Source organism: Acidobacteriota bacterium (assembly GCA_016196035.1).
In the GTDB taxonomy this organism is placed as follows: Bacteria; Acidobacteriota; Blastocatellia; order RBC074; family RBC074; genus JACPYM01.
Window position 1 is genome coordinate 1 of record JACPYM010000117.1, and the last position, 115,343, is coordinate 115,343.

Consider the following 115,343-nt stretch of genomic DNA (forward strand, 5'->3'; position numbering starts at 1 on the left):
CTGTGGCAAAGAATCCGGTCAGACTGCTCACGTTGAGCGCTGGAATAACACCTTACGCCAGCGGCTGGCGCGCTTTGTCCGTAAGACCTTGTCCTTTTCCAAGTCCGACGAGATGCACGAGATTTATTTGCGACTGTTTCTTCATCGTTACAATCTTTCGCTTGGCTCACCCGGCTGAGCCACTACCAAATAACCATCACGCGTTTGCAGAATGTCGCGGATGAAGTTGTGCGGCAGCCCGTCATCGGTCGCCCAATGGTCAAAGCAGTACGGCAGAGATTGCGCGCGCAGCAAAATTGGCAGCCCCAGCAACAGAAAGTCCTCAAAACGCCTGCCAAAGACACTACACTGATTCCTGATTCCTGCTAGCTTGAAAACCAGTCGGCATTTTCAAGCTAGCAGGAATCAGGAATCAGTTAAGCCGCTCAGGTGCTCTTGTTGGCAACTTTGCAAAAGCCCTGGCAACAGCGCGAGCGAGCCCAAGAGGTTCTTGACACCCCTCAAAGCAACCACCTACACTCACGTCCGTTCAGATATTTGAAGAAACCGCTTTGGGGGTGCATTGGATTCGATGGAAGACCTGAAGCGACGGATGCATACCGGGAAGCTTGTAACCCGTAAACTGCAGGCAAATGTTAATTGCGAACACTGAACTCGCAATGGCAGCCTAGTTAACTCTAGTTCACTGCCCGTCCGCTCCCGCCTCGCCTGTGGGTGGGACTCCGGGCGTCATTTTTGCAGGCTAGCAAATCGGTGCAGGTCAGAGCCGCCCAGCGAAACTTCTCTGGCATAGTTTGGGCGCGGTTCTTCGCCGCTTCTGCTACCGGGCCCGGGCGAAAACTCAAGCGAAGCGGCTAAGTATGTAGATTCCTTCGTAGACGGCTGCCAGACGAGAGTTCGATTCTCTCCACCTCCACTTTGAAGGCAAAAGGCAAAAGGCAAAAATCAAAGGGCAAAAATAGGAAGCAGCACTTCCGGCCTTTTGCTTTTTGATTTTTGCCTTTTGCCTTTTGCCTTTTGATTTTATGAACCCACTTCCCATTGGCATCTTCGATTCCGGCGTCGGCGGCTTGACCGTGTTGCAGGCCGTGCGGCGGCGCTTACCCAACGAAAACCTGATTTACCTGGGCGATACGGCGCGCGTGCCTTATGGGACGAAATCGCGCGCGACGGTCGAACGCTATGCCGTCGAGGACGCGGCGTTCCTGGTGGAAAAGGGTGTGAAGTTGATCGTGGTCGCTTGCAACACGGCTTCGGCGATGAGCCGCGAACGCTTGCGGCGCGAATTCGACACGCTGTTTTTGACAGTGCTGGGGCCGGGCGCGCGGGCGGCGGCGCGGGTGACGCGCAACGGGCGCGTGGGCGTGATCGCCACCGAAGCGACGATTGAAAGCGGCGCGTATGCGCAGGGCATCCAGGAAGCCAGCGGCGCGCGGCCCGTCGAAGTCTTTTCGCAAGCCTGTCCATTATTCGTTTCGTTGGTCGAAGAGGGCGAGGTGGATTCGGCAATCACGCGGCTGGTGGCCACAAAGTATCTCGCGCCCTTGCGCGCGCAGCAGATTGATACGCTTGTGTTAGGATGCACGCACTATCCGTTGTTAAAACCCGTGCTGGCCGAAGTGATGGGTGAAGGCGTGACCTTGGTGGATTCGGCGGAAGCTGTCGCGGTTGAAGTCGAGACTTTGTTAAGCGAAAAAGGCCTGCTCAATCCGCAAACGGAGGCGGGCCGCAACGAGTTTTATGTGACGGATGCGGCCCAGCGGTTTCACCGCATCGCGGCTGGAATTTTGGGCGCGCCGCTCGCCCATTTGGAAGCGGTGGAGGTTTGGGGACATGACCGATTACCAACAAACATTCCGGCGAGCTGATGGACGCGCGCCGCTGGATTTGCGCACGGTACGCGCGACGACGAATTTCACCAAATGGGCCGAAGGCTCGGTTTTAATCGAAATGGGCCAGACGCGCGTTGTTTGCACGGCTTCGGTGGAAGACCGTGTGCCGCCGTTTTTGAAAGGCAAGGGCGTCGGCTGGGTCACGGGCGAATACGCCATGCTGCCGCGCGCGACCGAAACGCGCGTGCAACGCGAAAACCGCAACGGCCCATCGGGGCGCACGCACGAGATTCAACGGCTGATCGGGCGCAGCCTGCGTTCGGTGGTGGACATGGCGGCGCTGGGCGAACGTTCGGTGACGATTGATTGCGACGTGTTGCAGGCCGATGGCGGGACGCGCACGGCTTCGATCACGGGCGGCTTCATCGCGCTGGCCATCGCGCTCAACCGGGCGATGGAGAGTGCCAAAATCTTGCGGCCCCCGCTGCGTGATTACATCGCAGCGATCAGCGTGGGCGTGATCGGCGAGCGCGTGCTGCTCGATCTGGATTACAGCGAAGATTCCAAGGCGGAAGTGGACATGAACGTCGTCTGCACCGGCGATGGCCGCTTCGTCGAGGTGCAAGGCACAGCGGAAACCGAACCCTATGACCGCGCCCGGCTGGATGAGATGCTGGACGCTGCCGAAGACGGCATCGCGCAATTAATAGACATTCAAAAACAGGTTTTAGCGAAAGCTTTGGGCACGGAAACGTTCAGAGCTTTGTTGCCTCCAGATCAGCGAGGCAAGATCAACTGGAAGGAGAAGGCACAATAATGCTTCGCACATTTCGCATCGCTTCTTTGATTTTCTGTTTCTTTTCGTTAGTCGCGCTGGCCGGGCTGGCGGGCAAGGTGCAGGACACCTTTGATGACCCGGAGGGGAAATACAACGTCACGTTGCCCAAGGGCTGGCTGGCGATTTCCAGCAAAGACCGGCTGAGCGGCAAGACCGATTTCCTGATTGTCTATGGCATTCGCGAAAACGGCGCGTTGAAAATCACGACAATGGACGTGGACGCCAAGCTGCCGATGTCTGATGTCGCCTTGAAACATGAGACCGAAACCTTGCGCTTTCAGCCGGGTTACACTAAAGGCAAGGTTGAGAACTTTGTTGTGGGCCCTCAGGCTAATGGCTCGCTCATCACCTACGATTTCAAAAACACGGCAGGTCAGCCGATGATCGGGCGCAATTACTTTTTGCGCGCGAATGACACGACCGTGTACGTGCTGCGGTTTACGGGCCGGGCTAATACGCTGGGCTCGTTGCGCAATCAAACCGATACGATTGCCCGCTCATTCAAGCTGAAATGAGCTGAGTAGGCTGTACAGCAGGCTGCCAGCCTGCTGCGGGTTTTGATAAGAGACGCAGTCACTTTCATTGCATCACTGACCCACACCAGCAGGCTGGCAGCCTGCTGTACAATGAATTCGAGAAACAGAGAGAGGGGAGCACTTGCACAGGCAGGCGCTTCCCTCTTCTTGTTTTTTGGATTGGCTGGCAGTTACAGCCCGCGCCGCGCCGCGCTGGGCGCCTCAGCCAACGTAACGCTGAGTTGTTGCTTGCGCCCGCTGCGCCAAAGCTCGACTTTGACAACGTCGCCCAGGTTCTTGTCGCCGATGGCACGATCCAGGTCATCGGAGTTTTTGATCGGTTGCCCATCAATGCCGGTGATCACATCGCCGCCAATCAAGATGATCTGACGTCCGAGTTGCGCGCGCTCTGACCCGCCTTGAATGCCGGCGCGGGCCGCCGAACTGCCCGGTTCGACCTGCATCACCAGCAACCCTTCTTGCACGGGCAATTCCAACGCTTCTGCCAAACGCCCGCTGACAGGGTAAGCGGCGATGCCAAACTTGGGTTTGCGCACGCGGCCATAGGCCAGAATATCCGGAATGATCTTTTTGGCCGCTTCAATCGGGACGGCAAAGCCAATGCCGACCGAGCCACCCGACGGGCTGTAAATCATCGTGTTGATGCCGATCTGCCGTCCGTGTGAATCAAGCAGCGGCCCGCCTGAATTGCCGGGATTGATCGCGGCGTCGGTTTGAATAACGCCTTCGATCAGGCGATTGGTCATCTCCGAACGAATCGGGCGCGACAATCCCGACACGATGCCAGTCGTCAGCGTGCGATCCAGGCCAAAGGGGTTGCCGATGGCAAGCACCTTTTGACCGACAAATAATTCTTTGGAGGTGCCCAGCGGAATCGGCGCCAATTCGGCGGCAGGCGCTTCAATCTTGAGCACGGCCAAATCCTTGTCTGGGTCGAAGCCCTGCACGCGCGCCTTGTAACTTTTGCCATTGGGCAGTGAAACGTCAATCTTTTGGGCTTCCTGGACAACGTGATAATTGGTCAGGATGTGGCCTTCTTTATCGAGAATCGAGCCGGAGCCGGAACCTTGTTGCGGATAGGCGTAAAAGAAATCCTGCACGATGGTGGTCGAAGTGATGTTGACCACGCTGGGACTCATCGCGCGGTAAACTTCCTGATTGTTTTTCTCATCGCTCGCCACGCTGGGATCGGTCAGCCCGGCCAACTGTTGTTGGGCATCCGTCCCGGCGGCAGCGTTTTTCTCGGCATTCGCGCCACGCTGGAGCAACCAGTTTTCGGTGCGGTCATAAAAGAGTACGGCGCTAGCGGCAAAGACCGCCGTGGCCAGCGCGAGCAAGACCAATTGTTTGGCACTAACGTGATAGGTATTCATCTCAACTTCTCCTTGCGTTTGGAATCCTGTCGGCACTTCAGCATACCGCGACTTGCTGGAAAAAGTTCGGCGAAAGCGGGCGAAACAATTCCAGCAACGGAAAAAATCTGCTGAAACCGGCACAGATTGTAAAGGATGTTAAGCGGAGTGAAAACAGGCTAACTGAAACGCGCGGCAGCGCGTTAATACAGTACGGGGAGCGTGAGCGACCTGAGCTTCGGCGTAGGGCGTATTGGATGCCAAGAGCACAATTGCTGCGGCTCAGGTCGCTCACGCTCCCTGTATTGATCCTACGGCCAGCGCCTCGCGATGTGGCCTAATGATCGCGGCAATCGCCCGCACCTCTTCCACCAATTCGCGGAACATATCGAAGAGCAACGCCTGCGGGCCGTCGCACAGCGCGCGTTCAGGGTACGGGTGAATATCAATCAACAACCCATCGGCCCCCACCGCGATGCCCGCGCGTGAGAGCGGCGCAACCATGGCGCGGTTGCCGGTCGAGTGGCTGGGGTCGTAAATAATCGGCAAATGCGAAATGGCCTGCACCGCCGGAATGATCGAAAGGTCAGGCGTGAAGCGCACGTGATTGGCAAAGGTGCGCACGCCTCGTTCGCACAGGATCACTTCGTAATTGCCCTCGGACATGATGTATTCCGCACCCAGCAAAAACTCTTCGAGCGTCGAAGACATGCCGCGTTTGAGCAGCACAGGTTTGCGCGCCTGGCCCGCGCGTTTGAGCAATTGGAAGTTCTGGGCATTGCGCGTGCCGATCTGGATTACGTCGGCATAACGTTCGACCAAATCCAGCGAAGGCTCGTCCACCGCCTCAGTCACGATGCGCAAACCGAACCGGTCGCGCACTTCGGCGAGAATCTTTAGGCCCTCTTCGGCCAAGCCTTGGAAAGCATAAGGCGAGGTGCGCGGTTTGAACGCGCCGCCACGAAACCACTGGCAACCGGCAGCGGCAACGGCTTCGGCGGTGAGCATCGTCTGTTCGCGCGATTCAACGGCGCAAACGCCCGCAATCATGGCGGGTTCGAGGCCACCGATTTCCGCCGTGCCAACTTTGAAAACCGACTTGTTGTGCTTGAGATCGCGTCCGACCAGTTTGTAGGGCTTGGTCACGCGCACACATTCGGCCACGCCGGGCAATTCGGCAAAGGGATCGGTCGCAATCGCCCCTGTATTGCCCGTGATGCCGATGGCTGTGCGATTGGCGCCCGGCATAGGATGCGCTTTCAGACCGAAGGATTCGATGGTGGTGACGACGCGCTGAATGTCAGTTCCAGTCGCGTCGGGAGTCATAACGATGAGCATTCAAACAATCTCGTTTCCGTGGGCTTCTTGAGAACTGCTGCTTCACTGCCCTGCTTTTCAGGTTGATGACGACGAAGTTGGGCAGTGGCTAAATCGAGTGGGACGGCGTGTCAGTAGCCCGCGCGTGAGCAAGGGCTGGTTGCTGCCAGTCGAGCCCTTGCTCACGCGCGGGCTACTGACACATCCCGCCTAACTTAGCCACCACCGGCGCAGTGGAACTCTTATACCAATCAATCGTCTCCCGCAATCCTTCTTCAAACCCAACCCGCGCCCGAAACCCGAACTCGGCTGCCGCGCGCGTCGTGTCCAGACAGCGGCGCGGCTGGCCGTCCGGCTTGCTCGCATCCCATGCGATGCGCCCTTTGAAACCGGTCAGCGTAGCGATCTGTGCGGCCAAATCCTTGATCGAAATTTCAAAGCCCGCGCCCAGATTGACCGGGGCGGATTTGTCGTAGCGTTCCGCCGCCAGCAGCAAGCCTTCGGCACAATCGTCGGCGTGCAGGAATTCGCGGGTTGCCGCGCCCGTGCCCCAGCAGGTGATGTGGTCGGCGCCGGCGCGCGTGGCTTCGACGCATTTGCGAATCAACGCCGGGATGACGTGGGAATTGTGCGGGTCGAAATTATCGTGCGGGCCGTACAGATTCACCGGCAGCAGAAAGATCGCGTTATAGCCGTATTGCTCGCGATAGGCTTGCGCTTGCACGAGCATCATCTTTTTCGCCAGGCCGTAAGGCGCGTTGGTCTCTTCGGGGTAGCCGTTCCAAAGGTCGGCTTCTTTGAACGGGACAGGCGTGTCTTTTGGGTAAGCGCAGATAGTGCCCGTGGCGACGAACTTTTTGACGCCGTGCTGGCGGGCCGCTTCGATCAGTTGCACGCCCATCATCAGATTTTCGTAAAAGTATTTGCCCGGATTGTCGCGGTTGGCGCCAATGCCGCCCACTATGGCGGCGAGGTGAATGACCAAATCGGGTTGGGTGTCGGCATACAGGCGGCGCACGTGTTCGCCTTGCACCAGATCATACTCGCGGCTGCGCGGAATGAAGATGTGTTCAACGCCGCGCGCTTTGAGTTTGGCGACGACATAGGAACCGAGGAAGCCTGCGCCGCCGGTCACGACGACGCGTTGATAGGGAAATGAGTTCATCGTTCTTGCCTAGATCGGTTTTCACCTCGGTGTCCGGGAAAACCGCGTAGCGGGACGGTACCGCGCGCGTGAGCAAGCGGCGTATTGGCCGTTCAAACAAGGGGGTGAGTTTGACGCACCGCTTGCTCCCGCGCGCGGTACCGTCCCGGCGTCAACTGACTCCCGTAAACGCAATTGCAAACTGCTCTAAAGTTCAGCTTAAAGAGTTAGCGACCAAAACCAGAAAGACTTGCGCCATTCAACCATCACAGCGCACCTCATCACAAGGTGGGGCGGTTGGACAACAGCACAGGCTTTCGTTCAAACTACCTGCCGTTTCCCCCTGGATGTTGGTTGTCATTGCCTATGAGTATGAAGTCATCTCCGCTCGCCGCCGCCCCGGCCATCGCCCCGCTTGCTACGCCGGAAAATCCTTATGCAACCGCTGTAAGCGACTTTCTCGACATTGCCGTCGCCGAGTTGGCCAAACTACGGCAACGCCTGACCCCAAGCTATTTTCAGCGCGTCGCCGCCTTGATCCTCGGCGCCGAAGCACGTGGCGCACGGTTACACATCACCGGCATCGGCAAGCCCGAATATGTCTCGGGCTATATCGCGGCCCTGTTTTCCAGCACCGGCACGCCGACCTATTTTTTGCATGGCACCGAATGTGTGCACGGCAGCGCGGGACAGGTCGTGCCGGGCGATGTGGTGTTGGTCATCTCAAACAGCGGCGAGACCGCCGAGATGAAAGCCACCGTGCGGGCGCTGAAAGCCAATGGCGCGCGATTGATCGGCGTGTCGGGCAACCCGGCTGCGTGGCTGGCCCGCCAGTGCGAAGAGTTTTTATTTGCCGGCGTCGAGCGCGAAGGCAGCCCGCTCAATTTCGAGCCGCGGGCCAGCGTGCTGGCGCAAATTTATGTTTTGGCCGCACTCAGCATCGAATTGCAGGCCCGCAAAAACATCACGCGTGAACATTACAACGCCTGGCATCCGGGCGGGGTGATCGGCGAGGCGCTGAGCGACTGATGCCCGTGGGCCGTTACGGCGCGTCATCTTTCAAATGCAACTGACAAACGCAACTGATGCAAAAAGCGCTGGACATAGGCGCCAGGCTGCCAGTTCAGCTTGTCGTGGGCTGTAACAGCGCCTGAAAACGCGGCTCTGCGCGCAGGCTTTCAAAATCCGCTTCGATGCGCGCCCGCGCTGTGTTGAAGGTGCGGCGGCCTTCGATGGCCTTTTGCAGATGCTCCAACGCCAGTTCCGTTTCGCCGAGCATGGCGCAGCCGCAGGCGATGTAATAGCGCGTGAACGGATCATCCAAGCCTTGCTGCAAGCGTGCCTGAAAAGCCGTGAGCATGCTCTCAAAAGCTTCACGCGCTTTCGTCAACTCGCCCAGCCGCACATACACCGCCGCCAATTTCTGCTGCACTTCGATTTGCGTGCGCTCTTTCAAGGCGTGATTCGTGTGTTCCAAAAAGGCCAGTTCGCGTTGGTATTCGGCCAGGGCTTCGTCATAGCGGCCTTGCAAATAATACGTAAACCCCAGCCGCGCGTAGGCGCCGATGATTTGGACGCCTTCGTGATTGTATTGATAACTTTCCTGCGCTTCGACGGCTTGGCGGCTCAGTTCCTCGGCGCGCGCGTATTCGCCCAGATAAGTGTAAACGTGTGCCAGCGACGGCACGACCCAGGAATTTTCAGACGAGTCTTGCAGTGCGCGCTCATATTCGGCGGCGGCTTCGCGGAACCAGCCTTTGCCGATGAAGTAGGCACGCCCCAGCGAAGCGCGCACAAAACTATCATTGGGTGCAAAGGCCAGTGCGCGTTTCAACGCGCCAATCGCATCGGCGATACGATCCAGAGCGATGAAGGCAAAGCCGATGGCGCTGTAACTTTCCGCCAGGTTTGGGCGCAACTCGATGGCCTTTTGCGCATACTCAATTGCCTGTTCGATCAAATCCAGTTGCCCCAAATACTGGCCCTTGATGGTCAGGACATACGCCAACCCGGCGTAAGCCTGGGCATAATGCGGATCAAGTTCAATCGCCTTGTGCGTCAACTCAATTGCGGTTTCGATGGCTTCGGGCGCGCCGGAATACGCCAGCGCGCGGGCGCGGATATAGGCTTCATAGGCTTCGAGCACATCCGTTTCGCGCGCCTCGATGCCCGCCCGTTCGCCAATGCGCAGGCTCAAATCCAAATCGCGTGAAAGCTCATAAACGATCTTGTCCTGCAATTCGAAGATTTCGTGCAAGCGCCCGTCAATCTTGACGGTTTTGATGAGTTCGCCGGTCTCGACTTCGACAAAGCGCGCCGTGATGCGCAACATCTCGCCGAAGCGTTGATAGCCGCCGCCGATGATCCAGCGCGCGCCGACTTCGCGCCCGACGCGCGTGGCGAACTTCTCGTCAAAGTCGGGCTGCTTGTCGGCATTCCAGCGGCGCAAAACTTCGTAAATTAATTCGCGCCCGATCACCGCCACACCTTCGATATTTTTCATGTCCGCCGTGACGGTTTCGGCAATACCGACGCCAATCCATTCATCCTCCGGGCTGCCGGTGATGTTGTTGAAACGCAACACAGCGATGCTCTTCCCCGACCGCGCCTTGAGCGCCGCCGAATCCAGTAGATTACCTCCGATATACGTGGCATAGCTGTCTTCGCCCGGCAGCGGCACCGGCGCGCTGCGATAGGTTTCGGCCCCGAGCACGGCGGTAACCCCATGTTTCAGGCTATCCAGATCAAAGGTGACTTCGCGCAAGCTTTGATAACGCAAGGCGCGGTCTTTGGCGATCATGCGGTGAATGACGTCTTCGAGGGCGGGCGAAACGTCGCTATTGAACGTGCTGAGCGGCGCGGGCGAAGCGTGCAAAATCGCATCCACCACCGCCAGCGCCGAACTACCCGTGAACGGCAGCACCCCGGCCAGCAATTCATAATAGACAATGCCCAGGCTGAAAATATCGCTGCGCCGATCTACCTCTTCGCCCAACGCCTGTTCCGGCGACATGTAAGCAAACGTCCCCAGCACCGTGCCGGGCTGTGTTTTGAGCAAACTGGTGTGGTAAAGGCTGGCCGTCGGATCTTCACTGGCATCGCCCTGCGCCAGCGGGTTGAATTTGGCGACGCCGAAATCGAGCACCTTGGCACGATTGTTTTCGGTCAGCAGAATATTTGACGGTTTGAGGTCACGGTGAACGATGCCGCGCTCGTGCGCTTCGGCCAGGCCATCGGCGATTTGAATGAAGACATCTAGCCATTCATTGAGTTCCAATTGGCCGCGCAGCGCTTTGAGCGTCTGGCCCGGCACATACTCCATCGCAATGAAGCTGTAACGCGCGCCCGCGTGCTCGACTTCGTCAATCTCGTAAATCGTGGCGATGTTGGGATGATTGATAGCGCTGGCCGCCTGGGCCTCGCGCAGAAAGCGCAAGCGCGCCGTTTCGGACTGTTCATCCGTCCCCAGCAAGAACGTTTTCAGCATCTTTATTGCGACGTAGCGGTTCAGCCGTGTGTCTTCGGCTTTATAAACATCGCCCATGCCGCCGGTGCCTAGTCTTTCGAGGATGTGGTAGTGGGAAATCGTTTCGCCAATCATAGGTTTATTTGTTGGTCTGTTCCTTCTCCTGAAGTGCCGCTAACGAAAGGCGGCACGCGTGGGTTTCATTTTGCGTCACGGGGCGCAATTTTTCTAGTTGAGCCGCTTGGCGCAAATTGTTTGGCGACGTGACCGCCAAACGCCGGGACTTGATTTAGACTGCGCTCTGCTTTGACGCGCTCCGGCGAGGCACAAAATGTCTGACCAAGCTGACTTCAAAGAATTAGGGGAAAGGTTGCACCAGCGCCTGCGGGACGGGCGCGACAGCCGGGTCAGCGCCGAAATCGCCGAACGGTTTCTGCCGCCGCTCGCGCAACTGTTGCGCCGCCACTTCGCGCGCCTGCCCGATCCGCAACTGATCGAAAGCGCGGCCATTGACGCCCTGCTCCATTACTTCGCCCACCCGGAAAAGTTCGATCCCGCCAAAGGCAGTCTGCTCGGCTATCTACGCCTCGACGCCACGCGCGACCTGCTCAATCTGTTGGCGCGCCAGAAAAAAGTTGTCGAACTTCAGCAGCCGCTGCCGGAATACGATGTGTTGGACAAAGCAGCGAGCGATCCTGAAACGCAGTTGCTCGCGCAAGCCACGCCGCTGGTGCGGCTGGTGCGGGCCTGCGTGACCGACCCGGTTGACCGCGAGTTGCTCGAATTGATGACGGACGGCGTGCGCGAAACCGCCGCCTACGCCGCCGTGCTCGGCATCGCAAATCGCCCGGCGCGCGCGCAGGAAAAGCTCGTCAAGCGGCACAAGGACCGGTTGAAGAAAATGTTGCGCCGCGCCTGGCAGCGGCACAACAAACAGCGCCGATGAATACTGACGAACAATCCATTCAACTGCTCACCGCGCTCGCCGCGCGCTTGCGCGACGATCCCGTATTTATGGCGCACACGCTCGCCCGCTACCAACAGCAGCGCGGGTTGGATGACAGGAAACTGGCAGCAGAGTTAGGCGCGTTGCCGGAGATGGTGCTGCGACTCGCGCTGTGCCGCCGTCCGGTGACAGGCGCTCCCGATTTCGCCGAGCAGGTGCGCGCGTTGGCCGATTTCGCGTTGCTGGACGAAACGCGCTTGGCGCGCGTGATGCGGCGCGTTGATGAATTGAATGAAGCCAAGGCGCTGCCGCGCAACTTCCGGGCGCATTGGCTGGCAGGCGCCCGCGCGGCCTGGGCCGCACTCGCCCCCGCGCGTGTTCCGTTGTTGGCAGGCGCTGTCGGCCTGATCTTTTTCGTCGTGACTGGCGCGCTGCTCTGGCGCGCTTACCACTGGCCGCCAACTCAGAACAGCGCGCAACAGCGTCCGCAACCGGCGGCTACGTCAAGCATGGCGACGACCTCAGTTACTCCCGCGCCCCACGACAGCACGCCGCCGAGCGGCACTCACGCAAGCACCGCCGCACCTCTGCCGGAGATCATGACTGTCAAAATTGACCTTGAAGACTATCCCAGCTTGCGCGCAGCGGAAGCCGTCAGCAACGAAGCTACAAAAGTCATTCATCTTCCGGCAGCGCGCGCTCGATTGGTGCTCCGCCTGCCGGAGAACAGCGCGCGTGGTTGGTACCGGGTCAGGCTGTTGGGCGACTCCGGCAAAACGGTAGGCACAGCGAAAGCCATGAGCATTGATGGCAAAAGTCTGTCTGTGCCGCTCGATCTGCGCGGGTTGCGCGCCGCCAAATATCTTTTGCGGCTCACACACGCCGATGAACCACCGGCAGATTATCCGGCCAGCATTAATCGTTTGAGTGGCCGTCGGAAAAACCAAGGAGATGCTCAATGATACTGTGCACTCAATGCGGAAATGCGAATGACGATGCCAGCCAGTTTTGCCTCCACTGCGGTGATGCGATAAGCGCAGCCAGCGAGTCAGTAGAACAACAACGACGCATGGTTGAACAAGCGAATTTGGCGCGCCTGGCCGCCAGTACGTGTCCGAATTGTAGCGCCGCAATGGCTGTTGTCATCAAACGCTCTGGCCTGGGACTGGCGCTAGTGATTCTCGGCGTCGCACTGACGCCGTTCCTGATCGGCATTCCGCTCTTCATCGCCGGGTATATGTTGAGGTTTGGCGGCAAGGGGCGGGCTTGTTATCGCTGCCCACGCTGCAACTACTCAAGCGCATAGTCAGTGCTCTAAGTGGATACTCTTCAGCGGAGGTGTAGCCGTGACCAAAGCAACCAACAATTGTTACCTGTGCCGACGAATCGCCCCGCGTGGCGTGGGCTGCCTGGTTAGCCTGCTGCTCATAGCGTGTTCAAGCAGCGCGGCGCAAAGCAACCAGGAAGTTCGCGTGCTGGAGCCTGACCAGCCAATCGAACGCGCGCTTGCAGGCGTCGAGAGTCATTTTTACCGGCTGACGCTTGCCGCCGGTCAGAGCATGCAAGTGACGGTCGAACAACCCAGCATCAATGCGCGGCTGCGGCTGTTTGGGCCGGATGACAAGCTGCTCGTTGAGTCCAGTTCGTGGTGGGAAGGATTGCGGCGGTTGTGGTGGGTCGCGGAGACGAACGGCGCATACCGGTTGGAGATTCTCTCGGCCAACCCGCACAACGCGACCAGACTTTATCGCGTCAGCCTCGAAGAGTTGCGGCCCGCCGGCCCGCCGGAGCGGCTCCGCGTCGCCGCGCAGCAGGCTTTTTATGAAGCGCGCGAGTTGCAATCCATAGATGAGGTCCAGTCGCGATTCAACGCCATTCCGAAATTTCAGCAAGCGCTGCAACTGTGGCGCGCGTTCGGCGATCAACGCCAGGAAGCACGGGTGCTGCTGGAAATCACCATCAACTACGCCGAACTCAGTGAATACCAGCAGGCGCTTGATTATGGTCAACAGGCCTTGCGCTTGCGGCAAACGGCGGCGGATCGCAGATGGGAAGCGACGCTGCTCAACACTGTGGGCGAGGCCTATCAATATCTTGGTGAGTATGAGCAGGCGCGCGCCAGCTTTGAGCAGGCGCTGCCGCTCTGGCGCGCGCTCGGGCATCGTCCGGGGGAAGCCTGGACGCTCAACGATCTAGGTTCGGCTTACCACGCCGTGGGCGCGCGCCAGCAGGCGTTCGATTACTATCAGCAAGCGCTCAGCGTCTATCAGGCAGCGGGCGAGGCCGACGGACAAGCCCTCGAACTCACGCGGCTGGGCGCGTTTTACGCTGCGCTCGGCGAGCCGGAGAAAGCGCGCGAAGCTCTTCTGCAAGCCTTGCAGTTCTGGCAAGTGCAGTTCTCGCGCGGCTACCCCGACTCCAGACAGGCGCGCACGCTGCATTATCTCGGCGACGTGTCCGCCGCCAGCGCTGAGCACGCGGCGGCGCTGGAGTATTACAACCAGGCGTTGCAACGCTGGCGCACGATTGGCGACCGGTATTGGGAGAGCATCACGCTCCACAGCATGGGCCAGACCGCCGCGGCAGCGAGCGACGCCGAGCGCGCATTCGATTGCTTCAACCAGGCGCTGGCGCTACGCCGCGACATCGGCGACCGGCGCGGGCAAGCCGCCACGCTCACCCAACTGGGCGCGCTCCATTACGCGGCGGGCGCTGGCGCTGCGGCGCTCGATCATTTCCACGAGGCGCTGACCTTGCGCCGCGCCATCGGTGATCGTGAAGGCACGGCGGATACGCTTTATCACCTCGCCCGCGTGGCGCGTGAACGTGACGCTTTAGACGAGGCGCGCGCGCAGATCGAAGCGGCGCTCAGCGCGGTTGAGCAGGTGCGCGCCAACTTCATCAGCCAGGAACTGCGCGCTGCTTATTTCGCCACCGTGCGCGCCTACTACGAGTTTTACCTTGACCTGCTGATGCAATTGCACGAGCGCCGCCCGGCGGAAGGCTTCGCCGCGCAGGCCCTGCAAGCCAGCGAGCAGGCGCGCGCGCGCAGCCTGTTGGAACTGCTGGCCGAAGCCGGGGCCGAGATTCGTCAAGACGCCGACCCACAGCTTGTCGCCCGCGCCCGCGCCGTCGAACAACGCCTCAACGCCGCCGCGCAGCGCCTGAACCTGCCCGGCAACAAACTCACGCCCGCGCAAATCGCCGCGCTGGAGCGCGAGCTCACGGCGCTCTCCGACGAGCATCAGCAAATCGAAGCGCAACTCCGCGCGGCCAGCTCCCGTTACGCCGCGCTCACCCAGCCGCAACCGCTCAAGCCGGCGGAGATTCAGCAACTGCTCGACCCCGACACGCTGCTGCTCGAATACGCGCTCGGGGCGGAGCGCAGTTTCTTGTGGGCGGTGACGGCGACGACGCTCGACAGCTTTGAACTGCCCAAGCGCACCGCGATCGAAGCCGCCGCCCAGCGCGTCTATCAATTGCTGACCGCGCGCAATCAACGTCCGCCCGGTGAAACCGCCACCCAATGGCGCGCGCGCGTGCGGCAGGCCGACGCCGCGTATCGCGTGGCGGCGGCGGCGTTGAGTCAAATGCTGCTCGGCCCGGTCGCCGCGCAATGGGGCAACAACCGGCTGCTCATCGTCGCGCAAGGCAGCTTGCAGTTCATTCCCTTCGCGGCGCTGCCCGCGCCTGAAATGGAGAGACAGCGAGACGGGGAGACGGGGAGACAAAAAGCTGCTCGCCGCGCCGCCACGCCGCTGATCGTCAATCACGAAGTCGTCAACCTGCCCTCGGCTTCCGTGCTCGCCGTCTTGCGCCGCGAGACGGCCACGCGCCCACCCGCATCCAGGACGCTCGCCGTGCTGGCCGATCCGGTCTTCAGCGCCGACGATGAGCGCGTGCACGCAGACGTCCGTGCGCCGACTGAAAAGCCAGCGTCGCCGGGCCGCGACCGGCTGCGCGATGTCGAGCGAGCCTGGGAGGATGTCAGCGGCGGCGGCGGCGGCCCCACGCGCCTGGCGCGGCTCTCCGGCACGGGCTGGGAAGCCGAGCAGATTCTGGCGCGCGTGCCCGCCGGGCAGCGGCTCAAGGCGCTCGGTTTCGACGCCAGCCGCGCCGCCGCCACCGCTCCGGCGCTCAGCCAATACCGCTTCGTCCACTTCGCCACGCACGCTTTGATTGACAACGTGCATCCCGAACTTTCGGGCATCGTCCTCTCGCTGGTGGATGAACAGGGCCGCGCGCAGGACGGCTTCCTGCGCGCGCACGAAATCTTCAACCTCAAATTCAACGCCGAACTGGTCGTGCTCAGCGCCTGCCGCACGGGCCTCGGCAAAGAGATCAAAGGCGAAGGCAGCATCGGCCTGACACGCAGTTTTATGTACGCGGGCGCGCCGCGCGTAGTCGTCAGCCTGTGGTCGGTGCGGGATAAAGAAGCGGCGGAGTTGATGGTGCGGTTTTACAAACGATTGCTGGGGCCGGAACGAATGTCGCCCGCGGCGGCCTTGCGCGCGGCGCAGGTCGAGCTGTGGCGGGGGCAGCAGTGGCAGTCGCCTTATTACTGGGCGGCGTTCGTGCTGCAAGGCGAGTGGAAGTAGCTGTCAGTCTTTACTTGGTCAACAGAAAGGAGCGATGAAATGAGCAAGGTCACGATGCTTGTCATGTGGTTGTGCTGGCTGTTTACGCCAGTGCAAGGACAAAACTTTTCGAGCGGATCAACCGGGGCGGATGGCGCGCTGGACCTCACATCCGGCAGCCGCGAGGTTGAATTGCCGGAGTCAGGCATTTTGAACTACACGACCATCAACGTCCCGTCGGGAAGGTCGCTGACGTTCAAAGGCAACTTGAAGAACACGCCAGTCATTTTGCTGGCGCAGGGAAACGTCACTATCACCGGCTCGATCAGCGTCTCTGCGCGAAATCCAAACACTGGTCCAACTATTCCGGGTCCCGGAGGTTTTTTCGGCGGAGCAGCCGGACAAAACGGATTCGGGCCAGGTGGCGGGCAGGTCAATGGCACTGACAGGCACGGAAGATGGGTAGGTCCGCTTTCGCTCGTGCCAATCATTGGTGGGTCGAGTGGCGCGGGATCTACCGGCAGCAGTGGCGCAAGTGGCGGTGGGGCTATCGTCATTGCTTCTTCAACCAGCATCACCATCAGCGGGGGCATTTCTGCGAATGGATTTTCTTTTCTGGCAGGCACAACCCCAGGCCCAGGCGCAGGCTCAGGAGGTGCAATCCGTCTCGTGGCGAACACAGTCAGTGTGAGCGGCGATCTCAATGCGCGCGGCGGCAGTAGCACTTGCAATTGCCACGGCGTCATCCGCATCGAGACGCGGCAAGGCGGCGCTTCTTTCACCGGCAATGCCACGCCGCCTGCTGTGATCGCTTCGATCAACCCGGTCATCGTTCCGAATGCGGCCACGCCCGCTCTGACCATCGTCTCCATCGGCGGCTATCCGGTGACGCCTTACTCCGGCAGTCGCCCGGACGCGGTTGATCTGCTCTTGCCAAATCAACTGACCGATCCGCTCAGCATGGTTGTGCAGGCGAGCAACATCGCGGTGGGCACGCAGGTCAGGATGAACATCAGCGGCGTTGGCAGCTACACGCCCGGCACGCTCAGCGGCACGCTGCCCTCGTCTACGGCCACGCTGACCATCGCCGGATTGAATCGCAACGCGGCCACCTATCTGTTCGTCTACGCGACCTTCGGCGTCCCAGCGAGCACGGCGAGTTACAACCCGCCCGGCCCGGATCAAGTCGCACAGGTGCGCTTGGAAGCTGCGCCGGGCGCGCCATCGAAGTTCGTCTTTCTCCGCCACGATGGGAGCGAGATTGATCCGCGGCGCGTGCCATCGTCGTTGCTGCAACAGTTTGAACCATAGCCCCAGGAGTCATTATGCATGGCCTAACCGCTCCTCGTTTGAGCGCCAGTATGCTGCTGGCTTTGATTCTCGTGTGTCTGTCGGCGCCTGCTGCCTTAGCGCAACAGAGTCAAGGCACGGCCCCGAATCAACCCGCAGCACCAGACCAGACCTCCGGCTTTGCCGGCGTCGGCGTCGGTCTTGCGTTTCAGGAAACCGGCCAGACGGCAGCCGCGCGCGGCGTGGGCCTGGCGTTTCAAACTGCGCTGCCGGGCGCTAGTCAGAGCGTCGCGCTGCGCTTTGGCAATACTGGTGGCGAGGCGCTTTCCATCACGAACGTCCGCGCGCGGCAACTCGCTGATGGCAGCAAATTGGTCGAGGTGCTTTATGACTTGAATGGCGCGCCTGCCGCGGGTGTGGACGTCTTCGTCGTCTTCTCCGACAACGGCGGCAGCACTTATACAATTGCGCCAATCGTGGGCAGTCTGAGCGGCGCGGTCGGCGCAGGCATCAAGAATGGCGGCGACCGGCGCATTCTTTGGACAGCGTCGCAGAATCTGCCCGCCGAGACTTTCAAGACCAACTTTCAGGCGCGCGTGATCGTCAACAGCTTTTTCTCCGGCGTCTCCAATCTCTTCCCGGTGGATTTGCGTTCCAACTCGGCTGTGCCTATCGCGGCCTTCAGCTTCACGCCGAGCGCTCCGGCCATAGGCCAGACGGTCAAGTTCAATGACTTTTCGAGCGGACGCCCGACCGCGTGGGCGTGGGATTTCGACGCTGACGGCAGGCCTGACTCCAACTCGCAGCACCCGAGTTATGTCTTCACGCGGCCCGGCTCCTATCACGTGACGCTCACAGTCAGCAATGCTTATGGCTCGGCCAGCCTGACGCAGATCGTGCGTGTCAGCGCGAACGACAGCCTGCCGTTTGTGAGCGGCGTGGTGCGCTCTTATCCGGGCTTCTTCCTCGAAGGCAGCAACGTGGAGCTGCGTTTGGATGTCAGCGTGGATTGGCAGGGTGCGCCGGGCAAAGCCAGTTTCTCGGTCAATGGCGGCGCGGCGCTGGAGGAACGCGGGACGCTGGCCGGCGCGGCGCACACCTTCAAAATCGGGCGGGACATTCCAGCGCGTCTGAGCGGGACTGAGATCAAAATCACCGCGACCAATGGAGCCGGGCGTGTCGGCCCTGAGTGGCTGGAGAAGGTCTATGTCTTTCCTTTTCCCATCTGGCTGGCAGTCGGGTATCAACAAGACCCCTCCAGCGTCAAGTTCACCGCTGGCAATGGCGAGGTGAGTGCCAGCCTCCACAAAGATTTTCCGACGCCGCACCTGGCGCAAGACGGCCCGCTTGAGATTCCCGATTGGGTGCCTTACATCGGCGGGAGATTCGGTCTGCTCGAAACCTTCGCGCAAATCAAGGGCAACGTGTCGAGCACCGGCGCCGGCAGTCTGCAACTTTCCGGTCAGACGGGATTCACGGCGGGCGGCAAATCAATCAGCGGCACTGCCCCTGGCAGCGGCTACTTTTCGTCTCGGCCCGCCGAATGGGTTGGAGCTAACGGGGGCATCATTCAAGCTGGGCTTGACCGCCGAGATCAGCAAAGAGATTGGCCTCATTGACGCGGTTCCACCGCTGCAAGCGCTGGCGGGAATCAAACCGTTCAAGTGGTTGAACCAGCGCGCAAAGCTGACAGGCACGATCACCCCGCAACTTTCTTTCGACGCGAGTTTCGCGCAGCAAGGCGGTGAGTTGCGCTTCCGCGATGGCGCCGGCAAATTGGAAGTGGGGCTGAATGCCAAGTTGGCCTTCAAACCGCTTCCCCGGATTACCGCTGAAGCCAAGTTGGGTGGAACCGGTTCATTCACGCTCGGCGTTCCGGAGCCGCTGGTGCGTGAGCTACAAGTTGGCCTTGAAGCTTCGGCGCGCATCACCTTCGATTACATATTCGGCCTTGGCGGGAGCATCACAAAAAGATACGCAGCGCGCTGCGTTTGGCCGGTGACTGATGGGCAGCTTTGCCGGCGCAGCGATGATTCATCGAATTTCGCCGAGGACTCGTTTGACCTGACGCCGGATCGGCTGCCTGTCTCGCTCATTCAACCCGACTACGAACGCTTCGGCGCATACTCATTCTTCCAGCCCACGCCGCTGCTGAAAATCGCCAGCGCCGCGACACCGGTTTCAGCCCAGGAAACGACGCTCGTGCAAAACATCTTCCCCGGCGCGGTGCCCGCTATCACGCCGGCGGGCAATGGTCAGATTGTGCTCTGGGAGCAACAAGACACTTCGCTGCCGGTGCTGCAATCCACCGACATCGCCTGGTCATACAACGACGGCAACGGCTGGAGCGCGCCCGCGCTGATTGCGCACGACACACAAACCGAACTCGCGCCCGTTGGCGGCACGGATCAAAACGGCAAAGTGGTCGCCGCGTGGCTGCGGATCAAAGACCCGGTCTTCGCCACGCCGCTCAACACGGTCGCTGACCTGCCGCTTTTCTACAACAAGCTCGAAGTGGTCAGCGCCAGCTTCGATCCGCTGAGCCGAAGCTGGGGACCGGTGCGGCAACTGACCGATGACGCGGCGCTCGACACCAATCTGCGGATGTCGTCGGATGGCGCGGGACGTTTGCTGCTGACGTGGTTGTCGAATCCGCAGGGCGAATTCATTTCGACCGCGTCCAGTCCGGCGACGATCAAATTCAGTTTCTGGGACGGCGCGAATTGGAGCGCGCCTGCGGCAGTGGTGAATGGGTTGGTGGGCGTGAGCAGCCACGCCGCCGCAGTCAAGGGCACGAACGCTTTCATCATCGTGCCGCGCGAACCGAATCCCGATCTGCCCAGTGATGGCGTGCTTGAGCTTTACCGCTGGAATGGCGCGCAGTGGAGCGCGGCGACGAGCTTCGCTGCTGGCGGCGTGGAGAATCGGTCGCCTGCAGTCAGCTACGACGCGGCTGGGGAAGGGCATATCGTCTGGGTGCGCGGCGCTGATTTGGTTCACGCGACGCTCAGCCAGCCCGTGCCGGAGGTCGTCCGCGCGGGCAGCAACGGTCTGGGCTTTTACGATGCAAAGTTGCTCATCAATCCGCAGGGCAACCTGACGCTGGTCTGGCAGCAGGTGGCGGACAACGGCCCAGCCAACCTCTTCGCCGTCGTCTACGACGCCGCAGCCGGAACCTGGAGTGCCGACCGCCGGCTGACCGAGAGCGCGGCGTTGGCTTACGATTTCGCGGGCTATTACAACGCGGATGGTTTGTTGCGCGGCGTCTACTTGAGCACTGAGATTCGGCGCACGATGGCGACCGTGCTGTTTGGCGGCCAGCCGCAAACGATCTCGAATATCCCGGAGAACGGGCCAACTGAGTTGCGTGTGTTCGAGCACTCGCTGATCGTTGACCTGGCCGTGAGCGACAAGGATTTGACGCTCGACGCTCATGCCCCGCAGCCTGGCGAGGCGGTGACGGCGCTGCTCAATGTGCATAACGCCGGTGATTTTGCGGTCGGCAGCTTCAGCGTCAACCTTTACGCTGGCGGCGCTTGGCTGAGCACAGACCAGGTCGCAGGGCCGCTGGCGGCAGGCGGTTCTCGCATCGTGACATTTCACTTCACTTATCCGGCCGGTGGTGGTGATCTCGTCGCGGTCGTTGACGCGGACGAGGTAATTACAGAGTTCTCCGAAGCCAACAATCGCGCGGCGCTTTATTTGACCAACACGGCTCCGCAAGCACGCCTTGCGACGAATGTGACTGGCGGACTCGCGCCGCTCACCGTCGCGTTTGATGCGTCGGGAAGTTTCGATGCGGAAGGCGAGGCCTTATCGTTCAGTTGGGCTTTTGCCGATGGTAGTCCGAGCGCCAGTGGAATGCGCCTGTCACACATCTTCACACAGCCGGGCAGCTATCCCGTGACTGTCACAGTGACTGATGCGCGAGGGGCGGTCGGAATCGTGATCGTCACGATCAACGTCGTTGTGTCGCGACCTGTAACGACCGTCTCCGCCGCCAGCTACAACGCGGTCTTAGCGCCGGAAATAATCGTTGCCGCTTTTGGCTCCGCACTGGCGAATACGACTAAGGCGGTGGAAGAAACGCCGCTACCAATCGTGCTCGATGGCGTTTCGGTCAGGGTGCGCGACAGCGCTGGCACAGAAAGACTCGCCCAACTCTTCTTTATCTCACCGACGCAAATTAACCATCAAATTCCCGCGGGCACGGCCACCGGCGCAGCTACAATCACCATTAGCAACGGCGACGTAGCGATAGCCACCGGTACGGCACAAATCGCTGCCGTTGCGCCGGGGTTGTTCACCGCCGATGCCAGCGGACGCGGCATACCGGCGGCGGTTGTTTTGCGCATCAAGGCCAATGGGGCGCAAAGCTTCGAACCAGTCGCGCGCTTCGATCCCGCGCAAAACCGTTTGGTCGCCGTGCCGATTGATCTCGGCCCCGCCACGGAGCAGGTCTTTCTGCTCTTATTTGGCACGGGCATCCGCTTCAACAGCGGCTTGGCCGCCGTGACAAGCCGAATCGGCGGCGTCAATGCGGAGGTGACTTTTGCCGGAGCACAGGGGAGTTTGGTTGGGCTGGATCAAATCAACCAGCGGCTGCCGCGCAATCTGGCGGGGCGCGGCGAGGTGGAAATCGTGTTGACGGTGGACGGGCACCCGGCCAACACTGTGCGCGTCGGTATCAAATAAATTCCGAAAGGACGCGCTTATGAAACCCTTCCACCTGGCCCTGGCCGTGCTTGCGGCAGCCGTGTCGGCAATCCAAACGTCCGCCCAAATTCCCAACATCGGCCCGGTCGGCGAAATCAAACGCGAACAGACCGGCTTTCAATTCACCGAAGGCCCCGCCAGCGATTTGCAGGGCAACGTCTATTTCAGCGACGTGCAGCGCAACCGCATCCACAAAATTGACACGCAGGGCGTGCTGACGACCTTTCTGGAAAACCAGCCCAGCGTCAACGGTCTGATGTTCGATCCGCGCGGACGGCTGATCGCCTGCCAGAGCGGGCGCATCGTGGCGATTGACCCGGCCACGCAGGAAGTCAGCGTGCTCGCCAGCCAGTTCGAGAACACCAATTTTCAAGGCCCCAACGACCTGGCCGTAGACCGGCAGGGCAACGTCTATTTCAGCGACCGCACGGCTGGCCCGGTTTATTTCATCGCCGCCGACCGCACGGTCAAACGGCTCTTCAACAATCTGGCGCAACCCAACGGCGTGCTGCTCTCGACCGATGAAAAGACGCTGTATGTGCTCTACAACCAGCCGACGCTAGCCGCGTTTCCCATTACCGCGCCCGGCCAGTTGGGCGAACCGAAAATGATTTCCTTGCAGGGCACAGGCGGCGGCGATGGGATGACGCTGGACACACAAGGCAACTTGTATGTCACGCGGCCCAACAGCAACGGCGTGCAAGTGCTCAAACCGACCGGCGAATCGCTGGGCCTGTTGACCTTTTCAGAAGCGCCGTCGAATTGCACCTTTGGCGGGCCGGATATGAAAACGCTCTTTGTCACGGCGCGCACGTCGGTTTATACGGCGCGCATGCAAACCATCGGGCATCGTTTGATCGGCAACACGGCCTCCCTTTCCGCCGCCAGCTTTGCCGCCGGAGCGCCGCTCGCGCGCGATTCGATTGTCTCGCTCTTTGGCAACGGTCTAGCGGCCACGACGCAAGCGGCCTCGTCACTACCCTTGCCGACGACGCTGGCAGGCACAGCAATAAAAGTTGTTGACAGCACCAACACCGAACGCACAGCGGCGCTCTTTTTCGTATCGCCCACGCAAATCAACTATCACTTGCCGCTCGCGCTGGCGGACGGGGCGGCGACGGTCGTGGTGACGGCTGGCAATGGTTCGATCTTCACGGAGAGTGTCCGCCTGGCCGCGACCGCGCCGGGTTTGTTCAGCGTCAATGCCAATGGGCAAGGGCCAGCGGCGGCGCTGGCCTTGCGCGTGCTGGCGGATAACACACAACGCTATGAGCCGGTCGCGCGTTTTGACCAGACGCTGAACCGCTGGATTACGATCCCGCTCGAATTCGGCGCGGGCGAGCAGCTTTTTCTCATTCTGTATGGCACCGGCGTGCGCAATCTGGGCGCGTCATCCAATGCGACCGTGACCGTTGGCGGAACGGTGGCGAACGTTAGTTTCGCCGGTGCCCAGGGTGATTTGATTGGCGTGGATCAACTCAACGTCGTCTTGCCGCGCGCCTTAACGGGGCGCGGTGAAGTGGATGTCGTGCTGACCGTTGGCGCACAGACGTCCAACGCGGTCAAAATCAATTTCAAATAACGGCGTGTTGCCAAAACTCTTGAAGCTATTCCAAGAACCTCCATCATCATTCTGGCGTTGAACCATTAGCTGCGGATGAACGACCTCTGGCAAAGCTTGATGAACAAAACAACTGACTGACAATCTATTCAAGCTGCGCCCGTATTGCTCAACAATCAACCTGAACCGTCTAAACTCAACAGGAGAACTTTATGCCTTACCCAAATTCCGCACCTTCGCGCCCGCTGCTGTGGCTGGCTGCCCTGCTCGGCTGCCTGCTCATCGGCAGCGCGGCGTCTGCGCAACAACCGCTCGGCACTATCGCGGGCACTGTCACCGACCCGTCGGGCGCGGTCGTCAAAGGCGCCACCGTCACCGCGACTTCCCTGGCGACGGGCGCGTCGCGCGTCACCACCACCAACGAGCAGGGCTATTTCATACTGCCCACCTTGCAAGCCGGTGAATACAAACTGAACATCACACAGACCGGCTTCGCCAGTTTTCTGGTTGACCGGATGGCCGTCGCTGTCGGCCAAACCGCCAACGTCGAGGCGCAACTAAAAGTCGCCAATGCCAATGAAACCGTGCAGGTCAGCGGCGCTGATGCCGCCGCTGCCGTCGAATTGCAGCAGGCCACCATTGGCGGCGTCGTCAATACGCGCCAGATCGAACAACTGCCGCTCAATGGGCGCAATTACTTGGAACTGGCGCGGCTGCAACCTGGCGTCGAGATTCAGGAGGGTCGCGCCTTCGATCCGACCAAGAGCCGTTACACCGGCGTTTCCATCGGCAGCCGCAGCGGTCGCGAAGCCCGCATCACGATTGACGGCGTGGACGCGGTGGACGAACACGTCGGCACCACGACGTTGAACATCTCGCAGGAGACGATTCAGGAATTCCAGATTTCGACTTCTTCGTCGGACACGTCTGCCGGGATCAGCGCGACCGGCGCGATCAACGTCATCACCAAACGCGGCAGCAACCAATTTCACGGCGGCGGCTTTTTCTTTGGCCGCAACAACGATTTCGCCGCGCGCCCGAATTTCTCGGCGACCAAGCCGGAATTCAGCCGCAAGCAATACGGTTTCAGCATCGGCGGCCCGGCTATCAAAGACCGGCTCTTCTGGTTCGGCAACTACGAAAAGACCAAAGAGGATTCGGCGATCAGCATCAACACGCCGTACTTCCCCAGCCTGACGACCTTCGCCGCGCCGTTCGATGAGAATTCCAGCAACGTGCGGCTGGACGGGCGCATTTCGCAAAACCACGATGGCTTCGTGCGCTGGACACGCAACGAAAATTCCAGCTTCGGCGGCTTCGGCGGCAACCGCTTGCCGTCGAGCGGCAATTTCAATACGAACATCACGCATCAATTCGTCATCGGGCTGGATTCGGTGTTGACGCAACATTTGACCAACGCCTTCCGCGTGGCGGGCACCGATTTCAAAAATCGCGTGCTGCGGCCCACGGCGGAAGCCCAAGCTGTGGGCATCGCCGGACTGGAAAACATTCGCATTGTCACCGATGACGGTTTGCTCATCACCGGCCCCGACAGCATCACGCCGCAATCCACCTTCGAGCGCTTCTATCAATTCCGCGACGATCTGACGTTTGTGGGCGGACGGCACACCTTGCGCGGCGGCGTGGATGCCGTGAAGTACCGCGTCACGGTACTCAACTTCGTCAACGGCTTCCCGCAGTTCAACGTGATCTCGCCCGCTTCGCGCAATCCGGCGGACATCGTCAACCAGACGTTCATCAACACCACGCTGGGCAACAAGAAAGGCATCCGCATTCCCGGCACGCCCGACAATGCCCATCGCAACACGCGCACTTCGTTTTACGGCGAAGATAGCTGGCGCGTCGCCACTAACCTGACGCTCAATTTCGGCGCGCGTTACCAAATAGATACGCATCCGCTCAACAACGATCTGCAAAAGCCCACGCTGGTCGGCCCCGTCCTGCCCGCCGGACGCGCGGACACGCCGATTGACAAGAATAATTTCGCGCCGACCTTCGGCCTGGCCTGGGATCCGTTTAAGAACGGCAAGACTTCGATCCGGCTGGGCGGCGGCATCTACTACACGCTGCGCATCAGCAACCTCGTGACCAACGAACGCGCCTCTATCGCGCCCTTCAATTCGGGCAACGATACGATCACGTTGACGGCGGGCACGACCAGCGGCGCGGTGGATTTCAACCGCGACGGTGTGGCCGATTTCAACTTCAACCCGATTCTGGTAAACGGCACCAAGCTCAAAGACGCGATTCCGGTCATTCTGGCCGGGCAGCAGGTTTACGTCTCCGCCCCGGCCAGTTCGACGCCGACGCTGGACATCACACGCACGGGCACGCTGATCACCAACGATCTGAAGACGCCCTATTCGCAGCAGTTCAATTTCGGCGTGCAACGCGAGTTGCCCATGAATGCGGTGCTCGACGCCAATTTCATTTACAGCCGCACGGTGCATGAATTCATGCGCGATGTGGACATTGCCAATTTCTTCCCCGGCAACGGCGCGCCGATCATCCTCGGCGATGGCCGCGCGCCGACGGCGGGCATCACGTTGATCACGTCGGATGGTTTCTCGCGCTATCGCGCCTTCACGCTCAAGGTGGACAAGCGGTTTGCGCACCGTTACCAATTGACCGGCAGCTATGCGCTGTCGAAATTGGAAACTTCGACAGCGGATGGTTTGGGCTTGGGCGGCGGCGCGCTGGTCAATCGTAATCCGAAAGCCAACTTCGGCATCGGCCCACTGGATCGCACGCACCGGCTGACCATGAACGGCATCGTCGAATTGCCCAAGGGCTTCCGTCTCTCGATGATTTCGACCTGGAACAGCGCGGTGCCTATGACGGCGCTGGTCGGTTCGGCGGACGTCAACGGCGACGGCATCAACGGCGATTTGGTGACCGGCACGCGGCGCGGCGATGTCGGGCGCAGGATTGATTCGGTCGCCAAGCTGAACGATGCGATTCACGCCTACAACCAGCAATTCGCGGGCAAGCGCAACCCGCGCAACCAGGTGCTGCCATTCGTGCCGGACGTAGCCGACAACATCAAGTTCGGCGATTCCTTCATCTCGCAGGACGTGCAGTTGTCTTATGTCTTGAAGCTGAAAGACCGCGTCAAGATCGAAGCGACGGCGCAACTCTTCAACGCCTTCAACGTGTCGAATCTGGTCGGCGCGGCGGGTCTGCCTGCCAGTAACTACAACGGCACGCTGACGACCATTGCGGCCTTGCCGACGGGTTTCAGCGTCAATGCGGCGGGCGCATTGGTGGACGCCAGCGGCGGGCGTGTGATCGCGGGCGTCTCGCGGTTGCCCACCGGTGCACTCATCACCAGCGGCTTTGGCAGCGCCAGCGCCGTGCGGCCCTCGATCCCGTCGGGCACGGGGTTGCCGCGCGCGGCGCAATTTGGCGTGCGGCTGAGTTTCTAAAGACAGAATGCTGCCACAGAGACACAGAGCCACGGAGAAAAGAGCAGGAGAGGCGTTAATCCTTCTCGCTCATTTTCCTCTGTGCCTCTGTGTCTCTGTGGCAAACCAAACGAAAAGCAAACGGCCCCGGCTCTCACACGAGAACCGGGGCCGTTTGCTTTTTGCGGTGTTCAGCCATTTCAGTTACAGCCAAACACATCGTTGCCATTGAACCGATCCAAGAGCGCTGCTAATGGGGCGAAATCCGCCGCGCGATTTTGGGTCGCCACGAATTGCGCTTGCATAAACAGGTCTTTGACCATCAAGGCAGGCGTCAGTGTGAATCCATTCGAAAGCTGCACCGGCGCAAAGTTAATGCCGTAACAACTCAGATTCGTCCACAGCACATTGGCGTTGACCACCGAGCCCTGGCCGCCCGCCAGAATCAGGTTGAGTTGCGCCGCCACATACTCCTGGTTGAAGCGTTGCGAGGCGGTCAAACTGAAGCCGGTGGGATTGCCTTGCAAGGCGCGCAGAATCGTCTGGAGGTTGTCGGTGCTGACCGACAGGTTGCCGTTGACGCCGCTGATCAACACGTTGCCTTGCGGAATGCGGCGCGGATTGAGCAGCCACCATTGCGGTGAACGCCAGCAGAAGGTGTCGCATTTGACCGGCGCTGGCGCTCCCACCGTCACCGTGAAGCTGCACGTGGCCGCCCCACAACTGCCATTCGCCGTGCAGGTCACGGTCGTCGTGCCCACCGGGAACGTCGTGCCCGACGCCGGCGCGCATGTCACCGCCGTGCCTGTGGGCGTGACGGTCGGCGCGCTGTATGTAACCGTGACCCCGCTGGCACTGGTTGCCGTGGTTGTGATGTTCGTCGGGCAGGTCAGCGTCACATTCGGCGTGGCCGTCACCGTGAAGCTGCACGAGGTTGCGCCCGGGGCAGTGCAATTTACTGTGGTCACACCTGTCGGGAAACTTGAACCCGACGCGGGTGTACAAGTCGCTCCCGTAGGCGTCGCATAGGTCACCGTCGCCGAGGTGCTGCCCGCAGGCGGGCAAACCGTCTGATTCGCCGGACAGACAAGTTGCTGTTGCACAGGACAGACAGGACAAGCCTCCTGACAAACCAGCCCCGTCGGGAAACCGCCCGTCAACCCGCCCAGCAAACCCGTGCCTGTCAGTGCGCGGTCACCCGCCTGTTCCATGCGCTTGAGCACGAAATCGGTAAAGACCAGCGCGCTCGCGCCGAGGTCGCCGCCGCGCGCGAGCGTCGCGCCGAATTGGAAGCAATCGTTCAGCGACGACCCCGCCGCCGGATCGAAGGCCAGCACCAGCAAGTCGGAACGGTTTCCCGCCGCGCCTGACGCCACGTTGAGTGAAATCAATTCGCCTGCCTGAATGCGGCCTTGCTGCGCCAGACGATCATTGCGAAAGAGCGCGCCGTTCGGAGGCAATGTCGTCAGGCGCACACCGCCGCTCTCGTGCGTGAAGACGGCCAGATTAATCACGCCCGTGCCATCCGGCTTTTGCACAAAGAAGGTCACGGTATCGCCCACGGTGGAACCAGCGCTGGCGAGTTCAAAGCCGATGTCCCAAATACTGTCCAGACAAGAAACGAACGTCACACTGCCATTGGGGGCGGCAAAACTCAGCCCGGACAAGCTTGTCCCGGCAAACCCGCCGATGCCTGCCGCGTCGCCGCCAAAATTCGCCGCATTGACGACGAAACTGCTCAGGCCCAGCACCGGCGTCACCGACGGCAGCGTCAGCGTGAAGGGTTGCGCCAATAGAAAGTGATCGCCGCCGGGTAAGCCCGCCGTAGTGGTAAACCCATGCGTCGTCGCGGGAACATTGAGTTGCGGGCATGAGCTTTGCGCGCTTACATGCCCTTGCAAAACCGCAGCGGAATCGGAAATGAGCAACAGCAGGCAAAGCAGTAAACAGCCGGCCAAACTGGCCTGGCTAACCTTCGTCGTCAATATTTGTTTCTTGGGCATACGACCCTCCTTCGGGTAGGGCAACCCCAGCGCGCACCGGGTGGGTTGACGCTGTGTTGCGGGCGTTCATTAAATTGCGGTAGCGGGTCAATGGGGAGCGAGCCACGCCGCAGATCAACGCCGACCGACGCAGATCAATTGAATTGGCTAACAGGACTGATCCGCGTTTTCCAGCGTTCATCCGCGGCAAGACCTCTCCTCTTTGAGCCACTACCAAATTGCGTCTGATCGGCAGACACGCTGTTGTGATCGAGAACAGGTGGCAAAAGCTATCGTCCAGGGAACGCGTCACATTTGCGACTCGCGCTGCCCACAGCAAGCGATATTCCTTAGTACTGTCCGCCATAAATCCTTTGAGGGTTGTCCGTCATGTTTTCGCCGCGATAGCGGCGGCTGACTTTAGCCGTGGGTGCAACCCACGGAGCGCGCAGTTGAGATTCCCGCGTCGCGTCGGCGACGCTTGAATTCAGGCATCGCTGACGCGACGCGAAAACCATTGTTGTCCTTCCCGGCGTTGAAAACGCCGGGCTAAAGTCAGCCGCCGCTATCGCGGCGAAGAGTTAGCGATTGCCCCCTCAACGAATTTACGACGGGGGTAGTGGTAAAAATGTAATGCTCGTCCGTTTTTGTCGCGTAGCGACAAGGTGAATTTAGCCGTGGTTTTCAAACCACGGTAGTCGGACGAAGCAGTATCGCGTCGCGTAGCGACGGTTGAAACGTTCCGGCAATGACCTCAGTTTCAACCGTCGCTACGCGACGCGGGCACTATGGACGATGCTACCCGGCGTTGAAACGCCGGGCTAAATTCAGGTCGCCGCTACGCGGCTGCAAAAATGCAGCATTACATTTTTACCACTACCACGGCGGGTAGTACTTAGGAGTGGCACGGAATGAATGCAATAGCAGTGCGCTGAACACTGTTTCTAGCGGGCTGCGGGGAAAGCGCCGGAAACTTCCCAGGAGTGAAGAGAGCCAAAAAAAGGCCTCGGCTTCCACGTGGGAGCCGAGGCCAGCCATTAACGTTGGAGGTCAACGTTTCAATTACAACCGAACAGGTCGTTGCCGTTGAACAGATCCAACAGCGTCGCCAGCGCCGCAAAATCCGCCGCGCGATTTTGCATGACGGCGAATTGGGCTTGCATAAACAAGTCCTTGACCATCGAATCGCGCGACAGCACGAAGCCGTTTGAGAGTTGCACCGGCGCAAAGCTGATGTTGTAACAGCTCAGATTGGCCCACTGCACATTGGCGTTGACCACCGAACCACCACCGCCAGCCGCCAACAGGTTCAGTTGCGCCGCCACATATTCCTGATTGAACTGTTGCAATGGCGTCAACCCAAACCCAGTCGGATTCCCTTGCAAGGCTTGTTGAATCGCGTTGACATTGTCGGTGCTGACGGACTGATTGCCGTTGACACCGCTGATCAACACATTGCCTTGTGGAATGCGGCGCGGGTTGAGCTGCCACCATTGCGGCGCATGCCAGCAGAAGGTGTCGCATTTGATCGGCTGTACCGTGACCGTGAAGCTGCACGTTGCCGTGCCGCATTCATTCGTCGCCGTGCATGTCACCGTCGTGACGCCAATCGGGAACGACGTACCCGAAGCCGGAGTGCAAACCACCGGCGTGCCCGCCGGTGTCACGCTCGGTGCGGGATAGCTGACCGGCGTGCCAACACCGCCCGGCCCGGCGGCAAAGGCCGTGATGTTCGTCGGACAAGTGATCGCCGGACGCGCGACAACTCTGACCGTAAAGCTGCACGTATCGGTCATCGTGCCGCTCACCGCCGTACAGGTCACCGTCGTCGTGCCCAAGGGGAAGCTCGCGCCTGATGCTGGCGTGCAAGACACGCTCGCCACATCCGGCGCCACCGCAGGCGCCGGATAGGTCACCACTGCCGCAGTCGCGCCTGCCGCCGCACAAACCGACTGATTCGGCGGACAGGTGATCTTTGGCGGCGCCATCACCGTGACCGTAAAACTACACGACACCGGCCCGCAATCGTTGCGCGCCGTGCAAGTCACCGTCGTCGTGCCCACCGGGAAGGTTGACCCCGAAGCTGGCGAACAGGCGACCGGTGTGCCTGCGGGCGTCACGGACGGAGCGGGATACGTGACCGCCGCGCCACTCGCGCTGGTCGCGGTCGTCTTGATGTCGCTACCACACGTGAGCGCCAGGGTCGGCGTCACCGTCACGGTAAAGCGGCACGAATCGGAGCGCCCGCCAATGGAGGCCGTGCACGTCACCGTCGTCACGCCCAGCGGGAAGCTGGAACCCGACGCCGGGCTGCAAGACACGTTCGCATTTGCGGGAAGCGCCACCGGCGCGGGGTAATTAACCGTCGCCGCACTCGCGCCGACCGGCGCGCAAGCCGTTTGCGGCGGCGGACATTCAATGCGCGGCAGCGGCGGACACGCCGGGCAAATTTCAGGACAAACCAGTCCGGTCGGCCAGCCGCCCGTCAACCCGCCAATCAAGCCCATGCCACGCAAATCACGGTCGCCCGCGCGCTCCATGCGTTTGAGCACGAAGTCGGTAAAGACCAGCGACGCGACGCCCGTCTTGTCGCCACGCGCGATGGTTGCGCCGAATTGGAAGCAATCGTTGAGCGGCGAATCGGCCCGCATCTCAAACGCAATCGTCAACAGCGGTGAGCGTTTGCCCGCCGCGCCTGCCTCCGTGCCGAACGGAATCAAGTCGCCGACACGTAAGCGGCCCGCGCCGACCGCCAGGCGATTGCCGCGATAGAGTTGCAGGTTCGGGTTGAGCGCGACCACGCGGGCGTCCAGCCCTTCAAAGTCGAAGGCCGCCAAGACGATCACGCCTGAGCCATCGGGTTTCTGCACAAAGAGGGTGACCTTATCGCCCATCGTCACGCCCGCCGACGCCAGCAGGAAGCTGAAATCCCACAAGCTGTCATTGCACGACAACGCTGTGACGCTGCCGCCCGGCGTGCGATAGCCGAAGCCCATCAGTTCGGTGCCACGGAATCCGCCAACGCCCAGCGCATCACCGCCAAAGGTCGTGCGGTTGACGTTGAACACATTGAAACCATCCATCGGCGAACGGAACGGCACCGTCAGCGTGAAGGGTTGGCGCAAGAGGAAGTGATCGCCTTGCGGCAAACGGTCGCTGGTGACAAAGCCATGCGTAACCGCCGGGTTATCAATTTCCGGGCAAGGCACGGGTGGCAACGGACAGGCCGGGCAAACCACCGGGCAAACCAGCCCCGTCGGCCAACCGCCGGTCAAACCGCCGAGCAAACCCATCCCAAGCCGCGCGCGGTCGCCGGGCCGCTCTTCGCGCTTGAGCACGAAGTCGGTGAAGACCAGCGAACTTGTGCCACGTCCGCCATCGCGCGCGATGGTCGCGCCGAATTGGAAACAATCGTTGAGCGGCGAATTGGCCCGCTGGTCAAACGCAATCGTCAGCAGCACCGAACGATTGCCGGCCTCGCCCGCTGCTGTATTGAGCGGAATCAAATCGCCCGCAAACAAACGGCCCGCGCCCACCGCCAGCCGGTTGCCGCGAAACAGTTGCAGGTTCGGATTCAGTTCGGTGACGCGCGCGCCGTCGCTTTCGTGCGTGAACACGGCCAGCGTAATCACGCCGGAACCATCGGGCTTTTGCAAAAACAGCGTGACCTTATCGCCCGCCGTCGCGCCCGCCGAGGCCAGCAGGAAGCTAAAATCCCACACGCTATCCAAACACGACAACGCCGTCACACTGCCGCCCGACGTGTTGTAGCTGAAGCCCATCAAATTGGTGTTGGCAAAACCGCCAACGGATTCGGCATTCCCGCCAAAGCTCGCGCGATTGACCAGGAAGGTGTCGAAGCCATCCATCGGCGAACGCACCGGCACCGACAACGCGAACGGTTCGCGCAACAGGAAGTGATCGCCCTGCGGCAACCGGTCGGTGGTGGTAAAGCCGTGCGTCACCGCCGGGTTGAAAATCACCGGGCAAGGCACCGGTGGCGGCACGCAGTTCGGGCAAATGATCGGACACACCAGCGCGGTCGGATAGCCGCCCGTCAAGCCGCCAATCAAACCACGGCCCGGCAAATTGCGGTCGCCGCGTTGCTCCATGCGTTTGACCACGACATCGGTGATGACCAGCGAACTCGTCCCCGCGCCCTCGCCACGCCGAATGTTCACGCCGAATTGGAAGCAGCCATTGAAAGGCGAACCAGGGCTGGGATCGAACGACACGGTCAACAAGGCTGAACGGCGGCCCGCCGCGCCCGCCGCCTGCGCCAGCGGAATCAAGTCGCCCGTCTGCAACCGGCCCGCGCCATTGGCCAGACGGTTCTCGCGGAACAACTGCACGTTCGGATGCAACGCGGTCACGCGCGCGCCGCCGCTTTCGTGCGTGAAAACAGCGATGCGAATGGTTCCGTCACCATCCGCGCGTTGCAGATAAAAGCCGACGGTATCACCGACCGTTGACCCCGCGCTGGCCAGCAGGAAGCTGAAATCCCAGACGCTGTCATTGCACGACAACAGCGTCACGTTGCCGCCCGGCATTGCATAACTGGCGCCGGTCAAGCGCGTGCCGGCGAATCCGCCAATGCCAGGGACATCGCCGCCGAAGTTGGCGTCGTTGACCTGAAACATGCGGAAACCCGGCATGTTTGTTGATGAAGGTACGGTAAAGGTAAAGGGTTGTGGCAACAGGAAATGATCGCCTTGGGGCAGGCGGTCGCTGGTGGTAAAGCCGTGCGTAAGCGCCGGCACACTGACTTGCGGGCATAAGGCCTGTGCGCTGGCGACGCTTTGTAACGTAGGCGTGGAATCGGAAGCCAGCAGCAAGAGACATAGAAAGAGACAACTCGCAAAGGCGGCATAACCGAGCTTCGCGGCGAACTTCGGGGTTCGGGGCATAGACACTCCTTCAAGTGGGAACAGCACCCGCGCGACGCTTTGCCAGCGCCACGCGGGTGCCATGGGTGATTAAATCAAAGATCACAGCCGACGACCGAATGAGGCGCGGCTCAACCTGACGCAGCGCTGCCATTGCCGCTTGGGAAAGCGCACAACCGCCGCGCCACGACTGACGGTGAATGGGATTGCAGTGAAATAACGACGACCGCTTAGCAGCGGTTACGGTTTGAATGCGCAGTGCGAGGCGCAACTAAATGAGTAATTGAACGACTATTATTACCAAGTGTTACGGCCAGCATTCACGGAGAGGGGAAACAGCTTAAAGGTCGCGTGTACCTACGCATCGAATCATTGGGAGGGGATGAAGTCGGCGCAGAGCTTAGGCCGAAATCGCGTTGCGGTCAATAAAAAGTTGAAAGGTGGCGAGTCAAACTTGGGGTCGTTCACGCCCACGACCCAAGTTTGCAGCAAGTCTGGTGACAGCACTGGCTCGTTACTGTCGCTTACCTGCGCACAAAAAAGAAATCCCCGTCAATCGAGGAGTTTTCCCAAGGTACCTGCGAGCCATTGCTGCGTTCCTTGACGCCGATGCGGGTCAGTTTGAAAACGTCTTCGATCTTCAGGCCCGGCTTCCGCAGATTGCGCAACAACTCTTCGGTATAAAGCCCGTTCTGGCCGGTGCCGTCGCGCGCCACGTTGCCGGGCGAAGTGGCGTAAGCGACCAAAGTGCCATTGGCCTCTTTGGGCAATTTGACCACGGCCAGCCCGCGCGTCAGCGAACGCGTCGCCGCGGCAAAGGGGTTGTCGCGGCAGGCATCGAGAATCAGGATGCTCAGCGCATTGCGGGCATTGGCGAATTCAGAGAGCACGCGCCCGGCGTCCACCGTCTCATATTCGACATCGGCTTCCTTTTCGATGCGCACGCCGAGCGGCACCAGATAATTCGTGCCGTTCACCTGGATGCCGTGCCCGGCGAAATAAAACAGCCCGACGCTCTTGGCGTCGAGCTTTGCGCCAAACGCGCGGATGGCTTCTTCCATGCGCCGCTTGTCGGCGTTTTCGAGCATCGTCACCTGAAAACCGCATTCCGCCAGCACCTCCGCCATCGCCCGCGCATCGTTGACCGGATTTTTCAGCGGCACCGTTTCATAGGCGCTGTTGCCGATGAGCAGGGCAAAGCGTTTGTCCGCGCCGATCTCGCGAATCGCTGACGCCACCGCAGGCATGGCCGCCGCGACCGCTTTGCCTGATTCGCGCGGTGCCGGCGTTGGATTGGCCGTGCGCTGCGGCTCCGGTTCACTCTGCTTTTGCTGTTTGAGCAACACCGACCAGTTTTCAATCGGCGCTTCAGCCGGTTTCTTTTGTGCGGTCGTGGGCACGGTAGGACTGAAATGCGCGCCTGCGACTTGGCCGCTGAGCTTCAAACTATACGTGCCGCTCTTGTTGGCGGACGGCCCGCTCAAACGCAACAGGACGATCTGCTTGCCGCCCAGCCGCAATTTGGCCGCGCGTTTGTCGCTGCCATTCGGCGTCGAAGCGGACGCCTCGAATTTGAGCAGCGGCACAAAACTCGTATCCAGCACCTCAACTTCCAGCATCGCCCAGTCCTGATAGCCCGTCACACTCAACGTGAATTCGACACTGCCCGAGGCTTCCAAGGCATAAAAGGTTTCGGTGCGCACGCCGGGCCGGAGCGTGCCTTTGATTTCAGTGCCCGGCAGCGGCAGCGGATTGGCGCGGTCTTGCGCGCTGGCTTGGCTCAAACCAAACAGCAGTACGGTTCCGAGTAACAAACAAATTCTGTTTTGCAGAAACATCACAACCTCGTTTCTTGTTGCGGGTACGCCAGCATTCTGCCTTCTCAATTCAACATTCCGCCTTCCTCGCACGGGCAGGCCTGGCACTTTTCCCCACTGCTCAGGAATGTTGAATGTTGAATTGAGAAGGCAGAATCTGCGCAAACACGTGCTACTTCTTTACCTTGTCTTTTACCTTCGCCGGCTGGCTGCCCGTGTATTTGCCAACCGCGCTGACATCGTCCACTTCGGTAATCACGACTTCGCCGATCTTGTCGGAAAGTACGCGCAAGACCTTGCCCGTGTCAGGGTCTTTGACCTCTTTGATGGGGCGTTCGACATTCAACTTGTCGCCGACTTTCAACCCGGCGTTTTTGCCGACGTTCAGCACCACCATCGAACCGGCGACATCGGCGATGGTGCCTTCGACTTTCATTTCAAGCACGGGCAGCGTCGCAGCCTTGCTCTCCAACTGCGACGAGAGTTTGCCGACCGCGTCATAAACGGCTTCGCCAATGATTGTCGAGGCGAAATTGCTGGAGGTCATGTCCTGGTTCCCCGCGCCGACGACGTCGCCAATGATGCCGCCGCCGCCCGAAACCGAAGTGCTCTCGCGTTTGGATTCGCCGCGCGCATCGCCCGCATAAAAAATTTCCGCCGTCGTCGTGTTGACCATGCGGAAGTTGACGCCGACGACCGCTTTCGCCTTTTCACGATTGACCTTCATGCCGCCAAAGCCGGGCAGGTTGCCAGGGATGCGCACAGCGCCGCCGCCCGCTTTTGATTTCGACGAATCATCGCGGCCAAAGGTGTTGATGCTGCCCATAATCAGCGTATCCACGCCCAGAATCTTGCCGATCTTGGCGGCGGTCGTGGCGTCCACGCGCCCGCTCGCGCCGAAGTTCTGTTCAGCCAGAATCTTTTCGATCTGCTTGCGCTCGACCACGGTGTAAACGCCGCTCTGCACCAGCTTGGTCACCAGCAGGTCGGCGATGCCCTTGCCCACATCCTGGTTGCTGCCAAAGTAAGCATACACGTTGCTCGTCACCGTCGCGTAATCAAAATCCAGCACGGCGATGCGGCGTTTCTCTTGTGCCGATGAATTGTTAGCGGGATTGACGGCCAGCAGGGTCAGCAGGGCCAGGGCAGTGATAAAGCGCGTAATGATTGTGTTACTCATTTCGATGATCCTCCAAACCTACGACTAAAAAAGCCACTCTGAATGCCATCGCTTCAGCGCATTCAAAGTGGCGTATTCAACGAACGCTTACCAAATCCGAAACGCCCTAGACGGCGCGGCTGGGGGAGTGGTTCGGCTCCGCTAGCTTACTACCAGGACTTACGCAAAAGCCGGAAACTTTGCCACAGAGGCACGGAGTCACAGAGCCAGAGAGAAAGTTTTCCAGTCATGCAAGTCTTTCCTCTGTGTCCCCGTGCCTCTGTGGCAATGCTTCTGCGTAAGTCCTAACTACTTTAGCCTGGGAGCGCTGCTACAAACTCTTGGCTTGCACCTGCGCCAGCACTTTCCGCGCCGCCGCCAGATGCACTTGATCTATCATCTGGCCGTCCAGCGCAATCGCCCCCCGGCCAGGCGCCGCCGTCAACGCGTTGACGATGCGTTCGGCAGTGGCAATCTCGGCCTCCGTCGGGGCAAAGGCGGCGTTCACAATTTCCAAATGCGCTGGATGAATCGCGGTCTTGCCGTCATACCCCAGCCGCCGCGCCGCCTGACAACGCTGCCGCAAGCCAGCCAAATCGGCGATGCCAAAATGCGGCGCGTCATACGCCGCCACGCCCGCCGCCCGCGCCGCCAGCAAGACATGCGAGCGCGCGTAAAACACTTCCTGCTCATCATCGCTCAGCGTGCAACCGACCTCGCGCGACAAATCCGCCGAGCCGAACAGCAGCCCCACCACCAATTCGCTGGCTTCGGCCAATTCGCGCGCCGCAAACACACCGCGCGGTGTTTCGATCAGCAACAATAAGCGCTTGGCGTCGTGCACCGTTTGCGCGCCCGCCCAGTTGCGGCTTTGCAGAATGGGCGCGAGCGTAGTCACATCATCCACGCGCTCGGCCTTTGGCAACAGAATGCCGGGCGCGCCCGCCGCCGCCACGGCACGCGCGTCTTCCAAGCCGAAATCCGTCGTCAGCGCATTGATGCGCACAAACACGTCCTTGCCGTCGAAGGTCATTTCGCGCAGGGCACGCACGATGGTTGCGCGCGCTGCGAGCTTCTGCTCGACCGCGATGGCGTCTTCCAAATCCAAAATCAGCGCGTCGGCGGCTGAATCGCGCGCTTTCAAAATCATTTTTTCGGAATTGCCCGGCACGTACAGCAGACTGCGCAAGGCGGTCAAATTATTTTTCATGCTTGATCCAGTGGCGTTTTCGGAACCAGCACGCGGCGGCGCAAGACGAGCACGATTTCGCCGCGTTGATTGCGCGCGCGCGTCTCGACGTAAACGACGCCGCGATCCGGTTTGCTTCGTGATTCGATTTTGTCGAGCACTTCGGTCTCGGCGTAGATCGTATCGCCGTGGAACGTCGGCCCGACGTGTTTAATGTGTTCGTATTCCAAATTGGCGATGCATTTGCCGCTCACATCGGCGACCGACATGCCCACGGCGAGACTGAAGACGAGCGTGCCGTTGACCAGCCGCTGCCCGTGCTGCGTGCCCGCCGCGTAATGCGCGTCAATGTGCAACGGATGCTGATTCATCGTCATCAGGCTGAACCACGTGTCATCGTGTTCAGTGATCGTGCGGCCTGGCCAATGTTTGTAGAGCGCGCCGACGGTGAATTCTTCAAAGTATCTGCCGTAGTTCATCGCGCGGCTCCGGTCACAGGCTTGCGGCGGCGCGTCTTTTTCGGCGCGCCGTTCGTGGGAGCGGGCAGGACTTCTTCCAACGTCGCCGCCGTCAGCAACCGCAGACTGGCGGCTTCGAGTTCACTGGTTTGCGCCGTTTGCAAATAAGCCAGCGCCCATTGCGGCAGTCTACCGAACTTCGTTTGCAATTGCAGACGGAGAATATTCGCCCCTTCCTCTTGCCGTCCTTCCTGCCGTCCTTCCTGCCGTCCTTCCTGCCGCCCTTCCGCATGACCTCGCTTGTAAAAGCCGCTCAAGACCAGATTGTTTTTGATCTCTGCTTCCAGTCCCATTTCAGTTGCCTCCTTGATGAATACTTCTCCTTTGACGCGCAACCCCGCAACCAGCGCCCATTGGGTTAACGCATCACGGCGGCGTGCGCCTGCCAACCGGCAGATGTTACGCAGGATGCGCCGCAGATTCGCGCGCGTCGCACCGTTGCCGCACAGGAAGCCAATAATGTTCGCTTCGATTTCGTCCGAAGCGATCAGCGGCGCGGCGTCAAGCGAACGAATGTCGAGCAGAATACACTCGAATTTCAGCTTCGGCTGTGCGATGCGCGCCGACATGCGCAGTTTACCGCGCCCGATATACACCACGATTTGCCGGGGAATGCGTCCAGTTTGTTGAAAGATCAGCGCGTAATATTCCAATTCGCGCCACGGCATTTTGGCGTCGTTACTGCCTTGGAATTCAAGATGCGTCAGCGCGCCGTCCACCTCTTCGATCAGTAAATCAGCGCGGCGCGTTTTGGTCGAAGCGAATTCGATGTTGAGAAAGCTCTTGACGCCGCGTTTGACGAACACGCGCCAGAGTGGTGAACCGGCAGCCTGGAACAACTCCTTGAGCACTGCGTCGGAATTGATGCGTGGGGCTTTGGCACGTGGCTGTTGTCGCGGTTTGGTCATAGCCTGACTCTTTATTTCGCCGGATACTTCGCCAGCAAGCCCTTCGCCACAATTAACCGCTGTAGCTCATTCGTCCCGCCACCAACAATCAGTAGCGGCGCATCGCGGTAATAGCGTTCAACATTCAAATCTTTCGCATACCCCGCGCCGCCGTGAATCCGCAACGCTTCGAGCGCCACTTCCTGCGCCGTCTCGGTGGCGAAGAGCTTCGCCATCCCAGCTTCCAAATCGCAGCGTTCGCCGCGATCTTTCTTATCGGCGGCGGAATAGGTCAACAGGCGCGCGGCTTCGATCTTCGTGCCCATCTCGGCCAGCTTGATCTGAATGGTTTGATGCTCGCAGATTGGTTTGCCGAAGGTCTGCCGCCGCTGCGCGTATTGAATCGCGTCTTCAAACGCCGCGCGCGCCAAGCCCACGCCGCGCGCCGCCACGTTGATGCGTTCGCTTTCGAGGCCGGTCATCACCTGTTTGAAACCTTCGTTCTCGCGCCCGCCAATCAGATGCTCTTCCGGCACAAAGAAGTTGTCGAAGTGCAATTCGCAGGTTTCGACGCCTTTGTACCCCAGCTTGTCAATGTCACGCACGACATTGAAGCCCGGCCCTTTCTCAACGATGAACGCCGAGATGCCTTTGTACGGCGGCTCAGCCTTCGCATCCGTTTTCGCCGCCAGTACGAAAGTATTGCCGTACCGCCCGTTGGTGATCCACATCTTGGAACCGTTGAGGCGATAGCCACCCGCCACGCGCGTGGCCGTCGTGCGCAACCGTTGCACATCGGTGCCCGCGTCGGCTTCAGACAGCGCCAAGCCGCCGCGTCGTTCGCCACTCGCCAGGCCCGGCAAGTAAGCGCATTTTTGTTCTTCCGTCCCAAAGCGATTGATGACGTCACAGATAACCGAATGCGTGCCGATGGGACCGACGATGCTCATCCAGCCACGCGCCAACTCTTCGATGACCATCGCAAAGGTGGTGTAACTGAGCGCCAGCCCGCCGTATTCTTCCGGCACATTGCAACCGAACAGGCCCAGCTCTTTCATCCCGGCAACAATCTCGTGTGGGTACTCATCGGCGTGTTCCCGTTGGCTGGCGACGGGTAAAACATGGCGTTCGACGAATTGGCGGACGTTGGCGACGATGTGTTGCTGTATCTTGTCGGGCGCGAACATGGACGTGAGTCTATGCTGTGGCCGCGCGGCTTGTCTATGCGTTTACATCGCGGCGGGTCTGAGCTATGTTGCAGCGGCGTTCAATCAGCAGTTCACCCATCCAACTTTCGCTAACTTATGGAGGTCAGAGTATGGCATTCCGGCGTTTCGCGTGGATTTGCGGCGTCACACTACTCGTGATGGCGCTCAATGTTGGGGGCACCATTCTGTATATGGTCGTATACAGCTACCTGATCAATCCCGGCCATGACGGTCAGTTTTACCAAGCCCACGTGCAAGTGGCCGCGCCCTATTGCAGCATCATTTTCGGCGCGCCACTGATGTTTGTATTTTGCCGCTGGCTGGGACGCCGCTGGGAGCCAGGCTTTGCCGTCAAAGCCGCCCTGCTGGTGTGGCTGGTTTACGCAACGGTGGATGTGCTCGTATTGGCGGGCGCAGCCGCTACTTCTGGCGTAAGCACGCAACTCGCCGTGCTCACCAGCATTTCGCAATTAACCAAATTGGTCGCGGCGTATTACGGCGGGCTGTCGGCCAGCCGCCAACCGCAATCGGCCTGATTCGGAAAAGGAGTTCGCATGTTTCATCCACGTTCATGGCAACGTTTCAGCTTGCTGCTTTTCGTGCTGCTCGCGCTCGGCGCATTCCTCGTTCGCCAGGAATCCAAGCCTATGCAAGCCGCCGACACTTCGCCGGAAGAACGCGGCTTGCACAATCTGACGCACAACGCCTATGGCACGCCGCTGCTCAACCTCAAGCTGATCGAACTCGCGTCAAAAGTCTGGGAGCCGGAATGGAAAGCCAAGCTCGACCCGAACGATCCGGCCTCGTTGCGTAAGGTCGCCTTTGAACGCTACGGCCTGACTGATGCCGTGACCAGTGACAATCAAGGCGCGCCGCTGCAATTCGTGGCGACCAAGAGCGGCATGTGGGTGCAAACCTGCATGCTCTGCCACGGCGGGCGCGTGCCGATCACTGGCGAGAGCAAGATCGGCATGCCCAACACCGAACTCGACATGCAAACCCTGTATGAAGACATGACCAAAGCCACCGGCATGCGTGGCCCGTTTCAATTGTCGTTTGGGATGACGCGCGGGCGCACCAACGCCTTCATCTTCAGTCTGGAACTGGTGCGGCGGCGCAACGAAGATTTGTCGAATCGCAAAGAGCCGCTGCCGATGGGCGAGTACGCCGACTTCGATCTGGACCCGCCCGCGTGGTGGTACCTGAAAAAGAAAACGGCGCTTTATTCCGATGGCGCGGCGACCGGCGATTTCACCCGCCCGATCATGCAATTCACGATGGGCGAGCCGAACGGCGAAAAGATTCGCGGCTGGGAAAACGAGTTCCGCGACATCCTGGCCTATCTGAAATCCATCGAGAAACCCAAATACCCGCTGCCGATTGACGCAAAGCTGGCGCAGGCGGGCGAACAGGTCTTCACCAAAACCTGCGCCGGTTGCCACGGCACGTATGACGCCGCTGGGAAATATCCGAACAAAGTCATCCCGCTCGAAGTCATCGGCACTGACCCCATGCGGCTGACCAAGCTGAGCAAAGAGTTTCGCGCTTACATTGATAAAACCTGGTTCGGTCAGGGTGGTTCGCAACACATCCTCGAACCGAAAGGCTACGTCGCGCCGCCGCTGGATGGCGTCTGGGCAAGTGCGCCGTATTTTCATAACGGTTCCGTGCCGACGGTTTACGGCGTGTTGACGGCGGAAGCGCGCCCGAAATACTTCCGCCGCGTGGGCACGAGCAAGGATTACGACACGCAGAATCTAGGTTTGAAGGTCGAAGCGTTGAACGCATCCGCACCGAAAGACACGCCTGCCGAAGCGCGGCGACGGGTGGTGGATACGACATTGCCAGGGTTGAGCAATTCTGGGCATCCGTTCGGGTTCAAGCTGAGCGAACAGGAAAAGCGGCAGGTGATCGAGTATTTGAAGACGCTGTAGTTGGCGCGCCGGAACGGTACCGCGCGCGTCAGCAAGCGGCTGCTTCACGATTTGCCGCTGTGCCGTAACGCGAGTCTCCGCTTGCTGACGCGCGCGGTACCGTCCTGTTCAACGCGCGCCCGGCCATTGCACAATCTTATCCACCGCCGTCACCGCAATCGGGTGATAACCGCTACGCGCTTCCTTGTAAATTTGCATTGCACGCGCACGCCCGGTGGGCGTTTTGACCAACTCTTCATACAGCGGACGAATCAGCTTTTGCCTGCCGATGGATTTCAGGTATGCGGCCAGCCGCGCATCCGCCGCCGTGTAATTGTTGCGAATCGCGATCAGCAGCCAGATGTGCGCAATTTCGGCGTTGCCTGATTGCGTCAACTTGAACGCGCGGTCGAGTTCTTCCAGTTGCGTCTTGCTTAATTGCGGCGGCAGGAAGCGCAGGAAGTGCAGCCACTGTTGCGTCGCCCAATCCTTTACCGGCAATTGCGCGGCGGGCCGTTTGCCTTGCAGCCATTCGTTGGCCTGCGTTTCGATCAGGGCAAAGGCGTCCGACTTGGGTTGCGGCGCGCTGGCGGGCAAGCCCGGTTTGTAGAGCCATTCGTCAAGCGGGATTTTGGCGGCCAGTTGCGGCTCAGCGTCCAGCAAATTCTTTTTCAGATAGGTAACAAAATCCGCCGTCGTGATGCTCTGAAAGGCGAAGTGATCGAAATAGCCTTTCAGGAAATCATCAAAGCGCGCGCGGCCAAAGGTCTCTTCCATCTGGCGCAATAGCAGTGCGCCCTTTTCATACGGCACTTCGGTCGAACCATCATCCGGATCACGGCCCGTCAGATCGATGTGCAGGATTTCGTCGCGGTCATCGGCCTCGGCCAGCGAACGTTCGAGCGTTTGGCGGCCCAGCACGGCTTCCATCTCTGCGCGCTCGCGGCCATACAGCGCCTCGATGATGCGGCGTTCCAGATAAGTGGTGAAGCCCTCGTTCAGCCAGAAATCGCGCCACGTCGCGTTGGTCACCAGATTGCCCGACCACGAATGCGCCAGTTCGTGCGCGATCAGCGACACCAGACTCTTGTCGCCTGCCAGAATCGTCGGCGTTGCAAAGGTCAGGCGCGGGTTTTCCATTCCGCCATAGGGGAAGCTCGGCGGCAACACCAAAATGTCGTAACGGCCCCAGCGATACGGGCCATAAAGCTTCTCGGTCGCCGCGACCATCTTCTCTGTGTCTTCCAATTCCTTCGCGGCTTTGTCGAGCGTGGCCGGTTCGGCATAAACGCCTGTGCGGTTGCTGAGCGGTTTGAACGCGATGTCGCCGACCGCCAGCGCGATCAAGTATGGCGGGATGGCTTGCTTCATTTCGAAGACTTTGAAGTGATAACCTGACGCCGTCACACCACTCGGCCCCAAGGGGGAAACCTCGGCGCTCATCACCGCTTGCAACTCTTTGGGCGTATGGATGCGCGCCGAATAGGTCACGCGCACGGCGGGCGAATCCTGCAACGGAATCCAACTGCGCGCGTGAATGGACTCGGATTGCGTGAACATATATGGCTGCTTCTTCCCCGCCGTTTGCGCGGGTGCGAGCCATTGCAAGCCCGAAGCGTCCGGCGCGGTTTCATATTCAATGCTCACATCGCAATCATACGCGGGCAATTCAATCGTCAACGGCGCGCCCAAAATTTTATCGGGCAGGCCGAGCGTGAAGCGCAACTTCTCGGCTTTACCAGCGGCGTCAAGCGCGCTGATGTTGTTAGTGATCTTCAGGCCGCGCGTATCGAGTTTGAGCTGGCGCGCCGCTTTATCCAGGCGTTCGAGTTTCAGCCTCACACTGCCCAGCATCACCTTGCGGTCGAATTGAATTTGCAGATTCAGGTCAACGTGCTTCACCCGCACTTGTTCGGGATTGCCATACGAATGCACATCGCGTTTTTCGGCACTCGATTCGTTTGTCTTTTGCATCTCGTTGCTCTTTGGGTCGGCGGCGGGTTGGCAGGCCACCGCCAGGAAAACAATCAGCATCAGCAGGCACAGTCGGAATCTCATCGGCGCGTCTCCTCTATCGAACAGTTGTTGCGCAGCAGAGTGGCAAAGCGGCCCCAAGGCTGTCAATCTTGCGCGCAGTGAAGCGCCGCCGCTACACTGCCGTGCGCTGCAATCACCATTCGACTAATTCCGTCATTCAACTGCTATGAACTTTGCCGAAGCGACCCAACTCATCGCCCACTCCACCAAGATCGTCGGCTTCACCGGCGCGGGCATCTCGACCGAATCGGGCATCCCGGATTTCCGCAGCCCCGGCGGCGTCTGGGCTACGAACCGCATGATCTACTTCGACGAATTCCTCAACGACCGCGACGCGCGCAGCGAAGCCTGGCGGCAGAAGTTTCTGGTCTGGCCCGAGATGCGCAACGCCATGCCGAACGCCGGGCATCTGGCCTTTGCCGAACTGGAACGCCAAGCCAGGCTGGCGGCGCTGATCACCCAGAACATTGACGGCTTGCATCAACGCGCCGGCAACAGCGCAGAAGCGGTGATCGAATTGCACGGCACGATGACGGCGGCGGAATGCCTGTCCTGCCGGTTGCGCATCCCGATGGATGAGGCGCTGGCGCGCATCGCGGCGGGCGACCCCGCGCCGGAATGTGAAGAATGCGGGGGCTTGCTCAAACCGGCGACGATTTCCTTCGGCCAGCCAATGCCGGGCTTGCCAATGCAGATGGCCGCCATCGCCGCGCAAACCTGCGAGGTATTTATTGCCGCCGGTTCCTCGCTGGTCGTCTATCCGGCGGCGTCTTTCCCAGAAATCGCCAAGGAAAGCGGCGCCACGTTGATCATCATCAATCGCACCGAAACGCCGTTAGATGGGATGGCGGATTTGGTGGTACGGGAAGAAATCGGCCAGGCTTTGCCAAAATTGATCGGCCTCAAGCAGCATTGACGTATATCAACGCACGATCACCACACGATGCACGCCCGGCGTCAGTTTGAAGCGCGCCGCCTTGCCTGGCTGGGAACTGCCTACGAGTTTGCCATCCACGGAGGCCGAGATTTCGCGGTCGGCGCTGGGCGGGACGCGCACCTCAAGCGGTTTGCGGGCTTCGCTGTAAAAATTGAGCAGGCGTTCGGTGCTGCGGTAATTGTAAAGCCGCGCGGGCGCGTCCAATTCGAGATCGGCCTGGCCGTTGCGTTGAATAGCCAGACGGTCAGGCGCAAGGGCCACATCGTAAAGATCGCCGCCGACGGAAAGATTGCTCAGGCGCGCCTCAGCGCTGACGGCTTCGTTACCAATGGTCAGGCCGGCCCAGGGATCAAGGGTGAGCAATTCTTCGAGGCCCGGCAGCCAGAACAGGCCGCCGAACCAGGTGGCGGGTGGCGGGCTAACCGGTGAAATGACGTTGGCATTTTCAGGCGCGGCGCTCTCGAAACTGTCGCGCGTCTTGGCATCGCGCCACCAAGCCTCGCGCATGAGTTGCGTGCTCTGCCGCGCCAGTTCCGAGGCTTCGGCGTAAAAGCCGTAGCGCTTCAATCCGAGATAAACCAGATAATGCGTCAGCGCCGAGACGCGCCCGCGCCAGCGGCCCGCTTGCGAAAAGGCGGCGTCAGCGCGCGCCAGGGTGGGCAAGAGCGGTTCACCGCCAAAGCGCTGAGGGTCGCGCAAGGCTTCGACCAGTTGGGCGGCGCGCTCGCGCGAAGGAATGCCCGCCGCGAGGGCGAATAGACTTTCGGGGGTCGCGTGCTGTGCGAATTGACCATTCCAGCGGCGATTGAGATAAAGCTTGGCGTCATCGCTCCACAACCGCAGGTCAAAGAGTTGTTTGAGGCGCGCGTATTCGACTTCCCATTTGGCCGTGTCGTCTTTCAAACCCAACTCGCGCGCCATCAGAAAAAGCAGTTCCGTATCGAGCGCATAAAGCGCGTTCAACCCAACCGGCGTCATTTCCAGCGTGTGCGACTTTTCGTTAAAGAACGGCGCGGCCAGTTTCGGCGTCACGGCAGTAGACCTGTCATCAGGTTGCCATTGCGGGCTATCATCCCAGCCCGATTCCGCCGCCGCATATTGCTGTTTCAGCACAGCAGGCATCTGCTGCGCGCCGCTCTCGCCGACTTCCAACTCGGCATCATAGCCCCATTCGAGCAAGCCGTCGCCGTTGCCGTCACGCCAGGGCTGCCCATCGCCACGATCGGCGCGCCACCATTCGTGCCAACGTTTCAACCGCGGGTAGACCGCCGTCAAAAAAGTCACATCCTGTGTTGCCAGATAAATCTTCCACGCGCTCAACGCGCCCACCGGCGGCATCGAACGCCCGCTCGAAACCGTGGCTTCGGCATTGAGCTGACTATTCACGGGAAAACTGGCGGGCGACAAACGGCCATCACTGCCCAGCCGGTCGAGCATGGCGCGCACGGTGGCTTGGGCCTGGGGCGGATCAATCAGCGCCGCCGTCAGGGCGCGCATGAAGGCGTCCCAGTGCATGCTGACTTGCTTGGGCTGCGGCGCATCGGCGCGCCAGGCCGAGGCGAATTCGCTGCGCAGTTCGGGCACAAAAAGCCGGTTCCAATTGACCGCGCGGCTCAATGCTTCCAGCGCATCGGCCAGCCAGCCCGTGCTGCGCGGGCGCGCCGCGCCGTAACGGATCTCGGCCTGTTCCAGCGTTTTGGCTGCCGGTTCGTGCAACGCCTGGGCGGCTTCGCGTTCGAGCGCCGCCACGTCTTCGCCCAACACGATGACGAAGCCGAGCGGCTCTTGCTCTTTCAACTCAAAGCTCAACGCGCCAAACCGCTGCACGCCAAATGCCGCGTTGCCTTCGGTCTGGATTGGCAGCGCCCGCCCCTCTTTGCTCAAAGTGTCACGCAACGCCGCCGCATCGTTATAGGCAGCAGCACCACTGGCTTCGCGTTCCGCGCGCAACAGCATGCGCAACGGTTTGGCGTTCAGTTTGCCAACCTGCTCGCCCAATATCGTGCGCACGTCCTGCACGCGAAAGTTCACCCGCCCGCCTTCGCTCAAACGCGGAAAGGGCTGATAGGTTTCGAGCGCCACCCGCACGGGTGCTTGGGCTGTAAAGCGCCCAAGCACCGTGCGCGGCCCGGTGCGCGTCCATTGCAAGGTGGCGAGTTTGCGCTCAAAGGGCAATTCCCAATGCAAGCGGCCATAGCGGCCCTCGCTGGCTTGCGGCCCAAACAGCGCGATGCGTTCCAGCGGCGGCGCGTCTTCGACGGCGGCGCCTTGCCGGTACACCAGCAGGCGCACGCCAAAAAACCCTTGCCATTGCGGACGCTGCTCGTCGGCCTGTCGCGACGCCAACCCTAGGACCAGGCCCGTGGCTTGTGCCGGATCATAGGTGCCCACAATCAAGCGTTCCTGCGCCCGCGCTGGCAGTGCGCCAACCAGGAGCCAAAGGAAACCGATTGTAAGCAGGCATTTTTTCATCCGAGACGTAAGCGAAACGCCAGTAACTTCACGCGAAGACAAAAGAGAGATTACGGAACAGACGGAAATAACGGAATAAACTGAAATGAATCACCAGACAAAGTTCCGTGTGCTCCGTTATTTCCGTCTGTTCCGTAATCTCTCTTCCCGCCACGCCATTCTCCAGAAATCAAAAGGCAAATGGTTCGCGGCAGCCGCACGCAACCAAACAATTCCAAGAACGTATGCGCGGGTGACGCTTGCCATTTGCCTTGCGAAGCTATTGCGGTTGCCCGCCACGCTCATTGCCGCAACGGTTTGCCGCAGAAATTGCAGAAATTCGCCGCGCGTTGCAACACCGCCTGACAATGGGGGCAATGTTTCTGGTCGCTCTGTAATTCGCTCGGCGGCGCGCTGCCCGGGAAATTCGGCACCGGCATCACTTGTGTCGGCACCAGCGGCGGTTGCGGCGGTTGCGCGGACGGCGCAGGCGGATTAAACGGTTGCGCGGGCGGCTGCATCGGCGCTGGCGGACTGAACGGACGCGGCTGTGATACGGGCGGCGGCGCAATCGGTTGCCCATAGGATTGTGGTGGTTGATTCGACCACGACTGTTGATTATAAGCCTGCGGCGGATAGGCCGATTTGGCGTTCAAACTGCGTGCGCCCGTCACGCCAAAACAATCTTTATAGGCCGCCGCCGCAATCAAAAACTGCAAGGGATAGGTCACTAACATGCCTACGTAACAAGCCAATTGCCCCAGCGAACCCAGAATGGCGACGACAAAGGCGAAAAGCATGAACATCCACATGTTCGGGCGCGTCATTTCGAAACTGCGCTGCATCGCTTCGATCACGCCCAGTTTCTTCTCAACGATCAAAGGAAAGGTGAAAAAGAATAACCCCGCCGCCAGAAAGCCCGGCACGATGCAAAACACCGCGCCGACGGCGACGCAAATGCCCACCAGAAACAGCGCCCCCAGCATGCTCAGGAACACATCGCCCGCCGAGAACATATCGCGCACGCTGATGGCTTCGCCGCGCATCTGTTTGAAAGCCGTGCGATAAACGCCGCCCAGCATAAAGGCCGAGAGCGACACCGTAATCAACCCGCCCAAAACACCCCAACAGCGGGACGAAGATGGGCACGGCTCCGATAGCGTCAGAATCTCTCCCAGCCGCAGCGATGTTCATCCCAATCGCCAGGATATAAACCGGCAGAATCGGCACCACCAGCGCCACGATGAATACCAACATCATTGGCACCCACACTTGCCAGCGGGCGGCAAACAACTGCCAGCCTTCATTGATCCACTCGCCCCACTTCACTGTCGCCGCAGGTCTTTGTTCCATCATAAAGTTTCGTCTCCGTCAGTTGCCCCGTTGATGATTGATAGCTAGGCCTTTACGCCAGCTTCGGTCAGATATTCGCGCATCACTTTCACATAATGCGGAAACGCGATTTCGGGTTCTTCTAGCTCGGCATAACCGCGCTTCTCCCATTCAAACGAGTAATAACCACGATGGCCGTTTTTTACCAACACACGCACAATCTCTTTGACAGGCACCACACCAGTACCGGTCAGTACATAGCGGTGGCCGTTCCGAACCGTGCTGTCTGGACGTGAGTCCTTGAGATGCGCGTGCCGCAGGTAATCTTTCAATTGCCCAATCGTTACCTCTGGCGCTTCACCGGCGACAAAGGTGTGGTGTGTATCCCACAGGAACGCGACCTGTGGATGGTCGGCTCCCCGGATGATCTCTAACAGCAACGGCGCATTGGTGAATTCACCATGCGATTCGACAATGATGCTGACGCCACTGCCTTTGGCGTGATCCCCCAACTCGCGCAAACCAGCGATGATGCGCGCGATAGTCACTGCTTTCTCCTCGCCTTTGACTAATGTATTTGGAAAGACGCGCACATAAGGCACTTTCATCGCGTGCGCTAGATCAATAAAGCGCTTGGTTTCTTCCATCAGCGTGGCGCGCTTGGCGGCATCAGGTTCGTGCATATTCATTGAGGAACCCAAATCGGAGACTTTCAAATCAAGCGCGGCCAGGTCTTTGAGCGATGTCTGTAACCGTGTGCCGCTGAGTTCCGGGCACTTCGGCAGATCCAATTGGTCGAGCAGTCCACGCAGTTCTAATGCGGCGAAACCCCATTGCGAAGTGTTTTTCAGAATCGTCGGCCAATCCCATTTCGGACAGCCCAGCGTCGAAACGGCCAGTGGCAGCTTTTTGATTTTCGCGGCGGCCCAACTATTCGCACGAATCACGGCAGGTGCGGCTACGCTGGCGCTCAAGGTTTGCAGGAAATTGCGGCGGGTCAGGGTATGCATCTTGTTCATCCTCAGTGAATTCAGTCAGCCCAAAACGCCCGCATACTAATGCCGATACCGGAATGCCGCAAGCCGCTTAATCGGGGACAAAGCCGGGCAGCAACGGCAACAGACTTTGCGCAAACGCCAACCCCGCCTCCCGCGCTTGCTCCTGCATCTGCTGCGCCGACAACGGCACAATCACGCGAATCAGCGCGCCATCTGTGCGCCCGCGCGTGACAGCATCGGCCAGCGTATACAGCCGCCCCCAATACTCGCTCGCCACCACGCGCCCGCGCCCGTGATACCAGTACAGCGCCAGCATCTGCGCGCCGTCCTTTTCGATCAGGTATTCGTTGATGAATTGCGGCGGCGTGCCCAAGGGATGTAACTGATGATCGCCCAGCGTCCAGCCCGCCCCCGGCAGACAGTTTTGCGGTGAATGATAGGTGCTGCGCGCGCGCTGCGTGGCGTAGTAGGCGATGAACAGAAACACCGTCGCGCCCCGCTCATTGACGTAGGTGCGCGACGTGAAATCATCCGCGCCCAATTCGCGAATGGAACCCGGCGTCAGCGTCTGGGCTTCGACCTGTTTCCACACACCAAGTTGTTCAGGAAAGGTCGCGAGCGCGGCGTGAGGCGGTACGGCTTCGCTGGCGCGGGCGTTGATTAGGTAGTGGGTGAAGGCGGCGGCACAGAGTAGGAAGAGGAGCATGCCGAGGTAACTGAGGTTGGGTTTCATCGTGGAAGCCGTTATGAATCTAGCGAGATTTCTTCTAAGTGCAACTCCTGTTTTTCCTTTTTGGCAGTAACCAGCACTCGCTCACCATAATAAGGCTGTACTACATCTTTCATTAGAGCTATTGGAACTCTAAGTTTGTGCTCGGTATTTGACTCAGCATCAACAAGCTTTACCGTGCCAAATTTATCTTTTTTCGGGCTGTTAGCATATTTCAGAATCCCCGTGTATGTAACAGGCGTGTGCGATTCAACTCCATTCAAGGCGGCTCCCGATTCTTTCGACTCGGCCTGCATAGCACTACGTTTCTTTCGAAGAGTAACAGGCTTTTCTTTCCCAGCTTGAATAGACTTGAAACCAACCAATTTGACGGCTTCCCCATCTGGGGCAAGCTGCTTCACAAGACCAACAAAGTTCTCATAATAAACTTCGTCGTCAATTCGCTCCTTCAGCTTTTCAGGACTTGGCCCTTCGAAGATTTCCATACACTCCATCATTTCGCCAATAATTCGCCCAGGCTCAAGCACGCTTTTTTGCTCGTCAGGAAATAGGCTTTGTTGTAAATCAAGACTGCCAATTTGGAACGAAATAGCGAAACTGGCAGGCGCAAATGCGTCCACAAATAAGGCGTACTGCTCTTTCAGTTCTTTACTAACACCCCCATTAACCCGGTATGGTTTTTTTAGAAGCCGTTCTACCGTTCGGTAAAACATCACATTTACTTTTTCAACCCTTTGCACAAGATGTTCGACTAATGTCCGTCCCCGGCCAGTTGCATCACCCCAAATCGTCATCAGCCATTTGTCATTACTCAACGAAATACCGCTCACAGCAAGATGCCGCATGAAATTCACATCTTCATACAGATTCTTTAGTTCTTCCTTGATTTCTGGTGGAGGGAATCCGGCTAACCCATTAGCTATAAGCCAATCTGCAGTTTCATAGTCACCCGCATTGTAAGCAAGCGAAGCCGCACTTCTGAATAAGATTGAGCGCGAGGGTTCAGCCTCCTTTGTGTTAGGCAACAATAAGGCAGCTTGCTTTTCAAGCTTCAGAGCTTCTACAAAAAGTGATTTGGCTCTTTCTTCCTCGCCTGTGTGGCGATGCCAAAAGGCCATTTCAGCCAAATCCATTGCCTGTGGGTGCAAGTCATTCACGGTAATCATTGCTTTAACACGATTGTCGCATACGGTTGACTGAACTCGACAACGACCACGTAAACTGAAAACAAATGATCGGTCGGCTTTGTTTGCTTGAGCTTTTCGTTCACCCTTCTACCAACTTTGTTATCAGCGTTCTCTTCCATTATGCCTGAAATCTCAAGACGGCTTGCCCTATGAAACGGTTCATTTGGGTGCCTGTCCTTATGCCCCAACCAGTAGTCAACCCCTGTGCCAGTCGTTGCTCTTTCTACGGCGTTATATTCGGTATGTTCCATCGAAAGTAATAGCGCAACCGCTTCAGCACCATACTGGACAGCGTCATCTTTGTTGTAGCTTCCTTTCAACGCCTCATTATCTAATCCGTCTTCATTCCATCTGATCCCGTATAGCTTGCTTCGCTCTCCCTCAATTGCATCTGCGACTCCAAGGTTTACTCCATTTGAGTGCTCGCAAAACCAGAGCGACCAAATACAGGTTTCTTTGAGGTGCTTCGCCTTACCTTCTGAAACCTGTACGCGTAGCTGGATTTCATCGAGTTGCAAATAGCCCGCAACATTCTCCTCCATCAAGTGCCTTCCTTTGATTTGCCGAGTCGGCAGAGTTGCTATTTTGTTGGCCGTTGACCACGAATTGACTAGGGCGGCGAGAGTATATGCTCGACTATAGTTATTGCCAAGCTTTCCTATTTGGCTTCTCAATTCAACAGCTTCGGTGTCTCCATCTCTTCCAACTTCGGCAACTCCTCATCCACACTCCAAATCTCGAACAACTCACGCGGCACCTCCGTCACAAACCGCGAAGGCCGCTGGATCACGCTTTGCCGCCCGCGCTCGCTCTCCATCAGCGGATAGCAAACATACAGCTCATCGCGCGCCCGCGTCAGCGCGACGTAAAACAAACGCCGCTCTTCTTCCTCGCCCTCGGCATCGCGCAGGCTGCGGGCCGAGGGAAAGCGGCCATCGGCGGCCCACAAGACAAACACGACGCGCCATTCCAGGCCCTTGGCTTGATGCACCGAAGAGAGTGCGAGTTCTTCGTCTTCGTCGCCGCCCATCAGCACGTCAACGCCCGCGGTGCCGCCCGGCGGGGCGAAGCGTTCGGTGTTGATCAACGCCAGTTCGCTCAAAAACGTCTCGGTCGTCTCGTAGCTCGCCGCGAAATTCGCCAGTTGCCGCAAGTCTTCCTCGCGCGCCTCGGCGTTTTCATACAGCGCTTGCAGGTATTCCAGATAGCCGCGCGCCAGCACCAATTCGATCTGCTTGGCCGGTTGATTCACGACGTCGGGTTCGAGCAGGGATTTGATCAATTCGACGAATTCGCCCCAGCCGCTTTGCGCGCCCTTTGGCAACGCGCCCGCCAATTCATTCGTGCGCACCAGCGCCAGCGGTTCCGCGACGTAAGCCAGCTTTTCCCAGACGCGCGCGGCGGTGGCGTTGCCGATTTTGGGGATGAGTTTGAGCACGCGCTTCCACGCCAGTTCATCGCGCGGATTCACGAGCAAGCGCAAATAGGCCACGACATCCTTGATGTGCGCCTGCTCAAAAAAGCGCACGCCCGACCGCACGTCATACGGGATACCGCGCCGCGTCAGTTCCAACTGCAATTCCAGCGAATGAAAGTGCGAACGATAGAGCACCGCCATTTCATCCAGCGGCACGCCTTCGTCGCGCAATTCCAGGATGCGCGCCGCGACGAAAGCCGCCTGCTGTTCGGCATCGCGCGCCGCCACCAGTGCGGGCGTGAAGCCACGGCTGGGCCGCACGGCCTGCAAGTTTTTCGGGAACTGCTTGCGGTTCTGCCCGACCGAGGCATTCGCCAGCATCAATATCTCCGGCGATGAACGGTAGTTGGTTTCGAGCTTGAACACCTGCGCGTCGGGGTAGCGGTCTTTGAACTCGAAGATGTTGGCGAAGTTGGCCCCGCGCCAGCCGAAGATGCTTTGCGCGTCATCGCCGACGACCATCAGGTTGCGGTGTTTGGCGGCCAGCAAATCTACGATCTCGGCTTGCAGCTTGTTCGTGTCCTGATATTCGTCCACGAGGACGTATTCGAACTGCTCTTGATAAATCGCGGCGATGTCGGGTTTCTCGACCAGCAGCCGCTTCCAATTGACCAGCAGGTCGTCGTAATCCATCGCATTCCGTTCGAGCTTGCGCGCCTGATACAAGCGGTCTACGCGGACGATCTGCATGGTTAACGGCTCGAATTGGGGATACTTGGCGGCGATGAGTTGTTCGAGCGGCGTGTCGGTGTTGGTGGCGTAGCTAAACAAGCCGCTGAGCACTTCGCCTTTGGGAAAGCGGCGCGCGCGCGTATCAATCGCGGCCTCTTCGATGCAGGTCTCGACCATGTCTTTGGCGTCTTCGGCATCCAGGATCGAGAAATTGCTTTCGTAGCCCAGGCTGGCCGCGTGCCGCCGCAAGATGCGATTGCCCAGCGAATGAAACGTCCCGCCCCAGACGCGCCGCGTTTCAGCGTGCAACAGCGTTTCGACGCGGCCCAGCATCTCGCGCGCCGCGCGGTTGGTGAACGTCACGAGCAGGATGCGCCCGGGTGCCACGCCCGCTTCGATCAGGCGCGCCACGCGGTAGGTTGCCGTGCGCGTCTTGCCCGACCCCGCGCCCGCGATGACCAACAGCGGCCCTTTGCCCGCCATCACGACGGCGCGCTGCTCTGCGTTGAGCACGTCGCGGTAGTTGATGACCGAAGGCTTGGCCTGCTCGGATTTGATGATGAATTTGCGCATGGGTGAAACGATTAGTACCGCGACCGGTAGGGAGCGTGCGCTGAAGGCTGCGCTCCCTACCGGTCGCGGTACTGATTCAAACTTCTCTCAGTTTGATAATCGCCGAATGTTGGATGTGTGCGATGGCGCGCTCAGCCTCGCCAAACAGGCCCAAATCAAGCACGACAATCTCGTGGCCGCGTTTCTCAAACGCTTCCTGCACACGCCCGCGCAGGCTCAACCGCTCGCCGTTCCGGGCCTGCGCGTAATGCCGCACCGTGCTGGCCGTGTGAATCCACGGGCCGAGCGCAACGTTGCGCATCAGGATTTCGTTGGCCTGCGCGGGCCAGAACGCCGGATGGCAAACGGCTTCAGTGCCGCGATAGAGTGGCAACGTCTCGCACATGTTTTCCAGAAACGCCGTGTCGGCCAAATCCAGCGTGAATTCCAACGAACCAAGTTCAGTGCCCGCGCACACCGACGCAAGCGTGGCGGCGCGGCGTTCACGCGGCAGGAGCGACAAGGGATAGTCGCGTGCATCAAGCGGCGGCAATTCATTCGGCAAGTTCGCCACGCCCACGGCGCACAAGACGCCCGCAGCGTTGCGCAATTCCAGTTGCAATTCGAGCGGTTCAAGCTGCGCCACCGTTGCGCGCACTGTAGTCGTTTCGCCGTCATAAATCGGCTGAATAAATTTCGCTGTCATTGTGCCGCGTATCAGCCAGTCACTGCCTAGCGCCTCAACCACAGGCCGCGTCAGGTAAGCGTAATTCGCCACGCCCGGCACCAACCCGCCGGCAAAGCCATAGCGCGCCGCGCCCGCGTCGCTGTGAATGTCGTTGGCGTGCTGCGTCGCGTAGTTTTTGGCAACGACCGCGTAAGGTGGCAGTGTTTGCCGAAGTGTAAGGTTGGTCATGTTGATGATCGGAACAGTACCGCGCGCGTGAGCAAGCGGCGCGTTGAAGTTTGCGTCAATCAGGCAGGCTTGACGCGCCACTTGCTCACGCGCGCGGTACCGCCTCAGCTTCAGGCCGGTAAAACAGTGCCAACTGCCCGCCTGTATGCCAGAACAGTACTGTGTCATCGGCCGTCAACTTCCCTTGCCTGATCCAATCCAACAGCCCAGCCATTGCTTTGGCCGAATAAACCGGATCGAGCAGCAACCCCTCCGTGCGCGCTGCCAATTCGAGCGCCGCGACTGATTCAGGCGAATCTACGCCATAGCCCGGCCCAACGTATTGATCCAGCACCGTCGCCTCGCCGCGCAACGGCGCGCCCAACACCTCACCAACACCAGCGATGATCGTGGCGACTTCCAAAGCAATCGCCTCGGCGGGATCGTCCGCGCTGACGCCGATGACTTGCGCGTCCAGGCCGAAAAGCTGGCAACCGGCGACGAGACCCGCTTGCGTGCCGCCCGATGAACTGGAATGAAAGAGGTGCGTGATGCCAATGCCTAGAGATTCGAGTTGCGCTTGCGCCTCAGCCACCGCGCGCGCAAAGCCGAGCGCGCCGAGCGGGATCGAAGCGCCCAGTGGAATTTCGACGACGCGCTTGCCTGCCGCGCGAAACTGTTCAGCCACTGCCGCCATTGTGCTGCGGCGTTCGTCGCGGCTGCTGACGTGATGAATTTCAGCGCCGTAAAACCTGTCCGCCGCCAGACTCGCCGGCTCCCAACCTTCGTGCCCCACCGCCGCCGCATTCAGCACCAGCCCGCAACGCAAGCCCAGCCGCGCGCACATCGCCGCTGTCACGCGGGCGTGATTCGATTTCTCGCCGCCGATGGTGATTGCCATATCCGCGCCGTCGGCTTGCGCTCGTGCCAACACGTATTCCAGCTTGCGCACCTTGTTGCCGCCGAAGCCGGGGCCGCTGTAATCATCGCGTTTGACGAACAGGCGCGGCGCACCCGCGCCCAACGCCGCCCGCAAGCGCGGCAACTCTTCCAACGGCGTCGGGTAATAGCCGTACTGCAAACGCGGGATGGCATTGAGCCGCGCGATTGCTTCGGCAAAGTTTGGTTGTTCCATCCAAGGCTCCTCGAAAAGTACAGCGGACTGTTAGTCCGCTGGCGGTCTCAGCCATTGTACGACTGGCCGAAACTGCCAGCAGACTGATAGTCCGCTGCACAGCCCCTCTTATGCAGCCAGACTGCGCGTGACCCAACCGTGATGCTGGCGCGCGTGATCGCCGTTGACGGCCAGGATGCCGCCAACCGTGCCGTCGGCCCAGGGCGCATCGGGCACGCGCTGTTGCAACTCGTCGTCGGTCAGTTCGGCCAACAGCGCCAGCGTTTCGGCGCGCACGCGCTGGCCCAGCGCGACGACTTCGCTGAAGCTCTTGCCGCGCTGTTCGTTGACCCAGGTTTCGTTCAGCGCGTGAACGCGGGCCATGATCTCGGGCAACTCGGCCCTCGTGCCGTCGGCGTTGCGCATAAAGCTGATGGGCTGTGGGTCGCCCGCGAGATACCGCCGGATCAGGGCGTTGAAGACGGTCTCGATGCCGGCCAGATGCGCCAGATGATCGAGCGCGCTCCATTTTGTATCGGGTTGGTCGCGGCTGACGCTGATGCCGCGTGTCAGGTCGTCGTGCGAATACGCGGCCCAGGTTTCCAGCGTCCAGGCGCGGTCGCGGTGGAGTTTGAGTTCGAGTTCGGTGCGGGTCATTTGTTGCTCCGTTCTTGTTCGAGTTGAGTTTTTGAAAGGAGCATCAAGCTATCACAGCCCAGCGCACGGCAACAATTCATTCGTCAAAACCCGCCTGCGAAATGCCATTGTTCATCCTATCGAATTCAGCCAGCCAAGTTGTACAATGCGCCCCGCAGTATTTAACCGGAGGTGATTGCAGTATGTCAGTCCAACGCAACGATTGGTCGCTCCAGCGCAAGGGCATCATTGACCAGGATCGTCACAAAGAGCGCATCAAAGACGCCATCAAAAAGAATCTCGGCTCCATCGTCTCCAACGAATCCATCATCCTGTCGCGCGGGCGCAAGACGGTCAAAGTGCCCATGCGCGCGCTGGATGAATACAAATTCCGCTTCGATCACCGCAAACGCAAACAGGTCGGCCAGGGCGACGGCAACACCCAGGTCGGCGATGTCATCGGGCGCGAAGACGGCCAGGGCCAGGGCCAGGGGCCAGGCGAAGCAGGCGATCAGCCAGGGCAGGATTATTACGAAGCCGACGTCAACATTGACGAAATCGCCGCGCTCATCTTTGAAGACCTGCATTTGCCGTACCTCGAAGAAAAGGCCAAGCAGGCCGTGCAGGCCAAGACCACCAAGTTCACCGAAATCCGCCGCACCGGCGTGCTCTCGAACCTGGACAAGCGCCGCACCATCCTCGAAAACATCCGCCGCAACGCGCGCGAAAAAGGCCAGGCCAGCATCGGCGGGTTCAAGAAAGAGGACATGCGTTTTAAGAGTTGGGAGGAAGAGGTCAAATACGAATCGAACGCCGTCGTGATTGCGATGATGGACGTGTCGGGTTCGATGACCGAGTTCAAAAAGTACATCGCGCGCAGCTTCTTTTTCTGGATGGTGCGGTTTCTGCGCACCAAGTACGACGCGGTCAAAATCGTCTTCATCAGCCACCATACGGAGGCCAAAGAGGTCACCGAAGAGCAGTTCTTCACGCAGGGCGAATCGGGCGGCACGGTGGTCAGTTCGGCCTACAAACTCGCGCTCGACATGATCGAAGAGCGCTTCCCCGCGCGCGACTGGAACGTCTATCCGTTTCACTTTTCAGATGGCGACAACTACTACTCCGACAACGATGACGCAGTGAAGCTGGCGGACAAGCTGATCGAGGTTTGCAATCTGTTCGGTTACGGCGAGATTGGCGAAGAAGGCCTGGGCAGCTATCGCCGCAGTTCCGGCGCGCTGCTTTCGATTTACAACGACCGGCTGAAAAACAAGGAACGCTTCATCGGCGTGCGCATTGACGACAAGCAGGATGTGTATCCGGCGTTGAAAGAGTTTTTTGGGAAGCGCGGGATTGAGGCATAGCCCAAAGAAGAGATTACGGAACAGACGGAAATAACAGAACATACGGAAGGGCTTAAATCTTGTCTGCCCATTCCGTCTGTTCCGTAATCTCTTTTTTCTTCGGCCTATCCACCAATACAGGACATCGTGCGCAACGGCTGCACAAACTCAGGATCGTTGATGTGATGGCGGTCTTCTTTTTTCTCGATGGTGGCGACGATGAAATCGAGCAACTCTTCGATGGGCGCGCCGCGCCGCAGCAGGGCTTTGATGTTGTGTTCGACGGTTGAGAACAGGCAGGTGCGGATCATGCCGTCGGCGGTCAGGCGGATGCGGCTGCAATGCCCACAGAACGGTTGCGTGACCGGGTTGATGAAGCCGACTTCGCCCGGCGCGCCATCGGCAAAACGCCAACGCCGGGCGGTCTCGCTGAGATTGCCTGACACGACGGGTTCGAGCGGGTAAACGGCGTTGATCTTTTGCCGGACTTCCTCGCCCGGCACGATCATTTCGCGCCGCCAGACTTTGCCGTTGTCGAGCGGCATAAATTCGATGAAGCGCACCTGGACGCCTTTGTCTCGGGCAAACGCGGCGAAGCTGACGGCTTGATCGTCGTTGATGCCGCGAATGACGACGCTGTTGACCTTGACCGGCGCAAGTCCGGCTTCCAAGGCGGCGTCAATGCCGTCCAGCACCTGCTTCAGTTCGTTGCGCCCGGTGAGCAAAGCAAAGCGTTCAGCTTCGAGCGAATCCAGGCTGATGGTGATGCGTTGCAGGCCCGCGTCCTTTAACGCCTGGGCGCGGCCTCGCAGGAAATGCGCGTTGGTGGTCATGGCTAAATCCGCAAGGCCTTCGATACGGGCCAGCCGTTCGATCAGGCTTTCGAGATCGCGCCGCACCATCGGCTCGCCGCCCGTCACGCGCAATTTGTTGACGCCCAGGCCCACAAAGATTTCGGCTAGTTGGATAATTTCCTCGTAGCGCAAAATTTCCGGCTTGGGTTTCCATTCCATCGCCTCGGTGGGCATGCAATAGAAGCAGCGAAAATTGCAGCGGTCGGTGATCGAGAGGCGCAGATCGCGAATGGCGCGCCCGTAACTGTCTTTTAAGCGGATCGGCAAAATCATAGAAGTCTTCTTTCTGCTTACCTTTTGTGAAGTCGCATTCTAACAGCCACTGGCGTTCCCGCAACAATCATTGCGAGTGCCTTGGTTAGCTGATTTTTTTGGCTGACATCGCGCGGGCCTGTGCTATATTCCGCGCCATCAAATCTCCCACGTCTTGTAATCACGCCCCGAAAATTTGAAAACCTAACACGACGAATCCGATCAACATCCTGCATCCCTGCTGCATCAGGTTCGCCGTAATGCGACTACGCACGTCAATTCATTTTTAACACCAACTACGTCTGCCGTATCACGCCCCAACGTGCGGGCGCTTCACCTGACTTGCCTCGACGAACGGCGAGCGGAAGCCCTAAGGGAGCTACAAACGTATGCAAAGATCATCGCAACCATTTATTCAACGTGTCACCGTCCTCTTGCTGGCGCTTTGCGCCGGTTTGCACTGGGCCGGCGGAAGCCTGGCGCAGCAAGATAAAACGCTTGAAATTCAGGGCGCTATTCAAGTGCTGCCGTCCACGGCGGGCTTTATCGGCGAATGGACTGTCAGCGGCAAAAAACTCAATGTCACGGACAAAACGCGCATCAACCAGGAGCGCGGCGCGCCCGCCGTCGGTGCGATTGTCGAAGCCGAAGGCACGCAAGGCGTCAACGGCGTGATCAACGCCACCCTGATCGAAGTCAAATTCCGTCCGGGCATAGCGCTGCCCATCGAATTCAGCGGCGCGATTGAAACACTGCCCAGCGCCCCCGGCCGCATCGGCGACTGGAAAGTCGGCGGCAAAACAGTGCACGTCACCCAAACCACCAAATTCCTGCCAACCGATGGCAATTTCGCTATCGGGGCCGAAGTCATCATCGTCGGCGCACAGATGAATGATGGCTCGATTGGCGCGCTCATCATCACGCTCAAACCAACCAGCGGGCCGAATACGCAGGTCAAATTCTCCGGCCTGGTTGAAAAATTGCCGAGCACCACCGGACGCCTCGGTGATTGGACGATCAGCGGCCGTCTGGTGCACGTGACGGCGACCACACAACTCAACCAGGAAAAAGGCGCCGCCGCCGCCGGCGCGCTGGTGGATGTCGAAGGCATTAAATTGGCTGATGGCTCGATCAATGCCACTAAAGTCGAAGTCAAACTCAATCCCAGCACCCTGCCGACGGCTGTCCGCTTTGACGGCACGATTGAAACGCTGCCCAACAGCACCGGCCAAATCGGCGCGTGGAAAGTCAGCGGGCGCATGGTCACGGTGGATAGCAAGACGAAAATCGTGCCCAACCTCGCGGCAGTCAAGATCGGCGCCGAGGTCGAAGTCTTTGGCACCCGCGTCGGAGATGGCCCGGTGACGGCGCTCGCCATCGAAGTCGAAGACCCGACCGAATCGAATCCCAACTTTGTGCGCTTCCAGGGTCGCATCAAGACGCTGCCCGCCGCCGCCAATCTCCTCGGCGATTGGAACGTGGATGACAAGACCGTCACGGTCGTGGCGGCCACCAAACTCAATCAGGAGCATGGACAGATCGCTGTCGGCGCCTTCGTCGAGGTCAGAGGATTGAAACAGGCCAGCGGCAAGATCGAAGCCATCGAGATCGAAGTCAAAGTGGGCGTGCCGACCGGCTTTATCGAATTCAAAGGCGTGATCGAAACGCTGCCCGCCGCCGCCAACAAAGTCGGCGATTGGACGGTCAGCAAACGCACCATCCACGTGACCGACAAAACCGTCATTGACCAGGAACGCAAAACTGTCGCCGTCGGCGTCTTTGTCGAAGTCAAAGGCAACCTGCGCGCGGACGGTTCGATTGATGCCGTCGAAATCGAAACCAAGGCCGAACCCGGCACCGACGTCTTCGTCAGCTTCATCGGCACGATCAAGGAATTGCCCACGGCCACCGCCACCACGACCAAGATTGGCGATTGGAAGGTGGACGCGCGCACCGTCCATGTGGTCGCCGCCACCAAGCTTGACGAAAGCAAAGCCAAAGCCATCGTCGGCGCGACCGTGCATGTCAAAGGCACGCTGCGCGCGGATGGTTCGGTGGACGCGCAATCCATCGAAGTCCGCGCGGCCACCGGCGGCACGACCCCGCCCAGCTTTGTCGAATTGATGGGCAAGATCACCGCGCTGCCCAACAGCGCCGTGTTGGTCGGCGAATGGAAGGTTGACGACAAGGTCGTGCGCGTCAGCACGCACACTGCCATCAATCGCGAAAAGGGCGCAGTCACCGTCGGCGCGACTGTCAAAGTCAAAGGCGTACAAACCGGCACGAATCCGATTGAGGCCTTCTTTATCGAAGTCGTGACCCCGGCGGCCACCGCCAATTTTACGGCGTTCTCGCAATTGGTTTCGGTCAACGCCAGCGATTACACGCCGGAGGCGACTAGCGATTCGATTGTCGCGATTTTTGGCAACGGCATGGCGCGCACCACCGCTGCTGCCGCGACCTTGCCCTTGCCCATCGAATTGGGCAACGTCAGCGTCAGCGTGGATGGCAAACCGGCGGGATTGTTCTTCGTCTCGCCGACGCAACTCAACATCCTCGTGCCCGCTGGCTTGCTGCCGGGCAAGGCTCAGATCGCCATCGAACTCAACGACGAAGTGATCGCGCTCGGCGTGCTCACGGTCAACGAAGTTGCGCCCAGCCTGTTCACCGCTGATGCCAGCGGCAAAGGCATTCCGGCGGGCGTCGCCTTGCGCACCAAGAGCAACGGGCAACAAAGCTACGAGGCGTTGGCGCGCTTCGAGAGCGGCAAGGCTGTGCCGGTGGTGATCACCCGCCGCAGCGGCGAGAGCGTTTACCTGCTGCTTTTCGGCATTGGCATGCGCACCGCGCCTGACAGTGACGGCAACGTCGGCAACGGCATCGCCGAAAACGTCACCGTCACCATCGGCGGCGTCAGCGTACCGGTGCTCTATACGGGCCGCGCGCCTGGTTTCGCCGGGCTGGATCAACTCAACGTGCAACTCACGGCGGCGGTTCCGGCGGGCAATAATCTGCCGCTGGTCGTCAAGGTTTATGATGGCAACGGCAATCTGCTGTCGGCCAATACCGTGACCATCTCCGTGCAATAAACCAGGCTGGTTCCCCAACTACCCGTCAAACGAGGCGGGGCGCTCCCAACGCTGGAAGCGCCCCGCCTCGTTTGTTTTTACCTGCCATTTGCTCGCCGCCGCCAAACTTGGGGCTATTCATCGCCGGTTCATCTTCGCTGGCTAAGATGCGCGCCAGCGTCGTGTGGGGATTGTTTCCGGACAGACGCCGCACCCGGCGTGGCGCGACAACCAAGTTTGAGTGGAGCGGCGAACGGTGGGTAGGGATTAAACCATCCCTGCCAGGCTGCTTCAATGAGGATGGGCTGCGATCCGGAGGGCTTGAGCGGGCCTCCCGGATTTGCAGTTCATCCTGAGGCGGTAGACCGCCCGCCGGATACTCGTGAGCGAATCCGGCGGGCGGTCTGCTGATGTTATAGGCCCCAAATCGTCTCTACCAAAACCGGGGCCTGGAGACCAGAGGTTAAGAGACAGGCTTGCCCAGTGTAGTTTTCCCTGCTCAGCTTATTGTCCCGCTGCACCGCAGTCATTTTATCCTGGCGCCCATCTAATACAGAGTTTGGTAGTGGGTCAATGGGGAGAGAGCCACGCCGCAGATCAACGCAGACCGCCGCAGATCAATTCAATCGGCTAACAGGACTGCTCCGCGTTTTCCAGCGTTCATCCGCGGCCAGACCTCTCCTCTTTGAGCCACTACCCAGAGTTTTACGTTGTACGTTGGCTGGCACTGAGACACAATCGCGGCAACCATGAGAATCCTGTTGGTCGAAGATGAACCGCGCATGGCGCATTTCATTGCGAAAGGTTTGCGCGAACAGAGTTTTGCCGTGGACTTGGCGGCGGACGGCGAGGCCGCGCTGTATCAGTTCAGCATTAACGATTATGACTTGTTGCTACTGGATGTGATGCTGCCGCGCAAAGACGGCTACACGGTCTGCCGCGAGTTGCGCGCGCAGGGCATGAAAACGCCGATCCTGATGCTGACCGCGCGCGACACCGTGGATGATCGCGTCGAAGGGCTGGATGCCGGGGCCGATGATTATCTGGTCAAGCCCTTCGCCTTCAGAGAGCTGCTGGCGCGGGTGCGCGCGTTGTTGCGGCGCGCTGAACGCGTCCGCACAGATGTCTGGCCGGACGTTTTGCAAGCCGCCGATTTGACCTTAAATCTCAATGACCATTCCGCCCTGCGGGCAGGCCGCAAAATCAGCCTGACGACCAAAGAGTACGCCTTGCTCGAATACTTTATGCTGCACGTGGGCCGCCTGCTGACGCGCGAAGAAATCGCCGAGCATGTCTGGGATGAAAATTTCGATCCGTTCTCGAATGTGATTGATGTGTATGTGCGCCGCCTACGCAAAAAAATTGACGAAGGTTTTACGCCAGCCTTGATTCACACGCGGCGCGGCGCGGGGTATTTGTTTACGGCGGAGGCCGCCGCAGAGGCGGGCGAAGACGATGTGGAATAGCGTGCGGGCAAAATTGACGCTGTGGTACGTGCTGCTCTTCGGCGTGCTGTTGCTGGGGTCCAGCCTCTGCCTGTATGTGCTCATCGCGCGCAGCTTCCGCGAACGGCTCGACCTTTCGCTGATCAACACGGCGCAAACCGCCGCCAAACTCTTTCAGGGCGAACTAAGTGAAAATGGCGGCGACCCGCGTGTGGCCACTGGACACTTCTTCAACGAATTCAAGCCGCCGCATCTTTACGTCGCCGTCTTGCAAACGCCTCCGGCAGGCGGCCCCAAACTATTGGCCACGAATTTTGACAAAGGCACGCCGCCCTCCATTCCGGCGGGCTTGCAACCGGTCTTGCCAGCCCCGGCAATCTTGGCCCAAGCACGCCAGACACATGAGCCGCTGACGATTGAGGCCGCTTGGTTTAAGCCGGCGGGCGGGCGCATGGCGGTTTATGCTTTCAATGCCGAAGCACAGGACTTCATCATGCTGGTGGCCGAAACGCGGGCCATCAGTGCCGCTTATTTGACTGAGTTGCGGCGCATTTTTTATTTCAGCTTTCCGGTCTTATTGCTGGTGGCGGGCTTGGCCGGGTATTGGTTTGCGCAAACGGCCTGCGCCCCGATTGCGGCGATGACTGCGCAAGCGGAATTAATCAGCGCGCGCAATTTGCACGAACGTTTGCCCATCAAAAATGCCAAGGATGAATTGGGCCAGTTGGCGGGCGTCTTCAATCAATTGCTCAACCGGCTCGAAGCCTCGTTTGACCGCATGCGCGCCTTCACGGCGGATGCCTCGCATGAATTGCGCACGCCGCTCGCCATCATTCGCGGCGAAGCCGAAGTCGCCCTCGCCCAGGAACGCAGCCCGGGGGAATACCAGGAAGCCCTCACGCTCATTCAGGATGAAGCCGGTCGGGTGGCCGGGCTGGTCGAAGACTTGTTGGCGTTGGCTCGCGCCGATGCCGGACAACACAAATTGCACCTCGAAGAGCTTTACCTCAACGACCTGGTCGAAGAATCCTGCCGTTCGGTCAAGACCCTGGCGCACAAACGGCAAGTCGCCTTGCATTACGTCCCTGTCGAAGACATTCCCATGCGCGGCGATAGCGAATTGTTACGGCGCATGGTGCTCAACCTGCTCGACAACGCCATCAAATACACGCCGTCCGGGGGCGCTGTGCAGGTGCAACTGTTGCGCAATTGCAATCACGCCGAATTGCAGATCACGGACACGGGCGTGGGCATTCCCGCCGCCGACGCCGCACAGGTTTTCGAGCGTTTTTATCGTGTGGACAGAGCACGCACGCGCACGGAAGGTGGCAGTAGCGGCCTGGGGCTTTCCATCGTCAAATGGATCGCCGAAGCCCATCACGGCTCGATCACCCTGGCAAGCCAGCCCGGCCACGGCAGTACGTTTCGCGTCTCATTACCGCTGGAACAGTAGCGTTCTGCGCACAGTATGGGCCTACCGCCGCGTACCTGGCTCTCTCTCGCTGTGCGTCACTAGATCAGTTTGCGAATCAATGTACGGGATAACCGCAGAATTTTACCCAAGCCAGCAAGTCGGCTTCGGTGCTGGTCGCGAGTGCTTCCCGAATAGCTTGTTCCAAGGCTTCGGAGGTCCGCGCCTTGGCTTTACGCAAGTAGGTTTTGATCTTTGACCAGCAGCGTTCAATCGGATTGTAGTCCGGCGCATACGGCGGCAAGTATTCCCACCGCGCACGGCCAGCAGTTCGGCAAGCCCCGCGACTTTATGTGTCGCCAGGTTGTCGCAGACCACGAGGTCGCCGGGCTCCAGCACGGGCGCGAGCACTTCCGCCACATTGACCCGGAAGCTGTCACTGTCTAACGCGCCCTCCAATAACCAGGGCGCTGGGACACCCGCCAGGCGCGAGACCGCGATCAGCGTGTAGTTGCTCCCGTACTTGGCCGGCACGCTTTCGACTACCCGTTCGTTTGGCAAAGCGCGCCCATAAAGCCGGGTCAAATTCAATTGGCGGCCCGTTTCAGCGAGCCACTTGATCCCCGCACCACCCCATCCGCCGCGCGTGGCCGGAAGGCGGCGTGCTTTACAACATGCTGCTGGCCGAAGTGCCGGGCAACGTCGGGCAATATCGCTGGCTCATCCCTGCGAATTTCCCCAGCAGTGCTTTCGTGCGCTTTATGGTGACGGCCACCGACGCCACCAATCGGGTCGGGCTGGATTATTCCAAGCAAGACTTCCGCGTCAGCACGACACCCTGATTCGAGTTCGAGTTTCTAACCCGATACACCTGGTATCGCGTTAGCCCCTGCACCACTCCAAAAGACGCAACCGGATGACTCGCATCCCTGATGGGCGCCGGTTGCGTCTTTGGTGCTTTCTTGCTTTGACAGCTTCAGCCATTGTTATCCCGCCTTGTTACTCAGTTTCCCAAAATGGCTTGAATTGTTGCACCAAAATCACTTGAGTTATTCAGCCAACTTCTATTACAAGAATAATTGCGTTAAATCAAAAATTTTCGTTGACACGATTTTCGCATGGGCGTATAAACGACTTGTTCGGTCATCAGTAGCAACAGCAATTAGCTAACGAAACAACTAACTCATTAACAAGCGAATTCGCGCCTAACTCTTCGCGCCTAACTCTTCGCGCCTAACTCTTCGCGCCTAACTCTTCGCGCCTAACTCTTCGCGCCTAACTCTTCGCGCCTAACTCTTCGCGCCTAACTCTTCGCGCCTAACTCTTCGCGCCTAAACAAGAAACATAAGATTATCCTACCTATCTCTTTAAGTTTTATTGTATCTGGGCTGCTGCTATGCCTCGTAATTCCGGGTAGTCATAGTTTAAGCGCAGTTTTCAATAACTCTACTATGCAAGTCGTTAGCTTGGCTGAGCGTTTTCGCCCGATAAAGATAGAAGCACAGGTGTCTGGCCAAATTGCTATGTTACAAGTTACATTTAAAAACGACTATGAGAAGCCAATAACTGCGTTTTGCGTGGCTGGTGCTGGCAGAGTCACTCTGGATTTTGAAGGTATCAATGTACCGCCCGATGGTCAACGACAAATTGGACCTGGTGAGATTTACACTCTCGATCTTCCCCTAGGTGCTGATCCGAAGAGGGAAAGTCGCGATGTTTTCATTCGCAGTGTGGTTTTTGCTGATAACACCATGGCTGGCGATAAGAGTATCGGCAAAAACATTTTGGATTTTCGTGAGGGTGTTAGGCGTCAAGTTAGTAAAGCATCTGTATTCTTAAGGCAAAATGACAAGTTGCTAAATACCGCAAATATCACCGACGTGCGTAATCATCTAATGAATGCCAAAGTAAGCGTGGAATTACTGCTTGGCCAAGAGGGGGTTGGGGAATCTCCTTATCTAGGGGCCGGTCTCCAGCACGCAAAAGAATGCTTGCTTAGTGATTTGCAAGCATTGATTGAATTGTCAGAGCGGAATGACAGTAAAGAGTTCGAGGCAACTCTTTCGCTATTTAACAATCGCTATCTCAAGTTCATAAGATAAGATGTCACTTGCACTTATTAGTAAGCGATTGGAATACAGGCTAAGTAACGGTCATTTTATCAGAAAGTTGAGTAAGGATGGTTATGACTTTAATTAATCTCAGAATATGCCTAATCACTGCGCTGCTTTTTATTTTGTCAAATAGGACAATTGGGCAATCCCAGAATTGCTATGCTACTTGGACGACAATTACTACTACTTTTAATCTTTGCGGAGGCACAGCTAACAGTATTAGCGGTAACGTCAAGCAAGAGTCAAGAACGCTTCGTTGGCCGGACCAATACACAGACAATTTCAAAGCTACTGGCGCAGGTGGCTGTTTACCTTACCGTGTTACATGCTGTCAGATTAATGCTAGCAGATGTGAAACCTATGGCCTTTTTTATCCAGTGATTCGAAATTCCAATGGGTTTTTCATGCAGATAACTCAGGATACGAAGCCACATCTTTTTTGGGAAGGTGATTGCAGTTTTCCTTGCTTGAACAATAAATACCAATGCTTTTCTCACTTTGAAGGAGGCGGCTATGCAACTGATTATGAACCTGTTGGGCCTGAGAGGCGGTGGGAACCCGAGAACGGACAACATTTATGTGCTACCCCCACCCCAACGCCGCACCCAACGCCGCGAGTCGTTTCTGATGAAGAAAGAGCTTGCGAAGCGGAGCTCTCTAATAACTTTTCCTCTGGCTGTAGTACCAGTACTTTTGGCATAGGCGAAGCTAGAACACTTAGCCCGAATAGATCATGCTGTCGTGTTAGCCCGCTTGTGGTGGATATGGATGGAGACAGTTTTCATTACACGGACGTGGCGGGCGGCGTGAGATTTGATTTGACGGGAGATGGGCGAAAATTTCAGGTCGCCTGGCCGACAATTACCTCCGGCGATGCCTGGCTGGTGTTAGATCGCAATGACAACGGAACGATAGACAGCGGGCGTGAGCTATTCGGTAACTTCACGGCGCAAGTCGCAGACGTTCAGACAGGGAATGGCTTTTTGGCTTTGGCTGAATACGATAAGCCTGTGTATGGCGGCAATGGCGATGGCGTAATAAACGCGCAAGACGAAGTCTTCTCTTTCCTGCAACTATGGCAGGATGCGAATCATAACGGCGTTTCAGAACCAAACGAGTTAACCTATGTTACTGCCCGAAACATCGTCAGCATACCGTTGACCTATTGGGAGGGAACCCTGACTGACCAATATGGCAATCGCTTCAGTTTGAAAAACAACGTTACACTCTCCGATGGCAGTCAGCGCGTAATCTGCGATTCGTATCCTCAATTCGTCCCCATCGAACTATCCATGCCATACCCCCTGCTTGTTTGCGATGGCACAGGGCTGGCCGCCACGACGATTTCCTGGAGCGGGCCGCCAAATGCGCAGATACGTTTTGACTCTCCGCAGGGAGAACTGTGTGCAAGTTCGGGCGGCAGTTTAACGGGCAGCATGGTGACCGGGAAGAGTCTTTACGACGGTCGGCAGATATTCATGGTTGACGGCGCAGACGGTTCATATCTGATGAGCACCGCAATCTCAGTGGTGCCACCTGGCAATGGAGCGGCCGCTTGCCCGTATTGGGTGACCACATCGGGAATCTGTGACGGCGTGTGTACCAGCACCATTTCCTGGAATTTCCCTGAAGCAAGTTTGGTTCAAGTACGCCTGAACTCCTTCACCGGGCCAGTCTTTGCGAATGGCGGCGGAGTTGGGAGCCAGACGAGTAACTTCACGACTGCTCCGGTCTTCTATCTGGTTGATGTTACTAACGGCATGCCGGGTAAGTTACTTGGAAGTTACGCGGTTAATTACTCGACCCAAACTTGCAAGATACTAGCAAGCCCGAATCCGGCAACTGTTTGTGATGGAACTGGCCTCGCGGCAGTAACGCTTAACTGGGATTCGGGATTAAAAGACTCGGTGACACTACAGATTCGGCGGGATTCCGCGACTGGCGAATTGGTTGCTAGCGGAGGTTCATCAGGTACATTCACGACGGGTAAGTGGGTCAGCAATGGAACGCGCTTTGTACTGATCCAAGCTCCTAGCAAGAGCGGCACTACCGATGGGCCTACCCAAGAGTCGCTTGGTTCGACCGTAGTGACAGTGACCTCGAACGGTTGTAATGGTTTCCAGAAAACGGCGCTGAACAAAAACCGACGCTGAATTGCGCGGTGGAAATGCAAAGGGCGGAAGTGGAAATGTGATCATTTCTTCCGCCCTTTTTCTTTTAACGTCTATTGCTTCATTTGCTATCCAGCCGTTTACTTCTGCCTTCCACCTTTGGCGCAATCTCGGCCGCCGCCACAATCGCATTCGCCAACACCGTCGAATCAATCTGCGCCGATTGCGGATCAAGCAATGTTTGCGCGCCATTCAACATCGCGTAACCATCGCCGCCATTCGCCAAAAACGTCGTGCAAGCCAGCGCATAGGTTTTCTTTTCATCGAGCGGTTGGCCGTTGACCGTGCGTTTGACGACGCGCGAGCCAACAGGTTTGCGGCCATCGAAATCGAACTGCACGCCCGCCACTTGCGGGAATCGCCCACTCTCACTTTCTTCGACGACCTGGCTGACGCCGTTTTCCAATGCTGCGCGCAAGACGGTATCGCTCACGGCCTGGGGCTTTCTATCGTCAAATGGATCGCCGAAGCCCATCACGGCTCGATCACCCTGGCCAGCCAGCCCGGCCACGGCAGTACGTTTCGCGTCTCATTACCGCTGGAACAACAGTAGCGTTCCGCGCACAGTATTGACCTACCGCCGCGTACCTGGCTCTTTCTCGCTGTGCGTCATTAATAACCTCGGCGGCGCTCTCACTTTCATCCAGCGTTCATCTTCCCTGACTACACTGGTCCCGGCAGCGCGTGACGCCGCTGCCGGGAGAGCGGTAGAGAGAGCGCAAGCCAAAGGGCCATGCTCGTAATTGCGCCATTACTTGAGCGTGGCCGCTTGCGTTCTCTTCATCGCCTGTAGGACTGAATTCCTTGGGAGGCTCGATGCAAACACCTACATCCGCCCGTCACCGCAGCGTTAAACGCCTGACAACCTTGTTGCTGGCATTGCTGCTGCTGGGGCTGGGATTGGCAACCGGTTCGCGGGGACAAACCAGCACTGACCCGCTGGTCGTGTTGGGCTACAACGAACTGGGCATGCATTGCATGAATCAGGACTTTTCAGAAATCTGCCTTCTGCCGCCTTTCAACACGCTGCGCGCCGAAGTGATTGATCGTTCGGGCACAGAGCCGCGCATCGTCCGCACAGGCGTGACGGTGCGTTACGCCCTTCCTTTCAACACCCGTTCCGCCGACAAAACCAATTTCTGGCGCTACGTCAAAATGCTGTTTGGCGTAGCGCTCGCGCCCAACATCGGCCTGACCGGCAACGGTTTGAGCGGCACCATGCTGCCGACAGCCCGCAATGATTGGGAAGCGAGCGGCATCCCCCTCACGCCGCTGGATGATTTCGGACGCGACAACCCCTATCCACTGGCGCAAATCACGGTCGTGCGCAATGGCCAGGTCGCCGGACAAACGCGCGCGGTCGTGCCGGTTTCGTGGGAAATCAGTTGCAACCTCTGCCACGGCGGCGGCCTCTCGGTCGGCACTGACATTCTGCGCAAACACGACAAGCTGCATAACACCAAACTCGAACAGGCCAAGCCGGTGCTGTGCGCCAGTTGCCACGCCGATCCGGTCTTGAATGCGCCCGGTCAAACAGGCGTTTCGACGCTTTCGCACGCGATGCACCGCGCCCACGCCACGCGCGTCGCCGATTTGAATCTGAGCAATTCCTGTTACGCCTGTCATCCGGGCATGCGCGCGCAATGCCAGCGCGACGTGCATTTGAGCAAAGGTCTCAATTGCACGAACTGCCACGGCGATATGCAGGCTGTCGGCAACGCCAGCCGCCGTCCCTGGGTGGATGAGCCGCGCTGCACCAGTTGCCATCAACGCGCCGGGTTTGAATTTGAAGAGACGGGCAAACTTTACAAGGAATCGCGCGGCCACCAAGGCGTCACCTGTGCGGCCTGCCACGGCAGCCCGCATGCCATCACGCCGACAGTGACGGCGGCGGATAATTTACAGGCCATCAATTGGCAGGGGCATCCGGGCAAAATTGATACTTGTACCGTTTGTCACCGGCAACGCCCGAACGAGACCTTTCCGCATCGGCTGGGAGACTGACGTGGGCTTGTTTGAATGAATGCTGTGTCTTGAACGGGCGGCGCGCGGAGGGGGAACAATTGAAGGGAAATGATTTCACAAGGACTGTCGTGTTACCGCGTTCATGCCCATAGCAAAACGGCCGTGACGACGGCTGACACTATGAACCCTAAAGGAGCAATGCTAACGGGTGCGGCGATGCTGGCGCTCACACCGTGGCGATAAAAACAGATGTTGAATTCGTATTACTTTGTGATTCCCTTTGTCTTGCAAGTCCTGTGGATCGCGGTGGATGAGTTTTATTGTCATCACCAACGCAAATTACCGCGCTGGGAACGTATTGGCCATCCCCTGGACACGATCACCGTGCTGGCCTGCCTGTTTTGGGTTTTATACGTGCCCATCACAGCCACATCGGTGCGCGTGTTTATCGGGTTGAGCATCTTCTCCAGCCTGTTTGTGCTGAAAGATGACGAGGTGCATTTCAAAGAGTGCGGTGTGTTTGAACGTTGGCTGCATACATTGGTGTTGACCTTGCATCCGGTGGTTTTGCTGTGCGCGGGTTTGCTCTGGCCCGCTTTGCAAGGGACGACCGGGCACTTTTACGACTTGATTCAATATCACGGTTTTGAGCACAGCTTTCTTGTCTTTGAAACGGCGATGATCGTGCTCTTTCTCTTTTACCAAACGATCTACTGGAATTTCATTTACCAGCCCGTCAATCGCGTAACACGCCCAACGCTCAAACCGGTTCCGGCGAGCAGTGTAATCCAAGAGCAACCGGGACAGGCCCATCCGCTCCCGGTCTTTGAGTTGGCGTATTCAGAGAAGGAGCAAATGTCATGAGGCCAGGTTTTTTCAAGCCCTTTTTGCGCTTGCTATTCTGCCTGCCGTTGTTGGCGTTCACCACACTGGGGCAAACCAATACCGGCAAGGCCCCGGCTCATCATTACACGCTGGTCCCGGCGGAAAGCAGCTTTACGGTTTTCGTCGCCAAAGCGGGCTTACTGAGCGGCATCGCGCACGATCACAACATCGGCGTGAAAGGCTTCAGCGGCGAAATCAACGTGCCAGGCGCGAGCTTCGACGCGGGCAGCGTGCAACTCGAAGTGCAAACCGAGTCGCTCACGCTGCTGGATAACATCAGCGAAAAAGACCGTGCTGAAATCACTAAAAACATGCGCGGCGCTGTGCTGGAAACCGCCAAGTTTCCCAAGGTGGTTTTCCGCTCGACTTCGCTGACTGGTTTCACACCGAAAGAAAACGGGGCGAGTTTTACCTTGAATGGCGATTTGACGCTGCACGGCATCACGAAACGCCTCGCGCTGCCCGTGACGGTGGTGCAAACGGGGCAGACCCTGCGCATCACCGGCCAATACACCCTGCACCAAACGGATTTCGGCATCACGCCCTATTCCGCCGCGCTGGGCACGATCAAGGTAAAAAACGATGTAGTCATCAAATTCAATCTGGTAGCCAAGTCTTGAAAGATTGACTTCACACGGTGGGACTGGGGCCGCGCGTTTGCGGAGCGATAGGAGTGGACGGTTCACACGTGGCCTCCTGACGCGGCCACAACTGCTTCTATCGTTCCGCAGACGCCCGGCCCCAGTCCCACCGTGTGGCTTTGCTGGGAATTCATCTATCGAAATAGAGATGCCTCATAGCACCTGATTTGAATGAGAGGAGAACGACCAATGCGCGAACGTAAACATGGCTTTACCTGGTTTGGCAGCCTCGGCATCTTGCTGGCATTGACCGGCGCATTGGTGAACGGGCGGCAGCCGCTGGCTTACGCCGCCGTGCAGGCAGACGACCTCGTCACCTTTATCGGCACCCTCGGCGGCACTGAAAGCCGCGCCTTGGGCATCAATTCGTTGGGCCACATCGTCGGCTGGGCCAGTCTGGAAAACGGCAAACAACATGCCTTCCTCTGGGACGGCGCGGCCTTGCGCGATTTGGGCGTGCTGGCAAGCGCGAATGAAAGCGTTGCCTATGCCATCAACGACGCCGGGCAAATTGCAGGCGCGTCGAGCAGTTTGGGCGACATCACGCCGCGCGCCTTCCGCTGGCAAAACGGCACGCTGACGGACATCGGCGCCTTCACCCCACGGGCCATCAACAAAAACGGTGACGTCGCGGGCACGCTGCCAATCAAACGCAACGGCTTGGATTGGTTCGAGCACGCCTGTCTCTGGCGCAACGGCACGCTCACCGATTTAGGCACGCTGGGCGGCAATAACAGTTATGCCTACGCCATCAATGATGCAGGTTTCGTCGCCGGCGTATCGCAAGTGCAAGACGATCTGCGCACAAAGGCTTTCTTGTGGAGCAACGGCACACTCAGCGATTTGGGCGCGCTGGGCGGCAACAGCAGCCAGGCGCTGGCGCTGAGCAATACGAATCAGGTCGCGGGCGTTTCAGACACAGCGAGCGGCGCGCCACATAGCACGCTGTTCGCGCTCAACGCTACAGGCGGCGTGGCCAGCCGCACAGATTTGGGTGCGCTCGACAGTTCGTATAGTTACGCTTACGCCGTCAACGGCAAAGGCCAGACGGTCGGCACGAACGGGCACGCGTTGTTGTGGCAAAACGGCACGGCGTTCGATTTGAATTCGTTGCTGCCCGCCAACAGCGATTGGGTGTTGCAGAACGCGGCGGCCATTAATGACAACGGCCAGATTGCCGGTTGGGGCACTTTTCAAGGTTCGACGTATGCGTTCGCGTTGCGGCCCATTGCCAACGCCTGGACAGCCAGCGTTTCGGCAGCCAGCTATGACGGAACCAAACTCGCGCCGGAATCCATTTGCGCGGCCTTCGGTGTCAATTTAAGTGCGGCGACAGCGGGCACGATTTCAGCAACATTGCCGATCACCTTGGCGGGCACATCCGTGACGGTGCGCGATAGCGCGGGGAGGCTCTGGCCTGCGCCGCTCTTTTTCGTTTCGCCCAACCAGATTAATTATTTGATCCCCGCTGAAGCGGCCAATGGCCCAGCCACGCTGATTGTCAGCAATCGCGCCAATGTACTCACCTTGGGGACGATCAACCTCGCCAAAGTCGCGCCGGGCGTTTTCAGCGCGGATGCCAGCGGACGCGGGTTGGCGGCGGCCCTGGCCTTGCGCGTCAAGGCGGATGGTTCGCAAACCTATGAATCCGTCGTGCGTTTCGATCCCGTCCAAAACAAGTTTGTCGCCGTGCCGATTGATTTGGGCCCAGCCAGCGACCAGGTTTTTCTGATTCTTTATGGCACCGGCTGGCGAAACCGCAGCAGCCAGTCAGCCGTCATGGTCAAAGTAGGCAATGCCGACGCCCCCGTGAGTTTCGCCGGAGCACAAGGTTCTTTGACGGGCCTGGATCAAATCAACGTGTTGTTACCCAAAGCACTCGCCGGAAGAGGTGAAGTTGAGGTATCGTTGATTGCGGACGGCCAAACGGCCAATCCGGTGAGAGTCAGCATTCGCTGAACCTGAACTTCAAGTAATTCAAAAGAAATTTGGTAGTGGCTCAAAGGGGAGAGGTCTTGCTGCAGATGAACGCTGGAAAACGCGGATCAGTCCTGTTAGCCGATTGAATTAATCTGCGTTGGTCGGCGTTGATCTGCGGCGTGGCTCGCTCCCCATTGACCCACTACCAGAAATTTCAAGCACCCTACTTCAAGCACGATGAAGACGCGATTTTTCCTGCACGGTTTGAGCCGATTAGCGTTAGCTATCGCCCTGGGCGGTTTCGCTTTAAGCAACAACGGCTTCGATTTCAAACCCACGCCGACTCAGGCGCAAGCCGTTCAACCTCTGGCGTTCGCCGCCATCGGCGACAGCGGCACGGGCGGAGCGGAACAATACGCCGTGGCCCGCGCGATGGAACAAGCTTATGCGACGACGCCATTTGAGTTGGTTCTGATGTTGGGCGATAACTTTTATGGCGGCGTGGATTACGTCAAGAAATTCGAGACGCCGTATGGCAAGCTCCTAACCCAGGGTGTCAGTTTTTTTGCCGCGCTCGGCAACCACGATAACGGCAAATCCAACCTGGAAACGGGCTACGCGAAATTCAACATGGGAGGCCGCCGCTATTACACGTTCACGCGCAACGGCACTGACGAGCAACCGCTGGCGCAATTCTTCGCCCTCGATTCGGCGCAAATGGATGCGGCGCAGGTGGCGTGGCTGGAGCAGACGCTGAGCCAGTCCACCGCGCGCTGGAAGATCGCGTTTTTCCATCATCCGCTTTATTCTTCGGGCAAGACGCACGGGGCGGATCTGAAATTGCGCGCCCAGTTGGAACCGCTTTTTGTGAAGCACAACGTGCAATTGGTGCTGAACGGCCACGAACATTTTTACGAACGGCTCAAACCGCAAAACGGCGTGCAGTATTTCATCTCGGGCGCGGCGGGCAAGCTGCGCCGGAATAATATCAAGCGCGAGGATCCGGCTTTGGCCTTCGGCAATGACCAGGCGCAACACTTTATGCTTTTCGAGATAAATGCCAACGAACTGACCTTCCGCGCCATTAGCGATAGTGGTGCCGTGCTCGACAAAGGCACATTCAGTGCGCCCCTCAACCACCATGCCCCAGCCGAAAGAGGCCACGAGTGAGCCGCCGCGCAATGGCAGCGCGCGCACGTTGGCGCCGAATTCTGTGCCCTTCCTTGCGACTCTGGCGTCCTTGCTGGCAGGCTGTCGCCGATTCCAAGCAGTTACCGATCACCTCTCTCATAAAACCCGATAAGGAGGAAGCGCTCTTGCGCAAATTCAAATTCCAAGCTTTTCGTCTGTTCAGCGCCGCCTTGGCTCTGATGTTCATCGCCTTGGCCATACAAGCCCAGGATGCTTTTGAAGTCCAGGTCTACGAATATGAGACCGTGCCAAAGGGCATGTGGAATCTCGAAACCCACATGAACTTCACCGGTCGGGGCACGAAATTTTTTGAAGGCCCGGTGGCGCCAACCAATCATCAGTTTCATCTGACCTTCGAGCTGACACGCGGCATCACCGATAATTTCGAGATGGCCGGTTATCTGGTGTTGGCGGCCCGCCCCGATGGCGGCGCCGAATATGCGGGCTGGCGTTTGCGCCCGCGCGTCTCGCTGCCGAAGTCCTGGCATCTGCCCGTAGACGTCAGTCTCAGCGGTGAGGTCGGCTTTCCGCACAAAGTCTACGAAGAGAACTCCGTCACCTTTGAATTCCGCCCCATCCTCGAAAAGAAACTCGGCCGCTGGCAACTCGATTTCAATCCTGTGCTCGCGCGCGCGCTGCGCGGGCCTGGCAAGCACGACGGTTGGGAATTCGAACCGGGGGCGCGCGTTGGATATGGCATCAACGACAAGCTGGATTTGAGCCTGGAGTATTACGGCGCGACCGGGCCGTTGCGCGAGCCGTTGCCACGCGGCGAACAAGTGCATCAATTCTATCCGGGCTGGGATTATCAATTTTCCAAAAACCTCGTCTGGAATTTCGGCATCGGCGTCGGCGTGACTGAAGCGGGTAACCGCTTGGTTTACAAATCGCGCATTGGTTATCTCTTCGGCAAAAAGAAGTGAAACGGATCAGGCTTCTGACGGCTTGCTTACTCCTTCGGCAAGCTGAGGCGGCGCTTTCGCTCTCAGGTTACGGCGGCATCTTCAGCGCCGTAGTTCAAGACTCCATTGACCCGCGCAGTCATATTGCCCGCGCATCAACTCCTCACACGGCGTGGCAACCGCGTGACCAACAGCGGGCGACGCAGCGATTGTCTGTGGCTGTCCCGCTAGCGCTCTTTTTGCACTTCCTGCTACTATTCGCCGCGTTCGGCTCGCAACGTAACGCGCCGTCATCGTCATCAACGTTTTCTTCGCCTTGGTCAGCAGCAGCGCAGTTTCCGGATAAGCGAATAGTGGTTGGTCGTTCAGGGATTGAGCATTCCGGCGTTGTTGACCTTGCTGATGCTCTCGACAAGGTGAGAAGGGGAAGAGCGAGCGAAACGGCGTGCACTTTCTGCGTCAAATACCATGACAGCGATTGAGACTGTGCCTCTTCAATTGAGATGATTTGCAGCGGAATCAAAACACGCAAAGCCTGCAATTGCCTGCTGCTGGGACGAATGATGGTTGTGTTGTTTACACTAACCTGCTCCGCTACAGCGCAGCCAACAGCAATTGTGCAAACTGTGCAAAGCTTGCGCAAAATCAAGGCGGATGCAATGGATGATCCGCTTCCGACTGCTGTTCGCCCTTTGCTGACGCAACTCAAGCGGCAACTGCGTGAGTTAATTTCCGATACGCTCAGTGCACCGCAAACGCGCCGCCTTACTCCGTCACAAGTACGCGCCAACGTGCTGGCGCAACTCGCAAGTATGGGCGTTCGGGTACCACCGCCAGAAACGGAGGGCAGAGATAGCAATGCTTTTGACACGAGTTATGTCTATGGCGACATTCATCAGATCACTGTCAACCGCCCCGTCGGACATCCCGACTTGCTCGCCGTCACAACGACCATTGGAATTTGCTGCGGTGAAGACTCATCGCTTTACCTCTTCAAAAGGCGTGGCAGGCGATGGCAGGTGGTGCTGAGGCAAGAGGCAAACGGCTATGCCGAAATCAACGGCGCGCAGGCGAGGTTCAAGTATGCACTCGCACCTTCAGACAAGCACGGTAATTTCGTTGTCGTAACAGCGAACGTCAATCCTTGGTGCACTTCGAATTGGCAGCAACTGCGCTATCGCGCTATGCGCATTGGCCGTAGCGCGAATCAACCGCGCCTCATATTGAAGCGGGATGCAATTATCTACTTGGGCATTAATCCGCCTGTCTATCGCCTCAAAGTAAGGGCGCAGCGCTTTAGTTTGAAGTTTTACGGTGAGGCAGATCGTCGGGCTATCGAAAACGGTGCTACAACTCGGCGAGTGATCTTGCATTATACCGTTGATGGGAATCGCATCAGGCCAGCAAGGATAACAAAACGATGAGCCACGTTGTGTTGCTCGGTGATTCAATTTTCGACAATACCGCCTATGTAAATGGTGGCCCAGCTGTCCTACAGCAACTTCACGCTGTTTTGCCTGCCGACTGGCGCGCCACGCTTTGCGCCGTTGATGGCAGCATGACAACCAACGTGCAACGCCAGTTGGAGAAATTGCCAAGCGACGCTGATTTCCTGGTTGTCAGCATTGGCGGCAACGACGCGATTGATTCGTCCGACGTGCTCACGCTTAGTGCCCAGTCGGTTGCCGAAGCGCTGGCGCATCTGGCGAGCCGGGCGGATCAGTTTGAATACAACTACCAAGTGATGTTGCGGGCGGTGCTTGATCGCAAGCTTCCGACTACGCTCTGTACGGTTTACTATCCGCGTTTCACCGAAGCCGCCTTCCAGCGCGTCGCGGTGACGGCGCTGACGGTTTTCAACGATTGCATCATCCGCGCCGCGTTTGCCCACGGCTTACCACTGCTCGATCTTCGGCTGATCTGCAACGAAGATGCCGACTTCGCCAATCCGATTGAGCCTTCGGTACAAGGCGGCGCTAAGATCGCGGCGGCAATCAACCAAGTCGTAACCGAACACGATTTCAGACAATCGCACACACGGGTTTTCGTTTAACGCACATGACCAACTCACTCGAATCCAAAATCCAATCCGAACTCACGGTCATTCTCGGCAAAGACGGCGTCATCACCGACGACGCTGAACTGCTCGTGTATGAATGCGACGCGATGACGACGCACAAGACGCGCCCGCTGGCCGTCGTCTTTCCGCGCACGACCGAAGACGTGGCGCGGGTGGTCAAGCTGCTGCACGAACACGAAATTCCGTTTGGCCCACGCGGCGCGGGCACGGGCTTGAGTTCGGGCGCGGTGGCCGTGGGCTGTGAAGCCGGGACGCGCGCCGTCATCATCGAGATGGCGCGGATGAATAAAATCCTCGAAGTGGATTACGCCAACCGCCGCGCCATCGTGCAGCCGGGGCTGATCAACGTCCGCCTGTCGCAAGCCATCGCCACCAACAATTACCATTACGCGCCCGATCCGTCGTCGCAGACTTCGTGCACCATCGGCGGCAACGTGGCCGAGAATGCGGGCGGGCCGCATTGTTTGAAATACGGCGCGACGACCAATCACATTTTGGGCCTGACCGTAGTGCTGCCGACCGGCGAGGTTGCGCAACTGGGCGGTGGCGGGGCCGAGACGATTGGCTACGATTTGCTGGGCGCGTTTGTGGGCAGCGAGGGCACCTTCGGCATTGCGACCGAAGTCACCGTGCGATTGACGCGCACGCCGCAATTGACAATCACGTTGCTGGCCGATTTCCTGGACATCAACGACGCCAGCCGCGCCGTCTCGGCGATCATCGCCGCCGGGTTGCTGCCCGCCGCGCTCGAGATGATTGACAAGGTGGTCATCAACGTCGTCGAAGATTCCGTCTTCGCCGCCGGGTATCCGCGCGATGCCGCCGCGTGTTTGATCGTCGAACTCGATGGCTTGCAGGCTGGCTTGGAAACCCAGGCGCGCCGCGCCGCCGACATCTGCCGCGAACTCGGCGCGCGTGAGGTGCGCGAGGCGCGCGATGAAACCGAGCGCAAGAAACTCTGGGCCGGACGCAAAGGCGCGTTTGGCGCGCTGGGCCGCGTCAGCCCCGATTTGTTTGTGCAGGACGCCGTGGTGCCACGCACCAAGTTGCCTGAAGTGCTGGCGAACATTTACGCCATCGGCGCGAAATACGACATCCGCCTCTCGACGGTCTTCCACGCGGGCGACGGCAATCTGCACCCGAACCTGAATTTCGATGGGCGCGATCCCGACGAGGTCGCGCGCGTGCACGCCGCCAGCAAAGAGATCATGAAACTCTGTGTGGACGCGGGCGGTTCGATCACGGGCGAGCACGGCGTGGGCATGGACAAGATCGGCTATATGCCGATGATCTTCGATCAGGCTTCGTTGGATGCGATGCTGGCCGTCAAGTCGGTTTTCAATCCGACGGGCTTGTGCAATCCGGGCAAGGCGGTGCCGGCGCAGCGGATGTGCAAGGAGTATAAGCAGGGCTTCGATTTTGCCGTGAGCTAATCGTGGAGGTCTTTTATGTCGTACCTGGAAGTGAGCGAACTGACGCAAGACGCTGAAGTCGTCCTGACGGATGAAGCGGATGAACCGCTTGATGACTTCTTCGAAGTTTTCCACGCAAATGCAACAGACCTCATCAGCGGCGGGCGTTCAGAGTTCCGCCTTTAGGCGGTTGCGCGCCGCAGGCGCGTTTGTGGCGCTACGCGCCGCCACCGCCTAAAGGCGGAACTCTGAACACCTGTTCGCCACGGCGTACTTTTCAACCGTTGTTCTAACTGCGGTTGTTTCGATCCAAACACAAATAAGGACAGGGAACAGGATGGTTTCGCGGCGTGATCTTTTACGCGGGCTGGCTGCGGGCGTTTCAGCAGTCAATCCAGCTTGGGCTACGGCTCTTCAACAACTCACAACACCGGCAACGGATAAAGTCGCCGACCGTTTCGCGCTCGTTTATCCAAGCTCCGTCCGGCTGGGCGGCTTCCTCGGCGAACGCTGCCGCAAGAACGAACAGGCGCGCCTGTTGACCAAGAGCGAAAGCGATTTGCTCAGCGGCTTTCAACGTCGTCCTACCCAGGAGGCTGGCAAACAAGCGTGGATTGGCGAGCACGCGGGCAAATGGTTGCACGCGGCAACGCTGGCGTGGGTTTACACGGGCGATGCCGAGTTGCGCGCGAAACTCGATCGTGTAGTCAGCGCGCTGCTGGCGACGCAAAAGGCGGATGGCTATCTGGGCACTTATGCCGACGATCAGCATTGGGCGATGGGGCGCGAACAGAAGTGGGACGTGTGGGTGCACAAATACGACCTGCTCGGCTTGTTGACCTACGCGCAATACACCGGCGATGCGCGTGCGCTCGAAGCCGCGAAGCGCATCGGCAATCTGTTGCTTGCCAACTTCGGCGTGGGTGGGCCATTGGACATCAACGAACGCAGCACGCACGTGGGGATGGCTTCGGGCAGCGTGCTCGAACCAATCGTGCTGTTGTATCGCGCGACCGGCGATCAACGCTTTTTGGATTTCGCGCGGCTCATCGTTGACAAGTGGGAAGCCGCCAATGGGCCGAAACTCGCCAGCCAGCTCGCGGGCAACGTGCCGGTCAATCGCACGGCGGATGGCAAAGCCTACGAAATGCTGTCGTGTCTGGTGGGCCTGTGTGAGTTGTATCGCGCGACGGGCGAGGCGCGTTATTTGAATCCGGTGCTCAATGCCTGGCTCGACATCGTGAACAACCAACTGCTCGTCACCGGCAGCGGCAGCAGCGCCGAGCATTGGACGGAGGCGCGGCAATACCTTTCGAGCGTGAATGACAAAGTCGCCGAGACCTGCGTGTCGGTGACGTGGATTCAATTGAATCAGCAATTGCTGCGGCTGACGGGCAATGCCAAGTACGCCGACGAATTGGAGAAGACCTTTTACAACCACCTGGCCGCCGCCGAGCGGCCCGATGGCGCGGCTTGGTGCTATTTCACCGCGCACGACGGGCGCAAGCCTTACCAGACCGAGCAGAACTGTTGCACGTCGAGCGGGCCGCGCGCGTGGGCAATGCTGCCGACGTTCGCGTATCAAACGACCGATGACGGATTCGTCATCAACTGCTTTGGGCCAAGCACGGCGACGCTGAAATGGAAAGACGGCAAGACGGTGACGATCCGGCAAGAGACGAACTATCCGGTCGAAGGCCGCGTCGTCATCAGCGTCACGGTGCCGGAGCCGTTGAAATTCGCGCTGCGCGTGCGCGTGCCCGCGTGGTCGCAACTGAGCGGCATCAAGGCCCGGCCCGGCGATTATTGGCTGTTGCGCCAAACGTGGAGCAAGACGCAAACCCTCGTGCTCGATTTCGCGCTGCCGGTGCGGCTGGCAATGGGCAGCGGCGCGCAAAGCGGACGTGTCGCCGTGTTGCGCGGGCCGCAGGTGCTGGCACTGGACGAGCAATTCAATCCCGACCTCAAACCGTTTGCGGCTGTCGCGTTGACCAGTGCCGCGCCAAAGCTGAAAACCAATGTTGGGTTGCGCGACGCCGATGGCTTGCCGGTTTACGAAACCGAAGGCGTGGTGACGCGTGACACCGGGCAGCATCGCGCGGGTGATCGAGCGACGTTGCGTTTGACGCCGTTTGCCGCAGCGGGCGCGACAGGAAAAGAGTTGGCGGTGTGGCTGGGCGCGGCATCAGGTTGAGGGGGGGTCTGTGCTTCCCAAACAAACTTCAAATTGAGGACTATCAGCCGCAGATGAACGCGGATAAACGCCGATGGTTTTATCCGCGTTTATCCGCGTTCATCTGCGGCAAGTCGCTCTCACCCATACTGCTGAAAAAGGATGACTGAATGAAACTTCGCTGCATACCGCTCATCACCTTGCTGCTGGCTTTTGCAGCCACAGCGTTCGCCCAACAACAAACCACGCCACCACCGGTAACGCCCGCGCCCGATTCGCCCGAAGCGTTGCAACGACGGATTGATCAGATGCAAAGACGCATGCAGGATTGGCCGCAACTGGGCCGCTATCGCGACAAGAATGCCGGCGTGCAACCGCCCGCCAAAGGCGAACAGCGCGTCGTTTTCATGGGCGATTCGATCACCGATAGTTGGAAGCTGGATGAATACTTCCCCGGCAAGCCGTATATCAATCGCGGCATCAGCGGCCAGACAACGCCGCAAATGCTGATTCGCATGCGGCCCGACGTGATCGCGCACGCGCCCAAAGTCGTCGTCATTCTGGCGGGCACCAACGACATCGCGGGCAACACCGGGCCGATGACCGTCGAGATGATCGAAGACAACTATGCTTCGATTGCCGAACTCGCCAAGGCCAACGGCATCCGCGTGGTGTTCTCATCCGTGCTGCCGGTGCACGATTACAACGAGCGCAGCAAAAAGACCGCTGGCCGCCCGCCCGAAAAGATTCTGCAACTCAACGCCTGGCTTAAAGACTATTGCGCCAAACACGGCCACATCTATCTCGACTACTTCGGCAAGATGGTGGATGAGCAAGGCTTCCTCAAAGCCGAACTCGCCAACGACGGCCTGCATCCGAACGCGGAAGGCTACAAAATCATGGCCCCGCTGGCGGAAGCGGCGATTGCACAAGCGCTCAAGAAGAAAGGATGAGAAGTGAGGGATGAAGGATGAGGGATGAAGGATGAACAAATCCTTTTTCATCCCTCATCCTTCATCCTTCATCCCTCCAAAGATGCACCACATCTCCGTCATTCGCGGCGACGGCGTAGGCCCTGAGATCAGCGATGCAACGATGCGCGTGATCGAGGCGGCGGGGGTGAAGTGTGCCTGGGACGTGGTGCCCGTCGGACAATTGGCCGATGCGCGCTACGGCGCCACCTTGCCGCGCGAATCGCTGGACAAGCTGCGCGCCAGCCGCGTCGTGCTGAAAAGCCCGCTCGTCATCGTGCCGATGGGCCACAAGGTCGTCATCGAACACGACGACGGTTCGCAGCGCATTTACTCCAACGCCAACACGGCGCTGCGGCTCGAACTGGGCGCTTACGTCAACGTGCGGCCTGTGCGCGCCTTCGAGGGCGTGCGCGCCCACACGCCCAAACTCGATGTCGTCATCATCCGCGAATTGACCGAAGACATTTACAGCGGCTACGAACACCAGGTCGGCGAGGATGCCGCTACCGCCATCAAGATCACCACGCGCAAGGCGTCTGAACGCGCGGTGCGCTTTGCTTTTGAATACGCGCGGAAGAGCGGACGCAAACACGTCAGCGTGATTCACAAAGCCAACGTGCTGCAATTGACCGACGGCTTGTTTCTGCGCACGGCACGCGAGGTAGCGCGTGAATACGACGACGTGCGCTTTGACGATGCGATGGTGGATTCGTGCGCCTATCAGTTGGCTTGTTTGCCTGACGTATGGGACGTGCTGGTGATGCCGAATCAGTACGGCGATATTCTCTCGGATTTGTGCGCGGGCTTGGTGGGCAGCTTTGGCTTAGCCCCCGGCGCGTGTTTTGGCGAACAGTGCGCGATCTTCGAGGCGGCCCACGGCGCAGCGCCCGATCTGGCGGGCAAGAACGTCGTCAACCCGACGGCGCTGATCTTGTCGGGCGCGCTGATGCTGGATCATCTGGGCGAACGCGAGGCCGCGCAACGCATTCGCAAGGCGGTCAAGACGGTGTTGCAACAAGGGCGCACGCTGACGCCGGATTTAGGCGGTTCAGGCAAAACCACGGCGATGACCAACGTCATCATTGATCATCTATGAGATGTGGGGCACGAGTAGCGCAACCCTGCCGAGGTTGCGCAGCTTCATCAACTCCAGCCCTGGCCGCAACTGAAACCATGTTCGTAACAGATGCAGCCGCGCAACCTCGGCAGGGTTGCGCTACTCTCGCGGGCGCCGTCGCTTTGTTCACTTGCCCACACTCAACCGCACCTCAACATTCGTCATCTGTTCGCAGGCCTGCAATTCAAAATCCGGCTGAGTTGCGGCCAGGCGCAACAACCGCGCGCGCACCGCCCGATCTCCCACCGCAAAACTAGCTGCCGGCGGGCGCAATGCGCTAACTGTGACAGCTTCGGCGTAGAGGCGATAGCGGCCCGGCGCTACTCTGTTGAACCCGAAGCGGCCCGCCTTATCCATGACCAGCGTCTCGGCGTAGCGCACCAAATCATCCGCCGCAGCAGCCTCTGCCGGCATCAGATAAACGCGCGCCTGTTCGGGCAAAGCGTTGCCTTCAGCCGCGACCAGACGGCCCCACAAATTGGCGGCCCCGGGCGCAAGCATCAGCGTGATGCCGCTCAGGTCTTCGCCCGGTTTGAGCGGCAGCCCTGTGCGGCCCAGATCAATCTCTCGTAAAGGCTCGCGTGCGCCTCGGTCTGCGGCGGGCAGCAACGTCAACGCGCGCAAATACCAGCCCTCGGTGCGGGCGCTGACCAACGGCCAATACGCCCCGGCAGCCAACCCGCGCAAGACAAACTCGCCTTTGGCATTCAGCCGCGTGTAAGCATACGCAGTCTCGCCTGCCTGGCCTGTTTCCATCCGGCGCGCAGTGATTGAGACCTCTTCAAGCACGGGCGGGCTAGGCGGCGTGCATTTGCTCTCTGGCGCGGGGCTGACGGGTGGATTAGCCGTGATGACGCGCCCGGCCAACGAACCGAGCGGCAAGAGCGTGAGCGTGATGCCAGTGACATCCGCGCCTTTCACTTGCACACGACGCGGCGCGGCTTGCGCCAAATTACCGAGCGGGTTCTCATAACGCACCGCGGTCAGTTCGTATTCGCCTTCCGGCACAGCCTGAAAGCTGAAGTCCGTCTCGCCGCTATTCGCGCTCAGCGTGGCCGTGTTGTAACTGGCTTCACTACCCACCTGTTTGAGCACCAGGTTGATGCCGCCCCGCCCCGCGTTGCTGGGTGCGGTGGCGCCCGCGACTTTGCCGCTGAGCTGGTGGCCGCGTTCGCCGCGATAGCGAATATCAATGCCGCTCGCTTCTTCGCCGAGCTTCACTATGATTTCCTGAGCCGTCGCGCGGTCGGCGGCGGGGTGATAGGTCGGCGTCTCGTTCTGATAGGCCGAAAGCGGCGCGGCAGACTGGCTTGGCCCGTTGGCGACTACGAGATAGGTGCCTTCGCGCAAGCCGTACAAACGATAGATGCCGCGATCATCGGTTGGTTGTGTCTGTTCGGCGCTCCCTTCAACCAGACGGCCCGTGGCATTGCGAATCATCTGTGCAGCGACGCTGACCGCTACGACCGGTTCGCCCAGCGCATTGGTGACGCGCCCGGTGATAACGCCGCCTTTGACCATGGTGAGCGTGGCGGTGTCACCGGGATGGAAGGACGAGGTTGAGGGGCGTTGCATCGTGTAACCCGGCGCATAGGCGTTCAACGAGTATTGCCCCGTCGTCAAACCATCGAAGCTGAATTGGCCTTCGTCATCGCTGGCGGTTGAACCCGAAGCACTGCTGCCACCAATCTGGTACAGCGTAACCGTAATATCGGGCAGCGGCTCTCCGTCAGTGCCAACAACACGCCCTGTCAGCTTGGCGTTGTTGGCGGGAGCAGGCGTTTGGCTTGGCGCGGGGACGCTGAGACTGAACCAACACAATAACAGCAGCCAGGTAAATTGGCAGGTTATGCGTTTCATTGCCGCCTCCCTTGTGCTGACAGATCGAGCGTCAGCGTGACTGGCGTATCGCCCGTGTTGCCGACGGTGATGGTTTGTTTGGTGGAAGCAATCAAGCGGACGGTGGACACTGGCGGCGGGCTATTCGGAACAATTTGCGTAATTGGCACATAGACAGAAACACGCAATTCATAGGTGTCAGCCGTGAGGTATTCCAGCGCAAATCGGCCCTGCGCATCCGCATCGGTGCTCCATCGAGTAGAGTTCGGACTCCCGCTCGGATACGCCGCGACAGACACGCGCGCATTGGCGGGCAAGACAGCGCCAGTAAGCTGGATTTGACCCAGGATGCGCGCACTGCCATAGGTCAGCACAACCCGCACTCCGCTGAGCGGCACGTTGACTTCGAACACCCGGCCCAACACTGCGCCGTTGTGTTCGACGCGGACGAACTCAAAACCGCGCGACTCATAGCTGTTGCCGATAGATAGGCTGTAGCTGCCCGGCTCGATACCGCTAACACGAAAGCTGAAGTCCGATGCGAGCGTGCCGGAATTGCCATAAGGTGAGCGGAGCGCCACCTTCCCCTGTCGAGTCAGGTAGAGTTGCAGCCGCTTCGCGCGCGCCAGCAAAGCCGCATCGGTGACACCTTCAACCATGACTTTGCCACTCACTTGCAAGCCGCGCCGCGCCACAATTTCAAGGCGGGTCGCTACGCCTTCACTCACCTCGAAAGGCTGCGGTTCGGCGTAATACTCGCTGTCCTTGCCATCGTTCCAGTTGTGAATAAAGGCAGCGTAACGGCCCGGCAGGACGCCCTCAAAGCGCTTTTCCCCCTGGCTGTCAGTGACGACTGCATCGCTGTTCACTCGACTAATATCACCAAATGGCTGTGGCCGGATGCTTCCATATCCAACGTGTAAATCAGGCAACGGACGCCGCGTCTCGGCTTCAATCACGCGCACCGTGATGGCGTGCCCGCGCAAACTCGCGCCCAGCTTGATGTCCACCTCGCTGGTCTCGCTGCCATAGCCGACTTCAATCGCTTTCGGCTGCGCCTCGTCAGCCGTGGCGGCCATGTCGTGATGATAAGTGAGTTTGTAGGCGCGGCCTTTTCCGTAGTTGTAGCGCACCGCCCCAGCGCCTTCGTCTTGGCCCACTGCCACCAGATAGCGCCCAGCCGCCAAGCCATACACGCGGTAAATGCCGCGATCATCCGTCTTGAACGTGTTGGCGTAAAGTTGATTGTAGGGCGTCTTCACCCCACTCGCGTTGAGGCGGAACAGCTTGATGTATTCTTCGATCAACGGGCGGCCTGCCGCATCGGTGACGCGCCCGGTAATGACGCCGCCGCGTTCGAGCGTGAGGTCTTGTCCTTCGAGTTGCTCACCGGCGTTGAGCATCACGCTGCGTCCATCCTCGCCGGTGCTCACGTATTCGCGCGCCGCCGCATATATTTTGAAGCTCCCGGCGGGCAAGCCCGTCAACCGGTACTGCCCCACGGCATCCGTCTTGGCCTGCGCGCTGGCGCGTTGCCCGCTGTTGTTAGCCGGCAAAGCCAGTACGGTCACGCCCTGCGCCGGTTTGCCGCCCAACGTGACGCGCCCGCTGATCGTTCCCGTGGCTGGATTGGTTTGCGCCAGCAGCGCGGGGCTGAAACAAAGGAGTGCCAAGACAAAGCCGAGTCGAAGCATTGAAGCAAAAGGAAGCTGCATAAACCCTCCCTGCGAAAGGCATTTGGTTTTGGGCGCGTGTGAGCCGCGACTATTCTACCGGCACCACCGGCACATCCCAATGCGCCAGCAAAATCTCAAAGCGCCGCGCCTCTTCTTTCTTGAATGTCTCTTGATCGGGATAAAGCTGGCGCGCCAGGGCCGCTTCATCAAAGGGCGCGAAAGCCACCGCAGCGCTCTTGAAGGTGATCGTCACGCGAAAGTCCCAACGCCCGTCTTCGGTCGCGTGGTAGCGGGGCTTTTCGACTTTGACGCTGACCATGCGCCCCTGTTCGATCTGCTTCTGCAAGACCGGCAGATGGTTCTTTTTGAAGAGCCGCAGGAATTCGTCGGCGAAGCCCCAGCGGGCTTTGTAGTAGTACTCGACGACGAAAGGTTTGTCCTGCTGAATGGCTGGCACCTCAGCTTCCCCCGCAATCAGCAGTTTGTTGTTCGAAATGGTATCCAACCGTGGGCCGGGCAAAAGCATGGTTTGTCCTGCCACAAACAGCGGCAACCATGCCAAGGCCATTGTTAAAACAGTCACTCGCAAAAGAAATCTCATGGCGTCCTCCTCAACATTTAGGGCTAACGTTTAGCGGCTGGTCAGTGCATCCAGCAGCTTTTGGTGAATCCCGCCGAAGCCGCCGTTAGACATAATCGCCACCACATCACCCGCGCGCAACTCCGGCGTCAGATGCGCGATGATCGCGTCTGCGCCATCCAGCGCGAGGGCCGGTTTGCCTTGCGCCTGCAAAGCTTCGACCAGTTGGCCGATGGACATCTGCTCGCTAGCTTCGATGCGTTGCGCTTCAAAGAGCGCCGCGATGACGATGTAACCCGCCGGGTCGAAGGCCCGCGCGTAATCGTCCTGAAAAACCTTTTTGCGCGATGCCCAGGTGCGCGGTTCGAATACAGCAACCAGCCGACGGTTTGGATACTTTTGCGCGATGGCCAGCAGCGTCTCGCGCACGGCGGTCGGGTGATGCGCGAAATCGTCAATCACGGTGACGCCGCCTGCCGTGCCGCGCACCTGCATGCGGCGCTTGACGCTTTTGAAGGTGGTGAGCGCGGCGGCCACAGCTCGGCGTTCGAGACCGAGGCTTTCCGCTGCCGCAATCACGCCCAGGCAGTTGCGCACGTTAAAGGCTCCGGCGAGCGGCGTGCGAAAGGCGGCATATTCCTGGCCCGCGCAAAAGACGGTGAAGCGCGTTTCGTCAGGCAGGTATTCGATATTGCGCGCCGTCCATTGCGCGCCGTCATCCAAGCCAAAACTTTCGACCGGGCACCAGACGCCTTGCGGCGCGAGGGGGTGTTCGACCAGTCCACGCACGACCGGCGAATCCCAGCCCGCGATCAAACGCCCGTTCGACGGGATCAAATTGATGAGCAGCCGAAAGGATCTCTTGACCGCTTCGAGATCGGCGTAAATGTCGGCGTGGTCGTATTCGACGTTGTTCAGGATCACCAACTCGGGCAGGTAGTGCAAAAACTTCGGGCCTTTGTCGAAGTAGGCCGTGTCGTACTCATCGCCTTCGATCACAAAATGCGTTGAGTTCGCCACCTTGAAACTCGCGCCGAAATTTTCAGCCACGCCGCCGATCAGAAACGAAGGATCAAGACCAGCCGTCTCCAACACCCAAGCCATGATCGAGGTTGTCGTCGTTTTGCCGTGCGTGCCCGCGACGACGGTCGAATGTTTGCCGCGAATGAACTGCTCGCGGATGACTTCGGGCATGGAGGCGCAGCGCAGCCGGGCGGTCAGCGCGTATTCGATCTCGGCATTGCCGCGCGAAGTGGCGTTGCCAACGACGACGACATCAGGCGCGGGCTGCAAATGTTCAGCGGCGAATCCGTCGAAAGTCTCGATCCCAAGCCGCTTCAATTCGTCGCCCATCGGCGGATAGAAGGCTTTGTCAGAGCCGGTCACGCGGTGGCCTTGCGCTTTGAGCATCCCGGCCAGCGAACCCATCGCCGTGCCACAGACACCGATCAGATGAAAGTGTTTGGTCTGCATAAATTGTGTTTTGGAAATGCGAGCGCGGGGATTATAGCTGGCTGTACGGCGGCTGTGTACCGGGGAAAAGCGCGGCAGAATGGGGGCGTTGATTTAGGCGGAGCATTCTCAACTTCCCATTCTCAACTCCTGGCAGGAAGGCTTTTCCCAACAAACTGCGCACTGCAAGCGAATTGAGAATGAAAAATTGAGAATGGAGAATACTTTTTCGTTCAGCCAGTCTTTACTCTGCCAGATATTCTTCAGCGAGAAACTGCTCCAGGCGCGCCACGTTTGGGCGCACTTCGCCGCGTTTGTAATCAATCAGGCCGCGCTGGCGGAATTCGATCATCATCCCCGTGACGACTTCGCGGGTCGAACCGATCAGTTCGGCCAGTTCTTCGTGCGTGAGGCGGATGCTGGATTCGTCTGTGCGCCAGGCCGCGTCTGAAAGTTCCAACAGGGCCTGCGCTAGGCGGCGGTGATTGTTCTCAAACACCAAGGCTTCGATCTGGCGTTGGGCTTCGGCCAACCGCGCGGCGACGTGTTGAAAGGCGCTCTGCATTGCCTGCGGTTCATGTTTGATGGCATTCCAGAAATCGCTGACGCGGATGAGCGCCACGCGCGTGGTATCAAGCGCGACGGCTTCATCGCTGCGGCGTGTTTCGGCGGTTGCGCCGGACAAGGCCAACTCGCCAAAGACTTCGCCGGGATAGCGGATCGAAGTGATTTTCTGCTGGCCCGCGGGTGAGGTGCGCAAAATCTTGACGCGGCCTTTCTGCACCAGGTAAATGTGCGTCGCAGCATCTTCGAGTTTGTAAACCGGCATCCCGCGCCAGAACGTTTTTTCGACGTGCGGCACATTGGCCAGTGCGGGAAATGGCGGTAGCCAGTGGGGTTGCCGCAAAGGTTCTTCGATCCGTTTTAGTGCTGCTGCATGGGCGATCATCTGCTCCCTCCTTCTCGTGCTTGCTTGCCTACTCCTGCCGAATTGCTCGTGCGTAATACTGCATCTCGTTCAGAAAGTCTTTGATCTCAAATTCGGGCACCTGGGCCACGGATTTTTCGATTTGGCGCAAATGCGCGCTGACCGGCCCCGCCAGCCGTTGCGCCAATTGTTCATTTTCTGTCTCTGGCAAATCAGAAACGACCAGCACGACATATTTCGCCGTCTGGTAGGCATTGACTTGAAAGCTTGCGCGCAGGGCGTGTTGCAAGCCCGCAGTCACGCCGTCATCGGTGGGGACTTGGCCGTTCTGCAAACAGGCTGCGTCGCGCGGCGTTACTAATAAAGAAATGACCTTCCCGTTCTGCGCATAAATCAGGTGGCCGAACTTGCGTTTCTGAAAGCCACAAACATGCACGGCTTTCAACTGCATCCCTTGCGCCCCTGCCGCCGCCGCCTCGGCCAATCCGGCATAAGCGGGATATTTTTCCTTCATCCAGTCGGGCGTCGTGGCGGTCGCTTGCGCATTGGCGAATTGCAGCGCGCAGGTCTGATGATCGCCTGCCGCCTCGGCCATCACCGTGTCGCTCAACATCGTTGGCCGCCCGCTACCTTTGTAGACATACAGGCCGACCCCGCCCAGCGCGAACAGAAAGATCGCCGTGACCGTGGCCGGAAGCGCGAAGTTGGGCGCAAGCCAAGCCAAGCGGATGCTGGGCCAGTTGCCGGGCCAAAGACTCGGCCAGAGACGCGGCTGACCGACACGCGGCGGGCGCGCTGGCGCAACCTGCACCAGCGGCGCGCTTTCGGCTTCAGCGCGTAAGCATGCGCGCAAACGCGCTTGCGCCTCGTCGCTCATACAGGTGCGCGTCACCGCCGCGCGCAACGTGAGACGTAAATTGCGGCGGGCGCCCATCTCGGCGCGGCAAGGCGGGCACTGTTCAGCGTGCCGCAGACACTCATGGTTTGTCTCGACAGCCAGTTCGCCGCTCAGATACGAATCCAAGACATCTTTGAAATTTCGGCAATCCATAAACTACTGCTGGGCATCAGCCAGCTTGTAACCAACCGTGTGCGCATACTTCGTCAACTCGCTGCGTAAGAGCTTGCGCCCGCGATGTAAGCGCGACATCACGGTGCCAATGGGAATTTCCAGTGCTTCGGCCACTTCGCGATATGACAACTCTTCAATATCGGCCAGCACCAGCGGAATCTGAAAATCGCGCGGCAAGCGTTCGAGCGCGGCAATGACTTCCTCATCGGTCAATTGCGCCGGCGTCGGTGGATCATACGCAATGGTTTCGGCAATCGTTTCTTCGACCGGCACCAGCCGCAAGCGCTCTTTGCGCTGTCCGCTGTAATAGACGTTGAACATGATTTTATAGAGCCAGGCCCGCAGATTCGTGCCCAATTCGAACCGATGAAACGAGCGCCAAGCTTGTAAATAAGCTTCCTGCACTAAATCTTCAGCCTTGGCCCGCTCGCGGCACAACCGCAGTGCGACGCGGAAAAGCTGGTCGGCATAGGCCAACGCCGCGCCTTCGAATTGGGCCAGTTTTTGTCCTTCGTTCAGACTCAACGCTCTGCCTTGCAAGCCTTTCTCAGGTTCTGGGCTGTTTCCGCCTGCACATCCTGCCCTATGTATTGCAAACTGGGGTTGTGATTATTCCGCAGCACTAAATTTTTCTTACGCACGCGGATCAGCGGCGGATTTGGCGCACACGCCGAATCCTGCCGCAACAAACACCTGAATTGAGCAAACGGTTGCGCTATTGCGGTTCCGTCACTATAATGCGCGACTTTGCATTTGAAGATTACATGGAGGTGTCATCACTATGGTATACGCAATCATCCGCACGGGCGGAAAACAGTTCCGGGTCAGTCCGGGCGACGTTGTCCGGATCCCGTCACTGGGCGAGAAAAACGAAGGCGATGCAGTCGAATTTGAGGTGCTCGTATCCGGCAATGACGAGGGCGTGCAAATCGGCGCGCCCCTTGTCGAAGGCGTCAAAGCCACCGGCACGGTCGTCAAAAACGGGCGCGGCCCCAAGATCATCGTCTTTAAGTTCAAACGCCGCAAACAATTCAAAAAGATCAAAGGTCATCGGCAAGGTTATACCTCCGTCAAGATTGACGCGATCGCTTAACCGCTTTTTTGTAGGAGTTTTCGTCATGGCACATAAGAAAGGTGTAGGCAGTTCCCGTAACGGGCGCGATTCCAATGCACAGCGGCTGGGCGTCAAACGCTTTGGCGGCCAGTTGGTTTCGGGCGGTTCGATTCTGGTGCGCCAGCGCGGCACCAAATTCAAACCCGGCACCAACGTCGGCGTCGGTAGCGACGACACGCTTTACGCCTGCGTCACCGGCATCGTCAAGTTCGAAGACAAGGGACGCAAAGGACGCTTTATCAGCGTCTACCCAGCAGCAGAGTAGTTGGCCATCGGTTAGCTTATCCGGCTACCGACCACTGACTACCGACTACCGATGTTCATAGACCGCGCGAAAATCTACGTCAAAGGCGGCGACGGCGGGAACGGCGTGACGGCGTTCCGGCGTGAGAAATTCGTGCCGCACGGCGGGCCTTCGGGTGGCGATGGCGGCAATGGCGGCTCGGTCTATTTTGAGGCTTCGGAAGGCGTCAATACGCTGCTGCATTTCCGCTACAACCCTGAGCACAAAGCTGAGCGCGGGCGTCACGGCGAAGGCAGCAACCGCCATGGCCAGGATGGCAAAGACATCGTGGTGCAGGTGCCCGTTGGCACATTGGTAATGGATGCCGCAACCGGCGCACTCATCCACGATTTCACTCACGCGGGTGAACGCGTGCGGATGGCCAAAGGCGGACGCGGCGGACGTGGCAACGCGCAATTCGCCACACCCACCAATCGCGCGCCGCGCTACCATCAGGAAGGCCGACTCGGCCAGGAACGCACGCTGCAATTGGAATTGAAACTGATCGCGGATGTCGGACTGGTGGGGTTGCCGAACGCCGGCAAGTCTACGTTAATTTCGCGCATCTCAGCGGCCCGGCCCAAGATTGCCGACTATCCCTTCACCACGCTTGAACCTCACTTGGGCGTCGTTGATTTAGGCGATTACAAAACCTTGGTCGTCGCGGATATTCCCGGTTTAATCGAAGGCGCGCACACAGGCGCAGGTTTAGGCGACCGTTTTTTGCGGCATGTCGAGCGCACGAAATTATTGCTCCATCTCGTGGACGTTTCCGGGTTGGCGAGCGATCCGGTCAAGGATTACCAGACCGTCACGCACGAGTTGGAAGCCTACAGCCCGGCAGTCGCGGCGAAATCGAAGATTGTGGTGGCAACCAAGCTCGACGCGCTTGGCGAGGCCGAAAAGCTCGCTGAATTCAAAGCCTTCTGTCAGCGTGCAGGGCTGGAGTTTTATCAGATTTCGGCAGCCTCTGGCGCGGGGATAAAAGATTTGCTCTATGCGCTCGAACGCAAGTTGCTAAGCTTGCAACCAGCGGATGCGCCGGATGCGCCGGATATGGTGGATGCGCCGGATATGGTGGATGCGCCGGATATGGTGGATGCGCCTATCGCTTTAGCCGCCACAGGAAAAGCAGCTTCGTAAGGAAAAAGCCGTGTTGCAACGAATCGGCGTTTACGGCGGGACATTCGACCCGATTCACAACGGCCATCTGCGGGTGGCCGCCGCGATCCTTGAGAATTTTGCGCTGGATCAACTGCTCTTCGTACCGGCTTTCGTACCGCCACACAAACGCGGCCAAACGATCAGCGCGGCGCATCACCGTTATGCGATGCTGGCGCTGGCCACGGCGCTCGAAGCGTGCATGTTGATTTCGACGATTGAACTGGAAGCGCCCGCGCGCCCCTATACCATCGAAACGCTAGGGCATTTGCAAACGCAATATCCCGGCGCGCAATTGTTCTTTGTGATGGGTCTGGATTCGTTTCGTGACATTACGCTGTGGCGTGCGCACGAACGCTTGCTGACTGAATTCAGCCTGATCGTTGCCACGCGCCCCGGTTATCGTGCGCACGAATACGCGACGGAAAATATCGCCGCGCATCTGGCTCTGGAATTGCAGGCCTGCATCGTTGATTTACGCGGCGGGTTGCAACCAACGAGCGTGCAATTGGCCGCACCGCACACGTTCATTACCGATTACGTGGCGGTGGATGTTTCGGCCACCGCCATTCGCCAGGCAGCGCAAGCGCGCCAGAGCTTGGAAAACCTGGTGCCGCCGAGCGTGGCGGATTACATCGCCAAATATCAGTTGTATCAATTGGCAGTATGAGTGAAGCAATTTTGCAAACAGAAATTCCGGCGGTCATGCCGCCCGTGCCCCCGGTGGTCGCACTGACAGAGAAAACGGCTGAAGACCAACTCATCTTCGAGCAGGTCAAAACCGCCGTGGCCGCCGCCGAAGACAAAAAGGCGCTGGACATCGCCGTGCTGGGCCTGGCCGCGCTGACCGAATTCACCGACTACTTTGTGATCTGCACGGGCGCCAATCAGCGCCAGACCCAGGCGATTGCCGACGAGATCAGCTTGCGGCTCAAAAAAACCTACAAGCTGCGCTCGCAACATACCGAAGGCTATAACGTCGGCGAATGGATTCTGCTCGATTTTGGCGCTTTCGTCGTGCACGTCTTCGTCGAAGAGTCGCGGCATTTTTATGATCTGGAACGGCTCTGGCGCGATGCCGAGCGCGTGACTGTTTGAATCCCGTGTCAGAAGCCCGACCGTAAGGGAGGGCCTAGTCGCGCAATCAAGTCCTTCCCACGGCCGGGCTTCTGACACGGGCTAATTCCAATGCGTTTGCATTTCGTCTGGATCGGCAAAACCAAAGACCGGCCTTGTGCCGCCTTGCTAGCCGATTACCTGGACCGCATCGCCCGCTTCACCCCTTGTGAAGTGAGCGAATTGAAAGAGCCTTCCGGCAGGCATTCTGGCAGTGATGCCGAACGTCGCGTGGTCGCACAGGAAGGCGAAAAAATACTGACCGCCATCGGACGGGATGATTATGTCGTCCTGCTCGATGAAAGAGGCCGTCAATTCTCGTCACCCGCGTTAGCTGAATTTATCGGGGCACGGCAACAGGCTGGCAGTAAGCGGGTCGCCTTCATCATCGGCGGATTCGCCGGCGTGAGCGACGCCGTCCGGCAACGCGCCCAACTCGTGTGGTCGCTCTCGCAACTCACCTTGCCGCACGAACTGGCCCGCGTCGTTGTAACGGAGCAGCTTTATCGCGCGTATACGCTGCTCGCCGGGTTGCCGTACCACAAGTTTTGAAACACTGCTTGTCACTCCGTTTGGCCGCAGTCCAAGTCAATCAATTGGGGAGTAGAGGATGGACAAAAAGAAACTGAATTATTTCAAAGAACGCCTGTTGGAAGAACGGGCCAAATTGCTGGGCGTCGTCGGACGCAACGAAGATCACGGCCGCGAGGCCGACACCGAGGCTACGCAAGACCCGGCGGATAAAGCCTCGAACTCATACACCAAAGAATTGCTCTTCAGCCAATCCACCAACGACCGCCAGATGCTGACGCTGATCGAAGAGGCGCTCGAACGCATCGAAGACGGCGAATTCGGCACCTGCGTCATCAGCGGCGAAGAAATACCGATGAAACGCCTGGAAGCGATCCCCTGGGCTAAATACACCATCGCCGTGCAAGAGCAGATCGAAAAAGGCCTGATTGACGAAGAAGAGTAACAACCAGTTCGCGGTGGTTGCCAACCGAAGCAAAACCCTGAGCGTTGACCACTGTGGCAGGCGCTCAGGGTTTTTCTGTTTTACCACAGCCCTTAACGCGGCAAAGCTGTACACACGAACTGAACCCACTGTAAATTAGCGCTATGGACACCCCAACCACATCCGAGTTACGCGCTGCCTTCAACCCGCTCATTCGCCCTTACCTCGTCGTGACGATTGGCCTAACGATGGCCAGCACGATCATCGGATTGCCGCTGGCGCTGCTCTGGTTCCTTGGCGTAGGCCAATGGTGGGCGCGGCATTACTTCGCCAAGCTGGAATGTTGCCTGGGCGATAAAACGCTGCGCTATCGCAAAGGCATTCTGGTGCAGATCGAAAAGACCATTCCGCTCGAAAACATCCAGGACGTGACCTTTATCGAAGGCCCGCTGCTGCGCTACTTCCATCTCAGCACGCTCAAGTTCGAGCCCGCCGGGCATACCGCCGGGCAGGCGAACAACATGCAACTCACCGGCATCATCAACGCCCATGAATATCGCAATAGCATTCTCGCGGCGCGTGAGGCGCTGAAACAACGCGCCCAACCCGCGTTACCGGCGGCAGCGACCGGCACGGGTCCAAGCGAAGCCCAAGCCGCCCAGCAACTCGCCACGCTACAAAACATCGAGCAGCGCTTGAATGAAGTCGTTGAATTGTTGAAGGGACGCCAATGAAAGCCAAGCGATGCGCGGTGGCCTTGGTTGGCCTGTTCATCTGCATTCAATCCGTGCGCGCCCAAAATCCGCCGCACGCTGACGACCAGGAGTGGAATGAAGTGCAAATCACCAAACCACTCACCAAAACCCGCGACCTTTTGCTGACGGGCCAACTGCGCCTGGGCCGCGAGTTCACACATGCCGTTGAAGAACAACTCGCGGGCGCGGTCGCCTTCAAACCGAATGCGTATCTGACACTGACGCCAGGCTATGCCTACGTCAGCCAACAGCCTTACGCCGGGCGCGTCGTCAATCAGCACCGGCTGGTATTCTCGGCGACTGGCAAATTCACCTGGCACGCTTTTACCTTTGCGAATCGCCATCAATTCGAGCAACGCTTCGTCATTGCCAACCGCGATGCGTCCGTCTATCGCCAACGACTGACCATAGATCACCCTGCCCACCTCGGCGCCTTCAAATTCAAACCGTTCATTTGGGACGAGATCAGATATTCCTCGCAAAAACTTGCTACCGGCGGGCGGCTGGGCTGGTATCGCAACCGCCTCGCGCTCGGCCTTAGCAAACCGTTCACCAAACAACTGACGATGGACTTCTTTTACTTGCGGCAAGATGACGGCGTTTCGCGCCCTGGCAACATCCACGCCGCTGGCGTGAGCCTGCGCATCTTCTTGCCAGCCCACAAGGCTGCGCCGAAAACCACCTTCTAACACAGCTTTCGGCAACCCATGAAGTTACGCGAAGAATTCGGCGACATAGACATCTACCTCTTCGATCAACTGCTTAAAGGCAACATCCAGCCCGGCCTCGCGCTGCTGGACGCAGGCTGTGGCGGCGGCCGCAATCTCGTCTATTTCCTCCGCCACCACTACAAGGTCTTTGCCGTAGACACCAATCCCCAGGCCATCCAGCAAGTCCAAGCGCTGGCCGCCCACCTGGCGCCGCACCTGCCCGCACACAACTTCCAACTCGCCGACGTGGCCGCGCTGCCCTGCGTCAACGCCCGCTTCGATCTGGTCATCAGCAGCGCCGTCCTGCATTTCGCCCGCAACCCACAACACTTTGACCAAATGTTGGCTGAGATGTGGCGCGTGCTCAAACCCGGCGGGATGTTATTTGCGCGGCTGGCGAGTTCTATCGGAATTGAAGAACACGTCCGCCCCGTCGGCAATGGCTGGTTCGCATTGCCGGATGGCACGGAGCGTTTTCTGGTGGATGAAGCAATGCTGAGTGCCGCGATGGAACGTTTGGGCGCTGCGCTGCTCGAACCACTGAAGACGACCAACGTGGCGAATCTGCGTTGTATGACGACGTGGCTGTTGGGGAAACCGGCGTAATTTCCTCTCGCATTTGGCCGCGTCGGCCAGCCCTTAACAACGTCACGAAGCAGTTCAACTCGAATAAGCTACTTGAATTGGAGTTCGTATTTGCTCAGCCGCTGACAAGGCTGTAATTCGATGGCTTGATTTGCCGCTTCAGCCAAGCGGCGCAAGCGCAAGCGAGCGGCAGCATCCAAGGCAACGGGCGCTTCCGGCGGCGATGGCTCTTTGGGCGTGGGCTGCGCGAGCACCCAATACTTGCCGGGCGCAAGATTGCGGAAGCGGAAGGCGCCGTCATTGCCGGTCTGAGTTTCAGCGTAACGCAACACGTCTTCGGCGCGTTCGCGTTCGGCGGGGATGAGGTGAATCTGCCACGCCCCGGCAGGCACAGCCGCGCCGGCTTTTACGGCTTTGCCATCCAGCGCCGCCGCGCCTTCCGCGACGGTCACAACTACGCCTGTCAGCCGTTCACCGGCTTTGAGCAGAAGCCCGTTGCGGCTGGCATCCGACATTCTCGAGGGGGCAGCGGGCGCGCTTTTTACAGCAGGCGCGGGCGTCGTTTTGGCGGGCGCAGACGCAGGCGCGGCGACAGGGGCGGCAATAGACCGCATGAACCAGCGTTCGTCGAGCAATTGCGTGCCCAGGCGATAGCGTCCGGCGGGCAAGCCGCGAAAGGCGATTTCACCGGCGCGATTGGGAACGCTGAGCGGCGCGGGCGGGCGCGGTGCCAGCGCTTTGTTCGCCGCCGCCGGTTCAACGCGCAAGGTGAAGATCTGCTCTTCCAACAACGCGGCGCGCGCGGCGGTGCACTTGCTGATGCTTTCAAGCTGCACTTGCGCACGCACGGCGGCCAGCGGCTTCAACGTTAGGCTAACGCCGGTAACATCGTTGCCGTTGACCAACACGCGCACGGGCGCGGCGGCGGCGACATCCTCGCCGGAATTGCGTTGCGCCGTTAATTCGTATTCGCCATCCGTCACGTGAAGCATTGAGAACGTATCGGGGCCGCTGGCCAAACCGCGCCGGATTGGCCCGCCGCGCGGCGTGAGAAACGCCGTATTGACGACCTGGCCGGAGGCTTTGTGCGTAAGCGTCACCAGCGTGAATCCAGCGCCCGGCCCGCGTTCAGTCGCCGCGCCCGCCACCGTGCCGCTGATGGCGACGCCGTGCACGCTGCGGTACTGAATATCAATGCCGCTAATTTCCGCGCCGCTGCTCACGGTAATTTCTGCGGCTGCCGCGCGTCCGCCGGAGGGATGGTAAATCGGCCCGTCGTTCGCAAACGGATTACGCTGCTGACCGGGGCGGCCTCCGCCAAAGGCCGCGCCGAATCCGCCGCCGCCGCCGCCACCTCCACCGGCCACCGCGTTAGCATTGGCGACGACGACATACGTTCCAGCGGGCAAACCGAAGAGGCGATAGATGCCGCGATCATCGGTTTGAGCGTCGCTGTTCGCCAGTGCGGGCGGAGCCGTGGCGGTGCTCGCCAACGTCGCGCCGATTGGTTGCGCACTGACACGCACGCCAATCACCGGGTCGCCCGCCGGATTCAGGACGCGCCCCGTAATCACGCCGCCTTTGACCAGCCAAAGCGTCACGTCGTCGCCGAGGCGATAATAGGTTTGCGTCACGACTTCGGCGGGCGCATCCGGTTCCGCCGCCGCCACACTCACGGCGGCGCTTTCCTGCACGTACCCCGGCGCATTGACCTGAATCTGCAACGCCGCCGCGCGCAAGCCATCCACTTTGAAATTGCCCTCCATATCGGTGATGACGCTGCGTGAGCCATTGCCCTGCCCCCGCCCACCCACCGCCAGCACCGTGACGGTCGCGAAAGGCACCGGGCCATCTTCGCCAATCACACGCCCGGTCAGGCTGCCGTAATTGACCGTCCCGTTGGGCGTTTGCGCCTGGATGCTCGTTGCGATCAGCAACCAGCCAGCCGCACACAACATTATGAATAGCTGGCCACAGAGGCACAGAGACACAGAGGTTATGCAGCAGCCTCTGCCTTTCTCAAAAACTCGCTCTGTGTCTTTGTGCCTCTGTGGCAATGCTTTCGGGCGCAGCTTGATCATTGCCTTATCCCTCGCGGTTGCCGATCACTACCATTGGCGTTGCCCCGCGTTGGTGGCGCGGTCAGCGTTTTGAGATCGAGCGGGAAGATGACGCTTTGCACGCCGCTGCTGCTGACCGTCACGGTCACAGGCGTAATCGTGTTGCGGCCCAGCCCTGCCCCTTGCAAGGTCAGTTCATAAGTCCCGGCGACCAGTTGATCGAGTTGAAAACGCCCGCTCGCATCCACCGGCGCATTGCGACCGCCGCGATCACGCACGCTGGCGCTGGCATCCACGCGCCGCGCCGAAACGGATAGGCGCAACTGCGGCGGCAACACACCGCCGGTCACTTGCACCATGCCGCGAATCGAACTGTTGCCATACGTCGCAATCAGGCGCACGCCTGCGACCTGTTCGCCCGCTTCGACGCGCAGACCCGCTTGCAAATCGGCGCCGTCGCGTTCGATGCGCAAGATCGTCAGCCCCGGCGTAGCACGATCCACCAGCGTCAACGTCACCAAGCCCGGCACCAAACCGGACAACCGGAAAATTCCGTCCGGCCCAAGCTGCGCCGCGGCATCATTCGACAACCCGCCGCCGCCGCCGCCGCGCCCACTGCTACGCGAAGACGCGCGCACCAGCAAGTTCGGCAGATTCGCCTGCACCTTCGACTCGTTCGCATTTTCAAACGCGACGACGCCCGTGATGCTCGCGCCGCGCAGCAATTTGATCTCGACACCCGTGACATCTGACGAGCTGATTTCGACGGGTACCGGATCGCTGTAAAACTCCGATGCGCCCGTCGCGCGATCCCGCGTGGCATAAACCGTGAAGCTGCCCGCCGTCAGCCCGGCGATGCGAAATTCGCCCGCCTCATTGCTGGGCGCGTCCGTCAGCTCTTCGACAACGACTTGTTGATTGGCGCGATTGCCCTGTTGGGTTGGTTGATTTGGTTGGTTCGGCCCATTTTGATTGTTGGGATTGGGACGATTGGCGCGCGGGTTGGCCATTTTGCTGTGCCCGAGCAAGACGCCCGCCAGGGGGTTGCCCGTCTCGGCGTCCACCACGCGGCCCACGATGGCGTAGGTGTTGCGCGCGGCCATGCGAATGTCTATGCCGGTCAATTCCTGCCCCGGTTCGACGCTGACCGCGCTGGCGGTGGCGGCTTCGAGCGCATCGGGATAGTAAGTGCGTTGCCAGGCATTGCCGCTATTTGAGCCGCCGCCATTCGGGCCGCCACGACCGCCGCCGCCGCCAAAGCCGCCCTCGCCGCGCCCGACGCTGAGCAGATAACGCCCGGCGGGTAAACCGAAGAGGCGATAGATGCCGCGATCATCGGTGCGAAAGCTGATGCCATTCGGCAAGCGCATCTGCACGGACTGGCCCGTGGCGTCCACGGGCGTCAGCGTGACCGGTTCGCCAATCACGGGCCGCGTGCCGTGCAGGACTTTGCCGGTGATGACGCCGCCTTTGGCCAACGACAAATTCAGATTCTGGACGGCCTGCCCATCGGCAAGCTGCATGGTCATTTCGCTATTCGCCAGCACGTAGCCCGGCGCGGTCACCAGCACGCGAAACGTACCGGCGGCAAGGTTGTTGATTTGAAAGCGCCCCTCAGTATCGGTCGTCGCCGCACCGCCCGCAGTTGGCTGCGCGGCCAGTCCGCCAGCGAAAGGCTGATTGCGCTGCCCGCCCGCCACTTGATTCGCCGCCACATTGGTCAATGACACGAGCGCCCCGGCAATGCCCTTCTCGCCCATTTTGATTTGCCCGGCGAGGCTGGCGGTGCCGGTTGGGGAAGCCGTGGCCGGTGTGGCGGGCGGTGTTTGCGCCAGGAGGGTGGCTGGCAGAGAAAGCATAACGGCCAACCAACAGAGGTGTTTCTTTTTTCGCGGCATGGTGACTCCTTGTTCGTGGCGGGGCAGGCCCGCAGCATTCGACTTGCCCTTAAGACGACGGGAAGCCACCTCTGGCCACTATTTGTTGCTGGCAAAATTCAGCTTGACGGAATTGGCCGCGCCGCCGCCGACTGAAAGATTAAGGTCTACTTCCCCCCGTCCAGTCAGCGCACGCGCAAGTTGCAGGTTAATTTGATCCACACCGATTAAATCGCCTTGCGCGCCCGTAAAAACAACCTCCGCACTCGTGCCGCCAATCGTCGCCGTCACGCTCGTCAGCCCGCTGCGATCCGGTACAATCACCTTGCCCGCATAGGATATGGAGCACGAGACGTCCGAACTATTCCCTAAAATTTCGCGGAAGGATCGTGCTCGCGCCGCCGGCAACAGTTTACCCATCCGTCTTGCGGCCTTCGTGCTTCAATGCCCGATAGACCTTTTCCAGCAGGTGCTCCAAAGCCAGCTTCCGAAACTCACCATCGGCCATGAGCTTGCCGAAAATCTCTTCGTTGCCTTCCATGCGGTCAATGACCAGTCCCTCAAAGGCTTTCTCGAAGACGTAGCGGAAGTCATCTTTGGAATTAGCGGCAGCAGCTTTCTTCAGCGTCTCACTCTCAATCGCTTCTTCCTGGATCTGGTCAAAGAATAGTTGGTCGGCCAGCGTGAAGTTAGTTCCGAAGCGTTCGTTGAGGATGTCAATCAATTCGGAGAGCTTGATCTTTGGGTCTTCCTGCCCGGTGCCTACGTCGCTCGGCCCCTTGAGCGGTTTGCCGTCGCCGGTGTTGAGGTCAATCTGGCCTTCGCTGATTTTTTGCAGGCGGTAATACTGCAACTCGACTTCGTCTTCGAGTTGATAACCGGGGCCGGTGTCGCGCTTCGGCAATTTGGTCAGCAAAAAGCGCAGATAGGTATAAAGCTGCTCCAAGTCGGAATCCTGATACGGGATGACCTGCGACAGGAAGCCGTACATATTGCGGAAGTTCACCAGCAGGGTTTTCACTTCTTCGCGCTCTTCTTCGTCGCGTTCCTTGAATCGCTCAACTGCCGGGTCAAGGATGCCGTTCATTTGGGCTTGATCGTGGACGGTTTCCTTGCGGCGCGGTTTGAAATACACCGCGCAAAAAGCCTTCACTTCTTCTTCGTGAATCAAGCGGGTTTCTTCGATCTGGTGTTGCAGCCGGTAAAGGTGTTGCGCATCCGTCAGCGGTTCCGACGGCGTGTCTTCGTAATAGGGCTTGAACGCTTTATAGATTTCTTCCGGCTTGTTGCGAAAGTCGAGAATGAACGTGTCTTCCTTGCCCGCACAAGTACGATTCAGCCGCGAGAGCGTTTGCACGGCCTGCAAGCCGGTCAGTTTCTTGTCCACATACATCGTGTGCAGCAACGGTTGATCAAAGCCCGTTTGATATTTTTCCGCCACCAGCAACACCTGATATTCGTGGCTGTCGAATCGTTCCGGCAATTCGCTTTCCTTGATGCCGCCGTTCATTCCGACTTCCGTGTAGGTTTTTCCCGGCGCGTCCGGGTCTTCGACGATGCCGGAAAAAGCCACCAGCGTTTTGACATCGGTATAGCCTTTCTCGCTGATGTAACTGTCAAAGGTTTGCTTGTATCGCACCGCGTGCAAGCGGCCTTCGGTTACGACCATCGCTTTGGCGCGTCCACCGATTTTGTGTTTTACGTGCGTGCGGAAGTGTTCGACCATCACTTCGGTTTTCATCCGCAGATTGACTTCGTGAAAGGTCAGCGTGCGTGCCAGCGCCCGCGAGGCTTTTTTGCGCAAGACGTGCGGGTCGTCATCGCCGACTTGCACCAGCCGAAAATAGGCTTCGTAGGTGATGTAGTTTTTCAGCACGTCGAGGATGAACTTTTCCTCGATGGCCTGCCGCATCGTGTAAAGGTGAAACGGCGCTTGCCCCGTGATGGGGCTGGGTTCGTCAAAGACCTTCAGCGTTTTGAATTTCGGCGTGGCGGTGAAGGCGAAAAAACTCAGGTTGGGTTGTTTGGCGCGCTTCATCATTTCTCTGACCACACCAGCCAATTGATCGGCGTCTTCGTCTTCTTCGATGCGCTGATCGGCGACGAATTGCGCGGCCTCGGCCTGAATGCGGTCGGCGTTCAGTACGCCTTTCAAATCCATCGCAGCTTCGCCCGATTGCGAGCTGTGCGCTTCGTCCACGATGACGGCGAATTGTTTATCCTTCGTCGCAATCGCAAGCCCTGGGTAATCATCCGCGCGCAGCTTTTCCAGCGTCTCGGCAATGAACGGAAACTTTTGCAGCGTCGTGATGATGATCGGCGTGCCGTTCGCCAGCGCCTGCACCAATTGCCGCGTATCCTCGTCAATCTTTTGCACGACGCCTTGTTTGTGGTCGAACTGGTAAATCGTGTTCTGAAGTTGTTGATCCAAAATCCGGCGGTCGGTCACAACGATAACCGAATCGAACACTTTCTTGTCTGCTTCGTCGTGCAGCGAGGCCAGCCGATGCGCCAGCCACGCGATGGAATTCGATTTGCCCGAACCGGCGGAATGCTGCACCAGATAATTTCTGCCCGCTCCGTGCTGGCGCGCGTGCGCGATGATTTGGCGCACCGAATTGAGTTGGTGATAGCGCGGAAAGATCATCGTTTCTTTGGTGATCTTCTTGATGCCTTCATCGGTGAGGATGCGCTTTTCTTCGACCTGCAAATGCATGAAGCGCCCCAGAATGTCGAGCAGGCTGTCACGTTGCCAGATTTCGCGCCACAGGTACGCCGTGCGGTAGCCTCCGTCAGTCGCAAGCGGATTGCCCGCGTGTCCGTTATTGCCGAGATTCAGCGGCAGGAAATGTGTCTTGTCGCCGCTCAACCGCGTTGTCATAAACACCTGATCCTGATCCACAGCAAAATGCACCAGCGTGCGTTTGGTGAACTCGAACAGCGGTTCGCGGTGGTCGCGGTCTTTCTTGTATTGCTTTTTGGCGTCTTCAACCGTCTGGCCGGAAAGCGGATTTTTCAGTTCCGCCGTCGCGATGGGCAGGCCGTTGAGGAACAGCGCCAGATCGAGCGATTTGGAATGTGTCGCGCCGTAATAAAGCTGCCGCGTCACCGTCAATACGTTCTGGTCATACAGCTTCAGCGTATCGGGGTTCATGCGGTTGTTGGGCGCGAAGACCGCCACGCGCAGTTTCTTGCCGTAGCATTTGAAGCCCTGCCGCAACACCTTGAGCATACCTTTCGTGTCCAGTTCCTTGACCAGATGATCCAGCACCACGCTGCCCGTTTCCGTTTTGTGAATGGCTACCAGGCTCTTCCACATCTTCTCCTGCGTGGTTTGGATGAAGTCCAGCACCAGCGCCGGATCGAGCGCGCGCACCTTGTCGTAACGATCTTTCGCCGCGCCGTCGCGGTAATCCACAAAGACATAGCCGCCCTGCGTGGTCAGGTGGTCAATGATTGCGTCTTCGAGTCGTGCTTCCGTGTGTTTTTTCATGGTGGTTCGGTTTCGCGGTCGTCGAAAAATTCGAGAAACGGTTAAAGCTCCGTAGGGAGCGGCATGTTTATAGAAGCCATCCGCCACACAGCACCAAGCTCCGTAGGAGCGAAATGTTTATAGAAGCCATCGCCACACAGCACCAAGCTCCGTAGGAGCGAAATGTGCAGATGCCGCTCCTACGGAGCTAACGCAACCGATTGGCCGCCTGCTATAAACATCCCGCTCCTACGGAGCTTTAGGAATCTTGACGCCGCGCACATCAATCTTGCCCGTCGTCGCGGCAGTGATGAGAGCGGTGCGATATTCGGTTAAGCGGTTGATGACAACTTCAGCTAATTCCATTAACCGATCAAGTTTTTGAAGCTGAATAATCAAGTGTCCCACAATAGCTGTTTGTTCGAGCAATGGCGGCACGGGAATTAGAAACTTCTTGAGTGTTTCAGTCTCCATCTTGCGAGTGCCGTGCGCGGACTCTTGCGCCAACCCTGAAAAGACTTTTGCAAATCCAGTAAGGCACCAAAACAAATACTCTACGTTGAGTTGTTCCCCACAACGGAGCGCCTTCATATCTTGATTGATCGTCACAGCACGCTCTGTAATAGCCGTTGGAAATGAATGAGCCAATATCATCCCTCTCACCACAATTAGAACAGCGTTCACTGCAATGAGGGGGATTGCCGTTTCTCTTAATGCGGCTTCTGTAATGTGATCAATCGAGTCTGATATACGGGGTTGCTTCATATCCTTTGGAGTTACCCAAGGAATGTCACCATCCCAATACTCTGAGTTTGCCATGCTGGGAGTCATGCCACCGGACATTGTCATTAGAAATCCGAGCGGAACAATCTCCCAATGCTGCGGCACTTGGCCGAGCCAGGGGATGCCGGAATCGCGCAGGGGAGTGGCGGGGTTGAGTCCTTTGGTAACGGCTTGAGTGATGACCGCGAGGCGCTTTTCCTTGAGCTTTTCCAGCAACTCCCGCTTCCGGGCAATCAGCGCGTCAATCTGCCCCGTCTTCCAGTCCAGAAACGCGGCGATTTGCTGCTGTTCGCTCTCTCCGGGAAGCGGCAGCTTAAGTTCTTTGTATTTCTCCGCGCTGAAGTTCTCAATCGTTGACTGAATCAGCGTCGAGTTGATGCAAGCCCAATAACAAGCTGTCTGGAAGTAGTAATTTGCAAAGCGAGGAAAGATCACGCATTGGTCAGGTCGAAACCGAATCAAGTATCCAGCATAGGCAGCCTTCCCCCAACTAGACAAATACTGAAAACTTTTACCAACGGTAGCACCGCTGCGAGCAAGCAAAATATCACCGTCCTGAAGCAAGTAAGGAGCGGCAACATCCTCTTCAAGCGAACGAAACGTGTCATCGTAAAGAGTGCCGTCATCTTTGACATCGGTGATGCGGATGTAACGTGGCAGTCCGCGATCATCAAGAACAGCGGCTTCGTTGGCTCCATACATCAGCGGTTCGGATGCTGCGAAACGGAGTCGGCGAAACGACCAATGGCGCGGCAATACGCCCAGCCAATCGGGTTCAATCTCGCTGTAATCGGCGTAAGCCTGATAAGCCATCACACCACCTCCTTCAGCATCGCCATAATCTCCTTCTCCAAATCCGTGATGTCCTTTTCGATCTCGTCCAGCGGGCGCGGCGGTTCGTATTCGTAAAAGTGGCGGTTGAATGGGATTTCGTAACCGACCTTGATCTTGCTGTGGTCAATCCACGCATCCGCGCGATAGGGCAGCACTTCGGCGGCAAGGTAGGCTTCGCAATGGTCGCGCACCAGCGCCAGCAACGGCGCTACGTCCACCTTACCTTTGTTTTTCTTGCCTTCGTAATCGAGCGGCAGCGGCAACGTGAGGCCCGGCGGGAACGCTACGTTTTCGGTATCGCGCAACTCCGGGTCAGGTTCGGGATTGCCTTTCTTGTCGCGGCAGATTTCGGCGGACGGGTCGCGCTCGCCCAGACTGCCGGGCGAGAGCAACGCGCTCTGTAATTTGCTGTCGAGTTTGATCCCAGCCGCGTCAAAAGCCTCTGCCAATTGTTCGGCAAACAGCGCCCGATCTTTGTAGGGTAGGTTCTCAACCTGCCCTACAACCTGACCGGAATAGGGCAGGTTGGAAACCTGCCCTACAACCTGACCGGAATAGGGCAGGTTGTGAACCTGCCCTACAACCTGACCGGAATAGGGCAGGTTGTGAACCTGCCCTACAACATTCAGGCCTTTCATTCCTTCCAGCACTTCAAGGATGGCCGCCTGCGCTTCGGCTCCCAACAACTCTTCTTCTTCGATCTTGGCTTTGTTTTTGCGCTTGCGGGAAATGGCGAGTTCGACAAAGGCGCTGGTGCGTTTGAATCGCGCGATGCGTTCGTCAGTCACGGCGAAATTCAACCGCAACGGACGCTCAACCGTGATCTTGAGATAGCCGAAATCCTGATTGTCGAAAACCTTGCTGACAAACAGGCTCTTGGTCTGGTCACGTTTGGCGTCAACATTCGTCTGAATCTCGCCGATGGTCATTCGCGCGTCGTGCTTGCAATCGCCATAAAGTTTGGTCAGCACTTCGATATGATTGGGCTGTCCTTCGGTTCCGTCGCCAATCTGCTTGCGCTTGTCGCCCAGACTCTTTTTCATCTTCCAGGCGAACTCAGTGCCGTTGATAAGTTGCACCTTGCCTTTGCGCTCAGGCTGTTTGCGGTTGGTGACAATCCAGACGTAAGTCGAAATGCCCGTGTTATAAAAAAGCTGATCGGGCAAACCGATGATGGCTTCGAGCATATCGTTTTCGATAATCCAGCGGCGGATGTTGCTTTCGCCACTGCCTGCGTCGCCCGTGAAAAGCGGCGAGCCATTGAACACGATGGCGATGCGCGAACCTTCGCCTTTGGCAACAGGCGCAGGCTCCATCTTGGAAATCATGTGCAGCAGAAACAACAACGCGCCGTCATTGATGCGCGGCAAACCGGGGCCGAAACGTCCCTTGAAACCGAACTGCTCGTGTTCGCGCGTCAGGTGATCTTTCTCCGGCTTCCACTCGACGCCGAAAGGCGGATTGGCCAGCATGTAGTGGAACCGCTCATTCGGGTGTCCGTCGCCATCGGTGAAACCCTCTTTAGACTTGCCCGTGCCGAGCGTGTTGCCGTAAACGATGTTCTTTACGTCTTCGCCTTTGATCATCAGGTCAGAGCCGCAGATTGCATAAGATTCGGGGTTGTATTCCTGCCCGAAAAGTTCAAGGTTGGCGCTGGGGTTCAGTCCGGTTTCAGGATCAATGATGAGCTTTTCCGATTCCGAAAGCATCCCGCCCGTGCCCGCCGTCGGGTCGTAAATCTTGATGACCTTGCCTTCGCGGTAAACCAGATTGTCGTAAGTGAAAAGCACGCGCACCATCAGCTTGATGACTTCGCGCGGCGTGAAATGGTCTCCGGCCTCTTCGTTGGCTTGCTCATTGAAGCGCCGCACGAGGTCTTCAAAGACGTAACCCATCGCAATGTTGGGAATGGTGTCAGGGTGCAAGTCTACGGCGGCGATTTCTTTGACGACCTCAAACAGCCGGTTGGCTTCTTCCAGCTTTTCAATCTCGTCGGCAAAGTTGAACTTTTCGATGATCTTGCGCGCCCGCGCTGAGAACCCGGCCATGAACTTCACCAGATTCGGAGCCAGCTTGTCGGGATCGCCCAACAGGTTCTTGAACGTGAAATCGCTGGTGTTGTGAAAGTTCAGGCTGAACTTTTGATTGATGATCTTCTCGATGGCTTCGGCATCGTATCTGGCGACGGTTTTTCCGGCTTCGTTGAGTTTGGTTTCTGCCGCAAGTTTTTTGTGCAACGCGACGACGGCGGCTTTGCTTTCTTCCAGCACGCAATCAAGGCGGCGCAAGACGGTCAGCGGAATCATCACGCGACGGTATTGCGGCGGACGATACGGGCCGCGCAGCAGGTTGGCGATATTCCAGATGATGTCGCCGTGTTGTTTGAAGGCATCGAAGTTTTTCATGAGATGGTAATTTCCAATGTGATAGCTTGGCCAAAAATGGAGCGCGTCTGTCAACGATTCGATCTATTTGAAGCGAATAAGCCGGGACCTGGACGCGCGGTTGTTTTCTCATCAGCCTATGAGATTGTCAATAATTTGAAACGCGGGGCTGAGGCCGGAAAAGGCAGGCAAGAGTGGCGGCAAGTGTTTTTAGAGTCCAAGCTTCTGCCGGCGTGGTGCAGCCGCGCGGTTTACGCCGGTGAATAGGGCCATTTTGGCTGAGATCGGTTGCACGGCGGGTACCGGATTGAGCGGAATGCTCCAAGCGTTTTCGTTGTAGTAAGGTTGCGGCACAGGCACTTGCTGAGGCGGCTGAATTTTTCCCAAAAATTTTCGGGCGGCTAAGCTTGCTCATCGAATGATGAGCGCACCTTTGTACATGCCCATCCCGCAACCAAAGCTGAGTTCGCCCGCAGGCAAGGCGGGCAATTCGATCAAGATCGTGCCGTTCAGCGGCAAGGCGCGCGTTAGCCCTAAACTGGGGAAGACGATGCGGCTGGCGCAACCGGGACGTTGGCGGGCTGTCACCGCCAGCGTGACCGGTTGGCCAGCCGCAATCGTCAACTGCGCGGGTTCATATCCGTGTGGGCCGAGTTCCAGCTTGCTGGCGTGCGACGGAATCGCCACGGCAACGGTGGCGGATGGCGGTTGCGCCGCGCCGACCTGCAAGACGAAGGGTTGCGTGATGACCTGGCCGCCGCGTTGAAATTGCGCCCAGAGCTTGTACAAGCCCGCGCGCGGGAAACTGGTCAGCGTGCGAATTATCGCGGGCGGCGGGCCGAGCGCCGCTTCGTTGTGCACGTGCGGCGCGGTTGGCGTTGGCGCAAACTGGGGCGCTTCGAGCGGGTGGGCGTGAATGAAACTTTCCTGCCGCTCGTCAATGATGACGAAATGCGCCCAGGCGCCAAGAAAAGGTTCGAGGTCGCTGATGGCTTGGCCGCTCTTGGCGTCACGAATGGTGAAGGCCAGTTCAACCTCTTCGCCCGCGCGCAATGGTTGGTTGAGCGCCAAATTCAACTTGAGTCCGACTTGCTCTTTTTGCAACACGGCATCGGCGACGAGCGGCGTGGCGGCAGGTGCTGGCCCGCTCAACGTCAACACAAAACTTTCGACGCGTTGCGCGCTGCCGGGCGGCGTGCAGTCGGCATACAAACGCCAGCGCCCGCCGTGTGGAAACGTGTGCGTGACTTCGTAACGATCACCCGCCACTAGCACAGGATGAATGTGCGCGAATTCGGCGAGGTCTTCTGAAACCACCAGCAGATGCAACGGTCGTTCGTGCACGTATTCGAGCGCGCGCACAGGCGCGCCGTTCGTTTGGCGCACGGCAAAACTCAGGCGCAACGGTTGCCCGGCGGCGAGTGTTTCGCCATACGCTTTCAATTCAAGTTGCGGCTTGGTCAGCGCCAGTAATTCCCTGCCTGCGGTTGGGCAATCCTCCGACCCAGCAGCCGCGTCACGAAACGCTGTTTTCAATTCTGCCTCTGCCACTTGTCCGTAATAGCGCCCGCCCAGCAGGTATGGATAAGCCAGCCGCCCGCGCGCATCGGTCGAAAGGAAATAGGCGTAGGTGCCCGCCGGATATTCAGGCGTGATGGCGAAGCGGCCATTGAATTCATCCAGATCGCTTGTACCTGCGCTGTATTCGTAATCTTCGCTAAACGTGCCGAGCGGAAAGTCGGCATTGACCGGCGGGCCGTACTGGCTGGGCGTCAACGCTGTTCCATCAGGCCAAGCCGTGCGGCGTTCAATCCGGCGCAATTGACAACCCGAACGCATGCGCCGCAGGCTTTGTGTTTCACCATTCACATAACCCCACGGCCCATAAATCGGATAGCCGTCAAAGGCAAAGCCCAGCAAGGGCGAGTGCCGCGTGCCGTCGGCAATCAGGTTTTCAAGCAAGCCCAAATCAAGCGTATGCGTCGCGTCGCGCGCATAGCCATTCGCCACGCGCGTGCCGTCATCGCCGCCCGCCAGCGGATCGAAATGCCAAAGATTCTGGCCTTGATACGACGCCGCTTCGAATTGGTTGTAAATCGGCACGCCATTGACGAAGACGCCCAACACATCAGGCCGCACGCTGGGATGCGCGTTGGCGCTGGCGGGCGCGGGAAAACGCGGGATGTGGAAGATGAACTGGCGCAAGCGTTCGACCTGAGCGAGCGGCGTTTGCAACGGGCCGAGGTAGTACAGCGAAAGGCCAGCCGATTGCAGTTCAATATACTGATCGCGCACGTTGACGGCGTGAACTTCGGGTTGCACGCGCGCCAGTGGCCGATTCGTGCTGGCGGCGGGGTTCGTGATCCAAGCGGTGGTGACAGGCTCCGCTGCGCGCGCGCACGGGACGAGTAAGCAGAACCAGCAGAAGATGTATTTCCAGTTTCTGTGTTTCATTGCGAGGTTCGCCTGGGTACGCATCGCTTCCAGCGTGCGGTCTCGGCGGGGGACGGATTGATGCCGGAAGGTTTCCTTTCAGCATCTGTCGGTCTGCTGCCGAGACCGCACGCTGGCAGCGGTGCGCACCCAGGTTGTCACTTGATCGTCAAGTTGACCTGGTTTGAACCACGCCCTTCCGCCGTTACGATCACGCTGACTTTGCCCTTGCCCGCCAGCGCGCGCGGCAGCAACAGATTGAATTGATCCAGCCCGGCGAAAGTACCCTGCGGCCCGGCAAACGCTGGCGTCACGCTGACGCCACCACCGCTGCTGTTAAAGCTGGCGCTCACTTGCGCGCTCTTGCCCAAGCCGCTGCCAAAACAGATCAAATACACCTGATCGGATTCGGGGCCGAGATCAATTTGCACCGGCGTAATCACGCCCGCGTTGCTGACCTGATAGACCGGCTCGAAGCTTTGCTGTCCATTGCGCACGCGGATCAAATAACCCGCCGCTATGCTCTCGCCGCCGATTTGAAAGAGGTTGGGATATGCCGCGACCACGTTGATTGCGCCGGGAATCGAGACGCCGCCCGCCGCAATCGTCACGGTCGCCAAGCCGGTCGCGGCATTTTCAGGCACGCGGTAATTAACTTGCCCCGGCGCGGCGTAGGCCAGCGTGGCGGTGTGATTGACGCCCGCCGCATCACGAATCGTCACGACGCTACCCGCGAGCGTGGTCGGCCAGGCGGGCGAATCCGCCGCCGCCGTGCCGGTCGCCAGTTTTGCGCCGAAGAGCGGAAAGGCCGACAGCAGCGCGCCGGGCGCAGTCGGGCCGCCTTCAAACGACGCCGCCGAGACGTGGATGGAACTCAGGCGCACGCCGCCGCCGCCCACATCGTTGCGTTGCGCATTGCTGTAACTCGCGCCGTCCAGCACGTTGAAAACCGCCACGCCATTCACCCAGATGCCGACTGCGCCCAGCCCAGTTGTGCGTTTGGTCGCGGCGGCGGCGGGCGTGCGCGGCAATTGCACACGGAAGTTTTGCGCGGCGGGAAAGTTCATGAAAACGCCACCATTGCCGCCATCAATAAACCACGGCCCCATCACGTAACTGCCCAGATTATTCGACGCAACATACACCGCCGCGTCGGTGTAGCTGATCGTTTGCGGATCGGCCTTGACCGGCGCGGTCACACCACCGCTGACCTGTGCATTCGCAGGGCGCTCAACCGGCCACGTCGTTTTGGCTCCGGCGGAAGGATCAAAGCCGCTCACCACGCGCGCGTCCTGTTGCGAGTTTTTGGTCAGCCAGGCATTGAGTTGCGGCGCATTCGGGACGGTTTGCGTGAACGCGCCGTTGGCGAAATAGCCCTGTGCCGTGGCGGGCGCGACGGCATTGTTGCTGCCCGCGACGTTGCCGTAATACTGCATCCCGATAATGTAGGGGAACGCGGGCGTGCCGTTCTCATCCAGCGTCACGAAATAAGCGTAGGTGCCGTTGGGGAATTCGGGCGTTACGCAGGCGCGTCCGTTGTACTGATCCAAATCGCCCGCGCCCGAGACGAAATCAAAATCCTCGACGTAACGGCCCAGCGGAAAGGTGTCGGACACATCCGGCCCATACTGATTCGCCGCCAGCGTTTGCGGGATGTTCGGATGATGCGCCAGCGCCCAGTCGGGCAGCGAGGTGCGTTGCGTGATAGAGCGCAACTTGAAACTCGATTTCATGCGTTTGATCGCGCTGCTGGGGTTGTTGGGATCGGCAAAACCATAC

At 59.0% G+C, this 115,343-nt stretch carries 87 protein-coding genes, 1 other RNA gene and 1 pseudogene (1 of these 89 running past the window's edge); 48 read left to right on the plus strand and 41 right to left on the minus strand.

Features of this window, described 5'->3' with window-relative positions; genetic code table 11:
• From HY011_32670 to HY011_32690, 5 genes are all read left to right on the plus strand, one after another.
• On the plus strand, positions 1-178 hold a 178-nt coding region (locus tag HY011_32670), incomplete at its 5' end, for an IS1 family transposase (protein MBI3427702.1).
• 375 nt (positions 179-553) lie between these two features.
• Positions 554-919, plus strand: a transfer-messenger RNA (tmRNA) gene (gene ssrA / locus HY011_32675).
• A gap of 106 nt (positions 920-1,025) precedes the next feature.
• On the plus strand, positions 1,026-1,868 hold the full coding sequence (locus HY011_32680) for a glutamate racemase (GenBank protein MBI3427703.1): 843 nt from the start codon (positions 1,026-1,028) through the stop codon (positions 1,866-1,868).
• Positions 1,834-2,649 carry a ribonuclease PH gene (gene rph, locus HY011_32685; GenBank protein MBI3427704.1) on the plus strand — a complete coding sequence of 272 codons (816 nt, stop codon included), beginning with the start codon at positions 1,834-1,836 and terminating at the stop codon, positions 2,647-2,649. The genes HY011_32680 and rph overlap by 35 nt, the downstream gene beginning before the upstream one ends.
• Positions 2,649-3,185 carry a hypothetical protein gene (locus tag HY011_32690; protein MBI3427705.1) on the plus strand — a complete coding sequence of 179 codons (537 nt, stop codon included), beginning with the start codon at positions 2,649-2,651 and terminating at the stop codon, positions 3,183-3,185. Before rph ends, HY011_32690 begins: the two co-directional genes overlap by 1 nt.
• 191 nt (positions 3,186-3,376) lie before the next feature.
• On the opposite strand, the gene HY011_32695 is transcribed toward HY011_32690, so the two are convergent.
• The 3 genes from HY011_32695 to HY011_32705 form a co-directional block, all read right to left on the minus strand.
• Positions 3,377-4,579, minus strand: a complete 1,203-nt coding sequence (locus HY011_32695; protein ID MBI3427706.1) for a trypsin-like peptidase domain-containing protein — start codon at positions 4,577-4,579, stop codon at positions 3,377-3,379.
• A 270-nt stretch (positions 4,580-4,849) separates the two neighbouring features.
• Complete coding sequence (gene aroF, locus HY011_32700; GenBank protein ID MBI3427707.1) at positions 4,850-5,896, minus strand: 3-deoxy-7-phosphoheptulonate synthase; 1,047 nt, start codon at positions 5,894-5,896, stop codon at positions 4,850-4,852.
• Between the two features lie 172 nt (positions 5,897-6,068).
• Positions 6,069-7,040 (minus strand): GDP-L-fucose synthase, encoded by a 972-nt coding sequence (locus HY011_32705; GenBank protein ID MBI3427708.1) that lies wholly within the window; start codon positions 7,038-7,040, stop codon positions 6,069-6,071.
• A 351-nt stretch (positions 7,041-7,391) separates the two neighbouring features.
• On the opposite strand from HY011_32705, the gene HY011_32710 reads away from it, so the two are divergent.
• Positions 7,392-8,048, plus strand: a complete 657-nt coding sequence (locus HY011_32710) for an SIS domain-containing protein (GenBank protein ID MBI3427709.1) — start codon at positions 7,392-7,394, stop codon at positions 8,046-8,048.
• Positions 8,049-8,142: 94 nt separating this feature from the next.
• Here HY011_32710 and HY011_32715 read toward each other — a convergent pair whose 3' ends face one another.
• Complete coding sequence (locus tag HY011_32715; GenBank protein ID MBI3427710.1) at positions 8,143-10,620, minus strand: protein kinase; 2,478 nt, start codon at positions 10,618-10,620, stop codon at positions 8,143-8,145.
• A 196-nt stretch (positions 10,621-10,816) separates the two neighbouring features.
• On the opposite strand from HY011_32715, the gene HY011_32720 reads away from it, so the two are divergent.
• The 9 genes from HY011_32720 (at position 10,817) to HY011_32760 (ending at position 27,021) form a co-directional block, all read left to right on the plus strand.
• Positions 10,817-11,431: a hypothetical protein gene (locus HY011_32720; protein ID MBI3427711.1), complete on the plus strand. Its 615-nt coding sequence runs from the start codon at positions 10,817-10,819 to the stop codon at positions 11,429-11,431.
• On the plus strand, positions 11,428-12,393 hold the full coding sequence (locus tag HY011_32725; protein MBI3427712.1) for a hypothetical protein: 966 nt from the start codon (positions 11,428-11,430) through the stop codon (positions 12,391-12,393). Before HY011_32720 ends, HY011_32725 begins: the two co-directional genes overlap by 4 nt.
• A complete protein-coding gene (locus HY011_32730) occupies positions 12,390-12,737 on the plus strand; it encodes a zinc ribbon domain-containing protein (protein ID MBI3427713.1) in 348 nt (115 codons plus the stop codon). Before HY011_32725 ends, HY011_32730 begins: the two co-directional genes overlap by 4 nt.
• A gap of 40 nt (positions 12,738-12,777) precedes the next feature.
• The gene (locus HY011_32735) at positions 12,778-16,029 is read left to right on the plus strand and encodes a CHAT domain-containing protein (protein MBI3427714.1); all 3,252 of its coding nucleotides are present in this window, start codon (positions 12,778-12,780) and stop codon (positions 16,027-16,029) included.
• A gap of 39 nt (positions 16,030-16,068) precedes the next feature.
• Positions 16,069-17,319, plus strand: a complete 1,251-nt coding sequence (locus HY011_32740) for a hypothetical protein (GenBank protein ID MBI3427715.1) — start codon at positions 16,069-16,071, stop codon at positions 17,317-17,319.
• Between the two features lie 14 nt (positions 17,320-17,333).
• Entirely contained in the window at positions 17,334-18,917 is a 1,584-nt protein-coding gene (locus tag HY011_32745) for a PKD domain-containing protein (GenBank protein ID MBI3427716.1), read from the plus strand.
• Positions 18,880-21,993: a PKD domain-containing protein gene (locus HY011_32750; protein MBI3427717.1), complete on the plus strand. Its 3,114-nt coding sequence runs from the start codon at positions 18,880-18,882 to the stop codon at positions 21,991-21,993. The genes HY011_32745 and HY011_32750 overlap by 38 nt, the downstream gene beginning before the upstream one ends.
• A gap of 19 nt (positions 21,994-22,012) precedes the next feature.
• Positions 22,013-23,596, plus strand: coding sequence for an SMP-30/gluconolactonase/LRE family protein (locus tag HY011_32755; GenBank protein MBI3427718.1), 1,584 nt, complete (start codon positions 22,013-22,015; stop codon positions 23,594-23,596).
• Between the two features lie 191 nt (positions 23,597-23,787).
• The gene (locus tag HY011_32760; GenBank protein MBI3427719.1) at positions 23,788-27,021 is read left to right on the plus strand and encodes a TonB-dependent receptor; all 3,234 of its coding nucleotides are present in this window, start codon (positions 23,788-23,790) and stop codon (positions 27,019-27,021) included.
• Positions 27,022-27,200: 179 nt separating this feature from the next.
• On the opposite strand, the gene HY011_32765 is transcribed toward HY011_32760, so the two are convergent.
• From HY011_32765 to HY011_32800, 8 genes are all read right to left on the minus strand, one after another.
• Positions 27,201-29,003, minus strand: coding sequence for an HYR domain-containing protein (locus HY011_32765; GenBank protein MBI3427720.1), 1,803 nt, complete (start codon positions 29,001-29,003; stop codon positions 27,201-27,203).
• A gap of 1,037 nt (positions 29,004-30,040) precedes the next feature.
• Positions 30,041-33,889 carry an HYR domain-containing protein gene (locus HY011_32770; GenBank protein ID MBI3427721.1) on the minus strand — a complete coding sequence of 1,283 codons (3,849 nt, stop codon included), beginning with the start codon at positions 33,887-33,889 and terminating at the stop codon, positions 30,041-30,043.
• Between the two features lie 503 nt (positions 33,890-34,392).
• Entirely contained in the window at positions 34,393-35,682 is a 1,290-nt protein-coding gene (locus HY011_32775) for a caspase family protein (protein MBI3427722.1), read from the minus strand.
• Positions 35,683-35,857: 175 nt separating this feature from the next.
• On the minus strand, positions 35,858-36,865 hold the full coding sequence (locus HY011_32780) for a curli production assembly protein CsgG (protein MBI3427723.1): 1,008 nt from the start codon (positions 36,863-36,865) through the stop codon (positions 35,858-35,860).
• Between the two features lie 310 nt (positions 36,866-37,175).
• Entirely contained in the window at positions 37,176-38,054 is an 879-nt protein-coding gene (locus tag HY011_32785; protein ID MBI3427724.1) for a CoA ester lyase, read from the minus strand.
• Positions 38,051-38,512, minus strand: coding sequence for a MaoC family dehydratase (locus tag HY011_32790; GenBank protein ID MBI3427725.1), 462 nt, complete (start codon positions 38,510-38,512; stop codon positions 38,051-38,053). Before HY011_32790 ends, HY011_32785 begins: the two co-directional genes overlap by 4 nt.
• Positions 38,509-39,459 carry a hypothetical protein gene (locus HY011_32795; protein ID MBI3427726.1) on the minus strand — a complete coding sequence of 317 codons (951 nt, stop codon included), beginning with the start codon at positions 39,457-39,459 and terminating at the stop codon, positions 38,509-38,511. Before HY011_32795 ends, HY011_32790 begins: the two co-directional genes overlap by 4 nt.
• 11 nt (positions 39,460-39,470) lie before the next feature.
• Complete coding sequence (locus HY011_32800) at positions 39,471-40,625, minus strand: acyl-CoA dehydrogenase family protein (protein ID MBI3427727.1); 1,155 nt, start codon at positions 40,623-40,625, stop codon at positions 39,471-39,473.
• Between the two features lie 131 nt (positions 40,626-40,756).
• Between HY011_32800 and HY011_32805 the strand changes: the two genes are divergently transcribed.
• Together HY011_32805 and HY011_32810 are read left to right on the plus strand one after the other, a co-directional pair.
• Positions 40,757-41,182 carry a hypothetical protein gene (locus tag HY011_32805; protein MBI3427728.1) on the plus strand — a complete coding sequence of 142 codons (426 nt, stop codon included), beginning with the start codon at positions 40,757-40,759 and terminating at the stop codon, positions 41,180-41,182.
• A gap of 18 nt (positions 41,183-41,200) precedes the next feature.
• Positions 41,201-42,580: a c-type cytochrome gene (locus HY011_32810; GenBank protein MBI3427729.1), complete on the plus strand. Its 1,380-nt coding sequence runs from the start codon at positions 41,201-41,203 to the stop codon at positions 42,578-42,580.
• Positions 42,581-42,688: 108 nt separating this feature from the next.
• Here the strand turns inward: HY011_32810 and HY011_32815 are convergent, their stop codons facing one another.
• Positions 42,689-44,617 carry a M1 family metallopeptidase gene (locus HY011_32815; protein MBI3427730.1) on the minus strand — a complete coding sequence of 643 codons (1,929 nt, stop codon included), beginning with the start codon at positions 44,615-44,617 and terminating at the stop codon, positions 42,689-42,691.
• Positions 44,618-44,762: 145 nt separating this feature from the next.
• On the opposite strand from HY011_32815, the gene HY011_32820 reads away from it, so the two are divergent.
• On the plus strand, positions 44,763-45,512 hold the full coding sequence (locus HY011_32820) for a Sir2 family NAD-dependent protein deacetylase (GenBank protein ID MBI3427731.1): 750 nt from the start codon (positions 44,763-44,765) through the stop codon (positions 45,510-45,512).
• 6 nt (positions 45,513-45,518) lie between these two features.
• Here HY011_32820 and HY011_32825 read toward each other — a convergent pair whose 3' ends face one another.
• From HY011_32825 to HY011_32870, 10 genes are all read right to left on the minus strand, one after another.
• Positions 45,519-47,924, minus strand: coding sequence for a hypothetical protein (locus HY011_32825; GenBank protein ID MBI3427732.1), 2,406 nt, complete (start codon positions 47,922-47,924; stop codon positions 45,519-45,521).
• Positions 47,925-48,286: 362 nt separating this feature from the next.
• The gene (locus HY011_32830) at positions 48,287-49,102 is read right to left on the minus strand and encodes a hypothetical protein (GenBank protein ID MBI3427733.1); all 816 of its coding nucleotides are present in this window, start codon (positions 49,100-49,102) and stop codon (positions 48,287-48,289) included.
• Positions 49,103-49,381: 279 nt separating this feature from the next.
• A complete protein-coding gene (locus HY011_32835; protein ID MBI3427734.1) occupies positions 49,382-50,326 on the minus strand; it encodes a sugar phosphate isomerase/epimerase in 945 nt (314 codons plus the stop codon).
• A 76-nt stretch (positions 50,327-50,402) separates the two neighbouring features.
• Positions 50,403-51,047: an EpsI family protein gene (gene epsI / locus HY011_32840; GenBank protein MBI3427735.1), complete on the minus strand. Its 645-nt coding sequence runs from the start codon at positions 51,045-51,047 to the stop codon at positions 50,403-50,405.
• Between the two features lie 11 nt (positions 51,048-51,058).
• Entirely contained in the window at positions 51,059-52,201 is a 1,143-nt protein-coding gene (locus HY011_32845; GenBank protein MBI3427736.1) for a hypothetical protein, read from the minus strand.
• Positions 52,202-52,206: 5 nt separating this feature from the next.
• On the minus strand, positions 52,207-52,773 hold the full coding sequence (locus HY011_32850; GenBank protein ID MBI3427737.1) for a hypothetical protein: 567 nt from the start codon (positions 52,771-52,773) through the stop codon (positions 52,207-52,209).
• A gap of 128 nt (positions 52,774-52,901) precedes the next feature.
• Positions 52,902-54,953 carry an ATP-dependent helicase gene (locus tag HY011_32855; protein ID MBI3427738.1) on the minus strand — a complete coding sequence of 684 codons (2,052 nt, stop codon included), beginning with the start codon at positions 54,951-54,953 and terminating at the stop codon, positions 52,902-52,904.
• A 76-nt stretch (positions 54,954-55,029) separates the two neighbouring features.
• Positions 55,030-55,848, minus strand: coding sequence for a hypothetical protein (locus HY011_32860; protein ID MBI3427739.1), 819 nt, complete (start codon positions 55,846-55,848; stop codon positions 55,030-55,032).
• 85 nt (positions 55,849-55,933) lie between these two features.
• The gene (locus tag HY011_32865) at positions 55,934-56,962 is read right to left on the minus strand and encodes a D-cysteine desulfhydrase family protein (protein ID MBI3427740.1); all 1,029 of its coding nucleotides are present in this window, start codon (positions 56,960-56,962) and stop codon (positions 55,934-55,936) included.
• 108 nt (positions 56,963-57,070) lie between these two features.
• The gene (locus tag HY011_32870) at positions 57,071-57,598 is read right to left on the minus strand and encodes a DinB family protein (protein MBI3427741.1); all 528 of its coding nucleotides are present in this window, start codon (positions 57,596-57,598) and stop codon (positions 57,071-57,073) included.
• A 182-nt stretch (positions 57,599-57,780) separates the two neighbouring features.
• Between HY011_32870 and yhbH the strand changes: the two genes are divergently transcribed.
• On the plus strand, positions 57,781-58,941 hold the full coding sequence (gene yhbH, locus HY011_32875) for a sporulation protein YhbH (protein MBI3427742.1): 1,161 nt from the start codon (positions 57,781-57,783) through the stop codon (positions 58,939-58,941).
• A 104-nt stretch (positions 58,942-59,045) separates the two neighbouring features.
• Here the strand turns inward: yhbH and moaA are convergent, their stop codons facing one another.
• On the minus strand, positions 59,046-60,047 hold the full coding sequence (moaA, locus tag HY011_32880; GenBank protein MBI3427743.1) for a GTP 3',8-cyclase MoaA: 1,002 nt from the start codon (positions 60,045-60,047) through the stop codon (positions 59,046-59,048).
• A 368-nt stretch (positions 60,048-60,415) separates the two neighbouring features.
• Between moaA and HY011_32885 the strand changes: the two genes are divergently transcribed.
• The 3 genes from HY011_32885 (at position 60,416) to HY011_32895 (ending at position 65,992) form a co-directional block, all read left to right on the plus strand.
• The gene (locus tag HY011_32885; GenBank protein MBI3427744.1) at positions 60,416-63,115 is read left to right on the plus strand and encodes a hypothetical protein; all 2,700 of its coding nucleotides are present in this window, start codon (positions 60,416-60,418) and stop codon (positions 63,113-63,115) included.
• A gap of 728 nt (positions 63,116-63,843) precedes the next feature.
• Complete coding sequence (locus HY011_32890) at positions 63,844-64,560, plus strand: response regulator transcription factor (GenBank protein MBI3427745.1); 717 nt, start codon at positions 63,844-63,846, stop codon at positions 64,558-64,560.
• Positions 64,550-65,992, plus strand: coding sequence for a HAMP domain-containing protein (locus HY011_32895; protein MBI3427746.1), 1,443 nt, complete (start codon positions 64,550-64,552; stop codon positions 65,990-65,992). The genes HY011_32890 and HY011_32895 overlap by 11 nt, the downstream gene beginning before the upstream one ends.
• Positions 65,993-66,068: 76 nt before the next feature.
• Here the strand turns inward: HY011_32895 and HY011_32900 are convergent, their stop codons facing one another.
• A complete protein-coding gene (locus HY011_32900) occupies positions 66,069-66,254 on the minus strand; it encodes a transposase (protein ID MBI3427747.1) in 186 nt (61 codons plus the stop codon).
• 358 nt (positions 66,255-66,612) lie between these two features.
• Between HY011_32900 and HY011_32905 the strand changes: the two genes are divergently transcribed.
• The 3 genes from HY011_32905 to HY011_32915 all read left to right on the plus strand — a co-directional run bounded on the left by HY011_32905 (position 66,613) and on the right by HY011_32915 (position 70,217).
• On the plus strand, positions 66,613-66,792 hold the full coding sequence (locus HY011_32905; GenBank protein ID MBI3427748.1) for a hypothetical protein: 180 nt from the start codon (positions 66,613-66,615) through the stop codon (positions 66,790-66,792).
• A 624-nt stretch (positions 66,793-67,416) separates the two neighbouring features.
• Positions 67,417-68,052, plus strand: a complete 636-nt coding sequence (locus HY011_32910; protein ID MBI3427749.1) for a hypothetical protein — start codon at positions 67,417-67,419, stop codon at positions 68,050-68,052.
• An 83-nt stretch (positions 68,053-68,135) separates the two neighbouring features.
• Entirely contained in the window at positions 68,136-70,217 is a 2,082-nt protein-coding gene (locus HY011_32915) for a hypothetical protein (protein ID MBI3427750.1), read from the plus strand.
• Positions 70,218-70,296: 79 nt separating this feature from the next.
• On the opposite strand, the gene HY011_32920 is transcribed toward HY011_32915, so the two are convergent.
• Complete coding sequence (locus HY011_32920) at positions 70,297-70,710, minus strand: 5'-nucleotidase C-terminal domain-containing protein (protein MBI3427751.1); 414 nt, start codon at positions 70,708-70,710, stop codon at positions 70,297-70,299.
• A gap of 341 nt (positions 70,711-71,051) precedes the next feature.
• On the opposite strand from HY011_32920, the gene HY011_32925 reads away from it, so the two are divergent.
• The 13 genes from HY011_32925 (at position 71,052) to HY011_32985 (ending at position 85,474) form a co-directional block, all read left to right on the plus strand.
• Positions 71,052-72,239, plus strand: a complete 1,188-nt coding sequence (locus HY011_32925; protein ID MBI3427752.1) for a hypothetical protein — start codon at positions 71,052-71,054, stop codon at positions 72,237-72,239.
• Between the two features lie 210 nt (positions 72,240-72,449).
• On the plus strand, positions 72,450-73,064 hold the full coding sequence (locus tag HY011_32930) for a hypothetical protein (GenBank protein ID MBI3427753.1): 615 nt from the start codon (positions 72,450-72,452) through the stop codon (positions 73,062-73,064).
• Positions 73,061-73,705, plus strand: a complete 645-nt coding sequence (locus tag HY011_32935; GenBank protein MBI3427754.1) for a YceI family protein — start codon at positions 73,061-73,063, stop codon at positions 73,703-73,705. The genes HY011_32930 and HY011_32935 overlap by 4 nt, the downstream gene beginning before the upstream one ends.
• A 210-nt stretch (positions 73,706-73,915) precedes the next feature.
• On the plus strand, positions 73,916-75,685 hold the full coding sequence (locus HY011_32940; protein ID MBI3427755.1) for a hypothetical protein: 1,770 nt from the start codon (positions 73,916-73,918) through the stop codon (positions 75,683-75,685).
• Positions 75,686-75,883: 198 nt separating this feature from the next.
• Complete coding sequence (locus HY011_32945) at positions 75,884-76,816, plus strand: metallophosphoesterase (GenBank protein MBI3427756.1); 933 nt, start codon at positions 75,884-75,886, stop codon at positions 76,814-76,816.
• A 146-nt stretch (positions 76,817-76,962) separates the two neighbouring features.
• The gene (locus HY011_32950) at positions 76,963-77,760 is read left to right on the plus strand and encodes a transporter (GenBank protein MBI3427757.1); all 798 of its coding nucleotides are present in this window, start codon (positions 76,963-76,965) and stop codon (positions 77,758-77,760) included.
• A gap of 551 nt (positions 77,761-78,311) precedes the next feature.
• Positions 78,312-79,163 (plus strand): hypothetical protein, encoded by an 852-nt coding sequence (locus HY011_32955; protein ID MBI3427758.1) that lies wholly within the window; start codon positions 78,312-78,314, stop codon positions 79,161-79,163.
• A complete protein-coding gene (locus HY011_32960; GenBank protein ID MBI3427759.1) occupies positions 79,160-79,792 on the plus strand; it encodes an SGNH/GDSL hydrolase family protein in 633 nt (210 codons plus the stop codon). The genes HY011_32955 and HY011_32960 overlap by 4 nt, the downstream gene beginning before the upstream one ends.
• Positions 79,793-79,797: 5 nt before the next feature.
• Positions 79,798-81,252, plus strand: a complete 1,455-nt coding sequence (locus HY011_32965) for an FAD-binding protein (GenBank protein MBI3427760.1) — start codon at positions 79,798-79,800, stop codon at positions 81,250-81,252.
• A 15-nt stretch (positions 81,253-81,267) separates the two neighbouring features.
• A complete protein-coding gene (locus HY011_32970) occupies positions 81,268-81,417 on the plus strand; it encodes a hypothetical protein (GenBank protein ID MBI3427761.1) in 150 nt (49 codons plus the stop codon).
• Between the two features lie 151 nt (positions 81,418-81,568).
• Positions 81,569-83,425 (plus strand): glycoside hydrolase family 127 protein, encoded by a 1,857-nt coding sequence (locus tag HY011_32975; GenBank protein ID MBI3427762.1) that lies wholly within the window; start codon positions 81,569-81,571, stop codon positions 83,423-83,425.
• 149 nt (positions 83,426-83,574) lie between these two features.
• Positions 83,575-84,357: an SGNH/GDSL hydrolase family protein gene (locus HY011_32980; GenBank protein ID MBI3427763.1), complete on the plus strand. Its 783-nt coding sequence runs from the start codon at positions 83,575-83,577 to the stop codon at positions 84,355-84,357.
• Between the two features lie 82 nt (positions 84,358-84,439).
• Positions 84,440-85,474 carry an isocitrate/isopropylmalate dehydrogenase family protein gene (locus tag HY011_32985; protein MBI3427764.1) on the plus strand — a complete coding sequence of 345 codons (1,035 nt, stop codon included), beginning with the start codon at positions 84,440-84,442 and terminating at the stop codon, positions 85,472-85,474.
• Between the two features lie 147 nt (positions 85,475-85,621).
• On the opposite strand, the gene HY011_32990 is transcribed toward HY011_32985, so the two are convergent.
• From HY011_32990 to HY011_33020, 7 genes are all read right to left on the minus strand, one after another.
• Complete coding sequence (locus HY011_32990; GenBank protein ID MBI3427765.1) at positions 85,622-87,355, minus strand: carboxypeptidase regulatory-like domain-containing protein; 1,734 nt, start codon at positions 87,353-87,355, stop codon at positions 85,622-85,624.
• Positions 87,352-89,049 (minus strand): carboxypeptidase regulatory-like domain-containing protein, encoded by a 1,698-nt coding sequence (locus HY011_32995; protein ID MBI3427766.1) that lies wholly within the window; start codon positions 89,047-89,049, stop codon positions 87,352-87,354. Before HY011_32995 ends, HY011_32990 begins: the two co-directional genes overlap by 4 nt.
• A 49-nt stretch (positions 89,050-89,098) precedes the next feature.
• A complete protein-coding gene (locus HY011_33000) occupies positions 89,099-89,467 on the minus strand; it encodes a hypothetical protein (GenBank protein ID MBI3427767.1) in 369 nt (122 codons plus the stop codon).
• A 174-nt stretch (positions 89,468-89,641) separates the two neighbouring features.
• Entirely contained in the window at positions 89,642-91,063 is a 1,422-nt protein-coding gene (mpl, locus tag HY011_33005; protein ID MBI3427768.1) for a UDP-N-acetylmuramate:L-alanyl-gamma-D-glutamyl-meso-diaminopimelate ligase, read from the minus strand.
• 223 nt (positions 91,064-91,286) lie between these two features.
• The gene (locus HY011_33010; protein MBI3427769.1) at positions 91,287-91,991 is read right to left on the minus strand and encodes a Crp/Fnr family transcriptional regulator; all 705 of its coding nucleotides are present in this window, start codon (positions 91,989-91,991) and stop codon (positions 91,287-91,289) included.
• A 28-nt stretch (positions 91,992-92,019) separates the two neighbouring features.
• Complete coding sequence (locus HY011_33015) at positions 92,020-93,021, minus strand: zf-HC2 domain-containing protein (protein MBI3427770.1); 1,002 nt, start codon at positions 93,019-93,021, stop codon at positions 92,020-92,022.
• A 3-nt stretch (positions 93,022-93,024) separates the two neighbouring features.
• Positions 93,025-93,582, minus strand: coding sequence for a sigma-70 family RNA polymerase sigma factor (locus tag HY011_33020; protein ID MBI3427771.1), 558 nt, complete (start codon positions 93,580-93,582; stop codon positions 93,025-93,027).
• Between the two features lie 241 nt (positions 93,583-93,823).
• Between HY011_33020 and rplU the strand changes: the two genes are divergently transcribed.
• The 10 genes from rplU (at position 93,824) to HY011_33070 (ending at position 99,742) form a co-directional block, all read left to right on the plus strand.
• Positions 93,824-94,135, plus strand: a complete 312-nt coding sequence (gene rplU, locus HY011_33025; GenBank protein ID MBI3427772.1) for a 50S ribosomal protein L21 — start codon at positions 93,824-93,826, stop codon at positions 94,133-94,135.
• A 25-nt stretch (positions 94,136-94,160) separates the two neighbouring features.
• Complete coding sequence (gene rpmA / locus HY011_33030; GenBank protein ID MBI3427773.1) at positions 94,161-94,421, plus strand: 50S ribosomal protein L27; 261 nt, start codon at positions 94,161-94,163, stop codon at positions 94,419-94,421.
• Between the two features lie 51 nt (positions 94,422-94,472).
• Complete coding sequence (obgE, locus tag HY011_33035; protein ID MBI3427774.1) at positions 94,473-95,582, plus strand: GTPase ObgE; 1,110 nt, start codon at positions 94,473-94,475, stop codon at positions 95,580-95,582.
• A 10-nt stretch (positions 95,583-95,592) separates the two neighbouring features.
• Complete coding sequence (gene nadD, locus HY011_33040) at positions 95,593-96,270, plus strand: nicotinate (nicotinamide) nucleotide adenylyltransferase (GenBank protein ID MBI3427775.1); 678 nt, start codon at positions 95,593-95,595, stop codon at positions 96,268-96,270.
• Between the two features lie 35 nt (positions 96,271-96,305).
• On the plus strand, positions 96,306-96,698 hold the full coding sequence (gene rsfS, locus HY011_33045; protein ID MBI3427776.1) for a ribosome silencing factor: 393 nt from the start codon (positions 96,306-96,308) through the stop codon (positions 96,696-96,698).
• 90 nt (positions 96,699-96,788) lie between these two features.
• Entirely contained in the window at positions 96,789-97,268 is a 480-nt protein-coding gene (locus HY011_33050) for a 23S rRNA (pseudouridine(1915)-N(3))-methyltransferase RlmH (GenBank protein ID MBI3427777.1), read from the plus strand.
• A gap of 58 nt (positions 97,269-97,326) precedes the next feature.
• Positions 97,327-97,692: a TraR/DksA family transcriptional regulator gene (locus tag HY011_33055; GenBank protein MBI3427778.1), complete on the plus strand. Its 366-nt coding sequence runs from the start codon at positions 97,327-97,329 to the stop codon at positions 97,690-97,692.
• 143 nt (positions 97,693-97,835) lie between these two features.
• Complete coding sequence (locus tag HY011_33060; protein MBI3427779.1) at positions 97,836-98,405, plus strand: PH domain-containing protein; 570 nt, start codon at positions 97,836-97,838, stop codon at positions 98,403-98,405.
• Positions 98,402-99,115, plus strand: a complete 714-nt coding sequence (locus HY011_33065) for a DUF2490 domain-containing protein (protein ID MBI3427780.1) — start codon at positions 98,402-98,404, stop codon at positions 99,113-99,115. The genes HY011_33060 and HY011_33065 overlap by 4 nt, the downstream gene beginning before the upstream one ends.
• Positions 99,116-99,133: 18 nt before the next feature.
• Positions 99,134-99,742 (plus strand): class I SAM-dependent methyltransferase, encoded by a 609-nt coding sequence (locus tag HY011_33070; protein MBI3427781.1) that lies wholly within the window; start codon positions 99,134-99,136, stop codon positions 99,740-99,742.
• A gap of 68 nt (positions 99,743-99,810) precedes the next feature.
• Here HY011_33070 and HY011_33075 read toward each other — a convergent pair whose 3' ends face one another.
• From HY011_33075 to HY011_33110, 8 genes and pseudogenes are all read right to left on the minus strand, one after another.
• Complete coding sequence (locus HY011_33075; protein ID MBI3427782.1) at positions 99,811-101,679, minus strand: carboxypeptidase regulatory-like domain-containing protein; 1,869 nt, start codon at positions 101,677-101,679, stop codon at positions 99,811-99,813.
• Positions 101,680-101,798: 119 nt separating this feature from the next.
• The gene (locus HY011_33080) at positions 101,799-103,679 is read right to left on the minus strand and encodes a carboxypeptidase regulatory-like domain-containing protein (protein ID MBI3427783.1); all 1,881 of its coding nucleotides are present in this window, start codon (positions 103,677-103,679) and stop codon (positions 101,799-101,801) included.
• A 78-nt stretch (positions 103,680-103,757) separates the two neighbouring features.
• Positions 103,758-103,982: a hypothetical protein gene (locus HY011_33085; protein MBI3427784.1), complete on the minus strand. Its 225-nt coding sequence runs from the start codon at positions 103,980-103,982 to the stop codon at positions 103,758-103,760.
• Between the two features lie 88 nt (positions 103,983-104,070).
• Entirely contained in the window at positions 104,071-107,151 is a 3,081-nt protein-coding gene (locus HY011_33090; protein ID MBI3427785.1) for a type I restriction endonuclease subunit R, read from the minus strand.
• A gap of 228 nt (positions 107,152-107,379) precedes the next feature.
• Positions 107,380-108,726 carry a restriction endonuclease subunit S gene (locus HY011_33095; GenBank protein MBI3427786.1) on the minus strand — a complete coding sequence of 449 codons (1,347 nt, stop codon included), beginning with the start codon at positions 108,724-108,726 and terminating at the stop codon, positions 107,380-107,382.
• 656 nt (positions 108,727-109,382) lie between these two features.
• Positions 109,383-111,152 (minus strand): annotated as a pseudogene (locus HY011_33100) (SAM-dependent DNA methyltransferase).
• A gap of 390 nt (positions 111,153-111,542) precedes the next feature.
• Positions 111,543-113,585, minus strand: a complete 2,043-nt coding sequence (locus HY011_33105) for a YHYH protein (GenBank protein ID MBI3427787.1) — start codon at positions 113,583-113,585, stop codon at positions 111,543-111,545.
• Positions 113,586-113,722: 137 nt separating this feature from the next.
• A protein-coding gene (locus tag HY011_33110) for a YHYH protein (protein MBI3427788.1) crosses the window boundary here: on the minus strand, positions 113,723-115,343 show its 3' portion. Its footprint extends 335 nt past the window's final position; the window shows 1,621 of its 1,956 coding nt (coding positions 336-1,956); the start codon falls outside the window, past its right edge — the gene reads right to left on this strand; its stop codon occupies positions 113,723-113,725.

Bases quoted from the DNA above. Each gene is read 5' to 3' on its own strand.
- HY011_32680 (MBI3427703.1), top strand. From the start codon at position 1,026: ATGAACCCACTTCCCATTGGCATCTTCGATTCCGGCGTCGGCGGCTTG.
- rph (MBI3427704.1), top strand. From the start codon at position 1,834: ATGACCGATTACCAACAAACATTCCGGCGAGCTGATGGACGCGCGCCG.
- HY011_32690 (MBI3427705.1), top strand. From the start codon at position 2,649: ATGCTTCGCACATTTCGCATCGCTTCTTTGATTTTCTGTTTCTTTTCG.
- HY011_32695 (MBI3427706.1), bottom strand. From the start codon at position 4,579: ATGAATACCTATCACGTTAGTGCCAAACAATTGGTCTTGCTCGCGCTG.
- aroF (MBI3427707.1), bottom strand. From the start codon at position 5,896: ATGCTCATCGTTATGACTCCCGACGCGACTGGAACTGACATTCAGCGC.
- HY011_32705 (MBI3427708.1), bottom strand. From the start codon at position 7,040: ATGAACTCATTTCCCTATCAACGCGTCGTCGTGACCGGCGGCGCAGGC.
- HY011_32710 (MBI3427709.1), top strand. From the start codon at position 7,392: ATGAAGTCATCTCCGCTCGCCGCCGCCCCGGCCATCGCCCCGCTTGCT.
- HY011_32715 (MBI3427710.1), bottom strand. From the start codon at position 10,620: ATGATTGGCGAAACGATTTCCCACTACCACATCCTCGAAAGACTAGGC.
- HY011_32720 (MBI3427711.1), top strand. From the start codon at position 10,817: ATGTCTGACCAAGCTGACTTCAAAGAATTAGGGGAAAGGTTGCACCAG.
- HY011_32725 (MBI3427712.1), top strand. From the start codon at position 11,428: ATGAATACTGACGAACAATCCATTCAACTGCTCACCGCGCTCGCCGCG.
- HY011_32730 (MBI3427713.1), top strand. From the start codon at position 12,390: ATGATACTGTGCACTCAATGCGGAAATGCGAATGACGATGCCAGCCAG.
- HY011_32740 (MBI3427715.1), top strand. From the start codon at position 16,069: ATGAGCAAGGTCACGATGCTTGTCATGTGGTTGTGCTGGCTGTTTACG.
- HY011_32745 (MBI3427716.1), top strand. From the start codon at position 17,334: ATGCATGGCCTAACCGCTCCTCGTTTGAGCGCCAGTATGCTGCTGGCT.
- HY011_32755 (MBI3427718.1), top strand. From the start codon at position 22,013: ATGAAACCCTTCCACCTGGCCCTGGCCGTGCTTGCGGCAGCCGTGTCG.
- HY011_32760 (MBI3427719.1), top strand. From the start codon at position 23,788: ATGCCTTACCCAAATTCCGCACCTTCGCGCCCGCTGCTGTGGCTGGCT.
- HY011_32765 (MBI3427720.1), bottom strand. From the start codon at position 29,003: ATGCCCAAGAAACAAATATTGACGACGAAGGTTAGCCAGGCCAGTTTG.
- HY011_32770 (MBI3427721.1), bottom strand. From the start codon at position 33,889: ATGCCCCGAACCCCGAAGTTCGCCGCGAAGCTCGGTTATGCCGCCTTT.
- HY011_32780 (MBI3427723.1), bottom strand. From the start codon at position 36,865: ATGAGTAACACAATCATTACGCGCTTTATCACTGCCCTGGCCCTGCTG.
- HY011_32785 (MBI3427724.1), bottom strand. From the start codon at position 38,054: ATGAAAAATAATTTGACCGCCTTGCGCAGTCTGCTGTACGTGCCGGGC.
- HY011_32790 (MBI3427725.1), bottom strand. From the start codon at position 38,512: ATGAACTACGGCAGATACTTTGAAGAATTCACCGTCGGCGCGCTCTAC.
- HY011_32795 (MBI3427726.1), bottom strand. From the start codon at position 39,459: ATGACCAAACCGCGACAACAGCCACGTGCCAAAGCCCCACGCATCAAT.
- HY011_32800 (MBI3427727.1), bottom strand. From the start codon at position 40,625: ATGTTCGCGCCCGACAAGATACAGCAACACATCGTCGCCAACGTCCGC.
- HY011_32805 (MBI3427728.1), top strand. From the start codon at position 40,757: ATGGCATTCCGGCGTTTCGCGTGGATTTGCGGCGTCACACTACTCGTG.
- HY011_32810 (MBI3427729.1), top strand. From the start codon at position 41,201: ATGTTTCATCCACGTTCATGGCAACGTTTCAGCTTGCTGCTTTTCGTG.
- HY011_32815 (MBI3427730.1), bottom strand. From the start codon at position 44,617: ATGAGATTCCGACTGTGCCTGCTGATGCTGATTGTTTTCCTGGCGGTG.
- HY011_32820 (MBI3427731.1), top strand. From the start codon at position 44,763: ATGAACTTTGCCGAAGCGACCCAACTCATCGCCCACTCCACCAAGATC.
- HY011_32835 (MBI3427734.1), bottom strand. From the start codon at position 50,326: ATGCATACCCTGACCCGCCGCAATTTCCTGCAAACCTTGAGCGCCAGC.
- epsI (MBI3427735.1), bottom strand. From the start codon at position 51,047: ATGAAACCCAACCTCAGTTACCTCGGCATGCTCCTCTTCCTACTCTGT.
- HY011_32850 (MBI3427737.1), bottom strand. From the start codon at position 52,773: ATGGAGGAGAATGTTGCGGGCTATTTGCAACTCGATGAAATCCAGCTA.
- HY011_32855 (MBI3427738.1), bottom strand. From the start codon at position 54,953: ATGCGCAAATTCATCATCAAATCCGAGCAGGCCAAGCCTTCGGTCATC.
- HY011_32860 (MBI3427739.1), bottom strand. From the start codon at position 55,848: ATGACCAACCTTACACTTCGGCAAACACTGCCACCTTACGCGGTCGTT.
- HY011_32865 (MBI3427740.1), bottom strand. From the start codon at position 56,962: ATGGAACAACCAAACTTTGCCGAAGCAATCGCGCGGCTCAATGCCATC.
- HY011_32870 (MBI3427741.1), bottom strand. From the start codon at position 57,598: ATGACCCGCACCGAACTCGAACTCAAACTCCACCGCGACCGCGCCTGG.
- yhbH (MBI3427742.1), top strand. From the start codon at position 57,781: ATGTCAGTCCAACGCAACGATTGGTCGCTCCAGCGCAAGGGCATCATT.
- moaA (MBI3427743.1), bottom strand. From the start codon at position 60,047: ATGATTTTGCCGATCCGCTTAAAAGACAGTTACGGGCGCGCCATTCGC.
- HY011_32885 (MBI3427744.1), top strand. From the start codon at position 60,416: ATGCAAAGATCATCGCAACCATTTATTCAACGTGTCACCGTCCTCTTG.
- HY011_32890 (MBI3427745.1), top strand. From the start codon at position 63,844: ATGAGAATCCTGTTGGTCGAAGATGAACCGCGCATGGCGCATTTCATT.
- HY011_32895 (MBI3427746.1), top strand. From the start codon at position 64,550: ATGTGGAATAGCGTGCGGGCAAAATTGACGCTGTGGTACGTGCTGCTC.
- HY011_32915 (MBI3427750.1), top strand. From the start codon at position 68,136: ATGACTTTAATTAATCTCAGAATATGCCTAATCACTGCGCTGCTTTTT.
- HY011_32920 (MBI3427751.1), bottom strand. From the start codon at position 70,710: ATGGGCTTCGGCGATCCATTTGACGATAGAAAGCCCCAGGCCGTGAGC.
- HY011_32925 (MBI3427752.1), top strand. From the start codon at position 71,052: ATGCAAACACCTACATCCGCCCGTCACCGCAGCGTTAAACGCCTGACA.
- HY011_32930 (MBI3427753.1), top strand. From the start codon at position 72,450: ATGTTGAATTCGTATTACTTTGTGATTCCCTTTGTCTTGCAAGTCCTG.
- HY011_32935 (MBI3427754.1), top strand. From the start codon at position 73,061: ATGAGGCCAGGTTTTTTCAAGCCCTTTTTGCGCTTGCTATTCTGCCTG.
- HY011_32940 (MBI3427755.1), top strand. From the start codon at position 73,916: ATGCGCGAACGTAAACATGGCTTTACCTGGTTTGGCAGCCTCGGCATC.
- HY011_32945 (MBI3427756.1), top strand. From the start codon at position 75,884: ATGAAGACGCGATTTTTCCTGCACGGTTTGAGCCGATTAGCGTTAGCT.
- HY011_32960 (MBI3427759.1), top strand. From the start codon at position 79,160: ATGAGCCACGTTGTGTTGCTCGGTGATTCAATTTTCGACAATACCGCC.
- HY011_32965 (MBI3427760.1), top strand. From the start codon at position 79,798: ATGACCAACTCACTCGAATCCAAAATCCAATCCGAACTCACGGTCATT.
- HY011_32970 (MBI3427761.1), top strand. From the start codon at position 81,268: ATGTCGTACCTGGAAGTGAGCGAACTGACGCAAGACGCTGAAGTCGTC.
- HY011_32975 (MBI3427762.1), top strand. From the start codon at position 81,569: ATGGTTTCGCGGCGTGATCTTTTACGCGGGCTGGCTGCGGGCGTTTCA.
- HY011_32980 (MBI3427763.1), top strand. From the start codon at position 83,575: ATGAAACTTCGCTGCATACCGCTCATCACCTTGCTGCTGGCTTTTGCA.
- HY011_32985 (MBI3427764.1), top strand. From the start codon at position 84,440: ATGCACCACATCTCCGTCATTCGCGGCGACGGCGTAGGCCCTGAGATC.
- HY011_32990 (MBI3427765.1), bottom strand. From the start codon at position 87,355: ATGAAACGCATAACCTGCCAATTTACCTGGCTGCTGTTATTGTGTTGG.
- HY011_32995 (MBI3427766.1), bottom strand. From the start codon at position 89,049: ATGCAGCTTCCTTTTGCTTCAATGCTTCGACTCGGCTTTGTCTTGGCA.
- mpl (MBI3427768.1), bottom strand. From the start codon at position 91,063: ATGCAGACCAAACACTTTCATCTGATCGGTGTCTGTGGCACGGCGATG.
- HY011_33010 (MBI3427769.1), bottom strand. From the start codon at position 91,991: ATGATCGCCCATGCAGCAGCACTAAAACGGATCGAAGAACCTTTGCGG.
- HY011_33015 (MBI3427770.1), bottom strand. From the start codon at position 93,021: ATGGATTGCCGAAATTTCAAAGATGTCTTGGATTCGTATCTGAGCGGC.
- rplU (MBI3427772.1), top strand. From the start codon at position 93,824: ATGGTATACGCAATCATCCGCACGGGCGGAAAACAGTTCCGGGTCAGT.
- rpmA (MBI3427773.1), top strand. From the start codon at position 94,161: ATGGCACATAAGAAAGGTGTAGGCAGTTCCCGTAACGGGCGCGATTCC.
- obgE (MBI3427774.1), top strand. From the start codon at position 94,473: ATGTTCATAGACCGCGCGAAAATCTACGTCAAAGGCGGCGACGGCGGG.
- rsfS (MBI3427776.1), top strand. From the start codon at position 96,306: ATGCCGCCCGTGCCCCCGGTGGTCGCACTGACAGAGAAAACGGCTGAA.
- HY011_33050 (MBI3427777.1), top strand. From the start codon at position 96,789: ATGCGTTTGCATTTCGTCTGGATCGGCAAAACCAAAGACCGGCCTTGT.
- HY011_33055 (MBI3427778.1), top strand. From the start codon at position 97,327: ATGGACAAAAAGAAACTGAATTATTTCAAAGAACGCCTGTTGGAAGAA.
- HY011_33060 (MBI3427779.1), top strand. From the start codon at position 97,836: ATGGACACCCCAACCACATCCGAGTTACGCGCTGCCTTCAACCCGCTC.
- HY011_33065 (MBI3427780.1), top strand. From the start codon at position 98,402: ATGAAAGCCAAGCGATGCGCGGTGGCCTTGGTTGGCCTGTTCATCTGC.
- HY011_33070 (MBI3427781.1), top strand. From the start codon at position 99,134: ATGAAGTTACGCGAAGAATTCGGCGACATAGACATCTACCTCTTCGAT.
- HY011_33075 (MBI3427782.1), bottom strand. From the start codon at position 101,679: ATGTTGTGTGCGGCTGGCTGGTTGCTGATCGCAACGAGCATCCAGGCG.
- HY011_33080 (MBI3427783.1), bottom strand. From the start codon at position 103,679: ATGCCGCGAAAAAAGAAACACCTCTGTTGGTTGGCCGTTATGCTTTCT.
- HY011_33090 (MBI3427785.1), bottom strand. From the start codon at position 107,151: ATGAAAAAACACACGGAAGCACGACTCGAAGACGCAATCATTGACCAC.
- HY011_33095 (MBI3427786.1), bottom strand. From the start codon at position 108,726: ATGGCTTATCAGGCTTACGCCGATTACAGCGAGATTGAACCCGATTGG.
- HY011_33105 (MBI3427787.1), bottom strand. From the start codon at position 113,585: ATGAAACACAGAAACTGGAAATACATCTTCTGCTGGTTCTGCTTACTC.